Below are 115343 nucleotides of genomic sequence, written 5' to 3' on the forward strand. Positions count from 1 at the left end.
GTGTCGGATTGCGGGGTGTCAGCCGCATGGATGCGGCTGCCAAGCCTACATGGACGTACTTGCGGTGTCCCCGCAATCCGACACCGCCCCGCCATTCCACGGAATGCCCGCTTTTGACGTTGCCGTTGCTTGCAGCCTCGGCAGGTGCAGGGCGCAGCCCTGCCGATACCTCTAACCGGCCGGTGGGCAGTACGCCTTGATGGCGGCCTGCGCCAGCCCCTTCTGCGCGGTGTGCTGCTCCGGGGTCAACGGGGTATCGGCCTTGCCATCACCATCGGTGTCCTGCATCACCTGGCCGCCGCCGTCCAGCAGGGCCAGGTTGGCCCGGGCCGTGCTGCACTGCTCGGAAACCGGGGCGGCCGGGGTCTCGGTGCTGGCCGCGGCCTGCGGGGTTCGGGCCTGCTCGCGGGTCTCGTACTTCTTGCCCGCCGGTGGGGTCTCCGAGTACTGGGTCACGCCATGGGCGTCCTTCCATTTGTAGACGGGACCGGCCACGGCGTTGGCACTGGCCAACAGCAGCAGGCATCCAAGGCAGGACAGGGCACGCATGGCAAACTCCACGGAATGGGCGTAGAACGCCGATTGCAGCATTGGCGCCGAGCACTGGCAAGTCGATTAAACTGGATTCCATGGACCCGATCACACCGCCGCCGCGCTCGCGCACGATTTACCTGCTGCCCAACCTGTTCACCACCGCCGGCCTGTTCGCCGGTTTCTACGCGATCATCGCCGCGGCCAACGGGGATTTCGTCAATGCCAGCATCGCCGTGTTCGTGGCGGCGGTGATGGATGGCCTGGACGGGCGCGTGGCGCGCCTGACCGGTACCAGCAGCGAATTCGGCGTGCAGTACGACTCGCTGGCCGACCTGGTCAGCTTCGGCATGGCCCCGGCGCTGGTGATGTACCACTGGGCGCTGTCGTGGCTGAAGTTCGATGATCCGCTGCTCGGCCGCGTCGGCTGGGCCGTGGCCTTCCTGTATGCGGCCTGCGCGGCACTGCGCCTGGCCCGCTTCAACACGCAGGTGGCGGTGGTCGACAAGCGCTGGTTCGTTGGCCTGGCCAGCCCGGCCGCAGCGGGCCTGATGATGTCTTTCGTCTGGGCGTTCGCCGACGGCAACCTGGGCTGGGATGGCAACCAGCTGCGCTACGTGGCGCTGGCGGTGACGATCATCGCTGCGCTGCTGATGGTCAGCCGTGTCCGTTTCTGGAGCTTCAAGGGCGGCGCGGCCAAGGGCACCCGTTCGGATCGCGTGCCGTTCCTGGTGCTGGCACTGGTGCCGGTCGCCATTGCCATTGCGGTGATCGATCTGCCGCGCGTGCTGTTCGCGGTCGGCATCCTGTACGCCTTGTCCGGCCCGGTGATGTGGGCCGTGCAGCGCCTGCGCAAGAAGCCCGAGGCCGCGTGAGCCAGGACCTGCCCGTGCTGTGGTCGCCGGCCCAGCAGGCCTGGCTGCAGGCCATGGGCTATACCGTCTATCACGACGGCCAGCTGGCCGCCGAGCTGGATGCCGCATTGCAGTTGAGCGTGGCCGAAGCCGAGGCCAGTGTTGCCCCGCCGGAACCGGAGCCGGTGCGGGCCGCTGTGCCGCCGCGCGACGCCCGCGCCGCGACCGCGACCGCAGTACGCGCGGAACGCCCGGCTCCGCCGCGCCGCGAAACGCCGGTCAGTGCCCCGGATACCGTGCCGGCGGCTGAGCGCCCGCTGCCCAGCGGCAACGCACGACAGCCGGTGGTACGCCTGCCCGATCGCCTGCAGATCGCGCTGCTGCGCGCGTCCGGCTGCAACCCGAACGACCCGGCGACGCAGGTGCTGATGGACAGCTGGCCGCTGGACCAGCTGCGCCGTGACCCGGCCGCCAAGCGTGCGCTGTGGCCACAGCTGCGTGCCCTGCGCAAGCGGGGAACGCCATGAGTGCGGTGACCCGGCCCGGTCCGGTCAGCCTGCGCGCGCTGCGCGAGAGCGACCTCAATGCCGTGATGGCGATCGAACTGCGGGGCTATCCCTTCCCCTGGACCCGCGGCATCTTCATCGACTGCCTGCGCGCCGGCTATCCCGGCCTGGCGATGGAGCGCGATGGCCTGCTGGTCGGCTATGGCGTGCTCAGCATCGCCGCCGATGAAGCGCACGTGCTGAACATCTGCATCGATCCGCTGGCGCAGTCGCGCGGGCTGGGCCGCCAGCTGCTGCGCGCGCTGGTGCGGCTGGCCGCCGATCGCGGCGCACAGCGCGTGTTCCTGGAAGTGCGCCCATCCAATACGCCGGCACTGGCGCTGTACCACAGCGAAGGCTTCAACGAGATCGGCCGCCGCCCGCGTTACTACCCGGCCGCACAGGGGCGCGAAGACGCGGTGGTGATGGCGATCGAGCTGGTCGACGGCGACCTGCAGGTGATGCCGCCGCTGTGACGCAGACGGGTTGCCGGCCAGCGGCCGGCACTACCAACGCGCCCATCACGCCAGCCGCAACGCCAGCACGCCACCGACGATGAGCAACGCTGCCAGCCAGCGCGCGCGTGGTATCCGTTCGCGCAGCAGGAACACCGAGATCAGCAGCGCGAACAGGATCGAGGATTCGCGCAGCGCCGAGATCATCGCCACCGGCGCCTGGGTCATGGCCCACAACGCCATCGCATAGGAGGCGGTGGTGCCGACGCCACCGGCCAGTCCCAGCGGCCAATGCTGCCGCGCATAGTCCAGTACCGCGCCGCCGCGCGTGTACAACGCCCACAGCGGCAGCGGAATGCCCGACAGCAGGAACAACCACAGCGTGTAGCTGAGCGCGCTGCCGGACTGGCGCGCACCCTGCGCATCGACCAGCGTGTAGGTGGCGATCATCGCTGCGGTCAGCAGCGGCAGGCGCAGTTGGCCGCCACGCGCACCCACTGCCATGCACAGGATGCCGGTGCTCACCAGCACCACACCCAGCCACGCTGCAGCGGGCAATGGTTCACCGAGCAGGGTGCCCGCCAGTGCGACCAGGATCGGCGCGCTGCCACGCATCAGCGGGTAGGCCAGGCTCATGTCGACCTGCTGGTAACAACGTGCGACCAGCCCGTAATAGGTCACCTGCAACAGCACCGATGCGCCCAGCCAGGGCCAGCTGTGCGCGGCGGGAAAAGGCAGGAAGGGCAGGGCGGCGGCCGACAGCAGCGCGGCGCTGCCGGTGACCAGCACGGTGCCGAGGAACTTGTCAGGCCCGCGCTTGACGATCGCATTCCAGCTGGCATGCAGTGCCGCAGCGGCGAGAACCAGCAGGAAGATCGAAAGAGGCATCCGGCGATGATGCCATGCGGAGGAAATGGAAACGCCGGGCATCGCCCGGCGTTTCCGATTCCGCTTGGGTGGGTGCCAACCTCTCCCGGCGTGGTAGGTGCCAACCTTGGTTGGCACGCACCAGAGCGCGGCGTTACAGCTTCGCGCGCTGTTCGCGCAGGCCGGCCAGCTGGGTGTTCCAGTCGGCCAGGCGCACGCGTTCCTGCTCGACCACGGCCGGCGGCACCTTGTCGGTGAACTTGGCCAGCTTGGTCTCGCTCTTCTCCTTTTCGGCTTCGACGCGAGCGATTTCCTTGTCCAGGCGCACGCGCTCGGCATCGAGATCGACCAGGCCTTCCAGCGGCACCAGCAGCTTCAGCTCGCCCACGATCGCGGCGGCCGCCGGCGGTGCGCTTTCGCCTTCGGCCAGCCACTGGATGCTGTCCAGCTTCAGCAGGAACGACAGCGAAGCGCTGAAGCGTTCAATACGCACGCGGTCCTGCGCCAGGCCGGCCTGCAGGCGCAGCGGCACCTGCTTGGACGGTGCGACGTTCAGTTCGCTGCGCACGCGACGCACCGCGCTGATCACCGCCTTCAGCCATTCCACGTCGGCCTCGGCCTGGGCGAAATCACCGGAGAATTCGGCGGCGGTTGGGTACGGGCGCAGCGACAGCGTGGTTTCGGCCAGGCCCAGGCGCGGGGCCAGCTGCTGCCACAGCTGTTCGGTGATGAACGGCGTGAGCGGGTGCAGCAGGCGCAGCAGTGCTTCCAGCACGTACAGCAAGGTGTGGCGGGTGCTTTCGGCATCAGCCGCGTCGGCACCGTTCAAGGCCGGCTTGCTCAGCTCCAGGAACCAGTCGCAGAACGCGTTCCAGGCGAACTCGTACAGGCACTGTGCCAGCAGGTCGAAGCGGTAGGCGGCGAAATGCCCCTGTGCCTCGGCGGTGGTGGCGGCCAGGCGGGCGAGGATCCAGCGCTCGGCATCGGTGCGCGGCTTGGGCGCGCCGATGAACGCAGCGCCCTCGGTGTTCATCAGGGCGAAGCGGCTGGCATTCCACAGCTTGTTGCAGAAGTTCTTGTAGCCCTCGGCGCGGTTCATGTCGAACTTGATGTCGCGGCCGTGGGTGGCCAGCGCGGCGATGGTGAAGCGCAACGCATCGGCACCGTGGGCGGCGATGCCGTCCGGGAATTCCTTGCGGGTGGCCTTCTCGATCTTCTCGACCATCTTCGGCTGCATCAGGCCGCCGGTGCGCTTGGCAACCAGATCGTCGATGGTGATGCCGTCGATGATGTCCAGCGGGTCGAGCACGTTGCCCTTGCTCTTGGACATCTTCTGGCCCTGGCCGTCGCGGATCAGGCCGGTGAAGTAGACATCCTTGAACGGGATCTTCCCGACCAGGTTGTCGGTGGCCATGATCATGCGCGCCACCCAGAAGAAGATGATGTCGAAGCCGGTGACCAGCACCGACGATGGCAGGTAGCGGTCGAAGCCACGCTCGGCCATGGCCTGCTCATTCGGCCAGCCCAAGGTGGAGAACGGCCACAGCTGCGAGGAGAACCAGGTCTCCAGCACGTCGCTTTCCTGGTTCAGCACCACGTCGCTGCCCAGGTTGTGCTTCGCGCGCACGTCCTCTTCGCTGCGACCGACGTAGCAGTTGCCGGTGGCGGCATCGAACCACGCCGGGATACGGTGGCCCCACCACAGCTGGCGGCTGATGCACCAGTCCTGGATGTTGTTCATCCAGTGGCGGTAGGTGTTGATCCAGTTCGGCGGCACGAAGGAAATGCTTCCGTCCTCGACCAGTTCCAGGCCACGCCTGGCCAGGTCGTCCATCTTCACGAACCACTGGTCGGTCAGGTACGGCTCGATCACCTGACCGGTACGGTCGCCGCGCGGCACCTGCAGCTTGTGCGCCTTGGTCTCGACCAGGATGCCCAGGTCTTCCAGTTCGGCCAGCACGGCCTTGCGCGCTTCATAGCGGTCCAGGCCCTGGAAGCGTTCCGGCGCGTTTTCGTTCAGCGCCGCCACCGGGGTGAACAGGTTGATCATCGGCAGGCTGTGGCGCACGCCCACTTCGTAGTCGTTGAAATCATGCGCCGGGGTGACCTTGACCACGCCGGTGCCGAACGCGCGGTCCACGTAGTCGTCGGCGATCACCGGCACGCGGCGGCCAGTCAGCGGCAGCACCACGCTCTTGCCGATCAGGTGCGCATAGCGCTCGTCCTCCGGGTGCACCATCACCGCGGTATCGCCCAGCAGGGTTTCCGGGCGGGTGGTGGCGACGACCAGGTAGTCGCGGGTTTCGCGCAGCGTTTCCACGCCGTCGGCATCGCGCTCGACGTGCTCGTAGCTCAGGCCTTCGTCCAGCGTGTAGGCGATCGACCACAGGAAGCCGTCTTCCTCGGCGCTCTCCACTTCCAGGTCGGAAATGGCGGTCTTCAGCACCGGGTCCCAGTTCACCAGGCGCTGGCCGCGGTAGATCAGGCCCTGCTCGTACCAGCGCACGAAGGCTTCATTGACTGCCGCCGACGGCTGCGGGTCCATGGTGAAGGTGCTGCGCGACCAGTCGGCGGAGGTGCCAAGGCGACGCATCTGGCGTTCGATGGTGTCGCCGGACTGCTGCTTCCACTCCCAGACCTTGCCGATGAAGCCCTCGCGGCCCAGCGAATCGCGGGTCTCGCCCTTGCCTTCCAGCGCCAGGTTGCGGCTGACCACCATTTCGGTGGCGATGCCGGCGTGGTCGGTACCGACCTGCCACAGCGTGTCGTAGCCGCGCATGCGGTGGTAGCGCACCAGCGCGTCCATCAGGGTCTGCTGGAAGGCGTGGCCCATGTGCAGGGTGCCGGTCACGTTCGGCGGCGGCAGCAGGATGGTGTACGGCTCGCCCGTGCCGGACGGCTTGAAGTGGCCGGCCTTCTCCCAGGCCTCGTAGAGGTCGGTCTCGAAGGACTTCGGGTCGTAGCTGGAGGCGAGTTGGGTCATGCGGGGGAACCAGGAGGTAATCGTTGAAGGATCAGGGCGCAGCGGCGGCCCATCAAGGGGGCCGGCGCGCGCTCACATGTCGTGCTTGTTCAGGTCGTAACCGGCGGCCTTGTACTGGCGCCAGCGCTCGCGCAGCGGTTCGCGCGCTTCCGGATCGGCCGGCACCACTTCCAGCACGCGCTCGCACTGGCCCAGCCAGGGCTCGTCGCGCAGGTTGATCACCAGCGGACGCGCCGGTGCCTCGGTGCCGGGTACCGCGATCAGTACCAGGGCCTCTTCCTCGTCCATGTCTTCGCCGGCGATCTGGTGCGGGATGTAGGCGTCGTTGTCGAACGCCCACAGCAGCTCGTCCAGCTCCTCGGCCTGGGCCTGGTCACGGGCCAGCACCAGGGTGAACAACCCGGCGTCGTTGGCCTTGCGCGCCAGCTCACAGACCAGGCGCAGCGGCTCGGTCAGGAAGCGGGGCTTGGCGATCAGGTAGAAGTCGGCGCGGGGCATGGCAGGGTCCGGGTCAGGCAGGGGCCCGGCAGTGCCGGGCGAGGCCCCGGCCGGCGTCTGCCGGCCAGGGTCGGGTACGGCATCAGGCGCGGGCGGCCTGGTCCAGCAGCCACTGGCTCAGCAGGCCGACCGGGCGGCCGGTGGCCATGCCACGCTTGCCTTCATCGCTGGCCACGCCGGCGATGTCCAGATGGGCCCAGCGCTGGCCTTCGGCGAAGCGCGACAGGAAGCAGCCGGCGGTGATCGCGCCAGCCCAGCGGCCACCGATGTTGTAGACGTCGGCGAAGCTCGAATCCAGCATCGGCTGGTACTCGTCCCACAGCGGCAGGCGCCAGGCGCGGTCGAACACGTGCTCGCCGGCGGCCAGCAGCTCGTTGGCCAGGTCATCGTGCTTGCTCATCAGGCCGGCGGTCTGGTGGCCGAGGGCGACCATGCAGGCACCGGTCAGAGTGGCGACGTCGACCAGCGCGGCCGGCTCGAAGCGCTGCGCGTAGGTCAGCGCGTCACACAGGATCAGGCGGCCTTCGGCGTCGGTGTTGCCCACTTCGATGGTCTTGCCCGACATCGAGGTGATCACGTCCGACGGACGATAGGCGTTGCCATCAATGGCGTTTTCCACCGCCGGCACCACCACGACGAGGTTCAGCGGCAGCTTGGCCTTGACCGCAGCGACGAAGGTGCCGATGACGTTGGCGCCACCGCACATGTCGTACTTCATTTCCTCGATGCCGCCCTGGGTCTTCAGGTTGACGCCACCGGTATCGAAGGTGATGCCCTTGCCGACCAGCACGTACGGCTTGGCGTCACCGCCATTGTTCCACTTCAGCACGACCAGGCGCGGGCGGTTGGCCGAGCCACGGGCCACGGCCAGCAGCGAGCCCATGCCCAGCGCTTCCATCTGGTGCTCGTCGAGGATCTCGGCTTCGGCACCCTCGTGCTCGCCGGCGAACTTCACGCCCACGTCGGCCAGATAGGCCGGGGTGCAGTAGTTCGGCGGCAGGTTGCCCAGCTCGCGGGCGAACTCGACACCGGCGGCGATGGCCTGGCCCTGAGCCAGCGCCTGCGCGTCGTCACCGGCGATGGCCAGCTGGGTCAGACCGGCGTCGTCGGCCTTCTTCTTGCCCAGGGTGGCGGTGTAGCGGTAGGCGGCGTGATCGGCGGCGATCACCGCCTGACGGATCGCCCAGGCCGCGTCGCGGTCCTTCACCGCCACCTCGGACAGGGTGAACAGTGCGCTGCGGGCAGCACCGGCCTTCAGCGCGCGCACGGCGTCGCCCACGGCCTTCAGGTACTGCGGCACGCCGAAACGGGCGGCTTCACCGAGGCCGACCACCAGCACGCGCGGGGCGGTTACGCCCGGCAGGTCGTGCAGCAGGGTGGTTGCGCCGGTCTTGCCGGACAGGTCGCCACGCTCGGCCAGGGCCGCCAGGCGGCCACCGCTGGCGGCATCCAGGGCCTGCGCGGCCGGGGTCAGGGTATGGTCGGCATACGCGCCGACCACCAGGCAATCAACGGTGGCGGCGGCCGGAGCAACGTGGTTCAGGGTGAATTCGAGGGCCATTGAGCAGATTCCATTGGCGAGTCCGTACAATCGCAGGCCGTTTACGCCCAGACAGTAGACTGGGCGGCACCGCGAACGAACCCCAGAGTTTAAACCACCGCCCCATGCTGAAGCTCGACCGATACCTGCTGGGCGATTTCGTCCAGAGTTTCCTGGCTACCCTGATCGTCCTGCTGGTGGTCAGCGTGGGCGGCGTGCTGGTGGACATCCTCGGCAACATCGCCGACGGACGCCTGCCAGCCAAGCTGCTGTTCTCCCAACTGGGCCTGCAGTTCATCGCCTACCTGCCGCTGATCCTGCCGCTGGCACTGATGCTGGGCCTGCTGCTGGCCGTGGCGCGGCTGTACCGCGACTCGGAAATGGCGGTCATCACCGCCATTGGTGTCGGACCCAAGCGACTGCTGCGACCGCTGCTGATGCTGGTGGTGCCGGTGGTGCTGCTGGTCGGCGCCTGCTCGCTGTGGCTGGGCCCGTGGGCCGGCCGGGTGGCCGAGCAGATGATCATCGAGGCCAACCGCAGCGTGCTGATGGCCGGCCTGGAGCCGGGCCGGTTCACGCCGCTGCCCAATGGCGGCGTGGTCTACCTGTCCTCGATCTCGCCTGACGGCACCGAGCTGGGCAAGGTGTTCATGCAGCGGCAGAAGGACGATCGCCTGGAAGTGGTGTCGGCCAACAGTGGCCGCATGTACTTCGAGGGCACCCGCCAGCGTTTCCTGGAGTTGGATGATGGCCACCAGGTGGAAGGCCCGGTGGCCGCTGGGCTGGATTACCGGCTGGCGACCTTCGCCCGCAACGACGTGGCCCTGCCCGATGGCGCACAGACCCGCACCGAGGACGACCCGGAATTGATGCCAACCCTGCAGCTGATCGGTGATGCACGGCCGCAGGCACAGGCGCAGCTGCATCGCCGGCTGGCACCGCCGCTGATCGCGCTGGCGTTCGCCCTGCTGACCGTGCCGCTGGGCCGCAGCTCGCCGCGCCAGCAGCGCTACGGCCGCATGATGCTGGCCCTGCTGGCCTACATGGTGGGCACCAACCTGATGTTCATCGGCAGCGGCTGGATTGCCAACGGCAAGATTCCGCCCGCGCTCGGCCTGTGGTGGTTGACCCTGCCGCTGCTGGCGCTGGCGATCTGGATGTATGTACGTGATGGCCGCCTGGGCCGTCCGAAGGGAGCCCGCGCATGAGGCTGCGCCCGATGCGTTTCGACCTGTACCTGGGCCGGTCGGTGTTCACCACCGTGCTGCTGACCTGGGCGGTGCTGGTGGGCCTGGACGTGGTGATGGCCTTCTCCGGCGAGTTCAAGGACATCGGCAAGAACGGCTACACCCTGGGCCATGCCGCCGCGTGGGTGCTGTACACCGTGCCGCGCCGCGCCTACACGATGTTCCCGACGGCCGCAGTGATCGGCGCACTGATGGGCCTGGGCCAGCTGGCAGCGACCTCTGAACTGACCGCGCTGCGTGCCCTGGGCCTGTCGCGCAAGCGCCTGAGCGTTTCGGTGGCGATTGCGCTTTCGCTGCTGACCGCGGTGATGGTGCTCAGCGCCGAGACGCTGGGCCCCTGGGGCCAGGACCGCGCCGATGCGCTGAAGTCCAGCGCCAAATGGGGGCGGGATATTGCCACTACCCGTTACTCGGGGCTGTGGGCACGCGAAGGCGACACCTTCCTCAATGCGCAGAGCGGCGAGGAGCAGCTGGTGGGCGACAAGGGCACGCGGCTGATCCTGCGTGATGTGCGCCTGTACCGGGTCGCCGAAGACGGCAAGATCGCCTCGTTGACCCACGCCGCCACCGCCGAGCACGACAAGGACGGCTGGGTGTTGACCGGCGTGCGCCGCGACACCTTTGGCGAGCGCTCGGCAACCCGTCAGGAAGTGGCACGTGAGCCCTGGAACTCGAAGTTGGACCCGGCCGCGCTGGCGACCGGCATCGCCAAGCCGCGCAACCTCAGCGTGTCCGAGCTGAGCACCAGCATTGCCTACCGCGAACGCAACGGGCTGGACGCGCGCGATTTCGAGGATGTGTACTGGAGCCGCTGGTTCTATCCGGTGAACGTGCTGGCCCTGTGCCTGGCGGCGGTGCCGTTCGCGTTCGGATCGCTGCGCAGCGGCGGCATGGGCAAGCGCCTGTTCCTGGGCATCCTGTTCGCATTGGGCTTCTGGCTGCTGCAGCTGTTCTTCGGCCGCATGGCCGGCGCGTTGAAGTTCGACTACCGCATTGCCTACGCGTTGCCGCCGATCGTGATGCTGGCGGTGTCCGGACTGCTGTTCCGGCGCAAGTCGGGCTGATTCTGATTGTTGTAGAGCCGAGCCTGTGCTCGGCTGTCACGTACAGTGCGGAAAGCAGCCGAGCACGGGCTCGGCTCTACAGACAGCGCCTTACCGTTTCGGCATGCGCACCATGCAGGTGCCGCTGGCGCGGTCGTGCCAGGTCAGGCGTTGGCGGTCGACCCACGCCCACCAGAATCCTAGACCGCCCAGCAGCAGGGACAGCGTGCCTACCGCAAAGCGCAGCCACAACTGCCCGCGCCGCAACGGCGTGCCATCGATTGATTGCACTGTCAGCCGCCACGGGCGCATGCCCAGGGTCTGTCCACCGCGGCGCCAGCTGGCCGTCGCGTACCAGCCCGTGATCGCCCAGCACACCGCCCACAGCAGCCACTGCCAGGCACTGAACGGCGCGATGTTCTCGCGTTGCGCGTGGCCGCTGAAGGTGTAGGCGAGGGTGAACAGCGTGCCGGCCAGCATCCATAGCGCCAGCACCGGCAGTGCGTCGTAGACCATCGCCAGCACGCGCCAGGCCAACAAGGCACGTGGGCGGGGCATTTCGGTAGCGGCCGCAGGGGCCGTGTCGGTGGCAGGGCGGGACATGCGCCGAGCATACGCAAAGCTGGCCGTGCCCGCAGTGGCCCTCGTATCCTGCACGCATGGCCCTTGTCTCCACCCCCGCAGAACGCCGCCAGCTGGTCCAGCAACTGCCCGAGCTTCGCGCCGACGACGGCGTGCGCATCCAGCGCTTCCTCGATGCGATCTGGGCCGAGAACGGCCTGGCCCGTGCCACCCTCGACAGTTACCGGCGTGACCTGGAAGGGCTGGCGCGCTGGATGGATGGGCGCGACGGTGGCCTGGCCGGCATCGAGCGTCCTGGGCTGTTCGATTATCTGGCCTGGCGCACCCGGCATGGCTGGTCGCCGCGCAGCAATGCGCGCCTGCTGTCGGCGTTGCGGGCGTTCTTCGCCGATGGCGTGCGGCGCGGCGAACGCAGCGAGGACCCGAGTGCGCTGCTGGATCCGCCGAAGCTGCCACGATTGCTGCCCAAGGCGCTGGCCGAGAGCCAGATCGACGCGCTGTTGGCAGCACCGGATGTCGACAGCCCACTGGGCCTGCGCGATCGCGCCATGCTGGAACTGATGTATGCCGCCGGCCTGCGCGTGAGCGAGCTGGTGTTGCTGCCGGCCACGGCGGTCAACCTTCGCCAGGGCGTGCTGCGGGTCACCGGCAAGGGCAGCAAGGAACGGCTGGTGCCGCTGGGCGAGGAATCCCAGCACTGGCTGGAGCGTTACCTGCAGCAGTCGCGCCCGCAGCTGGTCGGCAAGGGCAAGGTGCATGCCCTGGCGGATGGGCAGGCCCCGTTGTTCGTCGAACCGACGCTGCATGCGCTGACCCGGCAGGCGTTCTGGCATCTGGTCAAGCGCCACGCACAGGTGGCCGGCATCGACCCGACGCGGATCAGCCCGCATGGCCTGCGGCACAGCTTCGCCACCCATCTGCTCAACCGCGGTGCCGACCTGCGCGCGCTGCAGATGCTGCTTGGCCACAGTTCCTTGTCGACCACCCAGATCTATACCCTGGTCGCGCGCGAGCACCTGCAGAAGCTGCACGCCCGCCACCATCCGCGTGGCTGAGTGCCGGGCTGAATCGCTGCCCGGGGCGCTGCCGGCCGTCGCCGCCCGGTCGCGGTGGCTGTGTCAGAATCCGGGGTCTTCTTCTGTTGCGGACCGCTCCATGCTCCGATTTGCCATCGCCGCCGTGTTCGGTGCGCTCAGCCTGACCGCCTGCGCCCAGCCGGCTCCGCCGGCCGCCAAGGCACCCGCCGCCGCTGCGGCCAAGGCCAATCCGGCCGCGAATGCGCCGGCCGACCAGGCGGTACGCGCCGCATTGACCGCGTTGAACCCCGGTTTCCAGGTGGACTACATTGGCGCCGCGCCGTTCCCCGGCTTCCGCGAGGTCGTCGTTTCAGGCCAGCTGCTGTACGTGTCCGATGATGGCCGCTACCTGTTCCAGTCTCAGCCCTACGACACCCGCGCCAAGGGCCCGGCCAACAGCGAAGGCCTGCTCGGCTATCGCCGCGGCCTGCTGGCCAAGGCCAACCACGGCGATCGCATCGTGTTCGCCGCGCCGAACGCCAAGTACACCATCAGCGTGTTCACCGACATCGAGTGTGGTTACTGCCGCAAGCTGCACCAGGACATCGCCGAGCTCAACCGCAACGGCATCACCGTTGAGTACCTGGCGTTCCCGCGCATGGGCCTGGGCAGCAAGGACTACACCGACATGATTTCGGTCTGGTGTGCAGCGGATCGTCGCCAGGCGCTGACCAACGCCAAGCGCGGCGGCAACGTTCCCGCCAGGAACTGCACCAATCCGGTGGCGATGCAGTACGCGCTGGGCCAGCAGCTGGGCGTGAATGGTACGCCGGCGATCTTCGCGCCGGACGGCACCCAGCTGGGGGGCTACCTGCCGCCGGCACAGCTGCGTGCGGCGTTGGAGAAGCTGTCGGCCAAGCGCTGACGCAGAATTGTGGAGTCGAGCCATGCTCGACTGCGGAAACATCAGCCGAGCATGGGCTCGGCGCTACAGATCAGAGGCCGGGGGCGCAAAATGCGCCCCCGGCTTTTCCCTTATTTCAGGCCATCACTGACTGCCTTGGTCAGCGTGCCCTGCGCATCGTCACCGCTGAACTCCCAGACGAACGCGCCGCCCAGGCCCTGGGTCTTCACGTAACCCATCTTGCGGGTGATGTTGGCCGGGGTGTCGAAGCTCCACAGCGTGCTGCCGTTGTAGATCCAGGTGGCACCGGCGGTGTTGTCGGTGTAGCCCGGCCACGCCAGGTTCTTCAGCACCTTCCAGTCCTCGATGCCGGCTTCATACGTGCCCGGGGCAGCACCGCTGGCGGTCTGGTACAGGCCGTTGTTGGCATTGGCCACGCCGGTCCAGCCACGCCCGTAGTAGCCGATGCCCAGGTTGAGCTTGGCGGCGGGCACGCCACGGCTGATGAAGGCCTCGATGGCGTCGTTGCTGTTGTACAGCTTCTGGTCGCCGGTGGACGGATCATTCGGCGAATCGAACAGCGCCGACTGGTGATTGGTCTTCGCATCCCACGCGCCGTGGAAGTCGTAGGTCATCACGTTGATGTAGTCCAGGTACGGGTGGTACGCCGCCGGATCGGTGACGCGGATCTTGTCGATGCCTGCACCCACCGCCACCGTCAGCAACAGGCCCGGACGCACCGCATCGAGCTGGCGGCGGAACTCGGCCATCAGCGCGGTGAAGTTGGCGTTGTCTTCCGGCTTGCCGCATTCGATGCCGCAGGCCACCGGGTATTCCCAGTCGATGTCGATGCCGTCGAACACGCCCAGCGCCGCACCGGCGCCGCCGGCACCGTCGGTCACCGGCAGGTTGCCCTTGATGTACGCGTCGATGCACGAGGCAACGAAGGCCTGGCGGTTTTCCGGGCGCGCCGCGCTGGAGAAGCCGCGCGACCAGGTCCAGCCACCCAGCGAGATCAGTACCTTCAGGTTCGGGTACTTGGCCTTGAGCTGCTTGAGCTGGTTCCAGTTGCCGCGCAGCGGCTGGTCCCAGGTATCGGCGCTGCCGCTGACACTCTCGGCGGCACTGAAGGCCTTGGTGTAGTCGGCGAAGGCATCGCCACCGGCACCGCTGTTCGGATCCGACGGCTGGGTGATGCCGACTTCGCAGCGGTTGTTGCGCACGTTGCCGAACGCGTAGTTGATGTGGGTCAGGCGCGCCGCCGAACCGCTGCTGTCGATGTTCTTGACCCGGTAGTTGCGGCCGTAGATGCCCCACTGGGTGAAGTAACCGATGACCCGCTTGCCGGTGGTGCCGCCGTCGCCGGCCAGCGTGGTGGCGCTGATCTCGGTGCCCTGCGCCGATGCGTTGCCGGCGTTGTCGCGCGCCCGCACGCGGTAACGGTAGGTGGTCGATGCGGTCAGCCCGCCATCGACGTAGTTGGCACTGGACGGCGAACCGACCAGGCTGCCGTTGCGGTACACGTCATAGCCGGCCAGGCCACTGCCGCCGGTGTTGTCGGTGGACGGGCTCCAGCTGAGCGCGATGCTGTTGGCGGTACGGGCACCGACCGCCAGCCCGCCCGGCACGCTCGGTGCGGTGGTGTCGCCGCTGGCGGCGTTGACGGTAATGGTGATCGTCGCCGTGCTGGCGGTGGCATTGTTGTTGTCAGTGGCCACCGCGCGCAGGGTATGGCTGCCGGCGCTGGCGTTGGTCCAGCTGGCCGCATACGGCGCACTGGTGGCCACGCCGAGCGTGCTGCCGTCGCGGAAGAATTCGACCTTGGCGACGCTGCCGTCCGGATCGCTGGCGGTGGCGGTCACGCTGACCGTGCTGCCGGCGCTGAAGGTGGCGCCGTTGGCCGGCGAGGTCAGGCTGACCACCGGCGGCTGGTTGGTGCCGCTGCCATCGCAGGCACCGAGGTTGGTGTAGTAGGGCGCACCGGCCGGATGGTCCGGCGGCGCGTTCCAGATGTCCTGGTTCGCCCGATAGAGGACGCCTCCTTTCTGCAGGGTATCGCCGGCCCGGTAGATCTTGGCCTGGTCCCACTGGGCCACGCCGGCACAGCTGGCAGCCTGGGCCAGGCCGGGCAGGGCGGCGCTGCCGGCGGCCAGGGCAAGCAACCAGGCCAGGTGGCGGGGACGACAGCTTCGGGTCGAACGTTCGGCACTGCGCACAATCGGGTCGTACATGGGTGAGTCTCCGATCAAAGGGCGCGCGGGCCCCGATGGCGCCGCGCGTGACGCAGGTCCGGGCATCGCCCGGGAAGGCGACGGAGGGGCCGGACGGAGGCACCTGGGAGGCCGGGGAGAGAGTCCGGCACCAGGTGGGGACAACGTTGTCATCAATTGCGTGGTCAATCCGTGAGCAAGCGCATGGTTCGGCGATTTGGGCGGAAAGCGGCGCTGGCGCGCGGTCGGCGGCCATCGGCGGAGCCCCCTCGTGGCTGGTGCTTGCTGCTAATAGCGGATTTCTGGGGGTTGGCCGGGCGGGTGGGCTCAGGCGGGGACGCCGTAAACCCGTCCATGGGGGCTTGGCCGCGGCATCCATGCCGCGGACACCCCTCCTGAGCCCACCCGCCCGGCCACGGACAGGTTCCTGCGCGGCCAGCCACGAAAGACGGAAGAAAAAAACAAAGGCAAAAGCCGGTCGCTGCGCTCTTCAATGCCTGACTTCTGATGTTCCCTGGTTGCCGGCCAGCGGCCGGCACTACCGCAGAGCATCCACCCATGGCGTGGATTTACCGCAGATCGCGGAAATCTGTCGAAGGCGGGGTGGTGGGGGCCAGCAGGACCGTTGGCGCCATGGATGGCGCCATCGAGCCCCCATGGACGGGTTTACGGCGTGTCCTGCTGGCCCCCACCACCCCGCCATCCCACGGGAACCCAGCTTTTGCTTGGGCCGTTGCCGTTGCCGTTGCCGTTGTCGTTGTTGTTGCGGTGGCCTCGGCGGGTGCCGGGCGCCGCCCGGCCAAAGCCCACCCCCCGCTTCCGGTACAATGTCGGGCCCGTTTCCCAACTACGGTTCCCCGGACATGATGGTCCTCGAGGGCGCGCCCGCCCTGTCGCCGTTCCGCCGCGAACGTCTTGAATCCCGCCTGCAGTCCATCGCTCCCTCCCTGCGCATCAGCGGTGCCTGGCACGTCTACTTCGTGCAGCCCGAAGGCAGCGCCGCCCCCGACCTGATCACGCTGTGCCGCATCCTTGAGGCCGCGCCGCAGGCCGAGGCCGTGGCCGACGGCGCGGTCAGCCGCATCGTGGTGCCGCGCTTGGGCACGCTGTCGCCCTGGTCGAGCAAGGCCACCGAACTGGTCCGCGGTGCCGGCCAGCCGGTCAGCCGGGTCGAGCGTGGCCTGCGTATCGACGTGCAGGGCTGGCCGGCAGATGCTGACGCCCAGCAGGCGCTGGTCAAGGCGCTGCACGACCCGATGACACAGTCGGTGCTGGAGACCGTGGAGCAGGGCCAGGCGCTGTTCTCGGCGCCGGCGCGTGGCGAGCTGGAACGCGTGCCGGTGGACCAGCTGGAGGCCGCCAACCAGCGCCTCGGCCTGGCCATGGCCCAGGACGAGATCGACTACCTGCGTGAACGCTTCACCGCGCTGGGTCGCTCGCCGTCGGACGTGGAACTGATGATGTTCGCGCAGGCCAATTCCGAGCACTGCCGCCACAAGATCTTCAACGCCAGCTGGACCATCGACGGCCAGGAGCAGGACCGCTCGCTGTTCCGGATGATCAAGAACACCCACCAGCAGACCCCGCAGCACACGCTCAGCGCGTACAGCGACAATGCCGCGGTGATCGAAGGCCATCCGGCGTCGCGCTATCGCCCCGATCCGGCCAGTGGCGAATACCGCCGCGAAGCGCAGGTGCCCAGTGCCTTCCAGATCAAGGTGGAAACCCACAACCACCCGACCGCGATCGCACCGTTCCCGGGCGCTTCGACCGGCGCGGGTGGCGAGATCCGCGACGAAGGCGCGACCGGCCGTGGCGGCAAGCCCAAGGCAGGCCTGACCGGCTTCTCGGTCTCGCACCTGCGCATTCCGGAATTGCCGCAGCCGTGGGAGGCGCCGCGCGCGCTGAACCCGCGCATGGCACCGGCGCTGGAAATCATGACCGACGGCCCGCTCGGCGGCGCCGCGTTCAACAACGAGTTCGGCCGCCCGAACCTGCTCGGCTACTTCCGCAGCTTCGAGCTGCCGGAAGGCGCCGACCTGGTCCGCGCGTACGACAAGCCGATCATGCTGGCCGGTGGCCTCGGCGCGATCGACCGCGTGCAGGTCGACAAGATCCCGCTGCAGGCCGGTGATGCGGTGATCGTGCTGGGTGGCCCGGCGATGCTGATCGGCCTGGGCGGCGGTGCGGCCAGTTCGGTGGCCTCCGGTGAAAGCGCCGAGGACCTGGACTTCGCCAGCGTGCAGCGCGACAACCCGGAAATGGAGCGCCGCTGCCAGGAGGTCATCGACCGCTGCGTGGCGATGGGCGCCAACAACCCGATCAAGTTCTTCCACGACGTCGGCGCCGGTGGCCTGTCCAACGCCATCCCCGAACTGCTGCACGACTCGAACGTCGGTGGTGTCATCGACCTGGGCAAGGTGCCCACCGATGATCCGTCGCTGTCACCGATGCAGCTGTGGTGCAACGAGTCGCAGGAACGCTACGTGCTGGGCGTGGCCCAGGAGCGCCTGGCCGAGTTCGCCGCGCTGTGCGCCCGCGAACGCTGCCCCTTCGCGGCCGTCGGCGTGGCCACCGCTGAAGAGCATCTGGTGGTGGCCTACGGCGCCGTGCCGGGCCACACCCCGGCCGATGCACCGATCGACCTGCCGATGGACGTGCTGTTCGGCAAGCCGCCGAAGATGCACCGCGATACCGCGCACCCGCCGGCACCGCGCTGGCCGGCGCTGAAGACCGGTGGCCTGGACCTGCAGGAAGCCGGCCTGCGCGTGCTCGCGCACCCGACCGTGGCCTCGAAGAACTTCCTGGTCACCATCGGTGATCGCAGCGTCGGCGGCCTGACCGCGCGCGAGCAGATGGTCGGCCCGTGGCAGCTGCCGGTGGCCGACGTGGCAATCACCCTGGCCGACTTCGACGGCGTAGCCGGTGAGGCGATGTCGATCGGCGAGCGCACCCCGCTGGCCCTGCTCGATGCCGCTGCTTCGGCACGCATGGCGGTGGGCGAAGCGCTGACCAACCTGTGCGCGGCCCCGGTCGATGCGCTGGATGAGATCAAGCTGTCGGCGAACTGGATGGCCGCGGCCGGTCACCCGGGCGAAGACGCGCTGCTGTACGACGCGGTGAAGGCGGTGGGCATGGAACTCTGCCCGCAGCTGGACATCAGCATCCCGGTGGGCAAGGACTCGCTGTCGATGCAGGCGCAGTGGCACGACCAGGGCGAAGCGCACAAGAGCGTGTCGCCGGTGTCGCTGGTGATCTCGGCGTTCGCGCCGGTCGCCGACGTGCGCCAGCAGTTGACCCCGCTGCTCGACCGGGAGGTGGACAGCGAGCTGTGGCTGATCGGCCTCGGTGCCGGCAAGCAGCGCCTGGGGGGTTCGATCCTGGCCCAGGTGCATGCCGACCACGGCGACCTGCCGGCCTTCGCCGGCGCCGCCCCGGACCTGGATGATCCGCAGCGCCTGCGGGGTTTCTTCGAGCTGATCCGCGATGCACGCCAGTCCGGCCTGCTGCTGGCCTATCACGACCGCAGCGACGGCGGTGCTTTCGCCGCGCTGTGCGAAATGGCCTTCACCTCGCGCCTGGGCCTGGACATCGCCCTCGATGCCTGGGGTGACGATCCGTTCCGCAGCCTGTTCAACGAAGAACTGGGCGCGGTGGTGCAGATCGCGCGCGAAGACCGTGCAGCGTTTGCCGACCTGGTTGAACGCCATGCATTGACCGAATGCGCGCAGCGCATCGCCAAGCCAACCACCGCACCGGTGGTGCGCGTGTCGCTGGGCGGCGAGAACCTGGCCGAGTGGCGCTGGGAGGCCTTGTTCGATGCCTGGTGGTCGGTCACCCACGCGATGCAGAAGCGCCGCGACAACCCGGCCAATGCCGATGCCGAGCGCGAGGTCGCGCGTGCCTTCAACGCACCGGGCCTGAAGCCGAAGCTCAGCTTCGACCTCAACGAAGACGTGGCCGCACCGTTCATCAGCACCGGAGCGCGTCCGCGCGTGGCGGTGCTGCGCGAGCAGGGCGTCAACGGCCAGATCGAAATGGCCAACGCCTTCGAGCGTGCCGGCTTCCGTGCCTTCGACGTGCACATGAGCGACCTGATTGAAGGCCGCGTGGCCCTGCAGGATTTCACCGGCCTGGTGGCCTGTGGTGGCTTCAGCTATGGCGACGTGCTCGGTGCCGGTCGTGGCTGGGCCACCTCGATCCTGGAGCGCAGCGCACTGCGTGATGCCTTCGCCGCGTTCTTCGCGCGCGAAGACAGCTTCGCGCTGGGCGTATGCAACGGCTGCCAGATGATGAGCCAGCTGAAGAACATCATTCCGGGTGCCGAGCACTGGCCGCAGTTCCGCCGCAATGCCAGCGAGCAGTTCGAAGCCCGTACCGCGCTGCTGGAAGTGGTGGAATCGCCGTCGATCCTGCTGCGTGGCATGGCCGGCTCGCGCCTGCCGGTGGCGGTGGCGCATGGTGAAGGCCAGGCCGTGTTCGACAATGCCGTCGACCAGGCTGCTGCACGTGTCTCGCTGCGCTACATCGATGGCAATGGCAAGGTGGCCAGCCAGTACCCGCTGAACCCGAACGGTTCGCCGGACGGCATCACCGGCCTGACCAGCAGCGACGGCCGCGTCACCATCATGATGCCGCACCCGGAACGTACCCCGCGCGCGCTCAACCTGAGCTGGGCACCGGCGGAATGGCAGGGTGATTCGCCGTGGATGCGCATGTTCCGCAACGCGCGGGTGTGGTGCGGCTGATCGCATCGTTCCGCGCAGGCCGCAATGCCACCGCGTATGGAAAAACCCGCCGCTTCGTCGGCGGGTTTTTCTTTGCACGCGTGAAACCCTTGTCGCGCCCGCTAGTTACATCGGTTTTCATGCGCCAGCGGTCCGTCACGTGTACCTAACAAAATACTTTTATAAACACGTGAAACGGTGAACTGCTTCACGGCAATAGCATTTGTCGTGTCAAAGTCTTGACGATCTGCAAAGTTGCCGTTAACACTTGAACCCCGTTTCAGAACCATTCATTCCGCAGTAACCGCTCGGCGCACGCGCTCGGTTTTCTGTCGCTGCGCGCCGTTCGGCAATACCCCGCAGTAAATCACGCGAATAAACGCCCCCAGGGGACGTTGGGCCACAAGGCCCGGCGGTGGCGTTGCTTTGCCCAAAACCAGTCCAATCAGGAGCCGTACCGATGAATCGGATTTATCGCAAGGTCTGGAACAAAGCATTGGGTCAGTTGGTGGTGGCCTCGGAACTGGCCTCCTCCGACAGCAGCGGTGGTGTTGTCGACCAGCGCCGCGATACGACACAGGCCACGCCCGCGCTGTTGGCGGTGGCACTGGGCCTGGTATTGGGATTGGGCATGAGCGGTTCCGCCATTGCACAGTCAGTGCAGATCGGCGGCAGCGCTACCTGCGTCGCATTCAGCGGCAAGCTGCTGGAAAAGTGCCTGATCGAAGGCTCGGCCACGGCCAAGGGCAACAACGCGGTGGCGATCGGCAGCAACAGCAATGCCAGCGCCGCCAACAGCGTGGCGCTGGGCGCTGGCTCCAAAGCAGCGCGGGCCAATACCGTGTCCGTCGGCGACGCCGGCAAGGAACGGCAGATCACCAACGTGGCCGCTGGTACCCAGGCCACCGATGCGGTGAACAAGTCACAGCTGGATGCGCAGGCGCGCGCCACGCAGGCCGCGCTGGCGGATGTCGCCGCAGATGGAAACCGCTATTTCAAGGCCGATGGCGCAGGTGATGACAGCGACGCGGCGAAGATCGACGGGCAGGGCGCGGTTGCAGCGGGCGCCGGTGCGCAGTCGTTGGCCAATGCCACCACCGCCATCGGGACCCAGGCGATTGCCGCCGGCCTGGGCGCCAGCGCGTTCGGCCAGGGCGCATTGGCAATCGGTGACGCCAGCGTGGTGGTCGGGCAGAGTGCTGCCGCGTTCGGTCTTGGTGACACCGCCGTCGGCGCCAGTGCCTATGCTGCAAGCGAGAATGGCGCGGCCACCGCCCTGGGTGCGCTGTCCGAAGCCACCGCCGATGGCGCCACTGCCGTGGGTGGCGGTGCCGTGGCGATGGGCCCGGGCAGTACCGCACTGGGCCGAGGCGCCACCGCCGCCAACGAAGCATCGATCGCGGTGGGTGCGTTCAGCACCGCCGTGGGTGAGTACAGCACCGCGCTGGGGTCCAACTCGGCGGCGGTTGCCACCGGCAGCGTGGCGCTCGGAGCCGGCTCGCTGGCCGACCGTGTCGACACCGTGTCGGTCGGCGCCGCCGGATATGGCCTGACCCGGCAGATCACCAGCGTCGCGGCGGGTACTGAAGATACCGACGCGGTCAATGTCGGCCAGTTGAAGGACGTGGCCGCCGTGGCCGATGCCACCGCCAAACACTTCCAGGCCACGGGCAGCCGCAACAGCGATGCGGGCGCGCTGGCCGAAGGTGACGAGGCACTGGCGGCCGGCGAGACGGCCAACGCCATCGGCAATGGCACCACCGCCGTGGGTGCCGGTGCCACGGCCGTTGCGCAGAACGCCACCGCCATCGGCAACAACGCGCTGGCGTCAGGCCAGAACAGCGCCGCGTTCGGCAACAACGCACAGGCGAACGGCCCGGGCAGCGTCGCCGTCGGTGGTGCTGCAGTGGATGCCGATGGCAATCCGCTGATCACCAGTGGTGGCGTGCCGGTCGAAACCGGCGCCACCAGCGCAGGCGTCGGTGGCACTGCAGTCGGTGCCAGTGCCGAAGCCAGTGGATTTGCGGCGTCGTCCTACGGCGTTGGCGCGTATGCCGCCGGTGCGCAGTCGTCCGCATTCGGTGCGGTCGCCAATGCCATCGGTGACTACTCCACCGCACTGGGTACGCAGAGTACCGCCACTGGTAGCAGCAGCGTCGCCATCGGCGGCCCGGCCGACCTGATTCCGGGCTTGGGCTTCTTCGTGCAGACCCAGGCCAGCGGCGAAGCCGCCACCGCGGTCGGCGCCGGCGCTATCGCCAGCGGTGATCGTGCGGTGGCCAACGGCAGCCTGACCGAAGCATCCGGTGTGGAATCCACCGCCGTGGGCTACTTCGCCTATGCCCCGGGTGAGAATGCCAGCGCGCTCGGTGCGCAGACCTGGGCCAGCGGTGCGCAGAGCACCGCGGTGGGTTACTACGCCACTGCACGTGGTGCCAACAGCGTCGCGCTCGGCGCGAATTCCGAAGCGGTGCGCGCCAACAGCGTGGCCGTGGGCAGTGCCGGCAACGAGCGGCAGATCACCAGCGTTGCCGCGGGCAGTGAAGCCACCGATGCGGTCAACAAAGCCCAACTCGACGCGGTGGCCAGCACCGCCGACGGCACCGCGCGCTTCTTCCAGGCACAGCCCGAAGCGGGCAGTGATGCCGGTGCGTTCGCCGAGGGCGAAGGCGCGGTCGCGGCCGGTTCGTCGAGCAATGCGATTGGCGCCGGCGCGGTTGCACATGGCGCTGCCGCGTCGGCGATCGGTGATGACAGCGTGGCGGTGGGTCGCAACAGCAGCGCCACCGGCAACGGCGGTGTTGCCATCGGTGGCCTCGGGCAGGCCTACGATGAGTACAACCAGCCGATCATCGGCGCCGACGGCAAGGCGCAGCAGGTGGGCACCACGGCGGCCGCCGATGCCACGGCGGTCGGCAGCGGTGCACAGGCCACCGGGGCTGCCAGCGGCGCGTTCGGCAATGCCGCCAAGGCCAGTGGCGACAACAGCTTCGCGGCAGGCGGCAAGTCGCGCGCCACCGGCAGCTATGCGGTCGCGGTCGGTGACAGCGCCTTCGCCAGCAGCGATGACAGCACCGCTGTCGGTGGTTACAGCTGGGCGACGGCCAGTGGCGCAGCAGCGTTCGGTTCGGGTGCGTGGGCCACCGCCACCAATGCCTCGGCATTCGGCAACGCGGCCTGGGCCAGTGGCAGTGGCGCAACCTCCATCGGCTACAACAGCTGGGCCAATGGTGCCAGCTCCACCGCAGTCGGTCGCGGCGCATTCGGTTATGGCGACAACAGCGTGGCACTGGGCTTCCAGGCGTTGGGCAACAGCCTCAACAGCATTGCCATCGGCACCAACACGGTGGCCGGCGGTGAAAGTGCGATTGCGTTGGGCGCCGGCAGCAACGCCAGCGCCAGCAATGCTGTCGCGCTCGGTGCCGGTTCGGTTGCCAGCCGTGCACGCACGGTGTCGGTGGGCAGCAGTGGCAACGAGCGGCAGATCACCAACGTCGCTGCCGGTACCCAAGCCACGGACGCGGTGAACAAGGCACAGCTGGATGCGGTCGCGAGTACCGCCACCACCACCAGCCGCTTCTTCCAGGCCAGCGGCAGCGGCGGTGACGTGGCCGGTGCGCTGGTGGACGGTGACAACGCGCTGGCCGCCGGTGATGCGGCCAACGCCATCGGCAACGGTGCCACCGCACTCGGCAGTGGTGCCAATGCGCTGGCCAACAACGCGCAGGCAATCGGTTTCAACGCGCTGGCCAGCGCCGCCAACGCCAGCGCCGTCGGTGCCAACGCACAGGCGACCGGTGAGTACGCCACCGCGCAGGGTGCGGAAAGCGAAGCCAGCGGCGAGCAGAGCGCGGCGTTCGGTGCCGCCAGCATCGCCAGTGGTGCCGGCAGTACCGCCAACGGTGTGTTGTCCGAAGCCTCCGGCGAGGAAGCCGTGGCGGTGGGCTACTTCAGCAATGCCAGCGGCAGCGGCGCCACCGCGGTCGGCAGCGAAAGCGTCGCCAGCGGCACGGCGTCGGCAGCGTTCGGCATCGGCGCCGAAGCGACCGGTGGCTACAGCACCGCCATCGGTGGCTATTCCCAGGCATCGGCGTTCAACGCCACCGCCTTCGGCAACTTCGCCAGTGCCACCGGTTCCAACAGCGTGGCGCTGGGCGGCGACTCCGAGGCGTCGGGTGCCTACAGCACCGCCACCGGCCAGGGTAGCCTGGCCACCGGCACCAACAGCGTCGCCGTCGGTGGTTCGCTGTTTGGCGTGCTGGCCACCGAAGCATCGGGCAATTACTCCACCGCCGTCGGTGGCGGCGCCTGGTCCGGCGGCATCAACAGCACCGCACTGGGCAACGCCGCCGAATCGCGCGCTGCCAACAGCGTGGCGCTGGGTGCCGATTCGATCGCGGACCGCGACAACACCGTGTCGGTTGGCGGTGCTGGCAATACCCGCCAGATCACCAACGTGGCCGATGGCACGCAGGGCACCGATGCGGTCAACAAGAACCAGCTAGACGCCGTAGCCGCAGCAGCGGAGAAGACCAGCAGGCAGTTCCAGGCCAGTGGCAACGCCGAGGGTGAAACCGGCGCCCTGGTCGAGGGTGACAACGCGCTGGCGGCCGGTGATGCGGCCAACGCCATCGGCAACGGTGCCACCGCACTCGGCAGCGGCGCCAATGCACTGGCCGCCAACGCCACGGCGGTCGGCATCGATGCGCTGGCCACCGGCAACAACGCCGCAGCACTGGGCAGTACCGCACAGGCCACCGGCGAAGACAGCCTTGCGCTCGGTACCGGCGCCAGCGCCAGCGAGCTCGGCGCCAGCGCGGTAGGGGCGCGTGCGCAGGCCGGTGGTGCGTACAGCACCGCGACCGGCACCGAATCCAACGCCAGTGGCACGCAGGCACTGGCCAGTGGCTTCCGCAGTGCCGCCTCTGCCGATGGCACCACCGCCGTCGGTGGCTATGCCGAAGCGAGCGGACGCCTCGGCACCGCGTTGGGCTACGGCTCGGCCGCCAGCGGGGCCAACACCACCGCGGTCGGCTTCGGTGCCGCCGCAGCCGGTACCGGTGCCGTGGCCGTGGGCCAGTCCAGCGAGGCCAGTGGCGAGGAGAGCGTGGCCATTGGTGGCAGCACCTTCTTCGGCTTGATCCCGTCGCGTGCCAGCGGCACCGGCGCGGCGGCCTTCGGTGCCGGCGCCTGGGCGACCGAAGATTACGCCACCGCGATCGGCTGGAATTCGTGGGCGGATGCCGCAGATGGCACGGCACTGGGCGCCAGTGCCACCGCCAGTGGGTTGAACAGCGTGGCGCTGGGCGCCGGCTCCAAGGCCGAGCGCGACAATACCGTGGCCGTGGGCACCGCGGGCGGTGAGCGCCAGGTGACGCATGTGGCAGCCGGCACCGAGGCCACCGACGCGGTGAACAAGGGCCAGCTGGACGCGGTTGCCAGCGTTGCCGACAGGACTGGCCGGCAGTTCCAGGCCAGCGGCAACGCCGATGGCGAAGCCGGTGCACGGGTGGAGGGCGACGACGCGCTCGCCGCTGGCAATGCGGCCAATGCGATTGGCAACGGCACCACCGCATTGGGCAGCGGCGCAACGGTGGTCGCGGCCAATGCCACGGCGGTCGGCGTTGACGCACTGGCCACGGCCGAGCAGGGTGTGGCGATCGGCAGCGGTGCCAGCAGCACCGCAGGCGGTGCCGTAGCGCTGGGTGCACAGAGCAGCAGCGGCGGCGCCGCCAGCATTGCGATCGGCGCGCAGTCGCAGTCGCAGGGTATCGGGGCGACCGCTGTCGGCGGCATGGCCGAGGCCGCCGGCCTGGCGGCCACCGCAGTGGGCTACGGCGCGATCGCCGATGGTCGCGAAACCACTGCAGTCGGCAACTTCGCACAGGCCAATGGCTGGCGTGCCACGGCGTTTGGTGCAGGCGCCAGCGCCGGCTTCTTCGGCACCGCGATAGGCAGTGCCGCGCAGGCCGCCGACGTGTCCACGGCGGTGGGCCAGGGCACCATTGCGCAGATCGCCGGCGCCGGCTTCGGCGTGCAGGCCAAGGCTGGCGAGTACGGCACCGCTCTGGGCAACAACGCCGCGACCGGATTGAACGGCGTGGCGGTCGGCTTCAATGCACTGGCCGGACAGGATGCCGCCAGCGTCAGTGCTGGCCGGTTCACCACCGCCATCGGCAGTGAGGCGTGGGCTACCGAAGACGGCGCCACCGTGGTCGGTTACAACAGCTACGCGCAGGCCAGCAACGCGACGGTGCTCGGCAGCAATACCTGGACCACCAAGGACGCCGGCAACAGCGTCGCGTTGGGTGCGGGCTCGCTGGCCGACCGTGCCAACACAGTGTCGGTGGGTGCCGCACAGGAGTGGGTCGATGCTGCCGGAGTCACCCACAGCGCGATCAACCGCCAGCTCACCAATGTCGCGGCCGGTACGCAGGCCAACGATGCGGTGAACAAGGGCCAGCTGGATGCAGTGGCCGCCACCGCCGATGCGGTCGGCCAACGCTTCAAGGCCAACGGTTCGGGTACCGCCAGTGCCACCGGCACGGATGCCGTGGCCATCGGCGGCAACGCCAACGCCAGTGGAAGCCGCAGCAATGCGCTGGGCAGTGGTGCCACGGCCATCGGCAACGCGGCGCTGGCACTGGGCGCCAACAGCGGCGCCAGCGGCAACAACTCAGTGGCATTGGGTGCCGGTTCGCGTGCGCTGGAGGCCAACGTGGTCTCGGTCGGCGGTGGCAACGGCACCGCCGGCCCGGCCACGCGGCGGATCGTCAATGTGGCCGACGGCCGCATCGCCGCCGGCAGCACCGATGCGGTCACCGGGTCACAGCTCAACGTCACCAACCAGCGCGTGGGCGCAGTGGAAACCCGCGTGGGCGATTTCGATTCGCGCATCGCGACGGTCGAGACCACGGCGGCCAGTGCAGTCGGCTATGACGACGCCAGCCGTGATCGCCTGACCCTGTCCGGCTTCCAGGGCACCACCATCGACAACGTCGGTGCCGGCAGCATCGCCGCCGGCAGCCGCCAGGCGATCAATGGCGGGCAGTTGTTCCAGTCGCTCAGTGATGCCGCCAGCTTCCTCGGCGGTGGCGCCAGCGTCGGCATGCAGGGTGTGTTCGTGGCGCCGAACTACGTGATCCAGGGCGCGACGTACAGCAACGTCGGCGATGCGCTCGGTGCGCTGGACCGCAAGGTCAGCGAGATCGATCGCCGCACCGCCGGAGGCACGCGTTCGGGAACGGCAAGCCTGCGTTCGATGAGTGCCTCGCTGGATGAAAGCCCGCTGGCCAGCGTCGCCGACGCACCGGCCACCGCCGACGCGGCACCGGCCAGCACCGCACGCGTGCAGGGCACGCCGACGGCCGCCGCCGCCGGTGCCGGGATTCCGGTTGGCACCCCGGCCACGGGCTTCAATGCCGTCGCCATGGGTGAGGGCGCAGTGGCCAGTGGCGCCTCGTCCACCGCCATCGGCCAGGGTGCCAGTGCCACGGCTGCCAACGCGGTGGCTTTGGGCCAGGGCTCGGTTGCCGATCGTGCCAATACGGTGTCGGTGGGCAGCGAAGGCAACGAACGCCAGGTCACCAACGTCGCCGCAGGCACCACCGCCACCGACGCCGTCAACAAGGGCCAGCTGGACCGTGGCATGGCCACTGCCAACAGCTACACCGACAGCCGCGTGCAGGCCGTCGCCGACAGCTTCGATGTGTTCAAGGGCGAGATCGACGGGCGCCTGCGCCACATGGATCGCCGCATCGACCGCCAGGGCGCGATGAGTGCGGCGATGCTCAACATGGCCACCAGTGCCGCCGGCATCCGCACCCAGAACCGGGTCGGCGTCGGCATCGGTTTCCAGGGCGGCGAGTCGGCGTTGTCGCTGGGCTACCAGCGTGCGATCAGCGATCGCGCCACGGTCACCTTCGGCGGTGCCTTCAGCAGTGACGACAGCTCGGTCGGCGTTGGTGCCGGCTTCGGCTGGTAAGCCAAACCACTGCGCCGGCGGCCACCCACGCCGGCGCCAAACCTGCAATCAGGGCCTGGGGGGAGGTCACGGCAATCCCGGCTGGGCCGGCCGGGAGTCGTCAAGGAATGATGGCCGCAGTGTTGGTTCGATCCATGACCCAGAAGAGGAATTTCGACGTGATCAAGAAGCAGAACCTTCGCATCAATGTGCTTGCCGCCGCCGTGCTGTCGATGACCGCGGTGGGTGCCGTCCACGCCGCCGGGTTGCCGACCCGTGAACCGGTGCGCCAGGCCAGCACCGCCGAGCCGGGCGCCGAGCGCATCATCGTCAAGTATCGTGCTGGCACCGCTGCGGCGGGCGACCGTTCGGCCAAGCTGTCCGCCGTGCAGTCCGCGCTGACCCGCGCCAGCCTGTCCGGTGGCACCGCCCGCGCCAGCACGCTTGGCCCGCAGGTCGTGCGCAGGCTCGGCGTCGGTGCCGACCTGATCCGCCTGCAGGGCCGCCTGGCGCCTGCGGAACTGCAGCGCGTGCTGAAGGAACTGAAGGCCGATCCGGCCGTGCAGTACGCCGAGGCCGACGTGAAGCTGCGCCGCAGCGAACTGCGCGCCGGTGACGTGCAGCCGGCGCTGGCGCCGAATGACCCTTACTACCAGCAGTACCAGTGGCACCTGCACAACGCCACCGGTGGCATCAACGCACCGTCGGCGTGGGATGTATCGCAGGGCGAGGGCGTGGTGGTGGCGGTGCTCGACACCGGCATCCTGCCACAGCACCCGGACCTGGTCGGCAACCTGCTGGAAGGCTACGACTTCATCAGCGATGCCGAGACGTCGCGCCGCGCCACCAACGATCGCGTGCCAGGTGCGCAGGACTATGGTGACTGGGTCGAGAACGACAACGAGTGCTACACCGGTTCCGTCGCGGAGGACAGCTCCTGGCACGGTACCCACGTGGCCGGCACCGTGGCCGAGCAGACCAACAACGGCGTCGGCATGGCCGGTGTCGCGCACAAGGCCAAGGTGCTGCCGGTCCGCGTGCTCGGCAAGTGCGGTGGCTACCTTTCCGATATCGCCGACGCCATCACCTGGGCCTCCGGCGGCACCGTGGCGGGCGTGCCCGCCAATGCCAACCCGGCTGAGATCATCAACATGAGCCTGGGTGGAAGCGGCAGCTGTGACGGAACCTACCAGGATGCGATCAATGGCGCGATCTCGCGTGGCACCACCGTGGTCGTGGCGGCCGGCAACGAGACCGACAACGCATCCAAGTACCGTCCGGCCAGTTGCGACGGCGTGGTGACCGTCGGTGCCACCCGCATCACCGGCGGCATCACCTACTACTCCAACTACGGCACCCGCGTGGACCTGTCCGGTCCGGGTGGTGGCGGCAGCGTCGATGGCAATCCCGGCGGCTACGTCTGGCAGTCCGGTTCCGATGCGGCCACCACGCCGGAGTCGGGCAGCTACAGCTACATGGGCATGGGCGGCACGTCGATGGCCTCGCCGCACGTGGCTGCCGTCGCTGCACTGGTGCAGAGCGCGCTGATCGCCAAGGGCAAGGATCCGCTGGCCCCCGCCGCGATGCGCGCGCTGCTGAAGGAAACCGCGCGCCCGTTCCCGGTCAGCATTCCGGCCGCCACCCCGATCGGCACCGGCATCGTCGATGCCAAGGCGGCGCTGGCCAAGGCACTGGAAGAGCCGTGCACCGAGAACTGCGGGCCGGTGGCGACGCCGCTGACCAACAAGGCCGCGGTGGGGGGACTGAACGGTACGGCTGGCAGCAGCCGCCTGTACAGCTTCGAGGCAGCCGCTGGCAAGCAGTTCAGCGTGATCACCTACGGTGGCACCGGCAACGTGTCGGTCTACATCGCCCAGGGACGCGAGCCGAGCGCCAGCGACAACGATGGCAAGTCGACCCGTCCCGGCACGTCCGAAACGGTACGGGTGAACAAGCCGGTGGCAGGCACCTACTACATCAAGGTGGTGGGCGAAGCGGCCTACAACGGCGTCAGCATCCTCGCCACGCAGTAAACCTGACGTGTCGTAGTTGAACGGCCGAGGCCCGTCATCCTGTGTGACGGGCTTCGTCTTTTTACGAAAGCTGGCGGCAGGGCGGCGGAAATCATGGCTTAACTGCTAAAGTCGGTCCGATTGACAGGAGAGTCACGTGAACGCGCTCGCTGCAACCGTTACCGACGATGCCGAAGGCCGCATCCTGGATGCGCTGCTGGCACGCGGCCGGCTCAAGGAAGGAGACCTGGCGCGCGCGCGGCCGCTGCACGCCGAGGCCGGCGGCAGCCTGCTGGGCCTGCTGGTGCGCCTGGGCCTGGTGTCTGAACGCGACCAGGCACAGGCCAGCGCCGAGGTGCTGGGCCTGCCGCTGCTGGAGGGCAAACAGGTGCCGGAGGCCCCGCCGCAGGCGCTGGCCGAGGGACTGCCGCTGTCGCTGCGTTTCCTGAAGCAGTTCCATGTGTGCCCGCTGGAGCTGAATGAACACGGGGTGCGTCTGTGGCTGGCCGATGCCCACGATGCCTATCCGCAGCAGGCCGTGCAGTTGGCGCTGGGGGTTCCGGTGACACCGGTGCTGGGCATGCGCGCGGAGATCGATGACCTGGTCGAGCGCTGGTTCGGCCAGGGCCGCAGCGCGATGGGCGCGATCGTGGAAACCGCCGATGGCGAGGGCGGCGCGGTCGACGATATCGAGCACCTGCGCGACCTCGCTTCGGAAGCGCCGGTGATCCGTCTGGTCAACCTGGTGATCCAGCGTGCGGTGGAACTGCGCGCTTCGGATATCCATGTCGAACCGTTCGAGAGCCGGTTGAAAGTCCGCTACCGGGTCGATGGCGTGCTGGTGGAGGGCGAGAGCCCGCCGGCCAATCTCACCGCCGCGGTGATCAGCCGCATCAAGATCATGGCCCGGCTCAACATCGCCGAGCGCCGCCTGCCGCAGGACGGCCGCATCATGCTGCGCGTGCAGGGCAAGGAGCTGGACCTGCGCGTGAGTACCGTGCCTACCGCGCATGGCGAAAGCGTGGTGATGCGCCTGCTGGACCGCGAAACGGTGGTCTTCGATTTCCACCGGCTCGGCTTCACCGACGCCTTCCTGCCGCAGTTCCGCAAGGTGCTGGAACAGCCGCACGGCATCCTGCTGGTGACCGGGCCGACCGGCTCGGGCAAGACCACCACGCTGTACACCGCGCTGAGCCAGCTCAACACCGCCGACGTCAAGATCATCACGGTTGAAGATCCGGTCGAATACCAGATCGAGGGCATCAACCAGATCCAGGCCAAGCCGCAGATCGGCCTGGATTTCGCCAACGCGCTGCGCAGCATCGTCCGCCAGGATCCGGACATCATCATGATCGGTGAAATGCGCGACCTGGAAACCGCGCGCATCGCCATCCAGTCGGCACTGACCGGCCACCTGGTGCTGTCCACCCTGCACACCAACAATGCGGCCGGTGGCATCACCCGCCTGCTCGACATGGGCGTGGAGGATTACCTGCTCACCTCGACCATCAACGGCATCCTGGCCCAGCGCCTGGTGCGCCGGCTGGAGCCGACCCATGCCGAACGCTACGCAGCCTCGCCAGAGGAGATCGAACGCTTCGAGCTGCGCCGCCTGCAGCCGGAGGGGCCGATCCACCTTTACCGCCCGAAGCCCTCGGCGCTGGCGCCGACCGGCTACCTGGGGCGTACCACCATCATGGAATTCCTGGTGATGAACGATGCGCTGCGGCGTGCGGTGATGCGTCGCGATGGCATGGGCGAGATCGAGCGCATCGCCCGCGAAGCCGGCATGCGCACCATGTACGAGGATGGCCTGTCCAAGGCGCTGAGCGGACAGACCACCATCGAGGAAGTGCTGCGCGTGACCGAGGAAAGCTGATGCGCGCAGGACGCAGGGGCTGACATGCCGAACTACCGCTACAAGGCGCTCAATCCGCACGGTGAGGTCTTCGACGGGCAGATGGAAGCGGCCAGCGAGGCCGAGCTGATCGCGCGCCTGCAGGACCAGGGCCACCTGCCGATGGAGACGCAGCTGGCCGACGCCGGCGCGATCGGCGGCAGCAGCTGGCGCAACCTGCTGCAGCAGCGCCCCCTGCAGGGCGCTGCCCTGCTGCAGTTCACCCAGCAGCTGGCGACCCTGCTCGGTGCCGGCCAGCCGCTGGACCGCGCGCTGTCGATCCTGCTGGGGTTGCCCGAGGACGAACGATCACGCCGCGCGATCACCGACATCCGCGACGTGGTGCGCGGCGGTGCACCGCTGTCCACCGCGCTGGAACGCCAGCATGGTCTGTTCTCGCGGCTGTACGTGAACATGGTGCGCGCCGGCGAAGCCGGTGGCAGCCTGCATGAAACCCTGCAACGCCTGGCCGACTACCTCGAGCGCAGCCGCGCGCTGCAGGGCAAGGTCATCAACGCACTGGTCTACCCGGCGATCCTGCTGGTGGTGGTGGGCGGTGCGCTGCTGTTCCTGCTTGGCTATGTGGTGCCGCAGTTCGCGCAGATGTACGAGAGCCTGGACGTGGCGCTGCCGTGGTTCACCAATGCGGTGCTGCAGCTGGGCCTGTTCGTGCGCGACTGGTGGGTGCTGCTGCTGGTGGTGCCGGCGCTGCTGGCGCTGTTCTTCGAGCGCAAGGCGCGGCAACCCGCGTTCCGGCTGGCGCTGGATGGCTGGCTGCTGCATCGCCGTGGCATCGGCCGTCTCGTCGGTGAACTGGAGACCGCGCGCCTGGCGCGCACGCTGGGCACCCTGCTGCGCAACGGCGTGCCCCTGCTGGGCGCACTGGGCATCGCGCGCAACGTACTGGGCAACCGCGCGCTGGCCGACGATGTGGAAGCGGCCGCCGATGAAGTGAAAAATGGTGCCGGCCTGTCGCTGGCACTGTCGCGCGGCAAGCGCTTCCCGCGCCTGGCCCTGCAGATGATCCAGGTCGGCGAGGAATCCGGCGCCCTCGATACCATGCTGCTGAAGGCCGCCGACACCTTCGAACAGGATAGTGCCCGGCGCATCGACCGCCTGCTGGCGGCGATGGTGCCGGCGATCACCCTGGTGCTGGCCTCGGTGGTGGGCGCGGTGATCGTGGCCGTGCTGGTGCCGCTGTACGACCTGACCAATGCCATCGGTTGACGATGGCACTCCCTGCAACCCCGACACTCCGCAACTGAAAGGACCGTCCATGATTGCCCGTCGCCGACCGATCCGCCTTTCCTTCACCGCCGCGCGCAACCAGTCGGGCATGAGCCTGCTGGAAATCATCATCGTCATCGTGCTGATCGGCGCGGTGCTGACCCTGGTCGCCAGCCGCGTACTGGGCGGTGCCGACCGTGGCAAGGCCAACATCGCCAAGGCGCAGGTGCAGACCGTGGCGTCCAAGATCGACAACTACCAGATCGACACCGGCAAGCTGCCCGGCTCGCTCAATGACCTGGTGACCGCACCGGCCGGTGTTGGCGGCTGGCTCGGTCCGTACGCCAAGCCGGCCGACCTGAACGACCCGTGGGGCCACGCCCTGGAATACCGCGCACCGGGCGAAGGCCAGCCGTATGAGCTGGTCAGCCTGGGCAAGGATGGCAAGGCCGGCGGTAGCAGCGTCGACGCTGACATCCGCTACCAGCCGTAACCGCGCATGACGTATTTCCTGCCGCGCCGGTTGCCCCACCCGCGCCTGCACGGCAGGCGCGCGGCGGGACTGTCGCTGCTGGAAATGCTGCTGGTGATCGCACTGATCGCGGCGATCGGCCTGATCACCGCCGCTGGCCTGTCGCGCGGTTTCGCCGGCATGCAGCTGCGCAGCGCCGGCAAGGACATCGCCAACCAGCTGCGCATGGTGCGCGCGCAGGCAATCGCCCGCGGCGAACCGCAGCGCTTCGTCATCGAGCCGGCGCGGCGGCGCTGGGAGGGCGCCAACCAGCGCCACGGTGAGGTGCCCGCACAGCTGCAGGTGCAGTTCGAAGGCGCCGCGCAGCTGGCCACCGCGCCGGGGCAGGGCGTGATCGAATTTCATCCCGATGGTGGCTCCAGCGGCGGCCGCATCCGGTTGCAGCGCGACGGCGCCGAATGGCGCGTCGACGTCGGCTGGCTCACCGGTGAGGTCCGCTCCGGCCCCTGGCGGGCGCAATGAAGCGGCGCGCGCGTGGCTTCACCCTGCTGGAAGTGATCATCGCCTTCGCCCTGCTGGGCCTGGCGTTGACCCTGCTGCTGGGCAGCCTGTCCGGCGGCGCAAAACAGGTGCGCGATGCCGAGCTGCGCACGCGCGCGGTGCTGCATGCACAGTCGTTGCTGGCCGAGGCCGGCGTCGACGCACCGCTGCAGGTGGGCAGTCAGCAGGGTGACTGGGAACAGGGGCGCTATCACTGGGAACTGCAGGTTCAGCCGTGGGTGGAACCACGCGCTGGCAATGTCGTGCAGGCCACGTCACCGGGGACCCCATGGCTGGCAGAGCTGCAATTGCAGGTGCGTTGGGGTGACAGCGAGCGCGAGCAGCTGCGCTGGCGCAGCCTGCGCCTGTTGCCGCCCGACCTGGAGAATGCGCGGTGAGGCGCCGCGCCGCAGGTTTCACCCTGGTCGAAGTGATGCTGGCCACCGTGCTGCTGGCCGGCGGCCTGGCGTTGGCCTTTGCCAGCGTGCGCTCGGCGATGGCGGTCAGCCAGCGTGGCGAGCAGATCGCCGCCGAGAGCGAACGCATGCGCGCGGTCGAGTCCTTGCTTCGCAGGCAGCTGGCGGGCGCGTTGCGCACCCCGCTTGAGGTTCCGGACCCCACCCGCGAACCGATCTTCTTCCAAGGGGAGGAGCAACGCATGCTGTTCGCCGCCGACCTGCCCGGCTACCTCGGCCGTGGCGGCCCCTACCTGCACGCGCTGCAGGTCGACGGACGCGATGGCCAACAGCGCCTGCTGCTGGACCTGGTGCTGCTGCAGGAAGGCGAGCGCATCGCCGAGAATCCACCGCGCCCGCCCGAGGTGCTGGTGGAGAACCTGAAGTCGGTGCAGCTGCGCTATCGGGGTATCGATGCCAGCACTGGGCAGGTGACCGACTGGATGCCGCGCTGGGACGACACCCGCCGCCTGCCGATGCTGGTGGAGATCCAGATCGTGCCGGCCCGTGGAGCGCCGTGGCCACCGCTGGTGGTGGCGCTGCGCGCCGGTGGCAGCGGAGGCGCGCGATGAGGCGTCAGGCTGGGGCGGCATTGGTGCTGGTGCTGTGGCTGATCGCGTTGATGACCGCGCTGGTCGGCGCATTCGCGCTGAGCGCACGGGTCGAACACCTGCAGCAGCGCGTGCTGGATGACGATGCACGCGGGCAGGAACGTGCGCGTGCTGGCCTCGAATATGCCCTGCTGCGCCTGTCGGCCGATCCGCAGCGCGCGCCCTGGCGTGCCGATGGCCGGACCTATCGCTGGCAGTTCGACGACGCCAGCATCGAGATCAAGGTGCTGGACGAGAACGGCAAGATCAACCTGAACCTGGCCGATGCCGCGCTGCTGGCCGCCTTCCTCAAGGCGCTGGGTGAAGACGATGCCCAGGCCCGGCAGCTGGCCGCGGCCATCATCGACTGGCGTGACGAGGACAGCCTGCTGCAGCCGGGCGGTGGTGCCGAAGCGCAGGACTACGCCGCAGCCGGGTTGCCCTATGGCCCACGCAACAAGCGGTTCGAGACCCTGGGCGAGCTGCAGCGCGTGCTGGGCATGCGCGGCACGCTGTACCGGGCGATGTTGCCGCACCTGACCCTGTACAGCCGCCAGGCGCGGCCGGATCCCCAGTTCGCCAGCGCACCGGTGCTGACCGCACTGGGCCTGGATGCGGATACCGTGCTGGCGCAGCGCGCCCAGCAGGAGCGTGATGCAGATTCCGCTGGTGGTACGACAACGCTTGCCAGCAGCAGCGGCACCTATAGTATCGAGTCCGCTGCCATCGACAGCAGTGGACGCAGGTCGGTGTTGCAGGCAGTGGTACGCAGTGGCTCGGGCGGGGTTCCCGGGCGGACCTACACAGTGCTTCGCTGGGAGCAGGGAATGACAGCAAGATGACGGCATGGCAGGACAGTGTGCGGCAGGTGCAGGGCCGGATCGGCCCGGGCGCCGGCCGTTTCCTGCGCTGGTGGCGGCAATCGCTGCTGGCGTGGGTGCCGGCCCGTTGGCAGTGGGCGCTGGGCTGGGCACAGGCGCGCCTGCTGCTGCAGCGCCAGGGTGACCAGCTGCAGGTCTGGCGTGAGGCCGGTGAACGCCGCGAAGCGGTTGCCAGCGTGCCATGGCCGCTGTCGCCGGTGGAACTGGACCGCGTGCTGGAACCGCGGCTGCGCAGCCTGCCACGGGTGTGGCTGCTGCCGGCCAGCGAGGTACTGCGTCGTCATCTGCGCTTGCCCGCGGCTGCGGCCGACCGCCTGCGCGCCGTGGTCGGTTTCGAGATCGACCGCCAGACGCCGTTCGAATCGAGCCAGGTCAGCTTTGACGTGCGTGAGCTGGGGGGCGCAGCCGAGGGCCAGCTGCAGGTCGAACTGATCGCCTGGCCGCTGCGCCAGCTGGAAGCGTGGCGGGCCAGCGTGGGCGAGTGGGCCGATGCACTGGCCGGTGTCGATGCCATCGACAGCGAGGGTGAGCCTCTGCAGGTGAACCTGCTGCCACCGGCGCAGCGCCAGTTGCGCGCGGATCCCATGCGGCGCTGGAACGTGCTGTTGGCCGTGGCCGCGCTGGTGATGCTGGTGCTGGCCGCCGTGCAGCTGCTCGACAACCGCCGTGACGCTGCCGATGCGCTGCGTGCGCAGGTCGAGCGCAGTGCACGCAGTGCGCGTGGTGTCGCCAGCGAACGCGCGCAGCTGCAGGCGCTGATCGATGGTGCCGCATTCCTGGAAAAGCAGCGCAGCCAGCGTGCCGGAACGGTGGAAATCTGGAATGAACTGACCCGGCGCCTGCCGGAGGGCACCTATCTGGAAAAGCTGGCCATCGAGAACAACAACCTGCAGCTGATCGGCCTGAGCCGCGAGGCGTCGCAGCTGGTGCAGCTGCTGCAGGACGCACCGCAGTGGCGCAAGGTCAATCTGACCGGCGTACTGCAGGCCGATGGTGCTGCCAGCGGCCGTGACCGTTTCACCATGACTGCCGAACTGCAGCCGTTGCCGGCTGCAGCCCCGGCCCGGGAGGCGGCCGATGCCGATGCCAAGCGCACGCCGTGACCGCTGGCTGGCACTGGCGCTGCTGCTGGCAGTGCTGGGCCTGGCCTACCTGCTGCTGGTGCACCCCTGGTTCACCCGGCCACTGCGTGAAATCGACGCCGACGTGGCCGCCCTGCGCGAGCGCGAACAGCGCGTGCAGGCGCAGCTGCAGCAGCAGCCGCAGATCGAACAACGCCTGCGCGCCACCCGCGAGGCACTGCAGCAGCGGCCGGGCTTCCTGCGTGAGGCCACCGCCGAAGCTGCAGCCGCTGCGCTTGGCGCCAGGCTGCAGGATGCGGTGGCGATGGCCAGCCCGGGCAACCGCAGCTGCACCATCAGCAACCGCACGCCACTGGCCGACAACCGTCGTGACGCCGAGTTCGTACGCGTGGCCATGCAGGTGCGCCTGCGTTGCGGTGTGGCCGAACTGGCCACGGTGCTGCACAGCCTGGAAACCGGCAGCCCGCGCCTGTTCGTCGACAACCTCAACCTGATCGCGCAGCGCTTCCAGCAGTCGCCGAATGAATCCGGGCTCGGCCTGGACGTGTCGTTCGAACTGGCCGGTTACCTGCTGCCCGGTGCCGCTGCCGATGGCGCTGCGCCGGCACCTGCAGCCGAGCCGGGCGCGGCGCCGCAACCGCCTTCGGCTGCACCGGCACCCTCACCGGCTGCGCCGGAAGAGGGGCAGGAGGTGGCCGATGAAGCTTGAGCAGATCAGCCTGCGCACCGGTTTCCTGCTGGCACTGGCCGGCTGGGCGGCAGCGGTCTGGCTGGCCACCGGCTTCGGCCTGGGCAGCCAGCTGCCAGGTGCGGATGGCGATGCCGATGCGGTGCCTTCGTTGCCGGTGCTGCCGCCGTTGGCCGCAGAACGCATGGCCAGCGCCGACAGCTACAGTGCCATCGGCGAGCGACCGCTGTTCGCCGAGGACCGCAGGCCGAAGCCCTATCTGCTCGGTGGCAGCGAGCCTGCCGCCAGTGCCGCGTTGCGCCTGACCGGCGTGCTGCTGACCGGCGATTTCGGCATGGCCACCTTCACCACCGAACAGAACCGCTCGCTGCGCCTGCGTCTCAACGGCGAAGCCGTGGATGGCTGGCAGCTGGTCGCGCTGCAGCCGCGCCAGGCGACGGTGATCGGCCCCGGTGGCAACCAGGTCCTCGAACTGGCGGTGTTCAACGGCCAGGGCGGTGAGCCGCCGACGGTACTGCGCGGAGCAAATGGTGCACCGCCTGCAGGCGCGATTGTTGTGCCGCCCTCGGCGGGCGCTCCGCCGGCGCCGCCACCGGCCGCCGCAACCCCATCGCCGTCGCCCGCTGGCAATGCACCAGCGCCTGCGGCGGCCGCTGCAAAAACACCACCGGCCAACAACAACGGTCCCAGCGAAGCGCAGATGCAGGCCATCCGCGAACGCATCCAGGCCCGTCGCCGCCAGCTGCAACAACAGCAGCAACAACCGTCGCCGCCCCCGGGCGATGGCACCAACCGATAGAGTGAATGCATGAACCTGCGTTTTCTTCCCTGGTCCTTTGCCCTCGCGCTGCTGGTCGGCTGCAGTACGGTGTCCGCGCCGCACGTGCAGCGCAACGGCAACCTGTCGCCCAGTGCCGATGCCGGCCAGGCAGCCGACGTCGCCGCCGATGCCGCCCGCGAGAGCCAGGGCGCACCGCAGGCGGTGATCCGCCGCGGCACCGGCACCATGATCAACCGTGAGGCCGCGCGCGCACCGGCACCGGCGCTGCATGGCGCCAGCACCGGCGAGGCCACCTTCAACTTCGAAGGCGAATCGCTGCATGCGGTGGTCAAGGCCATCCTCGGTGACATGCTGGGCCAGAACTACGTGATCGCACCGGGGGTGCAGGGCACGGTCACCCTGGCCACGCCCAAGCCGGTGTCGCCGGCGCAGGCGCTGAACCTGCTGGAGATGGTGCTGGGCTGGAACAACGCACGCATGGTCTACAGCGGTGGGCGCTACAACATCGTCGCCGCCGACCAGGCGCTGGCCGGCACGGTCGCGCCGAGCACCGCGCCGGCGGCCAGTGCGCGAGGCTTCGAGGTACGGGTCATCCCGCTGCAGTTCATCTCCGCCTCCGAAATGAAGAAGGTACTGGAGCCGTATGCGCGGCCCAATGCCATCGTTAACGTCGACAGCGGCCGCAACGTGATCACCCTGGGTGGTACCCGCGCCGAGCTGGAAAACTACATGCGCACCGTCGAGATCTTCGACGTCGACTGGCTGTCGGGCATGTCGGTGGGCGTGTTCCCGATCCAGTCGGGCAAGGCCGAGCAGGTGGCTGCCGACCTGGAGAAAGTATTCGGCGAGGAGAGCAAGACGCCCAGTGCCGGCATGTTCCGCTTCCTGCCGCTGGAAAACGCCAACGCGGTGCTGGTGATCACCCCGCAGGTGCGTTACCTGGACCAGATCCAGCAGTGGCTGGACCGCATCGATACCGCCGGTGGCAGTGCCCGCCTGTTTTCCTACGAGCTGCGCTACATCAAGGCGCGTGACCTGGCCGAACGGCTCAGTGAAGCATTTGCCAGCAGTGGCAACCGCGGCGGTTCCAGTCCGGCCTCGCTGGCCCCGGGGGCGATGCCGTCGCAGCTGGGCAGCGACTCCGATCGTGGCATGGACAGCACCAACAACAACAGCAGCAGCTTCGGCTCGGTCCCGGGCAGCAGCTCCAGTGGCGGTGGCAACGGCAGCATGAACCTGCCGCAGCGCCAGTCCGGCAACGTCAGTGTCAGCCTGGAAGTGGAAGGCGACCGCGTGGGCGTGTCGGCGGTGGAGGAGACCAACACCCTGCTGGTGCGTTCGACCCCGCAGGCCTGGCGGTCGATCCGCGAGGTGATCGAGAAGCTGGATGTGATGCCCCTGCAGGTGCACATCGAAGCCCAGGTGGCCGAGGTCTCGCTCGATGGCGACCTGAAGTACGGCGTGAACTGGTTCTTCGACAACGCCGTGGCCGGGCGTGCCCTGACGGGCGCATTGGGCGGCGTGACCCTGCCGGCGGCAGCGGGTGGCTCGTGGAGCAGCTTCGCCGGTGCCGCAACGGGCGGCGAAGGCCTGGGCTGGGCATTCACCGGCCACAATGGCGCGGCGGTGGTGAGTGCGCTGGACAAGGTCACGGATGTACGCCTGCTGCAGACGCCTTCGGTGTTCGTGCGCAACAACGCCGAGGCCACGCTCAACGTCGGTGACAAGGTGCCGATCAACACCACCACGGTGAATACCGGCATCGGCACCAGCAGCTACAGCTCGGTGCAGTACATCGACACCGGCGTGATCCTGAAGGTGCGCCCGCGCGTGACCCGCGACGGCACGGTGTTCCTCGACATCGTGCAGGAAGTGAGCAGCGCCTCGAACGTGCCCGACAACTGCAATCCGACCGAGCGCAACTGCAACCCGCGCATTTCCACAAAGAAGCTGTCGACCGAAGCGGCGGTGCAGAGCGGCGACACCATCATGCTGGCCGGCCTGATCACCGATTCGGGCACCGATGGCAGCAGCGGCATTCCCGGCCTGAGCCGGATTCCGGTGGTTGGCGCGCTGTTCGGGCAGAAGAGCCGCTCCAGCCGCCGTTCCGAAGTGATCGTGCTGCTGACCCCGAGCATCGTGCGCAACAGCCTGGAAGCGCGGAATCTGACCGACGAGTACAGCCAGCGTTTCCGCGCGATGGAGCCACTGAACCAGCCGCGCGCAAAGAAGTAAGGGGTTTGCGGCCGGGCTGCGCCCGGCACCCGCCGAGGCCGGAGCAACAGCAACAGCGGGTTTACTGAGGGATGGCGGGGCACTGTGGGTTTGCGGGGACGCCGTGAATACGTCCATGTAGGCTTGGTCGCGCATCCATGCGGCTCACACCCCGCAAACCCACAGTGCCCCGCCTTCGATAGTTTCCTGCTTGCTGTTGGTAGGTGTCGACCTTGGTCGACACGATCCACGCCATGCGTGGATGACTCTCCATCGAAATCGAATATTTCGATATCTGTGAGATCTGAGCCGAGAACGGCTCGGCTCTACAGAAGAGCAGGCAGGTCGCGGAAAACTGTCGACGGTGGGGTGGGTCCGGTTGTGGGGGCGTGAGCCGCATGGATGCGGCGACCGAGCTTACATGGGTGAGGGCGCTTTGCTTGCGAAGCACTGCTTCGCAAGCGCCCGAACGCACAGCCGCCAGCGGCTGGGCCGGGCCCCGGAGGGGGACTTGCAGCGTCCCCCGCAACCGGACCCCCCCCGCCAACCCCAGGAACCCAGCTCTTGCTTCGGCTGTTGCTGTTGCCCTGGCCTGAAGCGGGTGCCGGGTGCAACCCGGCCGATACCCTCCCGGTGCTAGGCTGTGGCCACCGACAACCACGGAGGCGGGATGGGGGCGATCGTGTTGTTGCCGCTGTGCGTGGACGATGCCGCGCTCGACCGCTGCCTGCCCGCACTGGATGCGGGCACCGCGCCGGGCACCGCGGTCTGGCTGGCCGACGATGCGCAGACCGGGCCGCGTGCGCAGGCGGTGGTGGAACACTGGCTGGCACATACGCCACTACAGGCCGAGTACACCCGGCGCGCGCGGCCACTGGGCGAGGTCGCCCATCTGGACGAGATGCTGCGCGCCTGCGATGGCCTGGACGTGGCCGTGCTGGCACCGGACAGCGTGCCTGCGCCGGGTTGGCTGCAACAATTGCAGGACGCCTTCGCCCGCGATGCCGCCATCGCGACCGCAACCCCGTGGTGCAATGCCGGCGAAACCGCAGCGTGGCCACGGTTGGGCGAGATCAATCCCGAGCCCGAAGATGCGGCGCTGCTGGCACAGACCTGCGCCGCCTTGCCGGCGCTGCACCCGGAACTGCCATCGGCGGTCACCCATGCGGTTCTGGTGCGTGGCAATGCGCGCCGCCGCGCCGGTGGCCTGGATGTGGACAGCTACGCTGGCTGGAACGCGGCCCTGGTCGACCTCAGCCTGCGCATGGCCGGCCTGGGCTGGCGCAACGTACTGTGCGAGACCGCCTTTGTGAGCCGGGCGGGCGAGGCGGCCAGCCGCGATGGCGACCTTGAGGCGCTGGCTGCGCGTTGGCCTGGCTGGGTGCCGCGCCTGGCCGATTTCCTGATGCACGATCCATTGCACGGGCTGCGCGCCGACCTGCAGCAGCGCATGCGGCAGGCGATAATGCCGAAGGAACAGGGCGACCTGTTCGTTCCTTCCGCGCCGGAGTCACTCGCTTGAATGTTGCCATCGCCGCCATCGTCGTGACCTACCAGAGTGCCAGCACCATCGATGCCTGCCTCTCGCGCCTGCGCCAGGCGCAGGACGTGGCCGAGATCCGGGTGATCGACAATGGCTCGATGGATGGCACGCTGGACATCGTGCAGCGCCATGCCAGCCATGATCCGCGCGTGCGTTTCGTCGGCAACCCGGACAATCCCGGCTTCGCCGCTGCCAACAACCAGGGCGTGGCCGATTCGCGCAGCCCCTGGTTGGCCTTCATCAACCCGGACCTGATGGTCGAGCCGGAGACGTTGGCCGCACTGCGCAGCCGGGCGGAAGCACTGGGCGATTGCCTGCTCGGTGTCGAGCAGGTGGACGAGCAGGGCCATGCCGACGAAGCCGTGCGCCGCCGCGACCCGGATTTCCTGATGATGCTGCGCTCGCCGGGAAAGGGCTCGAAGCTGGCGCTGCCGCGTGACCCGCAGCAGGTGCTGCAGCGGGTGCCGGCACTGTCTGGCGCACTGCTGATGATGCCGCGTGCATTGTTCGACCGGATCGGAGGCTGGGACGCCGGGTATCGTCTGCACGCCGAAGACCTGGACCTGTGCCGGCGTGCACGCGAAGCCGGGGCCGTGGTGGCGATTGCAAACGACCTGCAGGTCACCCATGTACGTGGCGTCTCGAGCCGATCGCGGCCGTTCTTCGTTGAATGGCACAAGCACAGGGGCCTGTGGCGCTACTTTCAGAAGTTCGAGGCCAGGCAGCGTTCGCTGCCGGTGCGCGTGGCGGTGTGGGCCGCGATCTGGGGGCACGCCCTGATGCTGGTACCGCGCCTGTTGCGCAGGTCGTTGTAGGGCCGAACATGCATCCACGCATGGCGCGGATCTACCCACGCGGAGAGCCGAGCGTGCCCGCGGCCACCCCGGTTCACCCGTCCGGGCGCATAATCCGCCTCATGCCTATCATCCAGTCCCTGCTCGACACCGACCTGTACAAGTTCACCATGATGCAGGCGGTGCTCCACCAGCACCCCGGTGCCCAGGTGCAGTACCGGTTCAAGTGCCGCACGCCCGGCATCGACCTGGCCCATTACATCGACCAGATCGACGAAGAGATCGACCACCTGTGCAGCCTGCGTTTCAGCGACGCGGAACTGGACTACATGCGCGGCCTGCGCTTCGTGAAGCCCGACTTCGCCGATTTCCTCGGCTTGTTCCATCTGGACCGCAAGTACATCCAGCTGCGCGCGTCGACGGCCGTGCCCGGCGAAATCGAACTGGACATCACTGGCCCGTGGCTGCATACCATCCTGTTCGAAGTCCCGCTGCTGGCGATCATCAACGAAGTCTGGTTCCGCAACACCACCACCGCCGACTTTGCCGAGGGCGAGCGTCGGCTGCAGGCCAAGGCCGCGCTGCTGCGTGATACTCCCGGTTTCGAACAGTGCCGCATTGCCGACTACGGCAGCCGCCGCCGTTATTCGCGTGACTGGCATGCGCGCCTGCTGCCGCTGCTGCGCGATGCGCTCGGCCCGCAACTGGTCGGCACCAGCAACGTGCACTTCGCCCGCCTGTACGGCATGACCCCGCACGGCACCATGGCCCATGAGTACCTGCAGGCATTCCAGGCACTTGGCCCGCGCCTGCGTGATTCGCAGGTGGCGGCACTGGAATCGTGGGCACGCGAGTACCGCGGCGACCTCGGCATCGCGCTGTCCGACGTGGTCGGCCTGGATGCGTTCCTGCGCGATTTCGACATGTATTTCTGCAAGCTGTTCGACGGTGTCCGCCACGACTCGGGCGATCCGTTCGACTGGGGCGACCGCATGCTGGCGCATTTCCAGCAGCGCCGGGTGGATCCGCGCACCAAGGTGCTGGTGTTCAGCGATGGGCTCGACATCGCCAAGGTGATGCGCCTGTACGACTACTTCCGTGGTCGCTGCCAGGTCGCCTTCGGCGTTGGCACCCACCTGACCAATGATCTGGGGCCAACGCCGCTCAACATCGTCATCAAGATGGTCCGCTGCAATGGCCAGCCGGTGGCCAAGCTCAGCGATTCGCCAGGCAAGAGCATGTGCGACGACCCGGGCTACCTGGCCTACCTGCGCCAGGTGTTCGAGCTGCCGCCGGCGTAAGCGTGCCGGCTTACAGGTAGTCGACCACCACCAGGTAGGCGCCCTGCAGCGGCTGCTGCGTCGACGCCTGCACCCTGTAACGCTCGGAGAAGGCGATATCGCCGGCGCGCAGCGCGCTGGCCGACACCGACAGCTTCTGGCCGTGGCGCTTGCCGTCGCGCAGCGTCGCGGCCTGGCCGTTGGCCAGCGCCGTCACTTCCACCGTCGAGCCCTTGGCCGACGGCGGGCAGGCGGCCAGGCTCAGCTCGCCATGGGCCAGATTCGTCGTGCAGCCCGGCTCGGCGATGCGGCCACTGAAACGGATGCTGCCGCTGCTGGCCTGGGCCAGCGCACTGACGGACATCAGGGCCACGCACAGCAGAATGGAATTCCTCATGACACGTTCTCTGGTTCGGTGTGTCCTAGTTAGCGACAGCTTCGATCAGCCTTTAATAGGACGATTCCGAATCTGCTAGGGCCATCACCAAGAAAGAGTGATGCGCATCAAAGAAGGCGATTTCCGCCGGGAAAAGGTTTGTTTCCGTGCATGCCGAACGCGCCACCCGAAGCGTCATCCAGGGTCGCTTCTGACCTGATCCGGCGACCGTCGGGTTCCCGAACCCCCGTGGGTCCTGATTTCGGCTATCACGTCACATTTCCAGCGTCAATGAATTGACGTTCAGAAAAATAATGAGACTTTCATCACACTTGCACCTATACTTGCGTCACGGATTCAGGGAAAGCTACGTCCGAGTCCGGCCACAGGTGAGACGCAAGGATGGGTCTTGTTAGCCCGGCAGTGCTCCTTGCTTCCTCCTCTACTTCTCATCTCTTCAGTAGGGTTAGGTAAAAGCGAATGCACAAGATCAATATCATCGCCGCTCTGATGCTGGCCGCCGCTCCGCTGGCCGCCAACGCCGCCGACGGCACCATCACCTTCAATGGCAAGGTGACCGACAAGACCTGCACCATCTCGACCCCGGGCGGCAAGGACTTCGCCGTGACGCTGCCGACCGTGTCCAAGAACACCCTGGCCACCGCCGGCGCCGTTGCGGGCCGCACCCCGTTCGCCATCAACCTGACCAAGTGCAGCGCCGGCAACGTCGCCACCTACTTCGAGCCGGGTTCGACCGTCGACTTCAACAGTGGCCGCCTGGTCAACCAGGCCTCGGCCAACGCTGCCACCAACGTGCAGCTGCAGCTGCTGGGCTCGAACAACCAGTTCCTGCCGATCAAGGCGGCTGGTGCTGGCCTGGCCCAGACCAACTCGCAGTGGGTCACCGTCGGCACCGACGGCTCGGCCGACCTGAACTACTACGCTGAGTACTACGCCACTGCCGCCGCCACCCCGGGCGACGTCACCAGCAGCGTCAAGTACACGATCATCTACAACTGATCGCAGTCATGCCCCCACTGGCCGGCGTTCGCGCCGGCCGGTGTTCCGCGGCCGCTGGCCACACCCCTCGAGCGTAGTACTTCCGATGAAAGCACTCTTTCCCCGGGCGCTGCTGCTGGCAGCGTTCACGCTGCCCTTCTGCCAGAACGCACTGGCCGGCGTGGTGGTCAATGGCACGCGAGTGATCTATCCGGCGCAGGCGCGCGAAGTCACCGTGCAGGTCGACAACGTGGGCGATTCGCCGGCGCTGGTGCAGGCCTGGATCGACAGCGGCGACGCCAACCAGACCGCCGATACCAGCGATGCCCCGTTCGTGCTTACACCGCCGATCGCGCGTGTCGAGCCGGGCCGCAGCCAGGCGCTGCGACTGATCTTCTCCGGCGCGCAGCTGCCGACCGACCGTGAGTCGGTGTTCTGGCTCAACGTGCTGGATGTGCCGCCGTCCCCGGACAACGCCGAAAGCGGCGAACAGAATTACCTGCAGGTCGCGTTCCGTTCGCGCCTGAAGCTTTTCTACCGGCCGCAGGGCCTGAAGGGCGTCGCCAACGACGCGCCGGCAGCGCTGCGCTGGACCCGCAATGGCGACCGCCTGCGGGTGGAAAACCCGAGCCCCTTCCACGTCACTCTGGCCGAAGTACATGCTGTAACCGGCAGCAGTGAAAAGGCCGTCGAGGACAAGGGCGCGATGGTCGCGCCGAAGCAGAGCCTGGAGTTCGCCGCACCGGCGGGCACCGACCACGTCCGCTTCATCACCATCAACGACTACGGCGGCCGGGTGGAACACACCATCCGCCTCGGCAGCACCGGGGGCTGAACGCGCCGCGCCGGCCCCTGGCCTGCGCATCCCGCCACCGCCGCTGTGCGGCGAATTGAAGGAATGTCAGTGTGATCGGAAACAGATTGACATTGTCGATCCATCAGGCGCTTTGCCTGTTGGTTGCTGGTGTGGCCTGCCCAGGATGGGCGCTGGCGGCACCGGCCAATCTCGGCGAACAGGCGCTGATGGCGCAGAGTGGTGCGGCCAATGCGCGTGCACCGGAATCGGCCCAGTTCAACTCCAGCTTCCTGTCTGGCCAGGCCAAGCAGGTCGACCTGGCGGCCTTCAGCAACGGCAATCCGATGGTGGCCGGCAACTATCGTGTCGACGTCTACGTCAACGGTGCCTGGCAGGGCCGTCGCGATCTGCAGTTCAAGGCCGATGCGCAGGGCCGTGTCGACGCCTGCCTGCCGCTGCCGATGCTGGAAGAAATGGGCGTGGACAGCGAGGCCGTGCTGCTGCAGCAGGATCCGTCCGTGCCCACCGACAAGACCAGCTGCGTGCCGGTCCAGCAGCGCATGGCCAATGCCTATGGTGTCTATGACAGCGGCAACCTGCGCTACGACCTCAGCATCCCGCAGGTGTTCCTGCGCCGTGAGGCGCGCGGCTACGTCAACCCGGCGCTGTGGGACCGTGGCATCAATGCCGGCTTCGTCGGCTACAGCTTCAACGCCATCGACAGCAACAGCCGTGTGGAAGGTGGCCAGCGCAACCGCAGCGCCTACCTCGGCCTCAACGCCGGCCTGAACCTGGGCGGCTGGCAGTTCCGCCATGATTCCAACCTGACCTGGTCCGAGGGTGACGGCCGCCATTGGCAGAGCATCGCCACCTACGCACAACGCGGCATCCCGCAGGTGCGCGGCATGCTCACCATCGGTGAGGCCTACACCACCGGCGAACTGTTCGATTCGATCGGCTACCGTGGTGCCAGCCTGGCCAGCGACGACCGCATGCTGCCGGACTCGCTGCGCGGTTACGCGCCGGTGGTGCGCGGCATCGCCGAGACCAATGCGCGCATCGAAGTGCGCCAGAACCAGCAGCTGATCTACTCCTCCACCGTCTCGCCGGGCAGCTTCGTCATCGACGACCTGTACCCGACCGGCTACGGCGGTGACCTGGAAGTGAGCGTGATCGAGGCCGATGGCCGCCGCCGCGAATTCAAGGTGCCGTTCGGCTCGGTGCCGCAGATGCTGCGCGAAGGCGTGTCGCGCTACTCGCTGACCGCCGGCCAGGTGCGCAACAAGCTGCTGGCCGACGAACCCTGGCTGGTGCAGGGGACCTACCAGCGTGGCATCGGCAACCAGCTGACCCTGTACGGGGGCACTGCGCTGAGCGACGGCTACCTGTCGCTGCTGTATGGCGTCGGCCTGTCCACGCCGGTCGGTGCGTTCGCTGCCGACGTCACCCATGCGCGTACCTCGTTCGACCACTACGGCAGCCACACCGGCGCCAGCGTGCGGCTGAGCTACAGCAACATGATCGGCGAGACCGGCACCAATCTGACCCTGGCCGCCTACCGCTATTCGACCGAAGGCTTCTACAGCCTGCAGGATGCGCTGTATGGCCGTGATTCGGACACGCGCGGCATCGATCCGACCACCCGTGGCCGTCAGCGCAGCCAGTTCCAGATAACGCTGAACCAGCCGCTGGGACGTCGCGGCGGCGCGCTGTACGTGACCGGTTCGGTGCGTGACTTCTACGACCGTTCCGGCACCTCCAAGCAGTACCAGGTGGGCTACAACAACGCCTGGCGCTCGGTGAACTACGGCTTCTCGGCGCTGCGCACCGAGGAGGGCGTGCTCGGCCGTTCCGATACCCAGTACCTGCTGTCGATGAGCGTGCCGCTGGGCCGGGGTACCCACCCGGTGTCGTTCAGCGCCGATCTGGGCATGCGCGATCGTGGTGGCTACGACAACAGCCGCGTCGGCATCACCGGGTCGGCCGGCGTCGACAACAACTTCAGCTACGGCGTGGCGCTGTCCGATTCCCGCGAGGGTGGCACCACGGCGGTCGGCAACGCCGAGTACCGCAGCCGCTACTCCGCGTTGAACGCGACCTACAGCCACTCGCGCGATTTCCGCCAGGCCTCGGTCGGTGCCAACGGCAGCGTGGTCGTGCATCCGGGCGGCTTCACCTTCACCCCGCAGCGGGGCGACACCATGGTGCTGGTGGAAGCGCCGGGTGCGCGCGATGCGATCGTCAGCAACGCCCCGGGCCTGCGCGTAGATGGCCGTGGATATGCAGTGGTTCCGTACGTATCGCCGTACCGCCTCAACACCGTCACCCTTGACCCGCAGGGCATGGCCCATGACGTCGAGCTGGAAAGCACCAGCCAGTCGATCGCGCCGTTCGCCGGTGCCATCAGCTACCTGCGCTTCGATACCCGCAAAGGCAATGCGCTGCTGATCCAGGTACGCAATGCCGATGGCCGCAGCATGCCGTTCGGTGCGCAGGTCAAGGATGAGCAGGGCCAGCCGGTGGGCATGGTCAGCCAGGGCGGCCGCCTGTACGTGCGCAGTGAAAAGAGCCAGGGCCGCCTGCTGGTGGAGTGGGGCGCCGGTGCAGACCAGCGCTGCACCATCGATTACCAGGTTCCGTCGGGCGCCGATGCGTCCAAGACCGGCTTCATCCCGCTGGAGGCAGCATGCCGATGATTTCTTCCCGCAGCCGCACGCTGCTTGCCGCCATGGCCGTGATGGGGGGTATCGCCGTGGCCAGCCCGGCGTTGGCGACCTGCTATATCACCCAGCAGGGCTTTGTCGCGCAGGACGTGCAGATGGACATGGGGCAGATCGTGATCCTGCCCAGCCTGCCCGTCGGTGGTGTGATCAAGGAGTTGATCGTGCCGATCAACCAGCGCGACAGCATCGGTTACTGCGATCGCTGGGGCGGTAGTGCCAACGGGCGTTTCGTCAACGCCGCACAGCAAAACGCAGTCCCGGGTTTCAGCAACGTCTATGCGACCGATGTAGCGGGAGTGGGTATCCGTGTCTATCGTGATTCGGGCACCATCCAGACCTACTACCCGCACACGCTGCAATTGGGGGGCAACCGGACGTTGACCCTCAATGGTGGCCGCTTCCGCGTGGAGCTGATCAAGACCGCCGCGCAGACGGGTTCGGGCATCATCGCGCCCAACGGCCGCTTCACCACCTACTATCTCGACGGCGACGGTCCTGGCCGTCCGGAGCTGACCTCGACGTTCAAGGGCTCGGGTACCACCGTGGTCAGCCCCACCTGCGAAGTGCAGGCCGGCAGCCGCAACATCGCCGTCGATTTCGGCAGCGTGCCCAACACCACCTTCACCGGTGTCGGCTCCAAGGCCGCTGATCGCGATTTCGAGATCCGCCTGAACTGCCAGGGCAGCAACGTGGCCGCCTACCAGAGCAAGATCGGCATCCGCCTCGACGCCGACCAGGACAGCTCGAACATGCCGGGTGTGCTCAAGCTCAGCGCGACCAGCAACAGCGCCACGCGCATCGGCATCCAGATGGTCCAGCGCGACGGCAGCACCGAGCGAGAAGTGCGCTTCGGCCAGACCATCAACGTCGGCACTACGGCGCCGGGTACCAGCGTCATGGCGCTGCCGTTGCGCGCGCGCTATGTGCAGACCCAGGCAGGTACCGTCGGTGCCGGCACCGCCAACGGGCAGGCGACGTTCACCATCCAGTACGAGTAGCGCAGGTCTCCCATTGCTGAGTTTGGAGCCTCACCCCCCCGCTCCGCGGGGGGCGTTGACTGCGTCTTGATCCCGCAGACGTGAAGATCAGGGCTATCATTGCCGTACAGACACATGAATGTGATGTGCGTCATGGAAATGATCCCCTCTCCACTGCAGCGCCCCCGCTGCCGGGCCGTCGGTCTGGGTGAGGGGCAATGAAAGGATCCGGCGTGCCAGCAACACACCTTGCCATTGCCGGACTGCCCACCGAACTGGTGGAGATGCGCAGCGGGGGCCTGTATTGGGTCGTTGCCGCGGGCAGCGCGCCGACGGATCTGCTCGGTGCCGGTGTGCTGGCCACGGCCGACGCACTGGATGAGGCCGTGCTGGTCACGCTGGGGCGGGGGGCCGAATCGATGCTGACGCTGCTGCCGGCCGATCAGGGGCCGGCCCGCCTGCGGCTGTTCCAGCGGTCTCATCACGGCATGCAGCAGGCGCTGCGCGGGCTGACCGGCGATCTGCCGCGCACCGCCTCGGTGCGCACCCGGCTCAGCGTGGTGCAGTTCCCGGTGGCGGCGCTGGACGGCTGGGATGATGCCCGGCTGGCGCGCTGGTGCCAGCAGCTGCAGGACTGGGCCGGGCAGGCGCAGCAGGTGCTGCTGTTGCTGTGCCATGGCGAAGTGGCGACCCTGGCCCCGCGCCTGTTGTCATTGAACCGGAGCTGCGCCGGTGTGGCCCAGTTGCATCCGCATCGTGGTGCCCTGCAGCTGCTGCTGCACTACTGGTCCAACAGCCATGGCGTGGTGGCCCAGCGATCGTTCGGCGTCGAGCAGGAAAGCCGCGGGCTGCGCCATCTGGCCGAGGCCGATGCCGCTGGGACTGGGGTCGATGCCACCAGTGGCAGTGATCGCGATGTCTTCCTGGCCCAGACCGAAGTACTGGACGGTGCGCCGCCACTGTCGGCAGCCTGGCACCTGTATGACGGCTGGGCTGGATTGTTGCCGGCCGCGCTGCAGGCGCGCGAGGCCACCGTAGTGCTGGCCATCGACGAGAACGCCAAGGTGGATGCACTGGCCAGACTGCTGCACCGCTTGCGCCGGGAACGTGGCAATGCACTGAAACTGGTGGTGCGCGAGCTGCAGCCCTGCCTGCGCTACGCTGATGAGCGGCTGCTGATGCAGTGCGGCTGCAGCCTGGTAGTGCCGTCAGCCACGCCGTTGCCGCGCCTGCTGACCCTGCTGGAAACCGTGCAGCGTCAGCGTTGGCAGGGCCAGCTGGCTGACGATCCGGAGCCGCTGATCCGTGCGCATCGGCCGCCACCGGTAAGCGGCCTGGTCAACGCCGCACGCTTCCGCCAGATCGCCGGCGAACGCATCGACCAGGACGGCAGCGCGGTGGAAAGCGCCGTGCTGGCGTTGCAGCCGGTGGCCGGCCTGCGCGCCGAGCAGACGTTGCAGCAGCTGCGCATCCGCCGCCAGGGCGATCTGGCCTGTGTCTACCGCGGGCAGGTGCGCCTGTTCCTGTTCGGGTGCCGGCGTGATGCGGTCGAACAGGCCCTGGGCAATCTGTTCCGCCTGCCCTGGCGGGAGCTGTTCGATGGCTACCAGCGTCTGGCCGAATACGACATTGCAGCGATGAACGCCGGCAGCAGCGATCCGGAGGCCGAGGTCCTGCCCGAAGCCCCCGCCGTCCTGCCGCCGGTGGCCCCGGCGCTGGAGGCGCCTGTTTTCACTGTCCCGAAGCCGCTGCGACTGGGAGATCGCGCATGACCACCGACCAGCAACTCTGGACCCTGATCGTCGCCTGTGCGCTCGTGATGATTCCCTTCGGTGCCATGCTCGGTACGCTGTGGCGTGCGCTGCGCCGCCGTGCCGCGCGCTGGCTGCCCCCTCGCCACCTGCGCCGCGCCGGTGTACGCCTGCGTGCGCCGCGGGGGGCTGCATGAGTCCGCAGGTGGCTCCCGCATCGCCCTTCGCCTGGGCCGACCTGCGCGGCTGGAACCTGTATTTCCTGTCCAAGGTGGTACTGGCCTGGATGGGCGCGCTGGATCTGAAGATCCTGCCCAACCTGCTGTTCCTGGGCGCGCTGCTGGTTCCACTGCGCTGGCGCTGGGCACGCATCGCGCGTACTGTCGCTGCGGTACCGGTGGGCGTGGCGCTGTACTACCAGGACACTTGGTGGCCGCCGTTCCGGCGCCTGTTGGTGCAACCTGGCGTGCTGGACTTCTCGGCGGACTACTGGCTCGAGCTGGCCCAGCGCTTCATCAACTGGCAGATGGTGGCGGTACTGGCGATGCTGGTGCTGGCCTACGTACTGCTCAAGCCGTGGCTGCGCATCACCACTCTGAGCGTGCTGGGCATGCTTGGCCTGGCTGTGATGGCGATACCGATGCCGGCGGGTTGGAACTGGGGGCAGGGTACCGCCACCGCGGCCACCACCAGCGTCGCAGGCACTTCAGGTGGCGGCCTGCCGCCGGCCAACAACGAGACGCTCAACGCATGGCTGGCAGGCTTCTACCAGCAGCAGGCCAGCCTCAAGACCAGCTTCCCGGCACCGGGCAGCGGCGCGCCGTTCGACGTCATCATCCTCAACATCTGCTCGCTGGCATGGAGCGATCTGGATGAAGTGGGGCTGCGCCAGAACAATCTGCTCGACCACATGGACGTGGTGTTCGACGACTTCAACTCGGCAACCGCCTACAGCGGCCCGGCGGCGATCCGCCTGCTGCGCGCCAGCTGTGGCCAGACCTCGCATACCGGGCTGTTCGATCCGGTGCCGGCCGAGTGCCAGCTGTTCTCGAACCTGCAGCGTCTGGGCTTCCAGAGCGAGCTGGCGATGAACCACGACGGTCACTTCGACGACTTCATCGGTGAACTGCACCAGTACGGCGGGCTGCAGGCACAGCCGATGGATATCAGCGCGTTTCCTAAAGCGCTGGTGGCGTTCGACAAGTCGCCGCTGCGCCGCGATGGCGATGTGCTGATGGCGTGGTGGAAACAGCGGCTGGCCGGGTCCAGCCAGCAGGTGGCGCTGTTCTACAACACGATTTCGCTGCACGATGGCAACCGCATCGTCGGCGCCGATGGCCGTTCGAATGCCGCCGACTACAAGGCACGTGCGGAAATGGTGTTGGGCGACATGGCCGGTTTCGTCGATGCGGTGGAGAAGAGTGGCCGCCGCGCGATGATCGTGGTGGTACCCGAGCATGGCGCGGCCCTGCATGGCGACCGCATGCAGATTCCGGGCATGCGCGAGATTCCCAGCCCGTCGATCACCCACGTGCCGGTGGGCGTGAAGCTGATCGGGATGGGCGCGCCGGCGGCCGGCGGCCCGCGTCATGTCCCCGAACCGAGCAGCTACCTGGCCGTGTCCGAGCTGGTTTCGCGCGTGTACGCGCTCAATGCCCAGTCGCCGCCGAGCGAGCGCAACTGGGACAGCCTGCTGAAGGGGCTGCCGCAGACACCGTCGGTGTCGGAAAACGAAGGCGCCAAGGTCATCGAGTACGCCGGCAAGCCCTGGCTGCAGCTGCAGGGCAGCCAGGCCTGGAGCCCCTACCCCGAGGAGGCACGCTGATGCCTGCCGACATCCTTGCCGTACCGGTCACGCTGTCCGTGGAAGAGGACGATATCGACCTGCTGCGGCGCAGCCTGGGCATGCCGGGGCTGCCCTACGTGGACTTCTCTGCCCAGCATGAGCGTGCCCAGGCGCTGGCGCGCTGGCCGTTGCTGGCCGAACTGGAGCCGCGCCGATGAGCACCGTGCTGTCGCTGCAGGGCATCCATGGCGGAACCGGTGTCACCACGGTGCTGGCCGCACTCGGCCAGGGCTTGCACGCGCAGGGCCAGCGCGTCCTGCTGGTCGAATGCAGTCCGGACCAGATGCTCGGCCTGCACCTGGGGCTGCCTGCCGACGTGGACAACGGTTGGGGGCGCGCGCAGCTGGACGGCACGGACTGGCGTGATGCCGCCTACGCCGTTGCAGCAGGACTTGCGGTGCTGCCCTATGGTCGCGTCGATAGCGAGGCCGCAATGCGCATCGAACAGCAGCTGCAAGAGGCACCGGGCACCTGGGCCGAACGCATTCCGCTGCTGGAGACCCAGTTCGACTGGATCCTGTTCGACCTGCCGCAGCGCCTGCCGGCGCATGCAGCGGCCATCAACCAGCACGTGCGCTGCACGCTGCCGCTGCGCCTGGCCTGTGTCGATCCGGTCAGCCACGTGTTCCTGCAGCGGCAGCCGGAAGACACACGCCTGTTGCTGGCCAACCGCTATGACCCGGTCATCCCGGTGCAGCGCGATCTGATGCAGCTGTGGCTTCACGCGCACGGCCCGCGGCTGGTGCCGCAGCCGCTGCACGAGGATGCGCGGGTGCCCTCCGCGCTGGCCAGCAAGCAGCCACTGGGGCGCTATGCGACCGATTCGCTGGCCGCTGCCGATGTCGATGGCCTGGTGCTGTGGTGCCTGGCCGAGGCCGCACGGCGCCAGCCCGTTGCGGGGACACGCTGATGGGCGCCCGCGTCTACTACCTGGACTGGGGGCGCCTGCGCGAACGCGTGCATGCGCCTTGGCCAACCCGCTCGCTGCTGTGGCTGCTGCAGTGCGTGGGCTGGGCGTTCCTGCGCCTGGAAGGCCCGGCATGGCAGGCACAGGCCCCGCGCCTGCGCAACGCCTTCCCGCAGATCCAGGGTGACCGCCGCTGGCGCCCGGGCGATCCACTGCGGTTGTTGATCCAGGCCATGTGGCTGTCGGTGGTGCGGTTGGTACCGCAGCCCTCGCTGAGGCGGCAACGGTTGGCCCGGGCCCGTCGCGAACGCATTGCCGAACTGCGCGGTGCGGCCGGTCGCGGCCGCCTGCGCTACCTGCGCGCCATGCGCGATGCGCCCAGTGAATTCTGGAACAGCCGCGTGGCGGCATGGTTCGGCCGGAAGATGGGCAGCCTGTCGCCGCGTTCGCGGCACCTGCTGACCCTGCTGGTCGGGTTGGCCACGCTGGGGCTGGCGGCGCTGTGCATCACCCAGCCGTTCACCTATCTGGCGCAGTTCGTGTTCGTGGTGCTGCTGTGGGCCATCGCGCTGCTGGTGCGGCGCATGCAGGGGCGCTATGCGACGCTGGTGCTGGTCGTGCTGTCGATCACCGTGTCCTGCCGGTACCTGTGGTGGCGCTATACGGCCACGTTGAACTGGAACAGCACCTTCGACCTGGTCTGTGGCGTGGTGCTGCTGGCGGCGGAAACCTACTCGTGGCTCGTGCTGATGCTCGGTTACGTGCAGGTGGCCTGGCCGCTGCGGCGCCGCCCGGCGCCGTTGCCGGTCGATATCCGCCAGTGGCCGACGGTGGATGTGCTGATCCCCACCTACAACGAAGACCTGGCGCTGGTGCGGCACACCGTGTACGCGGCGATGGGCCTGGACTGGCCGGCCGACAAGCTGCGCATCCACATCCTTGATGATGGCAAGCGCGAAGAATTCCGCGCATTCGCCGAGCGCACCGGGGTCAACTACATCACCCGTGCCGACAACCGCCATGCAAAGGCCGGCAACCTCAACCATGCGTTGACCCTGATCGATGGCGAGCTGGTGGCCATCTTCGACAGCGACCACCTGCCGGTGCGGTCGTTCCTGCAGATCACCTGCGGCTGGTTCCTGCGTGATCCCAAACTGGCGCTGGTGCAGACCCCGCACCACTTCTTCTCGGCCGATCCATTCGAACGCAACCTGCAGGTGTTCCGCAGCGATCCCAACGAAGGCGAGCTGTTCTACGGCCTGGTGCAGGACGGCAACGACCTGTGGAACGCGGCGTTCTTCTGCGGCTCCTGCGCGGTGCTGCGGCGCGAAGCCATCGATGCCATCGGCGGGTTTGCCATCGAGACCGTCACCGAGGATGCGCACACCGCGCTGCGGCTGCACCGCAAGGGCTGGAACTCGGCCTACCTGCGCATTCCGCAGGCGGCCGGCCTGGCCACCGACAGCCTCGGCGCACACGTCAACCAGCGCATCCGCTGGGCGCGTGGCATGGTGCAGATCTTCCGCATCGACAACCCGTTGCTGGGCAAGGGCCTGAGCCTGTTCCAGCGCTTCTGCTATGCCAACGCGATGCTGCATTTCCTGGCTGGCATTCCGCGCCTGGTGTTCCTCACTGCGCCGCTGGCGTTCCTGCTGCTGCATGTGTACATCATCTACGCACCGGCGCTGGCCATCCTGTTGTTCGTGGTACCGCACATGGCCCACGCCAGCCTGACCAACGCACGCATCCAGGGCAAGTACCGGCGTCCGTTCTGGGGTGAGGTGTACGAGACGGTGCTGGCCTGGTACATCGCACGGCCCACCACCGTGGCGCTGTTCAGTCCGGGCCGCGGCAAGTTCAACGTCACCGACAAGGGCGGTACCCAGGCCGGCGATCGTTTCGACTGGCGCGTGGCGCAGCCCTACCTGGTGCTGGCGCTGCTGAACGTGCTGGGCCTGTGCTTTGCCGTGTGGCGCTTCGTGCACGGCCCACTTGACGAACGTGGCACGGTGATCGTGAGTTCGCTGTGGGTGCTGTACAACCTGCTGATCATCGGCGGTGCGCTGGCGGTGGCGGCCGAAGTGCAGCAGGTGCGACGCACGCATCGCGTCACCACCCGTCTGCCGATGGCGCTGCAGGTGCCCGATGGCCGCCGCCTGCGCGGCGTGCTGCAGGATTACTCCAACGATGGCGTGGGCGTCGAACTCGGCGAAGACGCACAGCTGGCCGAAGGCCAGCGCGTGCAGGTGCTGCTGGGGCGGGGTCGCCGCGAGTTCGCATTCCCGGCGCGCGTGCAACGCACGGTCGGCCAGCGACTGGGCCTGCTGCTGCTGTTCGAGGACGAGCGCCAGCGCGTCGAGTTCGCCCAATGCACCTTCGCCCGCGCCGATGCTTGGCTTGACTGGCACGCCGGTTACCAGCCCAAGAGCCTGCCGCGCAGCCTGTGGAGCGTGCTGGTCCTGGGCTGGCGCGGCTACCGGCGGATGGGTGATTTCGCACCGTTCGACCTCGACCGCCCCGCACATTGGAACCGTCGCCTGCTGCGATGGCTGGCCAGTTTTGCTCCGCAACGTCCGCTTCCTTCCCACCCGGCTGACCCAGCCGCTGATCCAGGGCTTCGTCCATGACCCGTCCGTCCTCTCTGCGTTGGCTGCTGCTGCCCCTGCTGGCCCTGCCCGTGGCGTCAGGCAACAGCGCGCCTGCCCCGGCGCCGGTTGTCCCTCCCACTACCGCGCCTGCCGCTCCGCCGGCGCCGGGGGTGCCGGCCGCGCCAGCCACCACGCCTGCCACCGGTACCGAGCCCGCGCTGGCGCAGACCTGGGCGGGCAGCGCCTGGCCCTGGCAGCGGCAGAACACCTTCGCGCAGCTGGGGCGCCGCCAGGACACGCTGCTGTCGGGCGTGCGCAATGCCACCACCTTCGAGTTCCAGGTCCGCCGTGACCGCCTGGTCCGCGATGCCGAGCTGGATCTGAGCTTCACGCCTTCACCGTCGCTGCTGCCGACCCTGTCGCACCTGCGGGTCTATCTCAACGACGCGATGATGGGTGTGGTGCCGATCAGCAACGAGCAGCTGGGCCGCCCGGTGCAGGCCAAGCTACCGCTGGACGCGCGCCTGATTGCTGATTTCAACCAGGTCCGCCTGGAGTTCGTCGGCCACTACACCGACATCTGCGAAGAGCCGACGCACAGCTCGCTGTGGGTCAATCTCTCCAGCAACAGCACGCTGCGCCTGGGCGGCCAGCCGCTGGCGATGCAGGACGACCTGGCCAACTTCCCGCTGCCGTTCTTCGATCCGCGTGATACAGCACGGCTGGAACTGCCAGTGGTGTTCGCCGCTGCGCCGAGCCTGGCACAGCAGCGGGCGGCGGCGGTGATGTCCTCGTACTTCGGCAGCCTGTCCGGCTGGTGGCGCCAGGCACGTTTCCCGGTCAGCTTCGGCACGTTGCCGGACAAGGGCCACGCGGTGGTGCTGGCGGTCAACGGCAGGTTCCCGCCGGTGATCGCCAACCATGCTCCGGTGAAGGGCCCGATGATCGAACTGATGTCGCTGCCGGAGGATCCGCAGCGGAAGCTGCTGCTGGTGCTGGGCCGCAACGATGACGACCTGCAGAAGGCCGTGGCTGCGATGGCGGCCGGCAACGTGCTGTTCCGCGGCCGCCAGGTCAGTGTCGATGAGGTCAAGCCACTGGCCCCGCGCAAGCCGTACGACGCACCGAACTGGGTGCGCACCGACCGCGCCGTCCGCTTGGCTGAACTGCTCGACTATCCGCAACAACTGCATGCCAACGGCGTGTCGCCGCAGCCGATCACGGTCAACCTCAACCTGCCGCCGGATCTGTTCATCTGGCGCAACCAGGGTATTCCGCTGAACCTGCGCTACCGCTACACGCCGCCGTTTGGCAGCGATGAGTCGCGGCTGGGCGTGGCGATCAACGACCAGTTCATCTCCAGCTTCCCGCTGGTGCGCCGCAACGGCAAGCAGGGCCTGGAGGAAATCCGCTTGCCGGTGCTGGCCGGCGATGCCGGTGCCGATGACGGTCGCCTGCTGATTCCGGCGCTCAAACTGGGCGACCGCAACCAGCTGCGTTTCGATTTCAACTTTGCCAGCGTGATGGGCAGTGCGCAGCGCGATCATTGCCAGACCGTGCTGCCGCCCAACCTGCAGGCAGCGATCGAAGACGACTCGACCATCGACTTCTCCGGATTCCATCACTACATGGGCCTGCCGGACCTGTCCGCGTTCGCGCTCAGTGGATTCCCCTTCACCCGCATGGCCGATCTGTCGGAGACTGTCGTGCTGGTGCCGCCCCAAGCCAACGAGGCACAGGTCAGCCTGCTGCTGAACCTGATCGGTGGGCTGGGCGTGCAGAGCGGCTATCCGGCCTATGGGCTGCGCCTGTCCGATGACTGGAAGCAGGCCAGCGCGCTGGATGCGGACCTGCTGATGCTGGGCGCCCTGCCGGCCGAACTGCGCGGTAGCCAGCAGCTGTCGCTGCTGATCGACGACCAGCGCACGCGCCTGCTCAATGGCCAGTCTCCGTCGCCGCAGCAGGCGATGGAACAGGCCCGCCGTGGCAGCCGCGATGGCGATCCAGCGGTGACCGAAGTGGCAGTGAGCGCGCAGGCACCGTTTGCCGCGATCATCGGCATGCAGTCACCGACGCATGCGCAGCGCAGCATCGTTTCGCTGGCCGCCAGCAATGCCGCCGACTACGGCCTGCTCCACGATGCACTCAGCGATACCGGCAAGCGCGAAGCCATCGCCGGATCGGTGGCGATCCTGCGTACCTCGGGCATTCACAGCCAGTTCGTCGGTGATCACTACTACGTTGGCGCGCTGCCGTGGTGGCTGCTGCTGTGGTACCACCTGGCCGACCACCCGGCGCTGCTGGCGGTGCTGGCCACGCTGGTGGTGCTGATGGTCGCCTTCCTGCTGTGGCGCGCGCTGCGCTGGGTCGCGGCCAAGCGCCTGGACCCGGGGCACTGATGGCACGTACGCGGCATCCGCTGGTCACCGCGTCCGGCCTCGTCCTGTTGGGACTGGCCGGTGCCGGGCCCTGCGCGGCGCAGGCCTTGCCCGATACGCCGGGCGGAACCGTCGCCGAGCAGCGCCAGTGGCTGTTGCAGCAGGTGCGCATCGGTGAGGCCACCGGTCGCCAGAGCCTGATCGAAGACGCACTGGCGCGGCTGCGCATGCTGGCACCGGATGATCGCGGCACCTTGGTGGCGATCCTGGAAGTGCAGCTCTCGCAACAGAAGCTGCAGGATGCCGAGGCGACCCTGAAGCGCCTGCGCGAGATCGGTACAGGTACCCGTGAACTGGCCGCCGGCGAACGCCTCTGGAGGGCCTACCGCGGTGATCTGCAGCAGGATCTGCAGCAGGCGCGCCTGTTCGCTGCCGGTGGTCGCAGCGCCGAAGCGCTGGCGATCTACCGCCGCCTGTTCAACGATGATCCACCCGGCCTGCAGCTGGGCCTGGAGTACTGGCGCCTGCGCGGCGGCCAGGCGGATGGGCGTGCACAGGCTATCCGTGCGCTGGGCGAACTGGACCGCAGTTATCCGGGCAATGTGCCATTGCTGCAGGCGCTGTCGCAGATGCTGTTCGCTGCCGGCCGCGATGCAGAGGCGCTCGCCGCGCTGCAGCGCATGGGGCGTAATCCGGAGGCCCGCGGCATGGCGGCGGACGCCGAATGGGCCTACCTGAAGGATCAGCCGGCCGACGACCGCAGCGTGCGCCGGCTGCAGGACTTCATCACCCGCAACCCAGCGTTTGCCGACATCGCGTTGGTGCGCGAGCGCTACACCGACCAGCACAAGCGGGTCAGCGACCCGGCGTGGCGCGCCGGCCTGCGCGGCCAGCAGCTGCTCGACGCAGGCCGCAATGCAGAGGCCGAGCGCGCTTTCCTGCAGGCGTTGCGCGGCTATCCGCGCGAGCCCGACCTGTTGGGGGGGCTGGGCATGGCGCTGATGCGCCAGGGCCGCCGCGAGCAGGCCATCAGCTATTTCCAGCGTGCGGTGCAGGCCACCCCGGCTGGCGACAGCAACGACAAGTGGCGCGACCTGATCGCCAGCACCCGCTACTGGCTGCAGCTGGACCAGGCCGATGCGGCGCTGGCGGCCGGCCGGTTGGACGAGGCCGAGCGCCTCTATGCGCAGGCGCATCGCCAGCAGCCCCGCGACGTCAATGCTGCACTGGGCCTGGTCGACGTGGCCGTGGCCCGCGGTGACGACGCCGCAGCCGAACGCCAGCTGCAGGTTGCGCGGCGGATGGCGCCCAACGATGCCAACGTGATCCGCAAGCTGGTGCAGCTGTACGGCCGCACCGACCCGCAGCGGCTGGAAGCCTTCATCAACGCATTGCCCGCTGCGCAACGCAGGTTGTATGCCGAAGACCTGCGCCAGCTCCAGATCAGCCGCCTGCGTGAGCGTCGCGAGCAGGCGCTGGCTGCCGGTGATGCGACCACCGCGATCATGCTGGGACAGCAGCTGCGCGGCGAACTGCCGGGCGATGCATGGCTGGCCTATGCGCTGGCCAACGAGCTGCGCGCCGCTGGCCGGCAGGACGAGGCCGACGCGGCGGTGGCCGACATGGCCACCCATAACGACAGCGCCGAAGCGCGCTACGCGCAGGCGCTCTACCTGTCGGGATCCGATCGGCTGCCGCAGGCGCTGGCGGTACTCGACGCGCTGCCGCAGGCGAAGTGGAACGACGACATCCGCGCGCTGTCGGCGCGCCTGCAGCGGCAGCAGCTGGTCGATCATCTGTGGGATCTGCGTGCGCAGGGCAGGGAGGCCGAAGCCATCGCGCTGCTGCAGCAGCAACCGCCCAGCACCGACAATGATCTGCTGATGGCCGAGTGGGCGCGCCTGCGCGGCGATCACGCGCAGGCGCTGCATTACTACCAGCGCGTGCTTGCCGCACAGCCGGACAATGTGGATGCGCAGCTGGGCCAGGTCCAGGCCTGGATTGGCACCGGCGATCTGGCCAGCGCACGCCGCCAGATGCACGACGCACCGCCGGCAGTGGACGATGACGAGATCGGCCAGCAGCGTCAGCTCGCCACCATCTGGACCGACCTGCGCGAGGACACGAAGGCCCTGGCGATCCTGCGCGCGTTGCTTGCGCGCAAGACCGGGCCCGACGCACAGTCCTGGCGTGATGCGGCACGGCTGGTGCGCCGCGATGATCCGCAGCAGGCGCTGGACATGTACGCGCAGGCGATGGCCGACAACGGCGTGTTGGCTCCCGGCCAGGTCACGCCGCGCGACAACCGCGCGTTGACCCTGGCCAGCCGCGAGACAGCCGGCGATGACTGGTTGCGGCGCAGCCTGCGCAGCGATGTGGAAACCCTGTACCAGCAGGAGAATCCCACCCTGACGGTGATGCAGGACACCGGTCGCCGCAGCGATGGCACGCCGGGCATTTCGCGGCTGTCGCGCGATACCCGCATCGCGCATCTGGACGCGCCATTCGCCGGTGGCCTGGGGTGGGCGCGCATCGAGCAGGTCAGCTTCGATGCGGGCCGCTTCCAGACCGATGAGAGCGGCGCCTACGACGAGGATTTCGGCAGCTGTGACCTGGATCTGCTGCAGGCCGACGACAGCCGCCTGCGCGCACCGGGCTGCACCCGCTTCGTGCACCAGCGGCGCACCTCCGGTGCCGGCTTCGCCGTCGGCTGGCGCACCCTGGATGACCGCTGGAACGTCGATATCGGCCACACCCCGTCCAACTACGTGGTCGGCAACTGGCTTGGCGGTGTCACCCTCAATGGCGACCTCGGGCGCTTCGGCTGGGGCGCCACGCTGTCGCGGCGGCCGATGACCAATTCGCTGCTGTCGCAGGCCGGTGCGGTTGATCCGCGCAGCGGCATCAGCTGGGGCGGCGTCACCGCCAACGGCGTGACCTTCAGCCTCGGCTACGACCAGGGCGGCCGCGATGGCGTGTGGTCGAACTGGAGCTGGCATCGGCTGACCGGGCACAACGTGGTCGACAACACCCGCGCACGCGCGATGGTGGGCTGGTACCACAAGCTGATCCAGCGCCCCGACATGCGGCTGGATGTGGGTACCACCGCGATGTACTGGCGCTACCAGAAGGACCTGGGCGGCTACTCGCTGGGCCAGGGCGGCTACTACAGCCCGCAGCGCTATGCATCGCTGAGCCTGCCGGTCAGCTTTGCCTGGCGCAACGACGTGTGGTCGGTGCGCCTGGATGGCTCGGTCAGTGTGTCCAGTGCGCGTACCTCGTCGATCAGCCGTTTCCCCGACCAGGCCTTGATCGAGCGCGTGATTGCACAGCTTGAGCCGCAGTACGGCCCGCTGCGGCTGGACGAGGCCGGCCTGTACACCGGTGACAGCAGCAGCACGGGCACCGGGTACCGCCTGTACGGCGCGGTGGAGCGCCGCCTCGGCGACCACTTCGTGCTGGGCGCTGCCGGCACCCTCCAGCGCAGCCGCGATTTCTCGCCGAATTCGTTCCAGCTCTACCTGCGCTACACCTTCAAGCCCTGGCAGGGAAACCTGCCGCTGCCCGTATCACCACTGGTGCCGTATGGCGAATTCCGCTGACCTGCGGCGACGGCGCCTGCTGCAGGCGGTCGCCACGCTGCCGCTGCTCGGCGTTTGCCGTGTGCAGGCCGCGCCCGCCCCGCGCTGGCCGGCGTGGCAGGTACTGCTCGACAGCAGCCTGAGCCGCGACGGGCGCATGATCGATCGCAGCCAGGACGATCAGCGCAGCACCTCCGAAGGCCAGTCCTATGCCTTGTTCTTCGCCCTGGTCGACAACGACCAGGCGCTGTTCGACCGCATCCTGGGCTGGACCCAGGACAACCTTGCCGGTGGCGACATGGGCAAGCGCCTGCCGGCCTGGCTGTGGGGACGCGATGACGCCGGCGCCTGGCGGGTGCTGGACGACAACCCGGCCTCGGACTCCGATCTCTGGCTGGCCTACGCGCTGCTGGAAGGCGCGCGGCTGTGGCGCCGTCCGGCGCTGAAGGCCATCGCGGAGGGCATGCTGGTGCAGGTGCGGGCGCGCGAGATCGTGGATCTGCCCGGGCTCGGCCCAATGCTGTTGCCAGGCCCACAGGGGTTCATTGAAGGGGACGCCACGCGGGTCAACCCCAGCTATCTGCCACTGCCGCTGCTGCGCCGCTTTGCGGCGGAGGATCGCAGCGGGCCGTGGCAGGCGCTGGCGCGCAACAGCGTGCAGTTACTGCAGCAGAGCAGCCCGCACGGGTTCGCACCGGACTGGGCGGCGTGGAAAGGCGATCGCTTCGTCGTCGATCCGGTGCGCGGTGCGGTCGGCGGCTACGACGCCATCCGCTGCTACACCTGGGCAGGCATGACCGCATCGCGCGATCCGTTGTTCCGCGCGCAGCTGGCGGCGCTGTCCGGACCGCTGCAGCGCCTGCGCAGTGGTGCACCGATGTGGGAAAAGATCGACACCCGCAGTGGCCAGGGGCAGGGCGAAGGCAACTACGGATTCCGCGCAGCCCTGCTGCCCTATCTGATCGCGCAGGGCGAAGCGGAGCGCGCGCAGTCGCTGCGGGCCAGCCTGCCCAGCGCCGAGCAGCAGCGCGCCGATGCACCGGCCTATTACTCGCAGATGCTGGCCCTGTTCGGCGTGGGTTGGGCCGAAGGACGCTGGCGCTTCGCCACCGACGGCCGCCTGCAGCCGCGCTGGTAGCTGCAGCGCTGCGGGGTCAGGTACCTACGCAGCGCAGTGGGCTCCGACCGACCCTCAGCCAGGCATCATTCCAGCGCGTAGCGCAGGGTGAACAGCACCGCCACCAGCCACAACGCCGGATGCACTTCGCGCCAGCGGCCGGTGCCCGCCTTGAGCGCGGCATAGGCGATGAAGCCGAAGGCCAGGCCGTTGGCAATGGAGTAGGTGAACGGCATTGCCAGTGCACACAGCGCGGCCGGCACCGATTCGGTCAGGTCGCTCCAGTCCACCTCCACCAGTTCGCGCAGCATCAGGCCGGCCACGAACAGCAGCGCCGGTGCGGTGGCATAGCTGGGCACCATCGACGCCAGCGGCGAGAACAGCAGCGCGGCCAGGAACAGTGCCGACACAACCAATGCGGTCAGGCCGGTGCGGCCGCCCACCTGCACGCCCGAGGCGCTTTCGGCAAAGGCCGTGGTGCTGCTGGTGCCGAGCACCGAACCGGCCACGATGGCGGTGCTGTCGGCCAGCAGCGCGCGGCCGAAACGCTTCTGCGCGCCGGGCAGCTTCAGCAGGCCGGCGCGACCGACCACGCCGTACAACGTGCCGGTGGCATCGAACACTTCCACCAGCACGAACACCAGTACCACCTGCAGCAATACGGCGATCGGCGCACCACCGTCGTGGTGCAGCAGGCCCGGCAGGTCCAGCTGCAGGAAGGTCGGCGCCAGGCTCGGCGGCAGCGAAACCAGGCCCTGGTACTGCACATCGCCCAATGCCCAGCCGGCGCCGGTCACCGCCAGGATGCCGATCAGGATCGCACCACGCACGCGGCGCGCTTCCAGCACCGCGATCAGCAGGAAGCCGGCCAGTGCCAGCAGCGGCGGCGCCGTGTTCAACGGTCCCAGTGCCACCAGCGTATCTTCATTGCCGACAATCACGCCGGATTTCTGCAGCGCGATGATCGCCAGGAACAGGCCGATGCCGGCCACGATGGCCGAGCGCAGCGACGAAGGAATGCCCGATACTAGCCATGCCCGAGCGCCGGTCAGTGACAGCACCAGGAACACCAGGCCGGAGATGAACACCGCCGCCAGCGCCTGCTGCCACGGCAGGCCGGCAGCACCAACCACGGTGAAGGCGAAGAACGCGTTCAGGCCCATGCCCGGTGCCATGCCGACCGGGAAGTTGGCGGCCAGCGCCATCACCGCCGAACCCAGTGCAGCAGCCAGGCAGGTGGCCACGAACACCGCGCCGGCGTCCATGCCGGTGGTGCCGAGGATCTCGGGGTTCACGAAGACGATGTAGGACATCGTTAGGAAGGTGGTGACACCGGCCAGCAGCTCGGTGCGCACGGTGGTGCCGTGCTGCTGCAGCTGGAACAGGCGCTCGAACAGGGACATGGGGAATCTCGACCCGTTGGTGGTGGGTACCGACCGTTGGTCGGTACGCCTTGAAGCGTCACCACCAACGGTGGTGACCTGCCGAAAGGAGAAAGGCCGCGCGAGCGCGGCCTTTCCGGTTGCCTTACTTCAGCGCCTTGAAGCGCAGGCGCTTCGGCGCAGCGTCGTCGCCCATGCGGCGCTTCTTGTCTTCCTCGTACTCGCGGTAGTTGCCCTGGAAGAACTCCACGTGCGAGTCGCCTTCGAAAGCGATGATGTGCGTGGCGATGCGGTCCAGGAACCAGCGGTCGTGCGAAATCACGAAGGTGTTGCCCGGGAACTCCAGCAGCGCATCTTCCAGCGCACGCAGCGTTTCGATGTCCAGGTCGTTGGACGGTTCGTCCAGCAGCAGCACATTGCCACCCTGCAGCAGGGTCTTGGCCATGTGCAGGCGGCCACGCTCACCACCGGACAGCGAACCGACCATCTTCTGCTGGTCCTGGCCCTTGAAGTTGAAGCGGCCGATGTAGGCGCGCGACTGGATCTCGATGCCGTTGATGTTGAGGATGTCCAGGCCGCCGGCGATTTCCTGGAAGACGTTGTGGTTGCCTTCCAGCTTGTCGCGGCTCTGGTCCACGTAGGACAGCTGCACGGTCGGGCCGATCACGATCTCGCCCGAATCCGGCTTTTCCTGGCCGGTGATCATCTTGAACAGGGTCGACTTGCCGGCGCCGTTCGGGCCGATGATGCCGACGATCGCGCCCGGCGGAATCAGCATCGAGAGGTTGTCGATCAGCAGGCGGTCGCCGAACTTCTTGGAGACGTTCTTGAACTCCATCACCATGTTGCCCAGGCGCTCGCCCGGCGGAATGAAGATTTCGTTGGTCTCGTTGCGCTTCTGGTAATCCTGCGACTGCAGCTCTTCCAGGCGGGCCAGACGGGCCTTGCCCTTGGAACGGCCGCCCTTGGCGTTCTGGCGCGACCACTCCAGTTCCTTCTGGATCGCCTTCTGGCGGGCCTTTTCCTGGTTTTCTTCCTGCTTCAGGCGCTCATCCTTCTGCACCAGCCATTCGGTGTAGTTGCCCTTCCACGGAATGCCGCGGCCGCGGTCCAGTTCCAGGATCCACTCGGCGGCGTTGTCCAGGAAGTAGCGATCGTGGGTAACGGCCACCACGGTGCCGGTGTAGCGGGCCAGGAACTGTTCCAGCCATTCCACCGACTCGGCGTCGAGGTGGTTGGTCGGTTCGTCCAGCAGCAGCATGTCCGGCTTCTGCAGCAGCAGGCGGCACAGCGCCACGCGGCGCTTTTCACCACCGGACAGGTTGGCGATCTTGGCATCCCACGGCGGCAGGCGGAGCGCATCGGCGGCCACGTCCAGCTGGTTTTCCAGGGTATGCGCATCACCGGCGGCCAGGATCGCCTCCAGGCGCTCCTGCTCCTTGGCCAGCGCGTCGAAGTCGGCACCTTCCTCGGCGTAGGCGGCATACACCGCTTCCAGCGCAGCCTGCGCCTGCAGCACTTCGCCCACGCCTTCCTCGACCGACTCGCGCACGGTCTTGTTCGGGTCCAGTTCCGGTTCCTGCGCCAGGTAGCCGACCTTGATGCCCGGCTGCGGGCGGGCCTCGCCCTCGAAATCGGTGTCCACGCCGGCCATGATCTTCAGCACGGTGGACTTGCCGGCGCCGTTCAGGCCCAGCAGGCCGATCTTGGCACCCGGGAAGAAGGACAGCGAGATGTCCTTGATGATCTGCCGCTTGGGCGGGACCACCTTGGACACGCGGTTCATGGTGTAGATGTATTGCGACGACATGAGGTCTCCGTAGGCGCGGCCCTGCACCCGACCCGTCACGGGAACATCCCGTTGCGGCAGCGGGCACAGACTGGAATGGAATACCGCCAATTATAGCCGGAACCGGTTCCGGGCCGCGCCCGGCGCAGGGGCGCCGGCTGGCCGTGGCCTGAATACTCCGTCACAGTCCTGCAGCGGGAAGCGTTTCCAGCCGGAAGCGGTTCAGATCGGTTGCGCAATATGGGCTCACCACCACCCAAACAGAGGTCTGACATGCGCATCAATCGAGTAATGGCCAGCGCCGTGGCCTCTGTGCTGGCGCTCGGTGCCGTGGCTCCCGCCTTCGCCGACAACGACCACCGCCGCGGCCACGACCGCCGCGAGTGGCGCGAGGACCGCCGCGAGTGGCGACAGGACCGCCGTGACTGGGAACGCGACCGCCGCGAGGCCCGGCGCGACTGGGAACGCGACCGCCGCGACTGGCACCGCGACCATGACCGCTACTACCGCCCGGCACCGCCGCCGCGCGTGGTCTATCGACCGGCCTATGGCCCGGGCTACGGCTGGAAGGTCGGCCACCGCTACCGCGACTACTACCGTGGCCCGATCTACGTGGTGAACGACTACCCGCGCTACCACCTGCGCCGCCCGCCGCATGGGCACCACTGGATCCGCGACGACCGCGGCAACATGCTGCTGGTGGCGGTGGCAACCGGCATCATCGCCGACTACATCATCAACAGCCGCTGAGCCGGCGGCCACGTCCACGCATGGCGTGGATCCACTGGCATGCACGGGGCCGGATTCCTTCGGAAGTGCCGGCCCCGTCCTTTTCGGCCCCGGCGGGCCGGTGCGGGGCTACAATCAGGGGCTGAGCCGTACCCCTTTCCCTGCCTGCTGGAGTACCCGATGTTCCCGCGTGACGTCCGCATCGAATCCTACGATCCCGAACTGGCCAAGGCCATTGCCGCTGAAACCCAGCGCCAGGAAGACCACGTCGAGCTGATCGCCAGCGAGAACTACACCAGCCCGGCGGTGATGGAAGCCCAGGGCAGCCAGCTGACCAACAAGTACGCCGAAGGCTACCCGGGCAAGCGCTACTACGGCGGCTGCGAATACGTGGACATTGCCGAGCAGCTGGCGATCGACCGCCTCAAGCAGCTGTTTGGTGCCGACTACGCCAACGTGCAGCCGCACAGCGGCTCGCAGGCCAACCAGGCCGTGTACTTCGCCCTGCTGCAGCCGGGTGACACCATCCTCGGCATGAGCCTGGCCCACGGCGGCCACCTCACCCACGGTGCCAAGGTGAATGCCTCGGGCAAGCTGTTCAACGCCGTGCAGTACGGCGTGAACGACCAGGGCCTGATCGATTACGACGAAGTCGAGCGCCTGGCCCTGGAGCACAAGCCGAAGATGGTCGTTGCCGGCTTCTCGGCCTATTCGCAGGTGATCGACTGGGCGCGCTTCCGCGCCATCGCCGACAAGGTCGGTGCCTACCTGTTCGTCGACATGGCCCACGTGGCCGGCCTGGTCGCCGCTGGCGTCTACCCGAGCCCGCTGGAACACGCCCACGTGGTGACCTCCACCACCCACAAGACCCTGCGCGGCCCGCGTGGCGGCATCATCATCGCCAAGGGCGCCGACGAAGACCTGGTCAAGAAGCTGCAGTCGATCGTGTTCCCGGGCATCCAGGGCGGTCCGCTCATGCACGTCATCGCCGGCAAGGCCGTGGCCTTCAAGGAAGCGCTGGAACCGGCCTTCAGGACCTACCAGCAGCAGGTGGTGAAGAACGCCCAGGCGATGGCCAACACGCTCATCGCGCGCGGCTACAAGATCGTCTCCGGCGGCACCCAGAACCACCTCATGCTGGTGGACATGATCGGCAAGGACGTGTCCGGCAAGGACGCGGAAGCCGCGCTGGGCAAGGCCCACATCACCGTCAACAAGAACTCGGTGCCGAACGACCCGCGTTCGCCGTTCGTGACCTCGGGCCTGCGCCTGGGTACCCCGGCGGTGACCACCCGTGGTTACGTCGAACAGGACTGCGTGGACCTGGCCAACTGGATTGCCGACGTGCTCGATGCACCGAACGACGACGCTGTCATTGCCCGCGTGCGCGACGCCGTCAGCGCGCAGTGCCGCAAGTACCCGGTCTACGGCTGATCGAAACAGGGGTCGGATCCCTTCCCGCAGGGCAGGGCTCTGACCCCGGCATTGCAGCGATCGCGCATGGATGAGCGCCGCCTCAAATACCTGTACGCCACCCTGGCCGTGCTGTTCGGCCTGCCCAGCCTGGTGGCCGGCGGCGTTGCGGCACTGATGCTGCTGCTGACGGGGCTGGGCCAGTTCGGCCATGGCACGCTGGCTGCGGTGACCGTGATGCCGCTGTGGGGCCTGGCCGGCATTGCCGGCTGCCTGGCTTGGTTGTGGCTCAGCGCCGGGTATCTGCTGCAGGGGCGTGCCGGGCTGCAGGTGCATCGCCTCTGGTGGTGGATGCTGCTGGCCGGCGGTCTTGCCGCCGTGCCCCCGCTGGGGCTGGCGCTGTGGTGGAGCAGCACCGTCCACGCCGAAGGCATCGCCCTGCTGCTGTTGGGCCCGTCGATGCTGGTGCCGGCTGCGATGCTGGTGTGGATCAAGCGCCGGGCATGACGTGGCCCATGGAAGGACATCGAACGCATGGATGAGCGCCTGCACAAGCGCTGGATGGCGATCGCCGGCCTGCTGGTGGGCCTGCCCACCGTGGCGGCAGGCGGCACGGGTGCCGTGCTGGGGCTGATGGCCGTATGGGACGGCAAGTACCTGACGGGCGACGAGTACACGCTGTTGCTGCTGTGGTCGTCGGCCGGCATCATCGGCCTGCTGTCGTGGCTGTGGCTGAGCGGGCTGTTCCTGTGGCGCGGTGTTGCCGGCCTTCGCCAATCACCGGTCATGGCCTGGGTCGGCCTGGCGTTGGGTGGCTTGGCCGCATCGGGCGTGGTCGTCGCCACGCTGTACTCCACGATCAGCAATGGCGAGATCTCGACATTGGGCTTCCTCGGGTTTGGCCCGCCGCTACTGGTGATGTCCGGGCACTTGGCGTGGCTGCGCTGGGCACGCATGGCATCGCCGCCACCCGCACCCGGTTGAGCCGGGCATCCGAACTCGCCGGACACGCCGGGTAGCCAGAATGCAGGCGCTTCCGCGCAGGCAGCATTTGCTGCGGCGCCCTTTCTCAGGTACCTTTGCGACGCTGCCATGACCATGGCAATTGCTCCCTGAGCCAGGCGTTCCATGCATTGCCCCTTCTGCCAACATGCCGATACCCGGGTCATCGACTCGCGCGTCTCTGAAGACGGCGCGACGATTCGCCGTCGGCGGGAATGCGAAGCCTGCGGCGAGCGCTTCAGCACCCTGGAAACGGTCGAGCTGAAGCTGCCGGCCATCGTCAAGAGCGATGGCACCCGTGAAGCGTTCGACCAGCGCAAGGTCCGCGCGGGGTTCGATCGCGCGCTGCAGAAGCGCGCGGTGCCCGAAGAAAAGATCGAAGCAGCGGTACGTGCGGTGGTGCACCAGCTGCGTATCAGCGGCGAGCGCGAAGTGCCCTCGATCAAGGTTGGCGAGTTCGTCATGAACGAACTGCGCAAGCTCGACCACGTGGGCTACGTGCGCTTCGCTTCGGTGTACCGCAGCTTCGAGGACGTGGCCGATTTCCGCGAGGAGATCGAGAAGCTCGAGCGCGAGCTGCCGGCCAGTACCGAACAGCTGCAGCTGCTGGGCGATGTGATTGCCCTGACCAAGAAAAAGAAAGGCTGACTGCCTCTGCCTTGGGGGTGCCAACCTTGGGGGGGCCGGTGGCCGCATTCACTGGTGGGTGCCAACCGTTGGTTGGCACTGACGGCATGGATCCACACCGGCGGCGTTACCATGGCCGCATGACCACCCCGTTCTCCGCCCTCGACCACCTGCACATGGCCAACGCGCTGCGCCTGGCCGTGCGCGCTGCCTACACCACCCGTCCCAACCCGATGGTCGGCTGCGTCATCGCCCATGGCGAACGCGTGGTCGGGCAGGGCTGGCACCAGCGCGCCGGTGGCCCGCATGCGGAAGTGTTCGCGCTGCGCGAGGCCGGCAGCGACGCCCGCGGTGCCACCGCCTACGTCACCCTGGAGCCCTGCGCCCACTACGGGCGCACGCCGCCGTGTGCGCTGGCACTGATCGAAGCGGGCGTGTCGCGAGTGGTCGCGGCGATGCGCGATCCGTTCCCCAAGGTCGATGGCGGTGGCTTCGATCTGCTGCGCAATGCCGGCATCGAAGTTGTCGAAGGGCTGATGGCGGCACAGGCGCGCGAGCTCAACAAGGGTTACCTGTCGCGCGTGGAGCGCAATCGCCCATGGCTGCGGGTGAAGCTGGCCGCCAGCCTCGATGGCCGCACCGCGATGGCCGATGGCAGCTCCAAGTGGATTACCGGGCCGGCCGCGCGCGAAGACGTGCAGCACTGGCGCGCACGTGCGGGTGCAATCCTGACCGGCGCCGACACCGTGATTGCCGACGACCCGATGCTGACCGTGCGCCTGGCCGATACCGAGGTGATGCCACCGCTGCGCGTGGTGCTTGATTCGCGCCTGCGTTCGCTCGAATGCAGCCGCGTGCGCGAAGGCGGGGCCCCGACGCTGTACCTGCACGATGCGGCGGTGAGCGCGCCGGATGCGGCCGACGCCGAATTCGCCAGCGTGCCCAGCGCAGAGGGACGGTTGGATCTGGGCGCGGTGCTGGCCCTGCTGGCCGAACGCGGCATCAACGAAGTGCATACCGAAGCCGGCGCGACGCTGGCCGGTGCCTTGCTGCGCGGCGGCTGGGTGGACGAGCTGCTGCTGTACCAGGCCCCCACACTGCTGGGCGACGGCGGACGCCCGTTGCTGACCGGCCTCGGCATCGATGCCATGGACCAGCAGCGCCGCCTGCGGGTGGTTGACCAGCGCCAGGTCGGCGAGGACATCAGGCTGCTGCTGCGGCCGTGAGGGAATGGCGGTATCTCCGGCGTCTTCAGGTGCCCTCGTCCTCGTCTTCGTAGGCGGGGCACTGTTCTTTCCACTGCTGCTTCCACAGCACGTGCAGGTCGCGGCAGTAGGCACTGAACGCTTCCCCCGCCAGCTCTGTCGACTTCGACCGTAGTCTGCGGCGGCTGATGCCGTCGTCGTACTCGTCCGGCAGGACCGTCGGTGCACATCGATCGTGGTACTGCAGGAAGGCGCGGCAGTCGTCGTTCTCGCTCAGCTGTGCATCGATGTCCCTGTCACGTAGCTGGTTCGACTCGAAGGCAACCGATGGACGGACGATGAAGGTCTTGGGTCTGTACGCTTCGGCCTGCCCACTCACCATCAGCGCCAGCAGCATGACGGTAGTCGACGTCGTACGATGTTTCATGCGGTTGCCCCGGTGGAAGAGGGCAACAGCATTGACCATGCGGGCCGCGCAAGGCCATGCAACGGTTCTGAAAGTGCGCTCGCCGTTGCCGCAGGTAACGATGAGCCGAGCGTGGACCCGGCTCTAGCTCGCGCTTACGCGCATTCGTCGGTCCACATCATTTCGGCGATCGGGCGCAGCGCCTTGCACTCCTGCGTCATCTCATCGGCTGACTTCACCTGCGCCTTGGCCTTCAGTTCCTCGGCCATCGCATCCACGCCGCTGATCTGGTCCGGCGCGATCTTCGCCACGCAGGCGCGGTGCTGCTGCAGCAGCAAGTCGCAGCCCGGTACGCCGGTTACTTTCGGCGCGCTGGCGGCCTGTGCATCCTGCATCCAGTCCTCGAACGGCGCCAGCGCACCGGCTACGGTGCCCACCAGATCGTCAAAATTACCGCTGTACCAGTAGCCGTTGTCCTTGGCCGGGTACAGGGTGAAGGTGCCGTTGACCGGCACGCGCATGCCACTCAGCAGTGCCTGGGTATAGGCATCGGTGAACTGCTTGCGCGCGGCCGGGCTGGCATCGTCGGCCAGGCTGGCGGCGAACAGCGGGCGGACCTTGCCCAGGTCGGGCACCTGGCAGCTGTAGCTGATCCGCGCCAGCTTCTGGTCTTCAACGTATTCGTTGTCTTCGATCACGCTCTTGGTCGCGCGGCACTTCGAATCGCGCAGCGCCTTGGCATACAGCGCTTCGGTGCCCGCAGCGTCGACCTTGGCGCCGGTGCTGGCCAGTACCGTCTGCCAGGGTTCGGCCAAGGCCTTGGCCAGCGCACCCGGGTTGGGGGTCACGGCATCCTGGCCCTCGAACGCCGGCTTCAGTGCGTCGTTGAGCGTGCGCGTGGCGGTGGCATCGTCCTCCAGCAGCACGCGCGCATACAGGTCGAAGGCCTGCTCGGGTGCCAGTTGGGCCGGTGCAGCGCTGGCAATCAGCGGGGCGCACAGCAGCACGCTGGCCAGAAGGGTACGGGTGGGGGTCTTCATGACGGCGTTTTACTGTTCCAGAGGCGCGCAAGCCTAGCGCATCTACCCACACTTTCGATGGCGCGATGCAGCCAGGTGACGGTGTGCAGCGGACAAAAAACGGGCCCCTTGCGGGGCCCGTTCGATCGCACGACGAGGAGCGATCGTTGGATCAGAAGCTGGCGCGGACGCCGGCCGAGTACTGGGTGACGTCGCGGTAGCCGGAGATCTCGCCCACCAGACCCCAGGTCCTGGTGAAGTTGATCTGGCCGCCGACGGTGCCGACCCAGGTGCCCTTGAAGTTGTTGCCGCCGTCCATGTAACCGGCCTTGACCCAACCTTCGGTCATGCGCGACGGCTTGCCACGGATGCCCATGGTGACGCGGCCCAGGTTGGTGTGGTCCTTCTGGCTGAAACGCAGGCCGTCGTAGCGGACGGTGGCTTCGGCGTTCTGGCGCACCCATGCGGCATCGGCGGTGAAGTCCAGGCGGTCGGTCCACGGCATGTGGTAGCCGATGCCGAGCTCCGGCTGGTTCAGTTCCAGCTTCAGCGAATCATTGCCGTAGTGATTGGTCTTGCTGGTGCGCGACCAGCCACCGAACACGTAGACCTGTTCGGCGATGGCCACGGAGCCACGCAGGTAGCCGCCGTCGACCTTGGGGTCGTCCAGTGCGTTGTCGTCAACCTTGACCTGCGTCCAACCGCCTTCGACGTAGGTGTAGCTCAGGGCGTCGGCCGAGGCCGAGAGCGGGGCGGCGGCCAGCAGGGCGGCCACGATCAGCATCTTGCGCATGGGAATTCCTGTGAATTTCAGTCCATTGGCGGGCCAGCCCTCTCGGCTACCCGTGGGCGACCTCATGTCGTCCGCTGCGAATTTTAATGAAAGTTTTACAAATTGCGAGCGACGGCCGTCACAGCTGTGGCATCCAGCCCCGTTCAGCCCGGGCTGGTACACTGGCCACGCCGGTTCGCCGGTACACAAACGTCTTCAGGGCGGGGTGCGATTCCCCACCGGCGGTAGGTGCGCAAGCACGAGCCCGCGAGCGCCCCGGTCCATGGCCGGGGGTCAGCAGATCCGGTCCAATGCCGGAGCCGACGGTCATAGTCCGGATGAAAGAAGACGGTGCCACAGGGCCTTTGCGGCCCTGCGCCCGCCTGTTTGCCTTGCGGCGTTTTTCGCTCACTTTCCGCGGAGAACGTTTCTTGTTTACTGGAATCATCGAAGGCGTCGGCCGTCTGGCCGCACGCGAAGCCATCGGCGGCGATGTCCGCTTCACCTTCAACGTCGGCAACCTGCCGTTCGAACACGTGCAGATGGGCGAGAGCATCGCCATCAACGGTGTCTGCCTCACCGTCATCGCATTCGACGCCAGCAGCTTCCAGGCCGATGCCTCCACCGAGACCCTCGGCCTGACCACGCTCGGCGAGCTGGCTGAAGGGGCGGTCATCAACCTCGAACGCGCCATGCGCCCGACCGACCGCCTGGGCGGTCACCTGGTCAGCGGCCACGTCGATGGCCTCGGCCAGGTCCTGTCCATCCACGAAGATGCACGTGCCCAGCGCTGGCGTTTTGCCGCGCCGGCCGCGCTGCGCCGCTACATCGCCAAGAAGGGCTCGATCTGCGTGGACGGCGTCAGCCTCACCGTCAACGAAGTGGACGACGAAGGTTTCGAAGTCGCTCTCATCCCGCACACCGTGGCCAACACCGCCTTCTCCGCCACCGGCGTGGGCAGCGCGGTGAACCTGGAAATCGACCTGGTGGCCCGGTATGTCGAGCGGTTGTTGGGTGAAGGAGCACGCGCATGAATTTCGCCCCGATCCCCGAGATCCTCGAAGACATCCGCCAGGGCCGCATGGTCGTCATCGTCGATGACGAAGACCGCGAGAACGAAGGCGACCTGATCATGGCCGCCGAGCTGGTCAAGCCGTCGGACATCAATTTCATGGTCACCCACGGCCGTGGCCTGGTGTGCCTGCCGCTCACCCGCACCCGCGCCGCCGATCTCGGCCTGGCGCCGATGGTGCAGGCCAATACCGCGCAGTTCCAGACCAATTTCACCGTCAGCATCGAGGCGGCCGAAGGCGTGACCACGGGCATTTCCGCCCATGACCGCGCCCACACCATCCGCACCGCAGTGAAGCCCAATGCCAGGCCGGCCGACCTGCATCAGCCGGGCCACATCTTCCCGTTGATTGCCCAGCCCGGTGGCGTGCTGACCCGCGCCGGCCACACCGAGGCAGGCGTCGACCTGGCCATGCTGGCCGGACTGGAACCGGCTGGCGTGCTGGTGGAGATCCTCAACCCGGACGGCAGCATGGCGCGCCGCCCGGAACTGGAAGTGTTCGCCCGCGAGCACGGCCTGAAGATGGGCTCCATCGCCGACCTGATCGCCTACCGCCTGGCCACCGAAAAGACCGTCGAGCGCGTGGACGAGCGCGACATCGACACCGAATTCGGCCCGTTCAAGCTGGTCACCTACCGCGACCGCATCGCCCACGACCTGCATTTTGCCCTGGTCCGTGGGACCCCGGCGGCCGACACGCCCACCCTGGTGCGGGTGCAGGTGGAAAACCCGCTGGCCGACCTGCTGCACTGGCGCCGCGACGACTTCGGCGTCGCCGCCACCGATGCCTTGCGTGCGATTGATGCCGAAGGCGCCGGCGTGATGGTGGTGCTGTCGGCCCCGCGCGATGGCGAAGCCCTGCTGGCCCGCCTGCGCCAGCAGCCGGCGCCGGTGGTGCCGGGCAAGGACAAGGATGTGGGCCAGTGGCGCCGCAACGGTGCCGGCGCGCAGATCCTGTCCGACCTGGGCCTGGGCAAGCTGCGCGTGCTGGGCACTCCCCGCCGCCAGGTCGGCCTGGCCGGGTACGGCCTGGAAGTGGTGGAGACGGTCACCCTGTAATGGGTAGTGCCGACCATGCCCTACCTCGGGTGGTTGCCGACCGTTGGTCGGCACAGCCCTGGGCCTCCGCCAGCCACGGCCGGGGCCCATCCACGCTAGAATTACCCCCTTATCGAGTCCCCAAGCCGCATATGAGCCACTTCGAAGGCGATCTTCGCACTCCCGAATCGGCGCGCTTCGCCATCCTGGCCAGCCGCTGGAATGCCCGCATCACCGACACGCTGGTCGCTGGCGCCCGCCAGAGCCTGGCCGGCAACGGCATCACCGAAGCCAACATCGACGTGATCCGCGTGCCGGGTGCCTGGGAACTGCCGCTGGTGGCCGCACGCCTGGCCGCCGCCCATGAACACGCCGCCATCCTCACCCTGGGCTGCGTGATCCGTGGCGACACCCGCCACTACGAACACGTGGCCGACCGCTGCGCCGAAGGCCTGATGCGCGTGCAGCTGGATTTCGGCGTGCCGGTACTGAACGGCGTGCTGGCGGTGGAACGCGTGGAAGACGCCGAGGCCCGCGCAGGCGGCAGCCACGGCAACAAGGGCGAGGAAGTCGCACTCGCCGCACTGGAAATGGTCAATCTGCTGGAGCAACTGCCATGAACAAGAACACCCAGGGCAAGCCCTCCGGTAAACCCGTCCGCCGCGATGGCGTCGATCCGGTGCTGCGCTCACGCGCCCGCCGCCGTGCCGTGCAGGCCATCTACGCCTGGCAGATCTCCGGCGGCAACGCCCAGTCGCTGATCGCCCAGTTTGCCCACGAGCAGGCCCGCGAAATTGCCGACCTGGCGTACTTCGAGGCGCTGGTGCACGGCGTGCTCGACAACCGTCGCGACATCGACGAAGCGCTCGGGCCGTACCTGGACCGTGGCATCGAGGAAGTGGATGCGATCGAACGCGCGGTGCTGCGCCTGGCCGCCTACGAGCTGCGCTACCGCCTGGACGTGCCGTACCGCGTGGTGATCAACGAAGCTATCGAATCGGCCAAGCGTTTCGGTTCCGAACACGGCCATACCTACGTCAACGGCGTGCTGGATCGTGCCGCCGTGGAATGGCGCAAGGTCGAATCGGGTCACTGACCCGATTCCTGTAGAGCCGAGCCATGCTCGGCTCACCGTGCAGCGCACGGTTGCGTCCGGCAGTGCGGCGCGTGATCGAACTGCAGCCGAGCATGGCTCGGCTCTACATGAAAGTAGAACGCCCCATGTCCCTGGCCGAATTCGCCCTCATCGACCGCATCCGCGCCCGTACCCTCGAGCGCGACGACATCCTGCTCGGCATCGGTGACGACGCCGCGCTGCTGCAGCCGCGTGCCAACGAACAGCTGGTGGTCACCGCCGATACGCTCAACAGCGGCGTGCACTTCCCGGTGGAAACCCCGGCCTTCGACATCGGCTGGAAGACCCTGGCGGTCAACCTGTCGGACCTGGCCGCGATGGGCGCGCGCCCGGCGTGGTGCACGCTGGCGTTGTCGCTGCCGGAAGCGTCTGAAGACTGGATCGAGGCCTTCGCCGATGGTTTCTTTGCCCTGGCCGACCAGCACGACATCGCGCTGATCGGCGGCGATACCACGCGCGGTCCGCTGTCGCTGTCGGTGACTGCGATGGGCCAGGTCGGGCGTGGCCAGGCGCTGCGCCGCGACCGCGCACAGGCGGGCGATGACATATGGGTGAGCGGCACGCTGGGTGATGCCGCCGGCGCGCTGCGCCTGTGGCAGCAGGGTGCGCTGAACGTGGCCACCGCGACCCTGCTGGCCGACTACGAAAGCCTGCGCCTGCGCCTGCTGCGGCCGACGCCGCGCGTGACCCTGGGCCTGCGCCTGCGGGCCTTCGCGCACGCGGCGGTGGATGTGTCCGACGGCCTGCTGGCCGATCTGGGCCACATCGCCGCACGCAGCAACGTGGCCGCGCATGTGGATGCCGATTCGCTGCCGATCTCGCACGCGCTGCGTGAGCTGCTCGGCCGCGACGATGCACGCGATTGCGCATTGCGTGGTGGCGACGACTACGAGCTGTGTTTCACCGCGGCTGCCGACCAGCGCGATGCGCTGCACTACCTGGCCGAATCGCTGGACGTGGCGCTCACCCGCATCGGCCGCATCGCCGAAGGGCAGGGCGTGCACGTGGACGGCGAAGCCGCCGACGGCGGATACCAGCACTTCGCGTAGCCGCAGCGGTCCTGCTCTGGTGGGTGCCAACCTTCGGGGTGGGGTCAGATTAATGTTGCTCTGGTAGGTGCCAACCTTGGTTGGCACGAATGTGTCAGCCGCCCGTGGCAACACCGTGTCGACCAAGGTCGACACCTACCGAGGTCGAGTGTATCGGCATCGCTCAGTGCTTGGTCGCGTGCAACTGCAGATCCACATACTCTGCCAGCCCACGGCAGGCCAGCAACAGCCCTTCGCGCGCGCCGTCATCCATGTGCTGGTCGATATCCCCGTCCACGCGGGCGCGTTGGTGGCGTGCAGCAGTTCCAGCAGGAAACTCAGCCCCGCATTGGCGCGGTCGATGCGCGCCAACGCCACGCGCTGCCCGGGTGTACGGTTGCTGCCGGGCCCACGCTCGGCTCATCGCGATCAGCACGAAGAGCAGCCGAGCATGGCTTGGCTCCGCTGTCGCTCACAGGCTGGATCGAACCTAAACACCTACCTGCTCTGTCGCGATCGTCCATTGAATGACTGCGGCAGCGGTGGTGATGCTGTCGGACCGTTTTCCGCTCGTTGCCTGCATGTCCCCTTCCAAACGTTCGCACAACGCTGCCATCGACGGCCTGCGTGCACTGGCGGTGCTGGCCGTCGTCGTCTTCCACACCAACGCCACGTGGCTGCCCGGGGGGTTCACCGGCGTGGACCTGTTCTTCGTGGTGTCCGGCTTCGTGATCAGCCAGTCGCTGGCCTCCCGCACGCATGCGTCGCTGGGCGCGATGCTGCTCGACTTCTACCGGCGCCGCGTGCTGCGCCTGTTGCCGGCGCTGCTGGCGATGTTGATGGCCACCTTCGTGCTGTCGGCACTGTTCATTCCCCGCGCGTGGCGCAATGAGCAGTTCGACCAGACCGGCTGGGCCGCGCTGGTCGGCCTCAGCAACATCGTGCTGGCCGGCCAGCAGGACGACTATTTCTCGCCCGGTGCGGAACTCAATCCGTTCCTGCACACGTGGACGCTGGGCGTGGAGGAGCAGTTCTATCTGGTCTTCCCGCTGCTGTTCTTCGTCTGGCTGCGCGGGCGTGAGCGCTGGCCGTGGTCGCGTTGGCTGTTGCCGGTGCTCACCCTGCTGTCGCTGGCGTGGGCAGGCTGGCAGGCGCAGACGGCACCGGCGGCAGCGTTCTACCTGCTGCCGGCGCGGTTCTGGGAGCTGGCTGCGGGCGCGCTGCTGTACCAGTGGATGCGCACGCGTACGCTGGGCCGGAACGGTGATGCGGTTGCAGTGATCGGTCTGGTGCTGCTGGGTGCAGGCGTGGTGATCGCACCGCAGCTGGCGATGCCGGTTCCGGGCGTGCTGGCCACCGTGGCCGGTACGTTGATGCTGTTGGCGAGCGTGTCGGCACCGGGTACATCGCGCATTGGGCGCGCGCTGGGCTACGCACCGTTGGCCCACCTGGGCCGGCTGTCCTATTCGCTGTACCTGTGGCATTGGCCACTGCTGGTGCTGCTGCGCTGGACGTATGGCCTGCATGGCGTCGCGCTGTGGCTGTATCCGGTGCTGCTGCTGGCGGTCTCCGCTGTGTCGTATCACTTCATCGAGCGTCCACTGCGGAATGCGGCACCACTGCTGCGCCTGGCGCCGGCCAAGGTGCTGGCGATGGCGCTGCCGCTGGTGGCGCTCTGTGGTGCGGGTGCCTGGGCCGCCGTGGAGTACCACGAGCAGGTCTCGCTGAGCGTCACCCGCGACGGCTATGCATGGCAGGCACGCCGCTACCCGGCGTGGCGCCCGCTGGAGCCGGTGAGTGCGCCGGCGCTTGAAGGGCGGCGTCTGTTCGTGGCTGGCGATTCGCACGCGGCGGCGTATCGCACCATGACCAGCATGGTCGCGCGGCAGACCAGCATGGAGGTGCACCAGCAGGATCGCGGCGGCTGCAGCTTCGTCAATCTGCTGCGGGCGAGCCCGGCTGATTGCCAGGACTTCATTGAAGGCACGCTGTCGACCATCGAGCGTGAGGCACGCCCGGGTGACATCGTGCTGCTTGCGGCATTGCGCATGCCGGAGCTGCGCGGATTCGACTGGCAACAGCAGGATGCGCAGCAGGTCTATCGTCAATTGCTTGCCGAGCGCACCCCGACCAATGCGCAGGCCGCGCGTGAAGAGGCTGATCGTGTTCTTGGACGTCTGCAGAAGCTGGGCGTGCATGTGGTTTTGGATGCACCACTGCCGTTGTTCAAGGCCGGGGCGTACCGCTGTTCGGACTGGTTCAACCGCCGCAACCCGGCTTGTGCCGGGGGCCTGAGCATGCCGCGCGCTGATCTGGAGAGGCTGAGAGCGCCGCAGATGGCGTTGCTGTCCGAACTGGCAGCGCGCTATCCATCGCTGACGGTGTGGGATCCACTGCCGCTGCTGTGCGGGCCAACGACCTGTTCGGCGGTGGAAGACGGGGAGCCGCTGTTCTTCGACAACGACCACCTGAGCGGGCACGGTAATCGCGTGCTGCTGCCCAGTTTCCGGCAGACCCTGATCGATATTGCGAACGACAAGCCTTTGTAGAGCCGAGCCCACGCTCGGCTGCTCTTCGTTCCGCAGGCGGGAAGTCCGCGCTGCGCGCGGTGAGCCGAGCATGGCTCGGCGCTACAGGAGTGCGCGCGGTCTACACCGGCGGCAGCACCTTGCCCGGGTTGAGAATGCCGTCCGGGTCCAGCGTGGCCTTGATCGCGCGCATCGTCGCCAGCGTTTCCGGGGTAAAGGCCTGCGCCATGAAATCGCGCTTGGCCAGGCCAATGCCGTGTTCGCCCGACAGGGTGCCACCCAGCGCCAGCGTCAGCGCGAAGATCTTTGGCAGCGCGGCATGCGCGCGTGCGTTCTCGTCGGCATCGTCCGGGTGATACAGGATGTTGACGTGCAGGTTGCCGTTGCCGGCATGGCCGAAGGTGACGATGGTCAGCGTGTAGTCGCGCGCCAGTGCCTGCACGCCCGCCACCAGCTCCGGAATGCGCGATACCGGCACCACCACGTCTTCATTGATCTTGCCCGGCGCAACGCTGCGCAGCGCAGGCGACAACGCCTTGCGTGCGGCCCACAGCTGGTCGCGCGCGCGTCCTTCCATCGCCACATCCAGTTCGATCATGCCGTCGCATTCAGCGGCGCTGGCCAGGGCCTGCAGCAGATAGGGCAGGGTGTCGTGGTCACCATCGGCTTCCACCAGCAGCATTGCACCGGCCTCCGGCACGTCCGCACCGTTGAGACGCAGCAGCTCAAGGCTGCGCGCGTCCATGAATTCCAGGCGCGTGGGTACCACCGGCTGCGACATCAGGCGTGACACTGCGGCGGCGGCCGCATCGGCGTCGCGGTACAGCACGCGCAGTCCGGCCTGGCTGACCGGCAGCGGGGTGAGCTTGAGGGTGGCTTCCACGATCAGCGCCAGCGTGCCTTCGCTGCCCACCAGCAGGTGGGTGAGGTCGTAGCCGGTGGAATCCTTGGTGTAGGCACCACCGCAGCGGATCACCTCGCCGGTGCCGGTCACCGCCACCAGACCCAGCACGTTGTCGCGGCTGGTGCCGTACTTCACCGCGCGTGGGCCACCGGCATTGCAGGCCAGGTTGCCACCCACGCTGCAGATCTCCGCGCTGGACGGGTCCGGCGCCCAGAACAGGCCATGCGGGGCCAGCGCCTGCTGCAGGGTTCCATTGAGCACGCCCGGCTGCACCACGGCGCAGCGATCACCGGCGCGGATCGCCACGATGCGGTCCATGCGGGTGAACGACAGCACGATGCTGCCGGGCAGCGGCACGGCCGCGCCGGTGGTGCCAGTGCCGGCGCCACGTGCGACCAGCGCTACGTGATGGGCCCGGCATGCGCGCACCAGTGCCTGCACCTGTTCGATGTTGGCAGGCTGCGCGACGGCGGCGGGGCGTTGATGACGCCACGAGTTGTCCTGCGCGTTGGCCTCCAGCGCGCTGTCATCCATGCGCCAGCCCTCCGCGCCCAGCAGGGCGGACAGTTCGGCAACCAGGGCAGCAGGCAGGGCAGGACTCATGACGGATCTCGCGGGGCAGCAGGAGCGGGTTGGATCAGTTTCCAGGCAACAACGGCGCCAGCCAGTGGCAGCCACACCCAGCGCAGTTCCGACAGCAGGGTGGCCAGGCCGCGCGTGCTGAAGAACTGTGGGGCGAACGGTGAAACGCGGATCGGTCGCCACGGCGCGAAAAAGCGTTGTTCGCTCCAGGGCCAGGCGAGGGCCACGCCGAGGCCGCCCGAGGTCATCGCATCCAGCAGCGGGTGGCTGGCGGCGCAGATGAAGACGAACACTGCCGCCTGCGCGGTAGATGCCACCGTTGGTTGGCACACACCCGCCGACCAAGGTCGGTGACTACCGGGGCTGTGTGGTGCCGACCAAGATCGGCGGTTACCAAAGAACGCCAGCACCGCGGCCAATGCCGCCAGCACGCCGGCAAACAGCAGCGAATGGCTGGCGCCGCGATGGCCGAACGCATCGGCGTAGGGAATGTGCAGCGCGAAGGCCAGTACATCGGCATCGGGCAGCATCGCTGCAATCACGCCGGCCGCCAGCAGGCGCGGCGGGATGCGATCGCGATCAGCGGCGCACCACAGCGCCAGCGGCACAGCAGCATGGGTGATGATCGAAGGCATCAGTCACGCACCGTGGTCGTGCCGGCCTGGCTGCGCTCTGGCAGGTGCCAACCTTGGTTGGCACAGAAGCGCCGACCAAGGTCGGCTTCTACCAGAGCGGACGGTACCCATCAGCAATCATCCAGCCGGAACGCATCACGCAGCCACCGCAGCTGCGGCGGCTCGCCGGTGGCGTCGACCACATCAAAACGGCAGGGTGCATTGGCCAGCGCCGGGTTGTCCTGCAGGTACAGCTGCGCGGCGTGCGCCAGGCGTCGGCACTTGCGCACATCCACCGAAGCGGCACCGCCACCGAAATCCGATCGCGCGCGATAGCGCACTTCCACGAACACCACGGTGCCGGCATCGTCCATCACAAGGTCCAGTTCACCGCCGCGATAGCGCACGTTGCGCGCACGCGGCTGCAGTCCCGCCTGTTGCAGATGCTGCTCGGCGGCGGCTTCCACCGCCGAGCCACGTTGGCGGCGCTCAGCGACCACCGACGATCGGCATCGGCCGGCCGCCATTGAAGGTGGACCATGCCGGCTGGCGCAGGATGTTGCCGTTGCTGTCCAGGAACAGGGTGCCGGTGGCACCGTCCAGGCCGCCTTCGTTGGACAGCTTGTCCAGATAGGCGGTGATCTTCCAGGCATCGGCGCCGAACGCGAACAGGCGGCCGGCTGCACCGCGTGCGCTGGGCAGGGTGCTGGCGACCTGGCTGGCCGACGGCAGGCCCGACACGCTGCGCACGTTCCAGGCTTCATTCGGGTAGACGATGCCGTCCAGCGCCACGTCTTCTTCCACCTTGCCGCTGCCGATGGTCAGCTGCGAGGTGCCGACGCGGGTGGCGCCGCCGGCACCGGCCAGCGCCAGCTGCGGCGCCAGCAGGCGCGCCTGCGGCGCACGCACGGCGAGGAACACGGCATCGACCTGGCCGGCATTGCGCACCTGCGCACCGACATCGCCGACCGCATCGCTGACGCCGATGGTGGCCACCACCTGGCCGCCACGCTGGGCGAAGCGCTGGGCGAAGGCGGCGGCGGCACGGCGGCCGGTATCGTCGGCGCTGTTGATCACCAGCGCCTTGCCGCGCTCGCGGCCGCGCAGATATTCGGCAGCGACGATGCCGTCGTCTTCCGGTGCCAGCGAGAAGCCGGCGCTGCCGGCCGGCGGCGCGTCCTTGCCACGGTTCAGGGCCAGCACCGGCACCTGCAGCTGCTGGCGGCCGTACACGGCGTCCACTTCGTCGCGGCCCAGCGGACCGACTACGAAGTCGGCACCGGAGGCGACGGCCTTGTCATAGGCGGCCAGGGCGCCGGCCGGGGTGCCGGCGGTGTCGAAGAAGTTGATGTCCGGGCGGCGGCGGCTTTCACCGTAGTAGGCGCTCAACAGGCCATCGCGCACCGGCTGTGCGGCAGTGGCCAGGCGGCCGCTGAGCGGCAGCAGCACGGCCAGCTTGGCCGGCGGGCGGTAACCGTCGCTCATCGCCGGCGGGCGCTTGCTGGTGTCGAACTGGGCGGCGCCATCGCGGTCGAACGGGCGCGGCAGCGGCAGTCCGCGCGCGATCAGTGCGCGGCCGGCGAAGTTGTACAGCGGGTCGTTGGCCGGCAGGGCAGCGGCACGGCTGCGCAGGGTGGCATCGTCAAGCGTACCGAGCAGACCGGCGATGGCGGCTTGGTTCTCGCTGCGCGCGCTGCCGGTCAGGCTGGCGTGGGCGCGGGCGCGCTCGGTGGCGGCACCGAAGGCATCGCCGGTGCCCTGCAGCGCGTTGGCGCGGGCTACGTGCCAGCGCGTGCGCAGCGCGGGGAAGACGTTGTCGCCCTGTTCCTTCAGCAGGGCCAGGGCCTGCGCCGGCTGCTTGTCGGCCAGTGCCAGCTCGGCGCCGGTCAGCTGGTAGCGCTGCAGGCTGGCGCCGGACAGCTGGCGGGCGGTGAGCTGGCCAAGCAGGCTGCGCGCGCGGGCACTGTCGCCGGCCAGGTGCCAGGCCCAGGCGGCATCGGCCAGGGCATTGCTGCGGGCGCCACCTTTCAGGGTTGCGGCCAGCGCTTCCAGCTGCAGGGCGGCGTCGCGCGGTTTGCCTTGTTCGATCAGCGCCAGCGCCTGGCTCTGGGCCGGCGATTCGGGCGCGCTGGTCAGGCTGGTGGTGGCACAGCCGGCCAGCAGCATCAGCGACAACGACAGGGCGGAGATCCGTGCGGCGGGCTTGTTCATGATCGGGTCCATGCGATGAGGGCAGCGGCCTTGGCCGGGTACACGCTACGATTCTACCCTTGCCCCGTGAGTACCGCTGAAATGAGTGTCCCAACCCTGTACGTCGTCGCCACCCCGATCGGCAACCTGGCCGATCTGAGCCCGCGCGCGCAGGAGGTGCTGCGTTCGGTGGCGGCCATCTGTGCCGAAGACACCCGCCGCAGCGGCCAGCTGCTGTCCCATTTCGGCATCCAGCAACCGCTGGTGGCCCTGCACGAGCACAACGAGGAAGCGCTGTCGCAGCGCCTGGTGTCGCGCTTGCAGGCCGGCGAGTCGCTGGCGCTGGTCAGCGATGCCGGCACCCCGCTGGTCAGCGATCCCGGGTTCCGCCTGGTGCGGGCGGCCCGCGCGGCGGGCATCAAGGTCAGCCCGGTTCCCGGTGCCTGCGCCGCCATCGCCGCGCTGAGCGTGGCCGGCCTGCCCAGCGACCGTTTCAGCTTCGAGGGTTTCCTGCCGGCCAAGGCCAGCGGCCGCCGCGACCGCCTGCAGGCGCTGGCCGGCGAAGTGCGCACGATGGTCTTCTACGAATCCTCGCACCGCATCGCCGAGTCGCTGGCCGACATGGCGGCGATCTTCGGCAGCGAGCGCCCGGCGGTGCTCGCCCGCGAGCTGACCAAGCTGTTCGAGACCGTGCTTGATGGCGACCTGGCGGGCCTGCTGGTGACGGTGGAAGCTGACGAGAACCAGCGCAAGGGCGAGTTCGTGGTGATGGTGCAGGGCGCCGGCGATGACGAGGAAGCGCAGCTGGCACACGGCCGCCGCGTCTACGCGAAGCTGAGCGAGCACCTGCCGCCGTCGACCGCGGCGAAACTGGCTGCCGAGCTGACCGGCGCGCCGCGCAAGGCGTTGTACGGGAGTTGATCGCTCGCTCCGGGCCATGCCCGGGCAGCGCGCGGCGCGAAATGCAAAACGGTTCCGATCCGCCGGAGGGTCGCCGATCTCTGGCGCGTGAATGTGCTCACGTGCGCGGCTGAGGGGCGAATCAGGGCTAGGGAATGTCGTGATGAGCATCAATGACCGACCCACTGATGATCGTACGAACCCAGCAGCCTTGGGTATTGCGGGACGTCCTGCAGAGCGACATTGAGATCAGTCGAGCCCGCGCGGATACTCCCGATGCGGAAGGGTGTCCGTAGTGTGACCCCATTTCCGAGGCCTCTGACGCGTGAGGACCGGTGCTCGGGATGTCTTCAAATGCCTGTCCTGGGCGAAGACGCTCCGGCACACGCCTCTTCATTCCCCACTTGGGAGCAATTGTTCGAGATGGCATTGACAGCCTACCTTCAGGCTCATTTCCTGCCAAAGGATGTGTTCGCCGCATTCTGCAATGTGTCAGAAGAATGGCTAAGTCGCCTGATTGCAGTGGGCGCGGTGCCGGAGCCCACCTGCACCTGCGAGGAAGGCACCATCTATGCGCGTGCGTCGATGCCGTTCTCGCCGGCCGAGTATGACCGTAGCAGTAGAAAGCGATGGGTCGACGATCTTCGCCGGGAGCTGGGCGAAAAGTCCTGAAAGGGCGTGCAGACCTGCATGGCTCGTTCACAGACTGGGACGCTGGAACACGGCAGCGGCCGAATTCCGGGGGGCTCAGGGGCGAAGCTCTCAAATTCCCTTCAGGGAGGAAAGACAGATGTTTGAAAAGGGACTGTTCCTGCTGTTCGCACTGGCCGATGTGCCAGCTCCTGCAGCTGAAGCGCCGCCACCTGCAGCCATTACCGAAGCCGATCTGGGCCCGGACTATGTCGGCTACCTGCTGTTCGATCCGGGGTTGGTCGAGTTCAATCGGCTGCAGTCGGTCCGCGATTACAGCAATTACCTGACCTATCGCGCGGCACGTGACGCGTTGGAGAGCTACGAGGGATGTCTGCAGGTGGGGGCCGACAACCACGCACAGATCGAGGCGGCCTACCAGCAGTTGGTGAACAGCCAGCAGCGGTACGTCAGCGCGGCGCAATGGCGCGACCTGCGGCAGGCCCTGCGTGCGGGGCGCGAGCCGGTGCCCGAGCGCCCGTCGTGGCAATGCGCCGCATTCGTGGACAACGCGCCGTATTTCGATGCGGGGTTGGACGATGCACTGTTGGGCGCCACCGAATTGGCGCGCGAGCAGGCCGGGGAAGGGGATTCGCGTAGCGATGCGCTGCGCCCGGTCCTCGGCGTTCAGATGGGGGGCGCGACCGTGATCGAATCCGAGCCTGACGAAGGTCCGGCCCATCGCGCCGGCCTGCGCAAGGGGGATGAGGTGCTGGCCGTGGCGGGTACCCGAGTGAAAACCGTCTTCGGTGTCGGCCAAGCGTTGAAAGCCTACGCGCCGGGCGATCGCGTGGACGTGCGCGTCCGCCGCATTGAATGGGACGGTTCGCAACCGCAGGTGCGGGAATTGATCGTAGGTGTGGTGCTGGAGTCGCGGGCGGTGGTGATGGCGAGGGCGAAGGGCCGCTAGAGCCACGCCACGCGTGGATGAACCGGCCGCCGCGATCGGCACGGCAGGAAGGGCGTGCGTACGCTAGAATACGCGCTGGCGGAGCCGGCCAGACAGTCGCGTCATCCCTTCGGGGGTGCCGAGGAAAGTCCGGGCTCCATAGGGCAAGGTGCCAGGTAACGCCTGGGCGGCGCAAGCCGACGGAAAGTGCAACAGAAAGATACCGCCTACGTCTTCTTCGGAAGGCCGGTAAGGGTGAAATGGTGCGGTAAGAGCGCACCGCGAGTCTGGCAACAGACCGGCACGGCAAACCCCACCTGGAGCAAGACCAAATAGGGATCCTTTGGCGCGGCCCGCGTTGGATCCGGGTAGGTTGCTTGAGCGTTGCGGTGACGTAACGCCTAGAGGAATGACTGTCCACGACAGAACCCGGCTTATCGGCCGGCTCCGCCTCTTTCTTCGATATGCATGAACCGCGCATCTGTAGTGCCGGCCGCTGGCCGGCAGCTTCACGATGCCAGCAGTGGCGGACAGAGTGCTGCCGGCCAGCGGCCGGCACTACCTCGACGTCACGCGATCCTCAGCCCGGCGTGCGGTACTGCCCGGCGGAAATGAACTGCGAGAAGCGCTCGCACCACACCACCACCGTGGTGTAGTCGTCCACGTCCACGTTCGCGGGCACCTCGACCAGGAAGCGGTTGAAGGTCTTTACCTCGCCGATGCGCTGGGCCTGCGCCTTGATCTTCAGGAAGTCGGCCTTGTTGTCGACGAAATCGCGAACCAGATAGACCTTGTAATCCGGGCCCGGTCCCATCTTCCCGTCGAAGGCGACCTGGGTGGCGCTGACGCTGACCTTGCCTTCGGCCCAGTGCACCGCATCGCTGCCTTTGAGGTCGCGGCGGAAGGTGGTGCGGTAGGTGGCGTCTTTCATTGCGGCCTGTACCTGGGCGACCGGCGGGTCATCGGGGGCGATCAGGATCGGCAGCAGATAGACGCCCAGGCCGAAGCCCAGGCCGAGGGTGAGCAGATGGGTGGCGAGCAGGATGAGGATGCGGCGCATGGGGCCTCCTTGTGGTTGCGGTCGATCGCGCGGCGTGCTGCCGGGCGCGACCACCCTGGGAGGTCAGGGCCGACATTTATAGACACAGTGCCGAATGCGAAAAGGACACAGTGGGCGGGCTGGAATGCCGGGACCCCTGTGGCACAGGCACATTGCGGTCGCGGCTGGAAGCTGAATGACGTTTCACGCCCGCTGCGATGGCGACCGCCGTCACGTGGATCGCGACAGCGGCTGCGGGTAGTGCCGGCCGCCGGCCGGCAGCTTCATGGCGAATCCGAGCATCCAAAGGCTGCCAGGCAGCGGCCGGCACTACCCCCACCAAGAGCATCCGGCCAGGGGCCGTCATGACCGGGTCAGAAAATGACGTGGCTTTGTCCGCTCGGTGCACCCTGCGGGCCGAAGCGGCGTTCGTGGATCTCGCCGTGGCCGTCGGCGTCGATCAGCAGCACGGTGCTGGCGCGGGTGCCGTAGTCGTCGCCGCGGATGAAGGCCGGGCTCAACCAGCGCTCGCGTTCCAGGCCGATGCCGGTGTCGGGCAGGTCGCTGTCGGCGGGGCGGTGTTCATCGGCCAAGGCATTCCAGAGCGGGGTCAGGTCCGGGGTCAGATCCCTTTCGCGTTGCGAAAGGGATCTGACCCCGTCTGCTTCCAGCCATGCCGACAGCGCGGCCATCAGCCGTCGGGTCTTCGGCCAGGGCGCGTCCAGCGCGCCGTTGGACATGCCGTGGACGCCCGGGCCAAGCGTCTGCCGTTCGGCGGGATGGTTGCCCAGGTACTCCAGGCTGTCGCCATCGGCCAGCAACAGATTGAATGGGGCGTAGGCACCCGCCACGGTTGCCAGCCGCTCGATATGCACGGCGGCCGGGTCGCGGCCGCGCAGGAAGTCGGCCACCAGCGCGCCCCGCGACGGTCCGGTCTGGGCCGCCAGCGGGTCGCGGACGTTGGTGACCACCGCCATCCGGCCCGAGGCGCCGACCCCGGCCCAGCCACCGCCGGAGCGCAGGTCGCGTCCCCCGATGACGGAGGTCTCATCCTGCCAGGGGGCCAGCGCCGCGGTGGGGCGGGCGTGGAACTCATCACGGTTGCCGGTCATTACCAGCCGCCAGCGCGGGTGGTGCATCCAGCCAAGAGCGAGCAGGCACATGGCCTCATTGTGCACCGTTTGCGCAGTCCGGCGCCGTTTCCGGCCCGGCTCGGATGAATGCGCGGCTGATGTTTCACGCCCCGTCCACGCCCCTGAACTTCCGTTCAATCTCAAAAATTGAGACGGATCAGCAACTTGTGGATAAGCCTTGAACAATTCTCTAAAGGTTGTTGCAAGCCATTGATGCGGCTGGCGATTTCCCTGCTGAAAAGTTGTTGACAACCCTCGGCCCGCTGCTAAGGTGGGCATCAGAGGGAAATCCGGGTGTTTTGTGGGTTTTCGTGGTTCAATGTTTCACCGGGCGAAGGACAAGGTGCAGGCGTCGTGTTCCAGGGCGAGACGGCCATCACAGTTGACGACAAGGGGCGCATGGCGGTTCCCACCGCTTACCGCGACCTCGTCGCGCGCGCCAGTAACAACCGTCTCGTGCTGACCTACAACCCGTTCGAAGCGGGCTGCCTGTGGCTGTACGCAGAGTCGGAATGGGAACGGGTCCGCGACGATGTGATGTCCAAGCCCAACACCCAGCGCGTCGTGCGCCTGTTGCAGCAGAAGCTGGTCGGCTCGGCCGCCCATCTGGAACTGGACGGCAACGGTCGCATCAGCATCCCCGCCAGCCACCGCGGTGCGGTGGGCATTGAGAAGAAGGCGGTATTGCTCGGCATGGGCGACAAGTTCGAATTGTGGAGCGAGCAGGCGCATCGGGCCCTGATCCAGCAGACGTTGTCTGACGAGGATCTGGGTGATGGGTTGCTCGACCTGAAGTTGTGAGCCGGGGTGCCCGGATGCGCCCAGAAGCGCAGACCGGTCACCTTCCGGTGTCGCAGTCGCCGGCGGTGCACCTGCCGGTCCTGTACACCCAGGTCCTTGAAGGCCTGAGGGTGATCGAAAACGGACGTTATCTGGATGGCACGTTCGGTCGTGGCGGTCATGCACGTGGCGTGCTTACCCAGCTCGGTCCCGAGGGGCGCCTGCTGGTCATGGACAAGGATCCGGAAGCCATCGCCGTTGCCGAGCGCGATTTCGCGCCGGATCCGCGCGTGTCCATCTTCCGTGGCAGCTTCGCCCAGCTGCTGCAGTGGGATGCCACGGCCGAAGGCCTGGACGGCGTGCTGTTCGACCTGGGCGTGTCGTCGCCGCAGCTGGATGTGGCCGAACGAGGCTTCAGCTTCGGCAAGGACGGCCCGCTGGACATGCGCATGGACCCGGACAGCGGTGAAAGCGCCGCGCAGTGGATCAACCGCGTCGAAGAGCGCGAGATCGCCGATGTGCTGTGGACCTACGGCGAAGAGCGGCAGAGCCGGCGCATCGCCCGCGCCATCGTGGCCCGCCGCGAGAAGCAGCCGTTCTCCCGCACCGCCGAACTGGCCGAGCTGATTGCCTCGGTGATGCCGCGTGGCAAGGACAAGATCCATCCCGCCACGCGCAGCTTCCAGGCCATCCGCATCCACATCAACCGCGAGCTGGCCGATCTGGAAGCAGGGCTCGATGCGGCGGTGGAACGGCTCAAGCCCGGTGGCCGTCTGGCGGTGATCAGCTTCCACTCGCTGGAAGACCGCATCGTCAAGCAGTACATGAACCGCCTGGCCAAGGCGCCGCCGGCCAACCGCCGCCTGCCCGAGGCCGTTGCGTTCGTGCCGACGCTGGACCTGATCGGTGGGGCCATCAAGGCCACCGACGAAGAGCTGGCCGCCAACCCGCGCGCCCGCAGCGCGGTGCTGCGCGTGGCCCAGAAGCGGGAGGCCGACGCATGAGCCGGCTGCTGCTGATCATCCTGTTGGCCTGCACCGTGGCCTCGGCGATCGGCGTCGTGTTCGTGCGTCACCGTCATCGGCAGACGTTCATCGAGCTGTCGCGCGCCGAGCGCAAGCGCGATGACATCAACCTGGAATTCGGCCGCCTGCAGCTGGAGCAGGCCACGTTGGCCGAAGCCAACCGTGTCGATCGCATCGCCCGCGAAAAGCTCGGCATGAAGTTCCCCGAGGCCGCCGACATCGTGGTGGTGCGCCCATGAGCAAGGCCGGTCGCAACCGTCCACGCAATGCCTTCAACCTGCGCCAGCGCCTGCGCTGGGTCGCGCTGGCGCTCGGCCTGTGCTCGGTGTCGCTGGTCGGCCGCGCGGCCTACGTGCAGATCATCAACAGCGACTTCTACCAGCGCCAGGGCGAGGCCCGCTATCTGCGCGAGCTGCCGATCAAGACTTCGCGCGGCATGATCACCGACCGCAACGGCGAGCCGCTGGCGGTGTCCACGCCGGTTGCCTCGATCTGGGTCAACCCGCAGGACCTGCTGCGTTCGCCCGAGCGCATCCCCGAGCTGGCCCAGGCGGTCGGCATATCGGTGGATGAGCTGAGCAGCCGCCTGTCGCAGAAGTCGGACAAGGAATTCATGTACCTGCGTCGCCGGATCAATCCGGACGAGGCAGAGAAGGTGGTCGCGCTGAAGATTCCGGGCGTGGCCGCGCAGCGCGAGTTCCGCCGCTTCTACCCGCAGGGTGAGGCGATGGCGCACGTGCTGGGCTTCACCAACATCGATGATCGCGGCCAGGAAGGCCTGGAACTGGCCTTCGACGAATGGCTGCGCGGCAAGCCCGGTGCGAAGCGGGTGATCCGCAACCGCAAGGGCGAGACCGTCGAAAGCGATCTGCTGCGTGCCGCTGAGCCGGGCAAGGACCTGACCCTCAGCATCGACCGCCGCATCCAGTACCTGGCCTTCAAGGAACTGCGCAACGCGCTGGTGGCCAACAAGGCGGCCGGCGGTTCAATGGTGATCATGGACGTGACCACCGGCGAGATCCTGGCCATGGTCAACCTGCCGACCTACAACCCGAATTCGTTGACCGGCGCGATCCCTGATACGCGCCGCAACCGTGCGGTGACCGACCTGGTCGAGCCGGGTTCGACGATGAAGCCGCTGACCATCGCCACCGCGCTGCAGGCCGGTGCGGTGACCAAGGACACCATCATCGACACCAACCCGGGCTACATGACGCTGGGTCGCTTCACCATCCGCGACGTGCCACGCAACAACGGCGTGCTGAACGTGACCGGCGTGATCACCCGCAGTTCGAACGTGGGTGCAGCCAAGGTTGCGGCGAAGATGCCGGACCAGACCTTCTATGACGGCGTGCGCCGCTTCGGCTATGGCTCGGCGCCGCACAGCGGTTTCCCCGGTGAATCGGCTGGTGTGGTGATGCGTCCGGCGCGCTGGTCGGGGACCACCAAGACCACCATGTCCTACGGCTACGGCCTGTCGGTCACGCCACTGCAGATTGCCACCGCCTACTCGGCGCTGGCCAACGGCGGGCGCCTGATCGCGCCGACCTTCGTCAAGGGCCAGCGCAACGAAGGCCAGCAGATCATCGACGAGAACGTCGCCAGGCAGGTGGTGGCGATGATGGAAACGGTGGTCACCCAGGGCGGCGCCAAGCAGGCGGCGGTGCTGGGCTACCGCGTGGCCGGCAAGACCGGCACTGCACGCAAGGCTGGCCCGGGCGGTTACGAGCGCGGGCATTACAACGCGCTGTTTGCCGGCGTGGTGCCGGCCACCAACCCGCGCTTCGCCACCGTCATCGTCATCAACGATCCGCAGGCCGGCAAGTTCTACGGCGGCCTGGTGTCGGCGCCGGTCTATCACAACGTGATGGAAGGCACCCTGCGCCTGATGGACGTGCCGCTGGACGACCTGCAGTCGTGGCTGGCCGCACAGCAGTCGGGCAAGGTCGGCCATTCGGCCTCGATCCTGCCCGCACCGCCGGCCGAGACCGCGCTGCCGGTAGATGCCGCCGCTGAATTCGATGCTGCGCTGCCGAGCGCGCAAGCCCAGACGCCGCCCGCTACGGGAGGCACGCAATGAGTCCTTCGATGTTGCTTTCGCAGTTGCTTCCGGACGTGGCCCTGGCGGGCCATGATCCCGTTCTGACCGGCCTGGTGCTGGACAGCCGCGCCGTGCGCCCCGGCAATGCCTTCGTCGCCATCGCCGGTTTCGGCGCGCATGGCCTGGGTTTTGTCGAGCAGGCCCGTGCGGCCGGTGCCAGCGCCATCCTGTTCGAGCCACCGGCACCGGCCGAGCTGCCGGCGCCGGCCGATGCGATCGCCGTGCCGGGCCTGCGGGCGCGCATGGGGGCGATGGCCGACCAGTTCCACGGCGCGCCGTCGCGGGCGATGGCGATGGTCGGCGTGACCGGTACCAACGGCAAGACCTCCACCGTGCAGCTGCTGGCCCAGGCCTGGCACCTGCTCGGAACGCCCAGTGGCAGTATCGGCACGTTGGGCGCCGGACTTTATGGCGCGGTCGAGCCGACCGGATTCACCACGCCGCTGGTACTGCAGATGCATGCGCTGCTGGCACAGCTGCGCGACGCCGGTGCGCGCGCGGTGGCGATGGAAGTCAGCTCGCACGCGCTGGACCAGGGCCGCGTGGATGCCGTGCACTACGACGTGGCGGTGTTCACCAACCTCACCCGCGATCATCTGGACTACCACGGTGACATGGCCAGCTACGGCGCGGCCAAGGCGCGGCTGTTCCATCGCCCGGGCCTGAAGGCGGCGGTGGTCAACCTGGACGACGCCTTCGGTCGCCAGCTGTTCGCTGGCCTGCCTGCCGGCGTGCAACCGATCGGCCTGAGCTCGCGCGGTGCCGCTGACGCCAGCGTGCGCGCCGAGGCGCTGCAACTGGATGGACGCGGCATTGCCTTCGAGCTGGTCATCGACGGCCAGCGTGCTGCGGTGCAGTCGCCGCTGCTGGGCCGCTTCAACGTGGACAACCTGCTGGCCGTGGCCGGTACTCTGCATGCGCAGGGCCAGTCGCTGCCGCGCATCGCCGAAGTGCTGTCGGCGCTGCAGCCGATCCGTGGCCGCATGAACCGCCTGGGTGGTGAAGACGGTCTGCCGACCGTGGTGGTCGATTACGCCCATACCCCGGACGCGCTGGAGCAGGCGCTGGACAGCCTGCACGGCCATCTGCAGGGCACGCTGTTCTGCGTGTTCGGCTGCGGTGGCGAGCGCGATACCGGCAAGCGTCCGCAGATGGCGGCGATTGCCGAGCGCCTGGCCAACCAGGTCATCGTCACCGACGACAACCCGCGCGGCGAGGATGGCGACGTGATCGTGGCCGACATCCTGGCCGGCTTCCAGCACGCCGATGCCGTGACCGTGCAGCGCAACCGCGCGCGTGCGATCGGCCTGGCGGTGAAGCGTGCCGGTGCCGGCGACATCATCCTGATTGCCGGCAAGGGCCATGAGCCGTACCAGGAAGTGAATGGCGTGCGCCATGACTTCGACGACACCGAAGTGGCTGCGGCTGCACTGGCGGCCAAGGCCGGTGTTCTGCAGGCAAAGGCCGGGGAGGGCGCCGCATGAAGCGCACCCTGCTTTCGCTGATCGCACACTGGGCCGGCGGCGAGATCCATGGCGACGACGTGGCCATCGATGCAGTCAGCAATGACACCCGTAGCCTGGGCCCGGGCAGCCTGTATGTGGCGCTGCGCGGCGAGCGTTTCGACGGCCATGACTTCGCTGCCGACGCGCAGGCGCGCGGTGCCAGTGCGCTGCTGGTCGAGCGGCTGCTGCCGATCGAGCTGCCGCAGGTACTGGTGGCCGACAGCGAGCTGGCACTGGCGAAGATCGCCACCGGCATGCAGCGTGACCGTGGCACCGAGGTGTTCGCGATCACCGGCAGCAATGGCAAGACCAGCGTGAAGAGCCTGCTGCTGTCGATCCTGCAGCAGGTGGCCCAGCACGCACACAAGGTGGTCTACGCCAACCCGGGTAACCGCAACAACGAGATCGGCCTGCCGCTGGCGGTGATCGACGCGCCGGAAGATGCCGACTACGCCGTCTACGAGATGGGCGCTGGCAAGCCTGGCGATATCGCCTACCTGACCGACATCGCCCGCCCGCGCTATGCGCTGGTCAACAACATTGCCCCGGCACACCTGGAACGCATGGGCAGCCTGCTCGGCGTGGCGGTGACCAAGGGGGCGATCTATGCCGCGCTGCCGGCCGATGGCGTGGCGGTGATCAACGCCGACGATGCCTACGGCCGCTGGTTCGAGCAGCACTTTGTCGGTCGCCCGCAGCGTTGCCGCGTGCTGCGCTATGGGTTGGAACACTCGGCGGACGTGACCGCGCGCGAGATCCGCGCCGGTGCACAGGGCAGCCAGTTCACCCTGGTCGCCCTGACCGGCGAAGCCCGCGTGGTGCTGGGCCTGCCGGGTCGCCACAACGTCAGCAATGCGCTGGCCGCCGCCAGCCTGGCGCTGGCGGCCGGTGTCGATCTGGCGCTGATTGCGGCCGGTCTGGCCGAGGCGCAGCCGGTACCGGGACGCCAGATTGCCCATCAGCTGCGCAACGGCGCGGTGCTGGTGGACGACAGCTACAACGCCAATCCCGGCTCGCTGGCTGCGGCCATCGATGCCCTGGCCGCTGCCCCGGAAGAGGGCTGGCTGGTGCTGGGTGACATGCGCGAGCTGGGCCCGGACGCCGAGGCGCTGCATGCGCAGGCCGGGATCCGCGCACGCGCCGCCGGCCTGAAGCGCCTGTACGCGCTGGGCCCGCTCAGTGCCGCCGCCGCCACCGCCTTCGGCGACGGCGGCCGTCATTTCGCCACCCACGACGCGCTGTCGCAGGCGCTGAAGGACGAGCTGCACGCCGGCGTGCGCTGCCTGGTCAAGGGTTCCCGTGGCAGCGCCATGGACACGATTGTCAAAGCGCTGCTGGCGCAAGGAGAGGAATCCCCGCATGTTGTATGAACTGGCTCGATGGTTGCAGCAGTTGGAGAGCCTGTTCGGGCTGTTCAACTACCAGACGTTCCGCGCCATCCTTGCCGCGCTGACGGCCCTGTTCCTGTCGCTGTGGCTTGGCCCGGCGATGATCCGCAAGCTCGCCCAGTTCAAGGGCGGCCAGCCGATCCGCCAGGACGGCCCGCAGACCCATTTCTCCAAGGCCGGCACGCCGACCATGGGCGGTTCGCTGATCCTGCTCACCATCACCCTGTCGGTGCTGATGTGGGCCGACCTGCGCAACCGCTACGTGTGGCTGGTGCTGGCGGTGATGCTGTGCTTCGGCGCCATCGGCTGGTATGACGACTGGATCAAGATCGTCCGCCGTGACCCGAACGGCCTGAAGTCGCGCTGGAAGTACCTGCTGCAGTCGATCTTCGGCCTGGCCGCGGGCCTGTTCCTGTTCTACACGGCCGACGTGCCGGCAGCGCTGACCTTCTACATCCCGATGTTCAAGTCGGTCGCGCTGCCGCTGGCCGGCATCGGCTTCGTGGCCATCGCCTACTTCTGGATCGTCGGCTTCTCCAACGCGGTGAACCTGACCGACGGCCTGGACGGCCTGGCAATCATGCCGACCGTGCTGGTGGCCTGCGCGCTGGGCGTGTTCGCCTATGCCTCGGGCAACGTGGTGTTCGCCAACTACCTGCAGATCCCGCAGATCCCGGGCGCCGGCGAGCTGGTCATCATCTGCGCGGCCATCGCCGGAGCCGGCCTGGGCTTCCTGTGGTTCAACACCTATCCGGCCATGGTCTTCATGGGCGACATCGGCGCGCTGGCGCTGGGTGCGGTGCTGGGCACCATCGCGGTGATCACCCGCCAGGAACTGGTGCTGGTGATCATGGGCGGCGTGTTCGTCATCGAAACCCTGTCGGTGATGATCCAGGTCGCCTCGTTCAAGCTGACCGGCAAGCGCGTGTTCCGCATGGCGCCGATCCACCACCATTTCGAACTGAAGGGCTGGCCGGAGCCGCGCGTGATCGTGCGCTTCTGGATCATCTCCGTCGTGCTCGTGCTGATCGGCCTGGCCACGTTGAAGGTGCGCTGAGATGAACGACCTGTCCCGCCAGGCAACACGCCTTGAAGCCATCGAAGGCAGCTACGACAAGTGGCTGCTGGGCGCGATCATCGCGCTCACCGGCGTGGGCGTGGTGATGGTGGCGTCCAGCTCGATCGCCTTGATGAGCAGCCCGTTCTACTACCTCAACCGCCACCTGATCTTCCTGGCGGTGGGTATCGTGCTGGCGGTCATCGCCGCCCGCACCGAGCTGAAGTCCATCGAGCAGTACAACCAGATGCTGCTGCTGGGCTGCTTCGTGCTGCTGCTGGCGGTGTTCGCGCCGGGCCTGGGCAGCACGGTCAACGGCGCACGCCGCTGGATCAACCTGGGCATCTCCAAGTTCCAGACGGTCGAGGCGGTGAAGGTGCTGTACATCGTCTGGCTGTCCAGCTACCTGGTGCGCTTCCGCGACGAGGTCAATGCGACCTGGCCGGCGATGCTCAAGCCGCTGGGCGTGGCCGGTGCGCTGGTGGTGCTGCTGCTGCTGCAGCCGGACTTTGGTTCTTCGACCCTGCTGCTGGCGATCACCGCCGGCATGCTGGTGCTGGGCGGGGTGAACATGCCGCGCATGTCGATGCCGGTGGTCATCGGCCTGGTCGGCATGAGCGCGCTGGCGATCATCGAGCCGTACCGCATGCGCCGCATCACCTCGTTCCTGGACCCGTGGGCCGACCAGCAGGGCGACGGCTACCAGCTGTCCAACGCGCTGATGGCGGTGGGCCGTGGCGAGTGGACCGGCGTCGGCCTGGGCAATTCGGTGCAGAAGCTCTACTACCTGCCGGAAGCGCATACCGACTTCATCTTCTCGGTCACCGCTGAGGAATTCGGTTTCCTGGGTACCTGCGTGATCGTGGCGCTGTACGCGCTGCTGGTCGGCCGTACCTTCTGGCTGGGCATGCGCTGCGTGGAAATGAAGCGCCACTTCTCCGGCTACATCGCCTTCGGCATCGGCCTGTGGATCAGCATGCAGACCTTCGTTTCGATCGGCGTGAACCTGGGTATCCTGCCGACCAAGGGCCTGACTCTGCCGCTGATCTCCTCCGGCGGCTCGTCGGTGCTGATGACCTGCGTGGCGATGGGCCTGCTGCTGCGCGTGTCCTATGAGCTCAAGCGCGCCGAGCGTCGCCAGGCCGTGCGCATCGGTGGCGCCGAAGAAACGGCTGCCGAGCCGATGGACGCCGCCGCCACGCCGGTGGCCGCCAGCGTGCCGGCGAGCGCCGAGCCGACGGCTGCCGCTGCGGCGAACGCAGCGCGCGGCACCAGCCGCCTGCAGTCGCGCATCGAACCGACCTTCGGGAGGCTGTCATGAGTGCAGCCAACGAGAAGGTGCGCCCGGTGATGATCCTGGCCGGTGGTACCGGCGGTCACATCTTCCCCGGCCTGGCCGTGGCCCGCGTGCTGCGCGAGCGTGGCGTGCCGGTCACCTGGATGGGCGCCGAAGGCGCGATGGAAACCCGCCTGGTGCCGCAGCACGACATCGCCATCGACACGCTGGCGATCACCGGCCTGCGCGGCAAGGGCAAGCTGGCGCTGCTGGCGGCGCCATGGCGGCTGATGCGCGCGCTGCGCGCGGCCGGCATGATCATCCGCAAGCGCCAGCCGCGTGCGGTGGTGGCCTTCGGTGGCTTCGCCTCCGGCCCGGGTGGCATGGCCACGCGCCTGCATGGCCTGCCGCTGATCGTGCATGAGCAGAACCGTGCACCGGGCCTGACCAACCGCATCCTGTCGCGCTATGCGCGCCGGCTGCTGACCGGCTTCCCGGGCACCTTCGCCCAGCGCGAGGAGTTCGTCGGCAACCCGGTGCGTGCGGAGATCGCTGCCATCGCTCCGCCGGAACAGCGCTTCGCCGACCGCAACGGCCCGCTGCGCGTGCTGGTGGTGGGCGGCAGCCAGGGTGCGCGCGCACTCAATGCCGGCGTGCCGCAGGCGATTGCCGCGCTGGGTGCCGGCGTGCCGGTCCAGGTGCGCCACCAGAGCGGCGAGAAAATGCATGCCGAGGCGGTCGAGGCGTATGCCAAGGCCGGCGTGCAGGCGGAAATCACCCCGTTCATCGCGGACATGGCCGAGGCCTTCGCCTGGGCCGATCTGGTCGTGTGCCGCTCCGGTGCGTCGACCCTGGCCGAGCTGTGCGCAGCCGGCGTCGGCAGCGTGCTGGTGCCATTCCCCGCTGCCGTCGACGATCACCAGACCCGCAATGCGGAGTACCTGGTCGAGCGCGGCGCGGCGGTGTTGCTGAAGCAGGACGGAACGCTGGCCAACGGCATTGCCGCACTGCTGCGCGATCTGTCCGAAAATCCCGCCCGCCGCATGCAGATGGCGCAAGCCGCGCGTGCCCTGGCCAAGGTCGATGCCGCCGAGCGCATCGCCGATATCATTCTCGAGGAAGCTGTATGAATAAGGCATGCCACCGCGCCTGCCCTGCGCGAGGCCGCGCATGATCCGTCGCCTGCACGACACCAACGACCTGGTGCGCGCGTTCCCGCGCGTGCATTTCGTCGGCATCGGTGGCACCGGCATGAGTGGCATCGCCGAAGTGATGCTGACGCTGGGCTACGAAGTGTCCGGCTCGGACAACGCCGACAACGTAGCGACCCGCCGCCTGGCCAGCCTGGGTGCGCGCATCATGCGCGGCCACTCGGCAGCCAATGTGCTGGGCACCGACTGCGTGGTGGTCTCCAGCGCCATCCGCGAGGACAACCCGGAGCTGATGGAAGCGCGCAGCCAGCGCATTCCGATCATGCCGCGCGCGGCGATGCTGGCCGAGCTGATGCGCTTCCGCCGCGGCATCGCCGTGGCCGGTACCCATGGCAAGACCACCACCACCAGCCTGACCGCGGCGGTGCTGAGCGAAGGTGGCCTGGACCCGACGTTCGTGATCGGTGGCCAGCTGCTGGCTGCCGGTGCCAACGCCAAGCTGGGCGGTGGGCAGTGGCTGGTGGCCGAGGCCGACGAAAGCGATGGCAGCTTCCTGCGCCTGAACCCGCTGATGTCGATCATCACCAACATCGATGCGGACCACCTGGAGAACTACGGCAACGACTTTGCCCGCGTGCAGGCGGCGTTCGCCGAATTCCTGCAGCGCCTGCCGTTCTACGGCCTGGCGGTGCTGTGCATCGACGATCCGGAAGTGGCCGCGCTGGCTGCCAGGACCCCGCGCCACGTGATGAGCTACGGCATGAGCCCGCAGGCCGACGTGCGCGCCGAGAACGTGGTGCAGGAAGGATCGCGCATGCGCTTCACGCTGCGCCTGCCGCAGGGCACCAGCCAGGAAGTGGTGCTGGCGCTGCCGGGCAGGCACAACGTACTCAACGCGCTGGCCGCCGCCGCGGTGGGCTGGCAGCTGGGCGTGGCACCGGACGCCATCGCGCGCGCGCTGGAAGGCTTCGCCGGTGTCGGCCGCCGCTTCAATGACCTGGGCGAAGTGACCACCGCCAGCGGTGCCAAGGTGCGCATCATCGACGACTACGGCCATCACCCGAGCGAGCTGGAGGCGGTGTTCGCCGCCGCCCGCGGCGGCTGGGCTGACAAGCGCCTGGTGGTGGCCTTCCAGCCGCACCGCTACAGCCGCACCCGTGACCAGTTCGACAAGTTTGCCGCGGTGCTGTCCAGCGTCGACGCGCTGGTGCTGAGCGAGGTCTATCCGGCCGGTGAGGAACCCATTGCCGGTGCCGACTCGCATGCGCTGGCCCGCGCCATCCGCGCGCGTGGCCGCAGCGAGCCGGTGGTGGTGGGCAAGGCCGCCGAGCTGGCCAGCGTGCTGCCGGACGTGCTGCAGGACGGTGACCTGCTGCTGATGATGGGGGCCGGCGATATCGGTGCCGTGGCCGCCCATATCGCGGTGGAAGGCTTCCAGGCGGAGGGCCAGGCGTGAGCGCGCTGACTTTCCCGCCGCTGCGCGTGACCGACCCGGCCGTGTTCGGCCGCGTCGCCGTGCTGCTCGGCGGCAGTTCCAGCGAACGCGAGGTGTCGCTGGATTCGGGCCGCAACGTGCTCGAAGCCCTGCAGTCGCGCGGCGTCGATGCGTTCGCCGTCGATGGCATTCCGGCGCTGGCCAGCGCGCTCGCCGCCGGTGGCATCGACCGCGTGTTCAACATCCTGCATGGCCACAACGGTGGCGGTGAGGACGGCATCGTGCAGGGCCTGATGGACGCCTTCGGCGTGCCGTACACCGGCTCGGACGTGCTGGGTTCGGCGCTGAGCATGGACAAGATCCGCACCAAGCAGGTGTGGCTGTCGCTGGGCCTGCCAACGCCGCAGTACCGGAAGGTCGACGCGTCGAACGTGCATGCGCTGGCCGCCGAGCTGGGCCTGCCGGTGGTGGTGAAGCCGGCCAACGAAGGCTCCAGCGTGGGCATCAGCCGGGTCACCGACGAGGCCGGCCTGGACGAGGCCGTGGCCCTGGCCGCGCGCTACGACGGCCAGTTGCTGATGGAACAGATGGTGGTGGGCGATGAGCTGACCGTGGCCATCCTTGGCGACGTTGCCCTGCCGTCGATCCGCATCGTGCCCAAGGGCCAGTGGTACGACTACAACGCCAAGTACATCGCCGAGGACACCCAGTACCTGTGCCCGGGCCTGGACGGTAGCGACGAAGACGAGATCCGCCGCATCGCGCTGGCCGCATTCCGCGCCGCCGGCTGCCGTGGCTGGGGCCGCGTGGACGTGATGCGTGACCGCGCCAGCGGCCGTTTCTTCCTGCTGGAAGTGAACACCGCGCCGGGCATGACCAGCCATTCGCTGGTACCCAAGGCGGCCCGCCAGGCCGGCATCGGTTTCGAGGAAGTGGTGTGGCGCGTGCTGGAACAGACCCTGGAGGCCACGCACGCATGAACGCGCTGCTGCGCATCTTCGTCTGGCTGTTGGCACTGTCGGTGGTTGCACTGCCGGTGGTGGCCGTGGTCAATGGCTGGGTCGGCGCCGAGCGCTGGCCGCTGGCGAAGCTGCGCGTGCATGGCGAGTTCAAGCGGGTACCGGCCGAGCAGCTGCAGCAGGTGCTGCTGCCGTACGCGCGCGCCGGGTTCTTCGCGGTCAAGCTGCAGGATGCGCAGGACGCGCTGGAAAAGCTGCCGTGGGTGGAAAGCGCGCAGGTACGCAAGCAGTGGCCGGACGTGCTGGAAGTGACCCTGGTCGAGCACAAGCCGTTCGCACGCTGGGGCAACGACCGCCTGGTCTCCGAGCAGGGCAAGCTGTTCCCCACGCCGAAGAAGCTGTCCGACCTGGAACTGCCGGAGCTGGATGGCCCGGACAGCCAGACCCAGGAAGTGATGAAGCTGTACAGCGACTCGCGTGCCTTGTTCGCACCGGCCGGCGTCGACGTGCGCCGGGTGACGATGGATGCACGCGGCAGCTGGTCGCTGGTGCTGAGCAACGGCACCGAAGTGGTGGTCGGCCGTGACGACGCGCGCTCGCGCATGCAGCGCTTCGTCAAGGTGCTGCCGCAGCTCAACCGCCAGGACGCGCCGATCGAGCGCGCCGACCTCCGTTACACCAATGGTTTCACGCTGAGCTGGGGTACCCCGGCCACGCCGGCGAAAACGCCGGCGACCCCGGCCAGAAGCACGCAGGAAAGGACATGAATCGCAAGGGTGACAAATCGCTGATCGTTGGCCTGGACATCGGCACCTCCAAGGTGGTGGCGCTGGTGGGCGAGTATTCGCCGGGCAACCCGATCGAAGTGATCGGCATCGGCTCGCACGAATCGCGCGGGCTGAAGCGTGGCGTGGTGGTGGACATCGAATCGACCGTGCAGTCGATCCAGCGTGCGGTGGAAGAAGCCGAGCTGATGGCCGGCTGCGAGATCCGTTCGGTGTACGCCTCGATCTCCGGCAACCACGTGCAGTGCAAGAACTCGCCGGGCATCGTGCCGATCCGCGACGGTGAAGTGACCTGGGGCGACCTAGATCGCGTGCTCGACGCAGCCAAGGCGGTGGCGATCCCGGCCGACCAGAAGATCCTGCACGCGATTCCGCGCGAGTACGTGCTGGACGATTCGCAGGAGGGCATCCGCAACCCGGTCGGCATGACCGGCGTGCGCCTGGAGGTACATGCGCACCTGGTGGTGTGCGCGCAGTCGGCGGCGGCCAACATCAGCAAGTGCGTGCAGCGCTGCGGCCTGCAGGTGGACGACCTGGTGCTGTCCTCGCTGGCCTCCAGCGTGGCGGTGCTGACCGCCGACGAGCGCGAGCTGGGCGTGGTGCTGGTCGACATGGGCGCCGGTACTACCGACATCGCGGTGTTCGTGCAGGGCGCGATCTGCCACACCGCCTCGCTGCCGATCGCCGGCGACCACGTGACCAACGATATCGCGCACATGCTGCGCACGCCGACCCCGGAAGCCGAGCAGATCAAGGTGCGCTATGCCTGCGCCCTGGCCCAGCTGGCCACGGCCGAGGAGAGCATCCAGGTGCCGTCGGTCGGCGACCGCCCGCCGCGCCGCATGCCGCGCCATTCGCTGGCGCAGGCCGTGCAGGGTCGCTACGAGGAGATCTTCGAGATGGTGCAGGCCGAACTGCGCCGCTCCGGCTTCGAGGAACTGGTGCGCGCCGGCATGGTGCTGACCGGGGGCGCATCGAAGATGGAAGGCGTGGTCGAACTGGCCGAGGAAATGCTGCAGATGCCGGTGCGCGTGGGCATCCCGCAGCACGTCACCGGCCTGGGCGAAGTGGTCGGCAACCCGGTGCACGCCACCGGCGTGGGCCTGCTGCTGATGGGCAGCCAGATCGAGCACCCGCGGCGGCCGTCGCTGCCGACCGGGCGCGCTGGAAGCATGTTCAAGAAGCTCAAGACCTGGTTCCGCGGCGAGTTCTGACGCGGAACCCGTAACTCCGGGCCCGGCCCGGCGCAACACCCGCAGTACCCGCATCACAACGCAACAACGCACTACACAACCCACACAGCCGCAACGGCAACATGACACGCGAAGGCAGGAGGCCCGACCGTCCATGCCACCGACAAGCGGATACAACGAGGACACGGACATGGCGCATTTTGAACTGATCGAAAAGATGGCACCCAATGCGGTGATCAAGGTGGTTGGCGTGGGCGGCGGCGGCGGCAATGCCGTGGCGCACATGGTCAACTCGGCGGTGGACGGCGTGGAGTTCATCACCGCCAACACCGACTCGCAGGCCATCAAGAATTGTGGTGCCAAGCTGCAGCTGCAGCTGGGTACCAACGTGACCAAGGGCCTGGGCGCAGGCGCGAACCCGGAAGTCGGCCGCCAGGCCGCGCTGGAAGACCGTGAGCGCATCATGGACGCGCTGCAGGGCGCGGACATGGTGTTCATCACCGCCGGCATGGGCGGCGGCACCGGCACCGGCGCTGCGCCGGTGGTGGCGCAGCTGGCCAAGGAAATGGGCATCCTGACCGTGGCCGTGGTCACCAAGCCGTTCCCGTTCGAAGGCCGTCGCCGCATGCAGGTGGCGCTGAAGGGCATCGAGGAACTGAGCCAGCACTGCGACTCGCTGATCACGATCCCGAACGAGAAGCTGATCACCGTGCTGGGTCGCAACGCGACCATGATCCAGGCCTTCCGCGCCGCCAATGACGTGCTGCAGGGCGCCGTGCAGGGCATCGCCGACCTCATCGTGCGTCCGGGCCTGATCAACGTCGACTTCGCCGACGTGCGCACCGTCATGTCCGAAATGGGCCTGGCGATGATGGGTACCGGCACTGCACGGGGCGATGACCGCGCCCAGGCCGCTGCCGAATCGGCAATCCAGAACCCGCTGCTGGACGATGTGAACCTGGCCGGTGCCAACGGCATCCTGGTCAACATCACCGCCGGCGCCGACTTCACCATGGCCGAGTTCGACGAGATCGGCCGCACCATCGACGGCTTCGCTTCGGAAGACGCCACCGTCGTGGTCGGCACCGTGCTGGACCCGGACATGCAGGACGAAGTGCGCGTGACCGTGGTGGCCACTGGCCTGAACCGCGTATCGGCCAGCAAGACCCAGCGTCCGGGCGAGCGTGCACCGATCAAGCTGGTCCGCAACGCCACCACCGGCCAGCCGGAGTTCGGCGAGTTCGACAACGGCGGCGACGCCGTGTCCAAGGCCGTGGGCGGCATGGGCCTGGGCCTGCGTCGCGCCAGCAGCGATACCGCGGCGGCTTCCGCCCCGTCGGCCCCGGCGGCTTCGGCCCCGGCAGCGGCGGAACTGCCGAACGACTACCTGGACATCCCGGCCTTCCTGCGCCGCCAGGCGGACTAAGCGGGGCGGCCCGGGGTTGTCCTCCCCGGGTTGCGCCACCATGTCCTGAAAATGCGGGCGCCGGGCCAGGATGGGCCCGGCCGCCCTGCTTCACGCGCTTTCCCAGCGGCGTGCCGGTGTGTCCTGCCGGTGGCTGTCACTGGCGTTTCAGCCAGGGTAGGGGAGTGCGCGTGTTAATCTAATGTGTCACTTCCGGTCCATCCCCATGATCCAGCAACGCACCCTCAAGAACACGATCCGCGCCACCGGCGTTGGCCTGCATAGTGGTGACAAGGTCTACATGACCCTGCGCCCGGCACCGGTCAACCATGGCATCGTGTTCCGCCGCGTGGACCTGGACCCGGTGGTGGAAGTGCCGGCCAAGGCCGAACTGGTCACCGAAGTGACCCTGTGCACCGGCCTGACCTGCAACGACGCCAAGATCCAGACCGTCGAACACCTGATGTCGGCGCTGGCCGGCCTGGGTGTGGACAACATCATCGTCGAACTGTCCTCGGCCGAGCTGCCGATCATGGACGGTTCGTCCGGTCCGTTCGTGTTCCTGCTGCAGTCGGCCGGCATCGTGGAACAGGATGCGCCCAAGCGCTTCATCCGCGTGCTGAAGACTGTGGAAGTGACCGAGGGCGACAAGGTGGCCCGCTTCACCCCGTACGAGGGTTACAAGCTGGGCTTCACCATCCAGTTCGACCACCCGATGATTCCGGCCAAGCAGTCGCGCCAGGAAATCGAGTTCTCGACGCTGGCCTACACCAAGGAAATCTCCCGCGCGCGCACCTTTGGTTTCATGCGCGACCTGGAGTACATGCGCGAGCGCAACCTGGGCCTGGGCGGTTCGATGGACAACGCCATCGTGCTGGACGAGTTCCGCGTGCTCAACGAAGACGGCCTGCGCTACGCCGACGAATTCGTGCGCCACAAGATCCTTGACGCCATCGGCGACCTCTATCTGGCCGGTGGCCAGGTGTTGGGTGCCTACGAAGGCTTCAAGTCCGGCCACGCGCTCAACAACAAGCTGGTGCGGGCCCTGATGGCCGATGCCAGTTCCTGGGAATGGGTCAGCTTCGACTCGCCGGCCACCCCGGATCCGGTGGAATACGGCACCCCGGCGTATGCCTGATTCCATAGGCTGTTGAATTTAAAGATAAAAACGCCGCCTTCCTGGGCGGCGTTCTTGTTTCCGCCGTCGCCGACGCATTCAGCGTGCTTGAAAGACGTCAAGGCTGGTTCAAGGTCACGGTTTTGTGAACCTGTTGGATCAGAAGCCTGAATTTAACGCAGTTTTAACAACAATCTAACGACAGGCCCCCGGATGGCCGCTAGGATGCGACCCGGCCCCCGAAATGTTTCACGCCGTGGTGACACGCGCGACGGGGAGCGGAGCCGGATGCTCCGTTGCCATCAGGACCGTTTCTTCGGCTTCGAAGGAACGTCCTGCAGGCAAGCCAAGGCGTCGCGTAGCCCTTTGTGCGTGGCGGCTGAAACTGCGTGGGGTCCATTCCGGTTGTCGAGCGCTGGGGAGCGCGTGGGAGTGGGAGACGCAGTCTTGATGGTCACCCTGGTGGCCTTCAGCCCGATGGAACGGGCCGCGTCGAGCAGCTGGGCTTCGGCAAGCCGCAACTTGGCATGCCAGACCGGGGACTCGACGAGAAAAACGAGGTGTTCCCCGTCCACATTGGCCAGCCGGCAACGGCTGCGCAGAGGTGGCGGCAACTGGGGGCGCAACTGACGGTCCAGCGCGTCGAGCCACAAGGCACGCCGCAGCGGGTTCCCGCTTTTGTCCGCCATTACCGCATCCAGCGCCGGTTTCGGTGCCGACGCGGGGCGAACGCTGGATTTCGGCTCAGACATGAAAACTCACTGATGGCATTCAAAAAGATCGTAATCAAAACGCGTGAAGGACAGGCCAAATCGTCGCCGATCACGCGTTTGCGGTTCTATTTCGAGGACCGCCCCCGCGCCCTGCTGGGCAGCGTGCTCGGGGTAGGCTGCATTATCGGCCTTGCTGGCGGCATTGGCGCCAGCGCGCTGAATGATTCCCGGCTGCAGGCCAAGGTCGAGCGCCAGGATGCGGAGCTGGCCAAGGTCAAGCGCGATGCGCAGACCCAGGTCAATGCGCTGGCGGCTCGCCTCGGCGAGCTGCAGGCCCAGGCGACCCGCCTCAACGCCCTCGGCGAACGGCTGACCCAGATGGGCAAGCTGGAGGACGGCGAGTTCGACTTCAACGAGACCCCCGGCCTCGGTGACGGTGACGCAGGCGGCCCGACCAGCGACATCCCGGTCAAGGACGTCAACGCCGACTTACAGGTGCTGGAGCAGCGCTTCGCTGCTTCAGGCCGCCAGTTGTCGGTGATGGAATCGCTGATGTTCGACCACCAGCTGCAGCAGAACGCCGTGCCCTCGCGCATGCCGATCCGCAACAGCTACGTGACCTCCGGTTTCGGCACCCGTGCCGACCCGTTCGGCCGCGGTGCCGCCACCCACAAGGGCATGGACTTCCACGCAAAGGTCGGTGACCCGGTGATGGCCGTGGCCGAGGGCGTGGTCAGCTTCGCCAACGTGAAGGGCGGCTACGGCAATGTCGTCGATGTCGACCATGGCAATGGCTATGTCACCCGCTACGCGCACAATTCGCGCCTGGTGGTGAAGGCCGGTGACCTGGTCCGTGCCGGCCAGGAAGTGGCCAAGGCCGGTTCCACCGGTCGTTCGACCGGCGCCCACGTGCACTTCGAAGTGTGGGAGAACGGCAACGTGGTCAACCCGCGCAAATTCCTTGGCGACGGCGGCAACACGCCGGTCGGCCGCGTCAGCCGCGGCTGATGCCACATTGGGGTGCCGGCTGCCGTCGGCACTACCGCCCCCGGAGTACGGGGGCAGCGCCGTAGGCGCGGGGGTGTGGAGGCGAGGTGAGCGGGGCCCGCGGTTCGCGCAGCGAAGCGTGGGAGCGCCAGCGCGTATGCGCTGACGCGTACCCGGCCAGCGGCCGGCACTACCGGGAATGTTCGGATGCCATTGCCGCCAAAGGGTTGAAACCCCTTGGGGCCGTCCCAAGCTACAATGGGTGTTGCCATCGACAGGGCGCCAGGCGCCCTGTTTCGTTTGCGGCGGACGGATCCCCAGGGGGAGGCCGGGCGTCGTGTCCATCCAACCCGGTTCCTTCAATGATCAACAGCCTGCTTACCCGCGTATTTGGCAGTCGTAACGAACGACAGCTGCGCCAGCTCAACCGCATCGTCGCCAAGATCAATGCGCTGGAGCCGGAGATCGAGAAGCTGTCCGACGAGCAGCTTCAGGCCAAGACGCCGGAGTTCAAGCAGCGCATTGCTGGCGGTGAAGCCCTGGACAAGGTGCTGCCGGAAGCGTTCGCGGTCTGCCGCGAAGCCGGTCGCCGCGTGCTGGGCATGCGCCACTACGACGTGCAGCTGATCGGCGGCATGGTGCTTCACCTGGGCAAGATCGCAGAAATGCGCACCGGTGAAGGCAAGACCCTGGTGGCGACCCTGCCGGTGTACCTCAACGCGCTGGAAGGCAAGGGCGTGCACGTGGTCACCGTGAACGACTACCTGGCCCGCCGCGACGCCGCGCAGATGGGCAAGCTGTACAACTGGCTGGGCCTGAGCGTGGGCGTGGTGTACCCGGGCATGCCGCACAGCGACAAGCGCGAAGCCTACGCTGCGGACATCACCTACGGCACCAACAACGAATTCGGTTTCGACTACCTGCGCGACAACATGGCGCTGTCCAAGGCCGACCGCTACCAGCGCGGCCTGCACTACGCCATCGTCGACGAAGTCGACTCCATCCTGATCGACGAAGCGCGCACCCCGCTGATCATCTCCGGTCCGGCGGATGATTCCCCGGAGCTGTACATCCGCGTCAACCGTGTCGTGCCGCACCTGGTCAAGCAGGAAGCGGAAGACGGCGAAGGCGATTTCTGGGTCGACGAGAAGGGCAAGCAGGTGCACCTGTCCGAAGCGGGCATGGAGCACGCCGAGCAGCTGCTGGTCGAGGCCGGCATCCTCGATGGCGAGACCGAAGGCCTGTACGCGGCGCAGAACCTGACCGTGGTGCACCACCTCAACGCCGCCCTGCGCGCGCACGCGATCTACCAGCGTGACGTGGACTACATCGTGCGCGATGGCGAAGTGGTCATCGTCGACGAATTCACCGGCCGTACCCTGGCCGGCCGCCGCTGGTCCGATGGCCTGCACCAGGCGGTGGAAGCGAAGGAAGGCGTGCCGGTGCAGCGCGAGAACCAGACGCTGGCGAGCATCACCTTCCAGAACCTGTTCCGCATGTACAAGAAGCTGTCCGGCATGACCGGTACGGCCGATACCGAAGCGTTCGAGTTCCAGAGCATCTATGGCCTGGAAGTGGTGGTGATCCCGACCAACCGCCCGACCATCCGCAAGGACAGCCCGGACCAGGTGTTCCTCAACCGCAAGGGCAAGTTCAATGCGGTGCTGGCCGACATCGAAGAGTGCGCCAAGCGCGGCCAGCCGGTGCTGGTGGGTACCACCTCGATCGAAACCTCGGAAATGCTGTCCGAGCACCTGAGCAAGGCCGGCGTGAAGCACGAAGTGCTCAACGCCAAGCAGCATGACCGCGAAGCGACCATCGTCGCCAACGCGGGCCGCCCGGCGGCGGTGACCATCGCCACCAACATGGCCGGTCGTGGTACCGACATCGTGCTGGGCGGCTCGCTGGAAGCCGAGATCCACGCTCTGGGCGAGGACGCAACCGACGAGCAGAAGGCGGCGGTCAAGGCCGAATGGCAGAAGCGCCACGATGCAGTGAAGGCCGCTGGCGGCCTGCATATCGTCGGCACCGAGCGCCACGAGTCGCGTCGTATCGACAACCAGCTGCGCGGCCGTTCGGGCCGCCAGGGTGACCCGGGTTCGTCCCGTTTCTACCTGTCGCTGGAAGACAACCTGATGCGCATCTTCGCCTCCGACTGGGTGCAGAAGGCCATGCGCATGATGGGCATGAAGGAAGACGACGTCATCGAGGACCGCCTGGTCAGCCGCCAGATCGAAAAGGCGCAGCGCAAGGTCGAGGCCCACAACTTTGACATCCGCAAGAACCTGCTGGACTTCGACGACGTCAACAACGATCAGCGCAAGGTGATCTACGCCCAGCGCGACGAGCTGCTGGACGCCGAATCGGTGAAGGACAACGTCGACGGCATCCGTGACGACGTGATCTTCGACATCGTTGCGCGCTTCGTGCCGCCGAACTCGATCGACGAGCAGTGGGACCTGCGTGGCCTGGAAGCGACCCTGGAGTCGGACTTCGGCCTGCAGATGTCGCTGACCGACCTGGTCAAGCAGCATGAGGAACTGGACGCCGAGGCCATCGCCAGCAAGGTCCAGGAGCGCGTCAACCAGCACTTCGCCGAGAAGGAAGCCAGCCTGGGCGAAGAGACCATGCGCGCGCTGGAGAAGCACGTGATGCTGACCGTGCTGGACCAGAGCTGGAAGGAGCACCTGGCGCGCATGGATTACCTGCGCCAGGGCATCTACCTGCGTGGTTACGCGCAGAAACAGCCCAAGCAGGAATACAAGAAGGAAGCCTTCGAGCTGTTCTCGGACATGCTGGAGAACGTCAAGCGCGAAGTGGTGACCCTGCTGGCCCGCGTGCGTATCCGCAGCGACGAGGAAGTGCAGGCCCTGGAGGCCGCCGAGCGGCAGCAGGCGCAGGCTCGCCTGAGCCAGTCGCAGTTCCAGCACCAGGATGCGGGCGGCTACAGTGCCGACGAGGAAGCCGCGCAGGTGCAGGCTGCGCAGCAGGGCGTCGCGCAGATGCAGCGCGACGAGCCGAAGATCGGCCGCAACGATCCGTGCCCGTGCGGCAGTGGCAAGAAGTACAAGCATTGCCACGGCCAGCTGAGCTGATCCCGAAGAGCCCCGCGAAAGCGGGGCTTTTCGTTTGTTGCGGGGGAGTTGCACAGGATCCGTGATTGCGCCGGCCGCACTGTTCTGGGCATGCTTCCCCCATGCCTTCCCCCACCCGATCGATCCACGTCGTGGCCGCCGTCATCACCGACGCCCGTGGCCGCGTGCTGCTCAACCGCCGTACCGAGAACCGCGACATGGCCGGCCTGTGGGAGTTCCCCGGCGGCAAGCGCGAATCCGGCGAGACCTCTGAACAGGCGCTGGCGCGTGAACTGCGCGAAGAGCTGGGCATCGAGGCCGATGTCGGCGAGTGGCTGATGGACGTGCCGCAGCGCTATCCGGACAAGCACCTGACCCTGGAAGTGCGCCATGTGCGTAGCTGGAAGGGCACCCCGCGCGGCCGCGAAGGCCAGGCGATCACCTGGGTGGCGCAGGACAAGCTGGGCCGCTATTCGATGCCGCCGGCCGACCTGCCGGTGGTGGCCGCACTGCGCCAACCGGACCGCTACCTGATCACGCCGGCGCCGGCTGACGATGCCAGCGGCGTGCAGCACTGGCATGACTGCCTGCAGCGCGCGGTCGCGGCGGGCCAGCAGCGCATCCAGCTGCGCCTGCCACCGGAACACCCGCAACGGCAGGCAATGATCGAACAGGCCGTGCGCGCGCATCGTCGCGGCGTGCAATGGCTGGTCAACCGCGATGTCGCGCTGGCACGCGCACTGGGCGTGGGTGTGCACCTGGGCAGCGAGCAGCTGCAGGACCTGCAGGAACGGCCCTTGCCGGAAGGGCAGCTTGTCGCCGCGTCCTGCCACGACCTGGAGCAGCTGCAGGCGGCGCAGCGGCTGGGCTGCGACTTCGTGGTGCTCGGCCCGGTGCAGGCCACGGCCAGCCACCCCGGGGCAGTGCCGCTGGGCTGGGAGGCCTTCGCCGCGCTGCGCGCACAGGTGTCGCTGCCGATCTACGCGTTGGGTGGGATGGTCGCCGGCCATATCGCCGAAGCCCGTCGCCACGGTGGGCAGGGTATCGCTGCGATTGGCGGGTTGTGGCCGGCGTGAGCCCTCCCGGTCACAACGTGATCCAGAAACACCCGTATTGACGCCGCAACCCCAGCACCGTCGAAGCGCGCGACACGCTGCCGGGCAGGGTCTGTTCCAGGCGCAGGCCGACCGGATGCCGCACGGCCGACGGCTCCGGGTCGGATACCTGCGCCGCAGGGCTCTGATCCTCATCCTGCGATTGCGGCAGCGCCTGCGAGGGATACACCGGTACCACGTCTACCAGCGGCCGCCGCGCCAGCGATTCCAGTTGACCGAGGATGCGCTGCGCACCGGCATCGGAGACCGCGCCCCACAGGTACAGCGACGACAACCGGTTCACATCGTTGCTGAGGATGCCGATGCGCAGCGCGTCCACCAGCTCGCTAAGGCGCCGTGGGCAGCGCGCCCCCAGGGTGTCGCGCCGCAGGGTGCTGCCGGTGGGCGCGGGCGGTGGCAATCGTGATCGGGCGCCGACGCTGTCGCAGGGCCGGTCGGTATACACGCTCTGGCCCTGCGCATCGGTGCAGCGGTTCAAGCGCGTGGACTGCGCATGGACAACGCTCGATGCCGAGCACAATGACAGCAGCAACAGCAGGAAGGAAAGCCGGTTCATCGACGCAGGGTAGCGCCGATCGCGGTGGCATGGCGTGCTTTCAGCCGTGCAGCAGCTTCAGCACCGACGTGGTCGGCTTGGCCAGATTCAGGGTGTAGAAGTGCAGGCCCGGCGCGCCGCCCTCGACCAGGCGCTGGCACAGCCTGGCGACCACTTCGGTACCGAACGCCCGCACCGATTCGGCGTCATCGCCATAGGCCTGCATCTTGCGGCTGATCCAGCGCGGGATCTCCGCACCGCACTGCTCGGAGAAACGGCGCAGCTGGCTGAAGTTGGCGATCGGCATGATGCCGGGCGTGATCGGTACCTGTACGCCGAGCCGGCGCACGGCATCGACGAAGTGGAAGTACGCATCCGGGTTGTAGAAATACTGGGTGATCGCCGCGTCGGCGCCGGCATCGATCTTGGCCTTGAAGTGCTTCAGGTCGGCCAATGCATCGGAGGCCTGTGGGTGGGTCTCCGGGTAGGCACCTACCTCGATGCGGAACGCATCGCCGTGTTCGGCGCGGATGAACTCGATCAGCTCGGCGGCATAGCGCATGTCGCCGGGGAAGCCCATGCCGGAGGGCAGGTCGCCGCGCAGCGCGACCAGGCGATGGCAGCCGATGGCGCGGTACAGCTTGAGCAGTTCGCGGATTTCCTGGCGGGTGCCGCCGACACACGACAGATGCGGTGCGGCCTCGAAGCCATGGTGCTGGTTGAGATGGCGCACGGTCTCGGAGGTATAGCTCAGCGTCGAGCCACCAGCGCCGAAGGTACAGGACACGTACTCGGGGCCGTAGTCCTTCAGCTTGGCTGCGGCGCGATCCAGCTGGCTGCGCTGTTCATCGGTCTTGGGCGGATAGAACTCGAAGCTGATGGCAGTCATGGCACGGGCGGCGGCGGCGGGTGTGGATCAGTATATCGCTTCATCAAGATGGATGTGCGCGAATATGTGGAAGCGTGGCCGCTGCCGGGCGCTCGCGCGGGACAGGCTGCTACAGCTCAGCGCTGACCGGGCTGGTGATGAAGCCCCACAGCAGGCGCGCCATCACCGCCGGCGAGCGTGCCTGTGCACGGGCGTACGCCCACAGTGCGTCCAGGCGCGGGCGGTCGTACAAGTGCCCGGCCAGCAGCACGGCGTGGATGCGGCGCGTGTTGCCGGTGTCCAGCAGCGGATCGCCATCGAGCAACAC

The 115343-nt window shown here is 67.9% G+C and carries 92 protein-coding genes, 1 other RNA gene, 2 pseudogenes and 1 riboswitch (1 of these 96 running past the window's edge); of the genes and pseudogenes, 71 read left to right on the plus strand and 24 right to left on the minus strand.

The genetic code is table 11. The features are described 5' to 3' along the window. Positions 1–171: 171 nt before the first annotated feature. Entirely contained in the window at positions 172–549 is a 378-nt protein-coding gene (locus tag AC10QF_RS07695; protein WP_069139563.1) for a DUF4124 domain-containing protein, read from the minus strand. Between the two features lie 80 nt (positions 550–629). Here AC10QF_RS07695 and pssA point away from each other — a divergent pair, with 80 nt between their 5' ends. The 3 genes from pssA to rimI are packed head-to-tail and all read left to right on the plus strand — an operon-like array spanning position 630 to position 2406. Continuing rightward, positions 630–1406 carry a CDP-diacylglycerol--serine O-phosphatidyltransferase gene (pssA, locus tag AC10QF_RS07700; protein WP_494542011.1) on the plus strand — a complete coding sequence of 259 codons (777 nt, stop codon included), beginning with the start codon at positions 630–632 and terminating at the stop codon, positions 1404–1406. Beyond that, positions 1403–1912, plus strand: a complete 510-nt coding sequence (locus tag AC10QF_RS07705) for a hypothetical protein (protein ID WP_111177811.1) — start codon at positions 1403–1405, stop codon at positions 1910–1912. Before pssA ends, AC10QF_RS07705 begins: the two co-directional genes overlap by 4 nt. Continuing rightward, positions 1909–2406, plus strand: a complete 498-nt coding sequence (rimI, locus tag AC10QF_RS07710; RefSeq protein WP_069139459.1) for a ribosomal protein S18-alanine N-acetyltransferase — start codon at positions 1909–1911, stop codon at positions 2404–2406. The genes AC10QF_RS07705 and rimI overlap by 4 nt, the downstream gene beginning before the upstream one ends. Before the next feature lie 45 nt (positions 2407–2451). On the opposite strand, the gene AC10QF_RS07715 is transcribed toward rimI, so the two are convergent. The 4 genes from AC10QF_RS07715 to AC10QF_RS07730 form a co-directional block, all read right to left on the minus strand. Next, positions 2452–3273, minus strand: coding sequence for an EamA family transporter (locus AC10QF_RS07715; RefSeq protein WP_338168105.1), 822 nt, complete (start codon positions 3271–3273; stop codon positions 2452–2454). 133 nt (positions 3274–3406) lie between these two features. Beyond that, positions 3407–6235 carry a valine--tRNA ligase gene (locus AC10QF_RS07720; protein WP_111177815.1) on the minus strand — a complete coding sequence of 943 codons (2829 nt, stop codon included), beginning with the start codon at positions 6233–6235 and terminating at the stop codon, positions 3407–3409. Positions 6236–6307: 72 nt separating this feature from the next. After that, on the minus strand, positions 6308–6733 hold the full coding sequence (locus AC10QF_RS07725; protein ID WP_005415211.1) for a DNA polymerase III subunit chi: 426 nt from the start codon (positions 6731–6733) through the stop codon (positions 6308–6310). 82 nt (positions 6734–6815) lie between these two features. Further along, a complete protein-coding gene (locus AC10QF_RS07730; RefSeq protein WP_005415212.1) occupies positions 6816–8294 on the minus strand; it encodes a leucyl aminopeptidase in 1479 nt (492 codons plus the stop codon). Between the two features lie 104 nt (positions 8295–8398). On the opposite strand from AC10QF_RS07730, the gene lptF reads away from it, so the two are divergent. Next, positions 8399–9481: an LPS export ABC transporter permease LptF gene (lptF, locus tag AC10QF_RS07735; RefSeq protein WP_494542012.1), complete on the plus strand. Its 1083-nt coding sequence runs from the start codon at positions 8399–8401 to the stop codon at positions 9479–9481. Continuing rightward, positions 9478–10584, plus strand: a complete 1107-nt coding sequence (lptG, locus tag AC10QF_RS07740) for an LPS export ABC transporter permease LptG (RefSeq protein WP_049414332.1) — start codon at positions 9478–9480, stop codon at positions 10582–10584. Before lptF ends, lptG begins: the two co-directional genes overlap by 4 nt. 90 nt (positions 10585–10674) lie before the next feature. Here lptG and AC10QF_RS07745 read toward each other — a convergent pair whose 3' ends face one another. Then, a complete protein-coding gene (locus tag AC10QF_RS07745; RefSeq protein ID WP_494542013.1) occupies positions 10675–11166 on the minus strand; it encodes an RDD family protein in 492 nt (163 codons plus the stop codon). A 56-nt stretch (positions 11167–11222) separates the two neighbouring features. On the opposite strand from AC10QF_RS07745, the gene xerD reads away from it, so the two are divergent. Both xerD and AC10QF_RS07755 read left to right on the plus strand, forming a co-directional pair. After that, positions 11223–12200 (plus strand): site-specific tyrosine recombinase XerD, encoded by a 978-nt coding sequence (gene xerD, locus AC10QF_RS07750; RefSeq protein ID WP_494542014.1) that lies wholly within the window; start codon positions 11223–11225, stop codon positions 12198–12200. 100 nt (positions 12201–12300) lie between these two features. Beyond that, positions 12301–13086 carry a thioredoxin fold domain-containing protein gene (locus AC10QF_RS07755; RefSeq protein WP_053500398.1) on the plus strand — a complete coding sequence of 262 codons (786 nt, stop codon included), beginning with the start codon at positions 12301–12303 and terminating at the stop codon, positions 13084–13086. 110 nt (positions 13087–13196) lie between these two features. Here AC10QF_RS07755 and AC10QF_RS07760 read toward each other — a convergent pair whose 3' ends face one another. Then, complete coding sequence (locus tag AC10QF_RS07760; protein ID WP_494542015.1) at positions 13197–15296, minus strand: glycosyl hydrolase family 18 protein; 2100 nt, start codon at positions 15294–15296, stop codon at positions 13197–13199. Positions 15297–16138: 842 nt separating this feature from the next. Here AC10QF_RS07760 and purL point away from each other — a divergent pair. The 17 genes from purL (at position 16139) to pncB (ending at position 44442) form a co-directional block, all read left to right on the plus strand. Beyond that, a complete protein-coding gene (purL, locus tag AC10QF_RS07765; RefSeq protein ID WP_111177560.1) occupies positions 16139–20023 on the plus strand; it encodes a phosphoribosylformylglycinamidine synthase in 3885 nt (1294 codons plus the stop codon). A 439-nt stretch (positions 20024–20462) separates the two neighbouring features. Beyond that, complete coding sequence (locus AC10QF_RS07770; RefSeq protein ID WP_111177558.1) at positions 20463–27986, plus strand: ESPR-type extended signal peptide-containing protein; 7524 nt, start codon at positions 20463–20465, stop codon at positions 27984–27986. 158 nt (positions 27987–28144) lie between these two features. After that, complete coding sequence (locus AC10QF_RS07775) at positions 28145–29998, plus strand: S8 family peptidase (RefSeq protein WP_111177562.1); 1854 nt, start codon at positions 28145–28147, stop codon at positions 29996–29998. 136 nt (positions 29999–30134) lie between these two features. After that, entirely contained in the window at positions 30135–31856 is a 1722-nt protein-coding gene (gene gspE, locus AC10QF_RS07780) for a type II secretion system ATPase GspE (protein WP_053499707.1), read from the plus strand. Positions 31857–31880: 24 nt separating this feature from the next. Then, complete coding sequence (gene xpsF / locus AC10QF_RS07785; RefSeq protein WP_494542016.1) at positions 31881–33101, plus strand: type II secretion system protein XpsF; 1221 nt, start codon at positions 31881–31883, stop codon at positions 33099–33101. A gap of 49 nt (positions 33102–33150) precedes the next feature. Beyond that, positions 33151–33594 carry a type II secretion system major pseudopilin GspG gene (gspG, locus tag AC10QF_RS07790; RefSeq protein WP_005415225.1) on the plus strand — a complete coding sequence of 148 codons (444 nt, stop codon included), beginning with the start codon at positions 33151–33153 and terminating at the stop codon, positions 33592–33594. 6 nt (positions 33595–33600) lie between these two features. Continuing rightward, entirely contained in the window at positions 33601–34095 is a 495-nt protein-coding gene (xpsH, locus tag AC10QF_RS07795) for a type II secretion system protein XpsH (protein ID WP_005415226.1), read from the plus strand. Further along, on the plus strand, positions 34092–34511 hold the full coding sequence (gene xpsI / locus AC10QF_RS07800) for a type II secretion system protein XpsI (RefSeq protein WP_005415227.1): 420 nt from the start codon (positions 34092–34094) through the stop codon (positions 34509–34511). Before xpsH ends, xpsI begins: the two co-directional genes overlap by 4 nt. After that, positions 34508–35140, plus strand: coding sequence for a type II secretion system protein J (locus tag AC10QF_RS07805; protein ID WP_053499709.1), 633 nt, complete (start codon positions 34508–34510; stop codon positions 35138–35140). The genes xpsI and AC10QF_RS07805 overlap by 4 nt, the downstream gene beginning before the upstream one ends. Next, a complete protein-coding gene (locus tag AC10QF_RS07810; protein WP_494542017.1) occupies positions 35137–36000 on the plus strand; it encodes a type II secretion system minor pseudopilin in 864 nt (287 codons plus the stop codon). Before AC10QF_RS07805 ends, AC10QF_RS07810 begins: the two co-directional genes overlap by 4 nt. Beyond that, entirely contained in the window at positions 35997–37142 is a 1146-nt protein-coding gene (locus AC10QF_RS07815) for a PilN domain-containing protein (RefSeq protein WP_021203165.1), read from the plus strand. The genes AC10QF_RS07810 and AC10QF_RS07815 overlap by 4 nt, the downstream gene beginning before the upstream one ends. Continuing rightward, positions 37117–37830, plus strand: coding sequence for a type II secretion system protein GspM (gene gspM / locus AC10QF_RS07820; RefSeq protein WP_425507700.1), 714 nt, complete (start codon positions 37117–37119; stop codon positions 37828–37830). The genes AC10QF_RS07815 and gspM overlap by 26 nt, the downstream gene beginning before the upstream one ends. Next, positions 37820–38608, plus strand: a complete 789-nt coding sequence (locus tag AC10QF_RS07825) for a type II secretion system protein, XpsN-like (RefSeq protein ID WP_494542018.1) — start codon at positions 37820–37822, stop codon at positions 38606–38608. The genes gspM and AC10QF_RS07825 overlap by 11 nt, the downstream gene beginning before the upstream one ends. 9 nt (positions 38609–38617) lie before the next feature. Continuing rightward, a complete protein-coding gene (gene gspD / locus AC10QF_RS07830) occupies positions 38618–40825 on the plus strand; it encodes a type II secretion system secretin GspD (RefSeq protein ID WP_494542019.1) in 2208 nt (735 codons plus the stop codon). Positions 40826–41474: 649 nt separating this feature from the next. Next, complete coding sequence (locus AC10QF_RS07835) at positions 41475–42326, plus strand: glycosyltransferase family 2 protein (RefSeq protein WP_329842808.1); 852 nt, start codon at positions 41475–41477, stop codon at positions 42324–42326. Beyond that, a complete protein-coding gene (locus AC10QF_RS07840) occupies positions 42323–43162 on the plus strand; it encodes a glycosyltransferase family 2 protein (RefSeq protein WP_019661014.1) in 840 nt (279 codons plus the stop codon). Before AC10QF_RS07835 ends, AC10QF_RS07840 begins: the two co-directional genes overlap by 4 nt. Before the next feature lie 101 nt (positions 43163–43263). After that, positions 43264–44442, plus strand: a complete 1179-nt coding sequence (pncB, locus tag AC10QF_RS07845) for a nicotinate phosphoribosyltransferase (RefSeq protein ID WP_021203170.1) — start codon at positions 43264–43266, stop codon at positions 44440–44442. Positions 44443–44452: 10 nt separating this feature from the next. On the opposite strand, the gene AC10QF_RS07850 is transcribed toward pncB, so the two are convergent. Next, the gene (locus tag AC10QF_RS07850) at positions 44453–44818 is read right to left on the minus strand and encodes a hypothetical protein (protein WP_180877090.1); all 366 of its coding nucleotides are present in this window, start codon (positions 44816–44818) and stop codon (positions 44453–44455) included. Positions 44819–45277: 459 nt separating this feature from the next. Between AC10QF_RS07850 and AC10QF_RS07855 the strand changes: the two genes are divergently transcribed. From AC10QF_RS07855 to bcsZ, 13 genes are all read left to right on the plus strand, one after another. After that, complete coding sequence (locus AC10QF_RS07855; RefSeq protein WP_019661017.1) at positions 45278–45817, plus strand: fimbrial protein; 540 nt, start codon at positions 45278–45280, stop codon at positions 45815–45817. An 85-nt stretch (positions 45818–45902) separates the two neighbouring features. Continuing rightward, positions 45903–46631, plus strand: a complete 729-nt coding sequence (locus AC10QF_RS07860; protein WP_171953410.1) for a fimbrial biogenesis chaperone — start codon at positions 45903–45905, stop codon at positions 46629–46631. A gap of 92 nt (positions 46632–46723) precedes the next feature. Continuing rightward, positions 46724–49288 carry a fimbria/pilus outer membrane usher protein gene (locus tag AC10QF_RS07865; RefSeq protein WP_155030410.1) on the plus strand — a complete coding sequence of 855 codons (2565 nt, stop codon included), beginning with the start codon at positions 46724–46726 and terminating at the stop codon, positions 49286–49288. Further along, the gene (locus AC10QF_RS07870; RefSeq protein ID WP_019661020.1) at positions 49279–50313 is read left to right on the plus strand and encodes a fimbrial protein; all 1035 of its coding nucleotides are present in this window, start codon (positions 49279–49281) and stop codon (positions 50311–50313) included. Before AC10QF_RS07865 ends, AC10QF_RS07870 begins: the two co-directional genes overlap by 10 nt. A gap of 212 nt (positions 50314–50525) precedes the next feature. Further along, complete coding sequence (locus tag AC10QF_RS07875; RefSeq protein WP_019661021.1) at positions 50526–52064, plus strand: BcsE family c-di-GMP-binding protein; 1539 nt, start codon at positions 50526–50528, stop codon at positions 52062–52064. Then, entirely contained in the window at positions 52061–52240 is a 180-nt protein-coding gene (gene bcsF, locus AC10QF_RS07880; RefSeq protein WP_019661022.1) for a cellulose biosynthesis protein BcsF, read from the plus strand. The genes AC10QF_RS07875 and bcsF overlap by 4 nt, the downstream gene beginning before the upstream one ends. Next, positions 52237–53868 (plus strand): cellulose biosynthesis protein BcsG, encoded by a 1632-nt coding sequence (gene bcsG, locus AC10QF_RS07885; protein ID WP_031270787.1) that lies wholly within the window; start codon positions 52237–52239, stop codon positions 53866–53868. The genes bcsF and bcsG overlap by 4 nt, the downstream gene beginning before the upstream one ends. Beyond that, positions 53868–54047, plus strand: coding sequence for a cellulose biosynthesis protein BcsR (bcsR, locus tag AC10QF_RS07890; RefSeq protein ID WP_021204328.1), 180 nt, complete (start codon positions 53868–53870; stop codon positions 54045–54047). Before bcsG ends, bcsR begins: the two co-directional genes overlap by 1 nt. Beyond that, positions 54044–54799, plus strand: a complete 756-nt coding sequence (gene bcsQ, locus AC10QF_RS07895) for a cellulose biosynthesis protein BcsQ (protein WP_329842815.1) — start codon at positions 54044–54046, stop codon at positions 54797–54799. The genes bcsR and bcsQ overlap by 4 nt, the downstream gene beginning before the upstream one ends. Then, entirely contained in the window at positions 54799–57423 is a 2625-nt protein-coding gene (bcsA, locus tag AC10QF_RS07900) for a UDP-forming cellulose synthase catalytic subunit (protein ID WP_329842816.1), read from the plus strand. Before bcsQ ends, bcsA begins: the two co-directional genes overlap by 1 nt. Beyond that, positions 57420–59783: a cellulose biosynthesis cyclic di-GMP-binding regulatory protein BcsB gene (bcsB, locus tag AC10QF_RS07905; protein WP_026347130.1), complete on the plus strand. Its 2364-nt coding sequence runs from the start codon at positions 57420–57422 to the stop codon at positions 59781–59783. The genes bcsA and bcsB overlap by 4 nt, the downstream gene beginning before the upstream one ends. Continuing rightward, positions 59783–63364 (plus strand): cellulose synthase complex outer membrane protein BcsC, encoded by a 3582-nt coding sequence (bcsC, locus tag AC10QF_RS07910; protein WP_329842818.1) that lies wholly within the window; start codon positions 59783–59785, stop codon positions 63362–63364. Before bcsB ends, bcsC begins: the two co-directional genes overlap by 1 nt. After that, positions 63348–64481, plus strand: a complete 1134-nt coding sequence (gene bcsZ / locus AC10QF_RS07915) for a cellulose synthase complex periplasmic endoglucanase BcsZ (RefSeq protein WP_134731600.1) — start codon at positions 63348–63350, stop codon at positions 64479–64481. The genes bcsC and bcsZ overlap by 17 nt, the downstream gene beginning before the upstream one ends. 65 nt (positions 64482–64546) lie before the next feature. Here the strand turns inward: bcsZ and AC10QF_RS07920 are convergent, their stop codons facing one another. Continuing rightward, entirely contained in the window at positions 64547–65863 is a 1317-nt protein-coding gene (locus tag AC10QF_RS07920) for an NCS2 family permease (protein ID WP_329842819.1), read from the minus strand. Positions 65864–65987: 124 nt separating this feature from the next. Beyond that, positions 65988–67652: an energy-dependent translational throttle protein EttA gene (ettA, locus tag AC10QF_RS07925; protein ID WP_005415249.1), complete on the minus strand. Its 1665-nt coding sequence runs from the start codon at positions 67650–67652 to the stop codon at positions 65988–65990. Between the two features lie 252 nt (positions 67653–67904). On the opposite strand from ettA, the gene AC10QF_RS07930 reads away from it, so the two are divergent. The 6 genes from AC10QF_RS07930 (at position 67905) to ribD (ending at position 72628) form a co-directional block, all read left to right on the plus strand. Then, a complete protein-coding gene (locus tag AC10QF_RS07930; RefSeq protein WP_019661032.1) occupies positions 67905–68381 on the plus strand; it encodes an RcnB family protein in 477 nt (158 codons plus the stop codon). A 159-nt stretch (positions 68382–68540) separates the two neighbouring features. Next, entirely contained in the window at positions 68541–69794 is a 1254-nt protein-coding gene (glyA, locus tag AC10QF_RS07935) for a serine hydroxymethyltransferase (protein WP_019661033.1), read from the plus strand. A gap of 66 nt (positions 69795–69860) precedes the next feature. Continuing rightward, positions 69861–70280: a hypothetical protein gene (locus tag AC10QF_RS07940; RefSeq protein WP_111098850.1), complete on the plus strand. Its 420-nt coding sequence runs from the start codon at positions 69861–69863 to the stop codon at positions 70278–70280. A 27-nt stretch (positions 70281–70307) separates the two neighbouring features. Then, a complete protein-coding gene (locus AC10QF_RS07945) occupies positions 70308–70757 on the plus strand; it encodes a hypothetical protein (RefSeq protein WP_021204335.1) in 450 nt (149 codons plus the stop codon). A gap of 144 nt (positions 70758–70901) precedes the next feature. Beyond that, a complete protein-coding gene (gene nrdR, locus AC10QF_RS07950; RefSeq protein ID WP_019661036.1) occupies positions 70902–71423 on the plus strand; it encodes a transcriptional regulator NrdR in 522 nt (173 codons plus the stop codon). A gap of 119 nt (positions 71424–71542) precedes the next feature. Further along, a complete protein-coding gene (gene ribD / locus AC10QF_RS07955) occupies positions 71543–72628 on the plus strand; it encodes a bifunctional diaminohydroxyphosphoribosylaminopyrimidine deaminase/5-amino-6-(5-phosphoribosylamino)uracil reductase RibD (RefSeq protein WP_111096752.1) in 1086 nt (361 codons plus the stop codon). A gap of 25 nt (positions 72629–72653) precedes the next feature. Here ribD and AC10QF_RS07960 read toward each other — a convergent pair whose 3' ends face one another. From AC10QF_RS07960 to AC10QF_RS07970, 3 genes are all read right to left on the minus strand, one after another. Continuing rightward, complete coding sequence (locus tag AC10QF_RS07960; RefSeq protein WP_240458959.1) at positions 72654–73034, minus strand: hypothetical protein; 381 nt, start codon at positions 73032–73034, stop codon at positions 72654–72656. Between the two features lie 134 nt (positions 73035–73168). Then, positions 73169–74053 (minus strand): hypothetical protein, encoded by an 885-nt coding sequence (locus AC10QF_RS07965; RefSeq protein WP_111096750.1) that lies wholly within the window; start codon positions 74051–74053, stop codon positions 73169–73171. Positions 74054–74204: 151 nt separating this feature from the next. Continuing rightward, positions 74205–74825 (minus strand): outer membrane beta-barrel protein, encoded by a 621-nt coding sequence (locus tag AC10QF_RS07970; RefSeq protein ID WP_111096749.1) that lies wholly within the window; start codon positions 74823–74825, stop codon positions 74205–74207. Positions 74826–75012: 187 nt separating this feature from the next. After that, positions 75013–75158, plus strand: a riboswitch (FMN riboswitch). Positions 75159–75235: 77 nt separating this feature from the next. Between AC10QF_RS07970 and AC10QF_RS07975 the strand changes: the two genes are divergently transcribed. The 5 genes from AC10QF_RS07975 (at position 75236) to thiL (ending at position 79098) form a co-directional block, all read left to right on the plus strand. Beyond that, on the plus strand, positions 75236–75838 hold the full coding sequence (locus AC10QF_RS07975; protein WP_329842826.1) for a riboflavin synthase: 603 nt from the start codon (positions 75236–75238) through the stop codon (positions 75836–75838). Continuing rightward, entirely contained in the window at positions 75835–76935 is a 1101-nt protein-coding gene (ribB, locus tag AC10QF_RS07980) for a 3,4-dihydroxy-2-butanone-4-phosphate synthase (RefSeq protein WP_329842828.1), read from the plus strand. Before AC10QF_RS07975 ends, ribB begins: the two co-directional genes overlap by 4 nt. Before the next feature lie 131 nt (positions 76936–77066). Beyond that, positions 77067–77534 (plus strand): 6,7-dimethyl-8-ribityllumazine synthase, encoded by a 468-nt coding sequence (gene ribH / locus AC10QF_RS07985; protein WP_005408061.1) that lies wholly within the window; start codon positions 77067–77069, stop codon positions 77532–77534. Beyond that, on the plus strand, positions 77531–78010 hold the full coding sequence (gene nusB, locus AC10QF_RS07990) for a transcription antitermination factor NusB (protein WP_005415268.1): 480 nt from the start codon (positions 77531–77533) through the stop codon (positions 78008–78010). Before ribH ends, nusB begins: the two co-directional genes overlap by 4 nt. Positions 78011–78135: 125 nt before the next feature. Then, complete coding sequence (gene thiL / locus AC10QF_RS07995; protein WP_329842829.1) at positions 78136–79098, plus strand: thiamine-phosphate kinase; 963 nt, start codon at positions 78136–78138, stop codon at positions 79096–79098. Between the two features lie 163 nt (positions 79099–79261). Here thiL and AC10QF_RS08000 read toward each other — a convergent pair. Then, positions 79262–79485 (minus strand): annotated as a pseudogene (locus AC10QF_RS08000) (hypothetical protein); the annotation flags it as partial. Between the two features lie 119 nt (positions 79486–79604). On the opposite strand from AC10QF_RS08000, the gene AC10QF_RS08005 reads away from it, so the two are divergent. Further along, on the plus strand, positions 79605–81626 hold the full coding sequence (locus AC10QF_RS08005; RefSeq protein WP_329842832.1) for an acyltransferase family protein: 2022 nt from the start codon (positions 79605–79607) through the stop codon (positions 81624–81626). Positions 81627–81726: 100 nt separating this feature from the next. On the opposite strand, the gene AC10QF_RS08010 is transcribed toward AC10QF_RS08005, so the two are convergent. The 4 genes from AC10QF_RS08010 to AC10QF_RS08025 form a co-directional block, all read right to left on the minus strand. After that, positions 81727–83112, minus strand: a complete 1386-nt coding sequence (locus AC10QF_RS08010) for an FAD-binding oxidoreductase (RefSeq protein ID WP_329842834.1) — start codon at positions 83110–83112, stop codon at positions 81727–81729. Then, positions 83109–83726, minus strand: coding sequence for a metal-dependent hydrolase (locus AC10QF_RS08015; RefSeq protein ID WP_329842836.1), 618 nt, complete (start codon positions 83724–83726; stop codon positions 83109–83111). Before AC10QF_RS08015 ends, AC10QF_RS08010 begins: the two co-directional genes overlap by 4 nt. Positions 83727–83836: 110 nt before the next feature. After that, positions 83837–84205, minus strand: coding sequence for a YraN family protein (locus AC10QF_RS08020; protein ID WP_329842837.1), 369 nt, complete (start codon positions 84203–84205; stop codon positions 83837–83839). Further along, complete coding sequence (locus tag AC10QF_RS08025) at positions 84195–85916, minus strand: penicillin-binding protein activator (protein ID WP_329842838.1); 1722 nt, start codon at positions 85914–85916, stop codon at positions 84195–84197. The genes AC10QF_RS08020 and AC10QF_RS08025 overlap by 11 nt, the downstream gene beginning before the upstream one ends. Positions 85917–85997: 81 nt before the next feature. On the opposite strand from AC10QF_RS08025, the gene rsmI reads away from it, so the two are divergent. The 4 genes from rsmI (at position 85998) to rnpB (ending at position 88827) form a co-directional block, all read left to right on the plus strand. After that, positions 85998–86816 carry a 16S rRNA (cytidine(1402)-2'-O)-methyltransferase gene (rsmI, locus tag AC10QF_RS08030; RefSeq protein ID WP_329842840.1) on the plus strand — a complete coding sequence of 273 codons (819 nt, stop codon included), beginning with the start codon at positions 85998–86000 and terminating at the stop codon, positions 86814–86816. 333 nt (positions 86817–87149) lie between these two features. Next, on the plus strand, positions 87150–87467 hold the full coding sequence (locus AC10QF_RS08035; protein ID WP_069139501.1) for a DUF6058 family natural product biosynthesis protein: 318 nt from the start codon (positions 87150–87152) through the stop codon (positions 87465–87467). A 118-nt stretch (positions 87468–87585) separates the two neighbouring features. Then, positions 87586–88395, plus strand: coding sequence for a PDZ domain-containing protein (locus AC10QF_RS08040; protein WP_494542020.1), 810 nt, complete (start codon positions 87586–87588; stop codon positions 88393–88395). A gap of 80 nt (positions 88396–88475) precedes the next feature. Next, positions 88476–88827: RNase P RNA component class A (rnpB, locus tag AC10QF_RS08045), an RNA gene on the plus strand. 127 nt (positions 88828–88954) lie between these two features. Here the strand turns inward: rnpB and AC10QF_RS08050 are convergent. After that, positions 88955–89434 carry a DM13 domain-containing protein gene (locus AC10QF_RS08050; RefSeq protein WP_005415283.1) on the minus strand — a complete coding sequence of 160 codons (480 nt, stop codon included), beginning with the start codon at positions 89432–89434 and terminating at the stop codon, positions 88955–88957. Positions 89435–89787: 353 nt separating this feature from the next. Then, positions 89788–90576 (minus strand): NRDE family protein, encoded by a 789-nt coding sequence (locus tag AC10QF_RS08055; protein ID WP_069139503.1) that lies wholly within the window; start codon positions 90574–90576, stop codon positions 89788–89790. A 324-nt stretch (positions 90577–90900) separates the two neighbouring features. Here AC10QF_RS08055 and mraZ point away from each other — a divergent pair, with 324 nt between their 5' ends. From mraZ to lpxC, 15 genes and pseudogenes are all read left to right on the plus strand, one after another. Beyond that, positions 90901–91347: a division/cell wall cluster transcriptional repressor MraZ gene (gene mraZ, locus AC10QF_RS08060; RefSeq protein WP_004143635.1), complete on the plus strand. Its 447-nt coding sequence runs from the start codon at positions 90901–90903 to the stop codon at positions 91345–91347. A 14-nt stretch (positions 91348–91361) separates the two neighbouring features. Further along, positions 91362–92330: a 16S rRNA (cytosine(1402)-N(4))-methyltransferase RsmH gene (gene rsmH, locus AC10QF_RS08065; RefSeq protein ID WP_012479154.1), complete on the plus strand. Its 969-nt coding sequence runs from the start codon at positions 91362–91364 to the stop codon at positions 92328–92330. Then, entirely contained in the window at positions 92327–92590 is a 264-nt protein-coding gene (gene ftsL / locus AC10QF_RS08070) for a cell division protein FtsL (protein WP_005415286.1), read from the plus strand. The genes rsmH and ftsL overlap by 4 nt, the downstream gene beginning before the upstream one ends. Further along, on the plus strand, positions 92587–94431 hold the full coding sequence (locus AC10QF_RS08075) for a peptidoglycan D,D-transpeptidase FtsI family protein (protein WP_494542021.1): 1845 nt from the start codon (positions 92587–92589) through the stop codon (positions 94429–94431). The genes ftsL and AC10QF_RS08075 overlap by 4 nt, the downstream gene beginning before the upstream one ends. After that, positions 94428–95936 (plus strand): UDP-N-acetylmuramoyl-L-alanyl-D-glutamate--2,6-diaminopimelate ligase, encoded by a 1509-nt coding sequence (locus tag AC10QF_RS08080; protein WP_494542022.1) that lies wholly within the window; start codon positions 94428–94430, stop codon positions 95934–95936. The genes AC10QF_RS08075 and AC10QF_RS08080 overlap by 4 nt, the downstream gene beginning before the upstream one ends. Next, positions 95933–97327 (plus strand): UDP-N-acetylmuramoyl-tripeptide--D-alanyl-D-alanine ligase, encoded by a 1395-nt coding sequence (locus AC10QF_RS08085; protein ID WP_494542023.1) that lies wholly within the window; start codon positions 95933–95935, stop codon positions 97325–97327. The genes AC10QF_RS08080 and AC10QF_RS08085 overlap by 4 nt, the downstream gene beginning before the upstream one ends. Further along, positions 97317–98402 (plus strand): phospho-N-acetylmuramoyl-pentapeptide-transferase, encoded by a 1086-nt coding sequence (mraY, locus tag AC10QF_RS08090; protein ID WP_005415291.1) that lies wholly within the window; start codon positions 97317–97319, stop codon positions 98400–98402. The genes AC10QF_RS08085 and mraY overlap by 11 nt, the downstream gene beginning before the upstream one ends. Before the next feature lies 1 nt (position 98403). Continuing rightward, on the plus strand, positions 98404–99723 hold the full coding sequence (ftsW, locus tag AC10QF_RS08095) for a putative lipid II flippase FtsW (RefSeq protein ID WP_005415292.1): 1320 nt from the start codon (positions 98404–98406) through the stop codon (positions 99721–99723). Continuing rightward, positions 99720–100808: an undecaprenyldiphospho-muramoylpentapeptide beta-N-acetylglucosaminyltransferase gene (murG, locus tag AC10QF_RS08100; RefSeq protein WP_494542024.1), complete on the plus strand. Its 1089-nt coding sequence runs from the start codon at positions 99720–99722 to the stop codon at positions 100806–100808. Before ftsW ends, murG begins: the two co-directional genes overlap by 4 nt. 40 nt (positions 100809–100848) lie before the next feature. After that, on the plus strand, positions 100849–102285 hold the full coding sequence (gene murC, locus AC10QF_RS08105) for a UDP-N-acetylmuramate--L-alanine ligase (RefSeq protein WP_494542025.1): 1437 nt from the start codon (positions 100849–100851) through the stop codon (positions 102283–102285). Further along, entirely contained in the window at positions 102282–103244 is a 963-nt protein-coding gene (locus AC10QF_RS08110) for a D-alanine--D-alanine ligase (RefSeq protein ID WP_494542026.1), read from the plus strand. Before murC ends, AC10QF_RS08110 begins: the two co-directional genes overlap by 4 nt. Further along, a pseudogene (locus tag AC10QF_RS08115) lies at positions 103241–103918 on the plus strand (cell division protein FtsQ/DivIB); the annotation flags it as partial. The gene AC10QF_RS08110 and the pseudogene AC10QF_RS08115, both read left to right, overlap by 4 nt. A gap of 68 nt (positions 103919–103986) precedes the next feature. Beyond that, positions 103987–105222, plus strand: coding sequence for a cell division protein FtsA (ftsA, locus tag AC10QF_RS08120; protein ID WP_005408083.1), 1236 nt, complete (start codon positions 103987–103989; stop codon positions 105220–105222). 169 nt (positions 105223–105391) lie between these two features. Beyond that, a complete protein-coding gene (ftsZ, locus tag AC10QF_RS08125; RefSeq protein ID WP_005415297.1) occupies positions 105392–106627 on the plus strand; it encodes a cell division protein FtsZ in 1236 nt (411 codons plus the stop codon). A gap of 205 nt (positions 106628–106832) precedes the next feature. After that, positions 106833–107744 carry a UDP-3-O-acyl-N-acetylglucosamine deacetylase gene (gene lpxC / locus AC10QF_RS08130; protein WP_494542027.1) on the plus strand — a complete coding sequence of 304 codons (912 nt, stop codon included), beginning with the start codon at positions 106833–106835 and terminating at the stop codon, positions 107742–107744. A 281-nt stretch (positions 107745–108025) separates the two neighbouring features. On the opposite strand, the gene AC10QF_RS08135 is transcribed toward lpxC, so the two are convergent. Next, the gene (locus AC10QF_RS08135; RefSeq protein WP_049413132.1) at positions 108026–108475 is read right to left on the minus strand and encodes a DciA family protein; all 450 of its coding nucleotides are present in this window, start codon (positions 108473–108475) and stop codon (positions 108026–108028) included. Between the two features lie 12 nt (positions 108476–108487). Between AC10QF_RS08135 and AC10QF_RS08140 the strand changes: the two genes are divergently transcribed. The 3 genes from AC10QF_RS08140 (at position 108488) to AC10QF_RS08150 (ending at position 113573) form a co-directional block, all read left to right on the plus strand. Beyond that, positions 108488–109444, plus strand: coding sequence for a M23 family metallopeptidase (locus AC10QF_RS08140; protein ID WP_494542028.1), 957 nt, complete (start codon positions 108488–108490; stop codon positions 109442–109444). A 341-nt stretch (positions 109445–109785) separates the two neighbouring features. Continuing rightward, positions 109786–112518, plus strand: coding sequence for a preprotein translocase subunit SecA (gene secA, locus AC10QF_RS08145; protein WP_005415301.1), 2733 nt, complete (start codon positions 109786–109788; stop codon positions 112516–112518). A 101-nt stretch (positions 112519–112619) separates the two neighbouring features. After that, positions 112620–113573, plus strand: a complete 954-nt coding sequence (locus AC10QF_RS08150; RefSeq protein WP_494542029.1) for a Nudix family hydrolase — start codon at positions 112620–112622, stop codon at positions 113571–113573. 10 nt (positions 113574–113583) lie between these two features. Here the strand turns inward: AC10QF_RS08150 and AC10QF_RS08155 are convergent, their stop codons facing one another. The 3 genes from AC10QF_RS08155 to AC10QF_RS08165 form a co-directional block, all read right to left on the minus strand. Then, positions 113584–114168 (minus strand): DUF4124 domain-containing protein, encoded by a 585-nt coding sequence (locus tag AC10QF_RS08155; protein ID WP_053498830.1) that lies wholly within the window; start codon positions 114166–114168, stop codon positions 113584–113586. A 40-nt stretch (positions 114169–114208) separates the two neighbouring features. Beyond that, positions 114209–115036, minus strand: a complete 828-nt coding sequence (metF, locus tag AC10QF_RS08160; RefSeq protein WP_005415304.1) for a methylenetetrahydrofolate reductase [NAD(P)H] — start codon at positions 115034–115036, stop codon at positions 114209–114211. Between the two features lie 109 nt (positions 115037–115145). Then, positions 115146–115343, minus strand: the 3' portion of a protein-coding gene (locus AC10QF_RS08165) for an amidohydrolase family protein (RefSeq protein ID WP_069139509.1). It continues 1311 nt past the right edge of the window; only the last 198 of its 1509 coding nucleotides appear in the window; its start codon lies off the right edge, out of view; it ends in the stop codon at positions 115146–115148.

The organism is Stenotrophomonas maltophilia complex sp. Om-AH-Sm3, assembly GCF_059337855.1.

Coding starts and splice junctions, on each gene's coding strand:
- lpxC (WP_494542027.1), top strand. CDS start 106,833: ATGATCCAGCAACGCACCCTCAAGAACACGATCCGCGCCACCGGCGTT.
- AC10QF_RS08085 (WP_494542023.1), top strand. CDS start 95,933: ATGAAGCGCACCCTGCTTTCGCTGATCGCACACTGGGCCGGCGGCGAG.
- AC10QF_RS07965 (WP_111096750.1), bottom strand. CDS start 74,053: ATGAAGACCCCCACCCGTACCCTTCTGGCCAGCGTGCTGCTGTGCGCC.
- AC10QF_RS08050 (WP_005415283.1), bottom strand. CDS start 89,434: ATGCGCCGCATCCTCATCCTGCTCGCCACCCATCTGCTCACCCTCGGC.
- AC10QF_RS08025 (WP_329842838.1), bottom strand. CDS start 85,916: ATGAACAAGCCCGCCGCACGGATCTCCGCCCTGTCGTTGTCGCTGATG.
- AC10QF_RS07755 (WP_053500398.1), top strand. CDS start 12,301: ATGCTCCGATTTGCCATCGCCGCCGTGTTCGGTGCGCTCAGCCTGACC.
- AC10QF_RS07960 (WP_240458959.1), bottom strand. CDS start 73,034: ATGAAACATCGTACGACGTCGACTACCGTCATGCTGCTGGCGCTGATG.
- AC10QF_RS08040 (WP_494542020.1), top strand. CDS start 87,586: ATGTTTGAAAAGGGACTGTTCCTGCTGTTCGCACTGGCCGATGTGCCA.
- AC10QF_RS07745 (WP_494542013.1), bottom strand. CDS start 11,166: ATGTCCCGCCCTGCCACCGACACGGCCCCTGCGGCCGCTACCGAAATG.
- secA (WP_005415301.1), top strand. CDS start 109,786: ATGATCAACAGCCTGCTTACCCGCGTATTTGGCAGTCGTAACGAACGA.
- AC10QF_RS07855 (WP_019661017.1), top strand. CDS start 45,278: ATGCACAAGATCAATATCATCGCCGCTCTGATGCTGGCCGCCGCTCCG.
- AC10QF_RS07860 (WP_171953410.1), top strand. CDS start 45,903: ATGAAAGCACTCTTTCCCCGGGCGCTGCTGCTGGCAGCGTTCACGCTG.
- murC (WP_494542025.1), top strand. CDS start 100,849: ATGATCCGTCGCCTGCACGACACCAACGACCTGGTGCGCGCGTTCCCG.
- nusB (WP_005415268.1), top strand. CDS start 77,531: ATGAACAAGAACACCCAGGGCAAGCCCTCCGGTAAACCCGTCCGCCGC.
- nrdR (WP_019661036.1), top strand. CDS start 70,902: ATGCATTGCCCCTTCTGCCAACATGCCGATACCCGGGTCATCGACTCG.
- AC10QF_RS07945 (WP_021204335.1), top strand. CDS start 70,308: ATGGATGAGCGCCTGCACAAGCGCTGGATGGCGATCGCCGGCCTGCTG.
- rsmH (WP_012479154.1), top strand. CDS start 91,362: ATGCGCCCAGAAGCGCAGACCGGTCACCTTCCGGTGTCGCAGTCGCCG.
- AC10QF_RS08055 (WP_069139503.1), bottom strand. CDS start 90,576: ATGTGCCTGCTCGCTCTTGGCTGGATGCACCACCCGCGCTGGCGGCTG.
- AC10QF_RS08005 (WP_329842832.1), top strand. CDS start 79,605: ATGACTGCGGCAGCGGTGGTGATGCTGTCGGACCGTTTTCCGCTCGTT.
- bcsR (WP_021204328.1), top strand. CDS start 53,868: ATGCCTGCCGACATCCTTGCCGTACCGGTCACGCTGTCCGTGGAAGAG.
- AC10QF_RS07725 (WP_005415211.1), bottom strand. CDS start 6,733: ATGCCCCGCGCCGACTTCTACCTGATCGCCAAGCCCCGCTTCCTGACC.
- AC10QF_RS07695 (WP_069139563.1), bottom strand. CDS start 549: ATGCGTGCCCTGTCCTGCCTTGGATGCCTGCTGCTGTTGGCCAGTGCC.
- lptF (WP_494542012.1), top strand. CDS start 8,399: ATGCTGAAGCTCGACCGATACCTGCTGGGCGATTTCGTCCAGAGTTTC.
- glyA (WP_019661033.1), top strand. CDS start 68,541: ATGTTCCCGCGTGACGTCCGCATCGAATCCTACGATCCCGAACTGGCC.
- lptG (WP_049414332.1), top strand. CDS start 9,478: ATGAGGCTGCGCCCGATGCGTTTCGACCTGTACCTGGGCCGGTCGGTG.
- metF (WP_005415304.1), bottom strand. CDS start 115,036: ATGACTGCCATCAGCTTCGAGTTCTATCCGCCCAAGACCGATGAACAG.
- AC10QF_RS07810 (WP_494542017.1), top strand. CDS start 35,137: ATGAGGCGTCAGGCTGGGGCGGCATTGGTGCTGGTGCTGTGGCTGATC.
- xerD (WP_494542014.1), top strand. CDS start 11,223: ATGGCCCTTGTCTCCACCCCCGCAGAACGCCGCCAGCTGGTCCAGCAA.
- AC10QF_RS08150 (WP_494542029.1), top strand. CDS start 112,620: ATGCCTTCCCCCACCCGATCGATCCACGTCGTGGCCGCCGTCATCACC.
- AC10QF_RS08075 (WP_494542021.1), top strand. CDS start 92,587: ATGAGCAAGGCCGGTCGCAACCGTCCACGCAATGCCTTCAACCTGCGC.
- AC10QF_RS07835 (WP_329842808.1), top strand. CDS start 41,475: ATGGGGGCGATCGTGTTGTTGCCGCTGTGCGTGGACGATGCCGCGCTC.
- ftsW (WP_005415292.1), top strand. CDS start 98,404: ATGAACGACCTGTCCCGCCAGGCAACACGCCTTGAAGCCATCGAAGGC.
- bcsF (WP_019661022.1), top strand. CDS start 52,061: ATGACCACCGACCAGCAACTCTGGACCCTGATCGTCGCCTGTGCGCTC.
- ftsA (WP_005408083.1), top strand. CDS start 103,987: ATGAATCGCAAGGGTGACAAATCGCTGATCGTTGGCCTGGACATCGGC.
- xpsH (WP_005415226.1), top strand. CDS start 33,601: ATGACGTATTTCCTGCCGCGCCGGTTGCCCCACCCGCGCCTGCACGGC.
- AC10QF_RS07825 (WP_494542018.1), top strand. CDS start 37,820: ATGAAGCTTGAGCAGATCAGCCTGCGCACCGGTTTCCTGCTGGCACTG.
- AC10QF_RS08135 (WP_049413132.1), bottom strand. CDS start 108,475: ATGTCTGAGCCGAAATCCAGCGTTCGCCCCGCGTCGGCACCGAAACCG.
- AC10QF_RS07870 (WP_019661020.1), top strand. CDS start 49,279: ATGCCGATGATTTCTTCCCGCAGCCGCACGCTGCTTGCCGCCATGGCC.
- bcsB (WP_026347130.1), top strand. CDS start 57,420: ATGACCCGTCCGTCCTCTCTGCGTTGGCTGCTGCTGCCCCTGCTGGCC.
- gspG (WP_005415225.1), top strand. CDS start 33,151: ATGATTGCCCGTCGCCGACCGATCCGCCTTTCCTTCACCGCCGCGCGC.
- AC10QF_RS07970 (WP_111096749.1), bottom strand. CDS start 74,825: ATGCGCAAGATGCTGATCGTGGCCGCCCTGCTGGCCGCCGCCCCGCTC.
- bcsZ (WP_134731600.1), top strand. CDS start 63,348: ATGGCGAATTCCGCTGACCTGCGGCGACGGCGCCTGCTGCAGGCGGTC.
- AC10QF_RS08035 (WP_069139501.1), top strand. CDS start 87,150: ATGCCTGTCCTGGGCGAAGACGCTCCGGCACACGCCTCTTCATTCCCC.
- rsmI (WP_329842840.1), top strand. CDS start 85,998: ATGAGTGTCCCAACCCTGTACGTCGTCGCCACCCCGATCGGCAACCTG.
- gspM (WP_425507700.1), top strand. CDS start 37,117: ATGCCGATGCCAAGCGCACGCCGTGACCGCTGGCTGGCACTGGCGCTG.
- gspD (WP_494542019.1), top strand. CDS start 38,618: ATGAACCTGCGTTTTCTTCCCTGGTCCTTTGCCCTCGCGCTGCTGGTC.
- mraY (WP_005415291.1), top strand. CDS start 97,317: ATGTTGTATGAACTGGCTCGATGGTTGCAGCAGTTGGAGAGCCTGTTC.
- AC10QF_RS08080 (WP_494542022.1), top strand. CDS start 94,428: ATGAGTCCTTCGATGTTGCTTTCGCAGTTGCTTCCGGACGTGGCCCTG.
- AC10QF_RS07930 (WP_019661032.1), top strand. CDS start 67,905: ATGCGCATCAATCGAGTAATGGCCAGCGCCGTGGCCTCTGTGCTGGCG.
- AC10QF_RS07770 (WP_111177558.1), top strand. CDS start 20,463: ATGAATCGGATTTATCGCAAGGTCTGGAACAAAGCATTGGGTCAGTTG.
- AC10QF_RS08015 (WP_329842836.1), bottom strand. CDS start 83,726: ATGCCTTCGATCATCACCCATGCTGCTGTGCCGCTGGCGCTGTGGTGC.
- ribD (WP_111096752.1), top strand. CDS start 71,543: ATGACCACCCCGTTCTCCGCCCTCGACCACCTGCACATGGCCAACGCG.
- bcsA (WP_329842816.1), top strand. CDS start 54,799: ATGGGCGCCCGCGTCTACTACCTGGACTGGGGGCGCCTGCGCGAACGC.
- AC10QF_RS07920 (WP_329842819.1), bottom strand. CDS start 65,863: ATGTCCCTGTTCGAGCGCCTGTTCCAGCTGCAGCAGCACGGCACCACC.
- ribH (WP_005408061.1), top strand. CDS start 77,067: ATGAGCCACTTCGAAGGCGATCTTCGCACTCCCGAATCGGCGCGCTTC.
- AC10QF_RS07730 (WP_005415212.1), bottom strand. CDS start 8,294: ATGGCCCTCGAATTCACCCTGAACCACGTTGCTCCGGCCGCCGCCACC.
- AC10QF_RS07850 (WP_180877090.1), bottom strand. CDS start 44,818: ATGAGGAATTCCATTCTGCTGTGCGTGGCCCTGATGTCCGTCAGTGCG.
- xpsF (WP_494542016.1), top strand. CDS start 31,881: ATGCCGAACTACCGCTACAAGGCGCTCAATCCGCACGGTGAGGTCTTC.
- AC10QF_RS07720 (WP_111177815.1), bottom strand. CDS start 6,235: ATGACCCAACTCGCCTCCAGCTACGACCCGAAGTCCTTCGAGACCGAC.
- bcsG (WP_031270787.1), top strand. CDS start 52,237: ATGAGTCCGCAGGTGGCTCCCGCATCGCCCTTCGCCTGGGCCGACCTG.
- AC10QF_RS07815 (WP_021203165.1), top strand. CDS start 35,997: ATGACGGCATGGCAGGACAGTGTGCGGCAGGTGCAGGGCCGGATCGGC.
- AC10QF_RS07715 (WP_338168105.1), bottom strand. CDS start 3,273: ATGCCTCTTTCGATCTTCCTGCTGGTTCTCGCCGCTGCGGCACTGCAT.
- AC10QF_RS07940 (WP_111098850.1), top strand. CDS start 69,861: ATGGATGAGCGCCGCCTCAAATACCTGTACGCCACCCTGGCCGTGCTG.
- ettA (WP_005415249.1), bottom strand. CDS start 67,652: ATGTCGTCGCAATACATCTACACCATGAACCGCGTGTCCAAGGTGGTC.
- ftsL (WP_005415286.1), top strand. CDS start 92,327: ATGAGCCGGCTGCTGCTGATCATCCTGTTGGCCTGCACCGTGGCCTCG.
- pncB (WP_021203170.1), top strand. CDS start 43,264: ATGCCTATCATCCAGTCCCTGCTCGACACCGACCTGTACAAGTTCACC.
- pssA (WP_494542011.1), top strand. CDS start 630: ATGGACCCGATCACACCGCCGCCGCGCTCGCGCACGATTTACCTGCTG.
- AC10QF_RS08140 (WP_494542028.1), top strand. CDS start 108,488: ATGGCATTCAAAAAGATCGTAATCAAAACGCGTGAAGGACAGGCCAAA.
- murG (WP_494542024.1), top strand. CDS start 99,720: ATGAGTGCAGCCAACGAGAAGGTGCGCCCGGTGATGATCCTGGCCGGT.
- xpsI (WP_005415227.1), top strand. CDS start 34,092: ATGAAGCGGCGCGCGCGTGGCTTCACCCTGCTGGAAGTGATCATCGCC.
- rimI (WP_069139459.1), top strand. CDS start 1,909: ATGAGTGCGGTGACCCGGCCCGGTCCGGTCAGCCTGCGCGCGCTGCGC.
- bcsQ (WP_329842815.1), top strand. CDS start 54,044: ATGAGCACCGTGCTGTCGCTGCAGGGCATCCATGGCGGAACCGGTGTC.
- AC10QF_RS08010 (WP_329842834.1), bottom strand. CDS start 83,112: ATGAGTCCTGCCCTGCCTGCTGCCCTGGTTGCCGAACTGTCCGCCCTG.
- AC10QF_RS07760 (WP_494542015.1), bottom strand. CDS start 15,296: ATGTACGACCCGATTGTGCGCAGTGCCGAACGTTCGACCCGAAGCTGT.
- AC10QF_RS08155 (WP_053498830.1), bottom strand. CDS start 114,168: ATGAACCGGCTTTCCTTCCTGCTGTTGCTGCTGTCATTGTGCTCGGCA.
- bcsC (WP_329842818.1), top strand. CDS start 59,783: ATGGCACGTACGCGGCATCCGCTGGTCACCGCGTCCGGCCTCGTCCTG.
- thiL (WP_329842829.1), top strand. CDS start 78,136: ATGTCCCTGGCCGAATTCGCCCTCATCGACCGCATCCGCGCCCGTACC.
- ftsZ (WP_005415297.1), top strand. CDS start 105,392: ATGGCGCATTTTGAACTGATCGAAAAGATGGCACCCAATGCGGTGATC.
- purL (WP_111177560.1), top strand. CDS start 16,139: ATGATGGTCCTCGAGGGCGCGCCCGCCCTGTCGCCGTTCCGCCGCGAA.
- ribB (WP_329842828.1), top strand. CDS start 75,835: ATGAATTTCGCCCCGATCCCCGAGATCCTCGAAGACATCCGCCAGGGC.